We start from the raw sequence: 112332 nt of genomic DNA, 5'->3' as shown, positions 1-112332 counted from the left end.
GCGACGGCGGCCCCGACCGCCTCCGGCACGCCGGACCGGGCCGACGGGTCCGCGCCGTCGTCGACCGGAGCCCGCCCGGCCGCAGCCTCCGGCGTACCCCCCGTCCGGGGGAGCGCCGCCCGTCCGCGGTCCCGCCCGGGCCTGGGCGCTCCGATCGCCTCGGCGCCCACGGCGCGTGCGATCTCGCCGGCTCCGGGCATCCAGCGGGCGGTGTCCGCTCAGGCTCCGGGCATCCAGCGGGCGGGGTCCGCTCCGGCCACCCCGGCTGCCGCCCCGTCCGCGAGCGCCGCCCCGTCCGCCCCGTCCGCAGGCGTCGGCCCGTCCGCGAGCGCCGCCCCGTCCGCAGGCGTCGGCCCGTCCGCGAGTGCCGCCCCGGCCGCGAGCGCCGCCCCGGCCGCCCCGACCGCGAGCGCCGCCCCGGCCCCGGCCCGGAGCGCTCCGCGACGCTCGCCCCTCGGCGCCCCGATGAGCGCGGTCCCTGCCGGTGCCGTTCCCGCCGGTGCGGCTGCGCTGCCCGTACAGCTCGCGCGTACCACCCCGGCACCGGCCCCGGCACGAGCCCTGGGACCGGCACCGGCGCCCGCGCCCAGCGCACAGGCCTCGGCACCCGCACACGGCACGCAGGCCTCGGCACCCGCACACGGCACGCAGGCCTCGGCACCCGCGCACGGCACACCGGCCCCGGCCCCCGCACACGGCACACCGGCCCCGGCACCCGCGCACACCACGCCGCGACCTGGACCCGGCCCCGCGCACAGCGCTCCGGGTCCCCGCGGCTTCCCGCCGGTCCCGGTGGTCCAGCGGGCAACGGCGCAGCCTCGGCCCCCGAAGTCCCTGCCTCCGCTGCCCCTGCCGACGGCCGCGCCCGGTCCGGTACAGCCGTCGGCTCCGGCTCAGGCGTTCCCGGGCCCGGCAGTCCCGGCCCCGGCGGTCCCGGCTCCGGCGGTCCCGGCGCCGGCGTTTCCGACGACGGCGGCGCCGCCCGGGTCGACCGCGTTGCCTCCGGCGATGCCGCAGCCCGCCCCGGCCGCGCTCCGGCCGGCCCCGGCCCCGGCCGTGCTCCAGCGCAGCGTCGCGATGCCCGCGAAGGTGGTGCCGCTGCGCCGGCCGGCAGGACCGGCCCCGACGTCGGTGCCGGCACCGGTCCAGCCGGCCGGCGGTGCCGTCGCGGCGGTGGCGCCTCTCTCGGCTCCCGCCGCTTCCGCAGCCCCGATGCCGGTCGTCCAGCGGCTCTGGGGAAAGTCCCACAGGGCCGCCGGCCGGTCCGCCTCGTCCGCGATCGGCGCACTCGCCGCCTCCGCGGCGGCCACGGTGTCAGCCGGCCTCACCACGCGTCCCGGCCCCCCGGCCGGCCCGCCGCCTCCGTACACGCCGGCCGGTCCGCCGCCTCCGTACTCCCCGGAGTCCAGCGTGCCGCCGAACGACCCGCCGCCCGGGAACTCCCCGCCTCCGCCGGAGTACACGGCAGTACCCGACGACGGCTTCGACCCCCGGGCGCTCACCGACTTCCAGCTGGACGAGCTCGCGCACCGGCTCGTCGGCCGGATCACCCGGCTGATCCGCACCGAACTCCGCCTGGACCGCGAGCGGATCGGCAAACTCCGAGACCCCCGCCGCTGACCGCTCCGACCGCTCCGACCGTTCCGACTGTTCGCCTCCCGCCCGTTCCGACCGCTCCGCCCCGATCGTCCCGACCGCCGTGGGCCCCAGGCCTTCCGGCCGGGACGAACCCCCGACCGGCACGCACCACCGAAAGAAAGGTCCGCCGAGATGCCCTCCAGCCAAGACCCGGGCTCAACCATCTGGTTCTCCCTCAGCATCGACGGCGAAAGCCTCGGCTATTTCAACGGGTGCGAGGGGCTGGCGTCCGAGGTGGAGGTCGAGCACCACCAGGAGGGCGGCAACAACGGCTTCGTGTGGGCGCTGCCGACCAGAGTCACCTTCTCCACGATCCGGCTGACCCGGCCGCTCACCCCGGACACCGCGAAGGTCGCCAAGTGGATCTCGTCCGTGCAGACCGGGATCAAGCGGCCCACCGCGCAGATCGCGGCGCTGCGCGCGGACGGTTCGGAGGTCGCCAGCTGGGGTCTCATCGACGTGCTGCCGGTGCGCTGGACCGGTCCCACCCTCGACCCGGGCAGCCCGGCGGTGGCGACCGAGGTACTGGAGATCGCCCACCACGGATTCACGGGCTGAGGGGCGGGGACACGGTGGCCACCAAGGGCAGCAAGGGCGCGGGCAAGAGCCTCGTACGCGCCAATCTGGCGATCCACGAACCTCCGGTGGGCGACAGCACGTCACCCGGCGGGATCATGGAGACGTTCGCCTTCGACTTCAACCCGGCGCAGCTGTCGCTGAGTCGCCGCGCGCAGTGGAAGGCGACTCCGGCGCAGATCGAACGCACCGGCGCGAAGCCGGAGTTCATGGGCGTCGAGGCGATGCAGATGGGGCTGGAGGTCTTCCTCGACTCCTCCGGCGAACCGACCGGCAACACCGTGCTGAAGAAGGTGGAGTCGCTCCTCGAATGCTGCGAGGTGACCCTGAAGAGCATCGGGACCAAGCAGCCTTCGCCGCCCTGGGTCGTCTTCCAGTGGGGGTCGTTCTCGACGGCGCGGTTCACCGCCTACATCAGCTCCGTCGACGTGTCGTACACGGTCTTCGGCACCACGGGCGTCCCCATCCGGGCCACCTGCCGACTGCAGTTGCACGAGATCCCCAGCAAGACGCGTGGCCAGAACCCGACGTCCGGCGCGCTCACCGCGCAGCGCGTCCACCGGGTCGTGGCGGGCGACTCGTTGCAGTCGCTGGCCTGGCGGGAGTACGGCAACGCGGCCGCCTGGCGGTCGATCGCCCGCGCCAACGGCATCGACGATCCCCGGAACCTGCCGTCCGGTACCGAACTGGTCATGCCGTCCGCCGAGGAGGTGAGCGGCTGATGGTGCGGGCCGCGTTCTCCAACGTCGTCGACGTCAAGATCAATGGCGCCAAGATTCCGTCCGACCTCACCAGTGCCCTCGTCGACAGCCACGTGGACCAGGGGATGGGTGTTCCGGCGGCGTTCCGCCTCACCTTCCGCGACCCCTACCGGAAGATCCTCGGCAAGCTCGGGGTCACCTTCGGCAGCAGCGTGGTCATCACGCCGGTGGCCGACGGGAAGGGCGCCGGAGACCCGCTGCTGACCGGTGAGGTCACCGGCCTGGAGGTCGACTACGACGGCACCGGCACCTTCGCCGTCGTCCGGGGCTACGACCTCGGGCACCGCCTGCTGCGCCGCCGCCGGGTGACCGCCTTCCGCAGCCAGACCGCGTCCGACATCGCCAGGAAGCTGGCGGCCCAGGACGGCGTGCCCATCGGGACGATCCAGTCGACGAAGACCGTCTACGAGTTCATCAGCCAGTCCAACGTCACCGACTGGGACTTCCTCGCGCGGCTCGCCGACGAGAACGAGATGGTGATGTCCATCGACGCGAAGGGCACGTTCCAGTTCGTGCGGCCCAAGCCGTCCTCGGGCGCGCCCTCGCCGAGCACCGACGGGGACAAGAGCCCCTTCGTGTTGCAGGCGGGGCACGACATCCTGCGGCTGCGGGCCGCGGTCACCGCAGCCGACCAGGTCGGCAAGGTCCAGGCGCGCGGCTGGGACGTCACGACGAAGAAGGAGCTCACCGCCCTCTCGCCCGCGGTGTCCAACCCGGGCATCACCATCGGCACCACGCCGGGCGTCGCCGCCGCGAAGTTCGGCCCGGCGCCGCTGGTGGACACGGCGACCCCGTACGACAAGCAGGCCGAGGTGAAGTTCGCCGCCGAAGCGCTCGCCGACGACATCACGTCCTCGTTCGCCGAGGTGGAGGTCGTCGCGCGCGGGAACCCCAAGCTGCGGCCGGGCGTTCCGGTGGCCCTGGCCGACGTGGGCAAGCCCTTCGAGGGCAAGTACACCGTCACGTCGGTGCGCCACGTCTTCGGCGACGGCAAGCACTACGAGACCTGGGTGACGGTCAGCGGACGCCAGTGGCGCTCGCTGTACGGCCTCACCTCCGGCGGCTCGGAGACCGCGCCGCGACTGCCCAGCGTGGCCAACGCCCTGGTCACCGACGTCAACGACCCGCTCAAACAGGGGCGCGTCAAGCTGCGCTTCCCCTGGCTGGACGACACGTACGTCAGCGACTGGACGCGCACCGTGCAGATGGGCGGCCTCGCCGGCGGCGGGATCTTCCCGCTCGACGTCAACGACGAGGTGCTCGTCGGGTTCGACCGGGGCGCTCTGGATCACCCGTTCGTGATCGGCGGGCTCTACAACGGCAAGGACGTGCCGACCCCCGTCAGGGACGTGCCGCTGCACGACGCCTCGCGGAAGACGGCGGCCCGGCACACCGTCTCCGACCGGGACGGCAACCGCATGGACCTGCTCAGCCAGAAGACCGGTACGCGCAAACAGGGCGTCCGGCTCGCCTCCGGGGACCAGCAGTTGATCATCCAGCTGGACCGGACCAACACCGAGATCATCGTGGACAGCAAGGGCTCCGTGACGATCAAGGGCAGCCGGTCGGTGTCGGTGGAAGCGGGTACCGACCTGACGCTCAGCGCCCGGCGTGCCCTGACCATCAAGAGCGGCGGTCCGCTCAGCATCAGCGGCAGCGGCGCGGTCAACGTCAGGGCCGCGGGCGAACTGGGGCTGAACGCGGTCGGCGCCCTGAGCATGAACGCCGTGGGCGCCGCGATGCTCACCGGTGGGGGAACCGTGCAGATCACCTCCGCCGTCAATACCACGATCAAGGCCCCCACCACGCTGGTCACGTCTCCCGCGTTCCTGGCCAACGGAATCCCGGTGATATGAGCGAGAACCCCAACGGAAGGCAGGAGAAGGTCTGATGGCCGAGCAGTTCGTCGGGTCCGGCTGGTCGTTCCCCCTGCGCATCGGGCCCACCGGCGGGATCGCCCTGGTCAGCGGCGAGCGGGAGATCGAAGAGGCGATCAGGCTGGTCCTGTCCACGGCACCCGGGGAGCGGCCGATGCGGCCGGACTTCGGCTGCGCCATCCAGGATCTGGTGTTCGCGCCGGTCAACGAGCAGACCGCGGGCCGCATCCAGCACGAGGTGTACGTCAGTCTGGACCGCTGGGAGCCGCGCATCGAGGTCGACGACATCGAGGTCACCGTGGGCACCGACCAGAGCGTCCTCTTCATCGACGTCCGCTACTCGATCCGCGGCACCAACAACCCCCGCAGCCTCGTCTTCCCCTTCTATGTCATCCCGTCCCACGAGGAGCCCGACGCCGGCCCCGCCCTGGGCAACTCTTCCGAAAGCGACCGTTGATGGCCCTGCCCTCCCCGAATCTCGACGACCGCCGCTTCCAGCAGTTCGTCGACGACGCCAAGCGTTACATCCAGCAGCGCGCCCCGGAGTGGACCGACCACAACGTCTCCGACCCGGGCATCACCCTCGTCGAGACGGTGGCGCACATGGCCGACGAGATCGTCTACCGGCTCAACCGGGTCCCGGACAAGAACCACTTGGCCTTCCTCGACCTGGTGGGCATCACGCTGTTCCCGCCCTCCGCCGCCCGTACGGAGGTGACGTTCTGGCTCTCGGCGCCGCAGGAGGAGCCGGTGACCGTACCGCTCGGCACCGAGGTGGCCACCTCGCGCACCAGCGACGAGGAAGCGGTCGTCTTCAGTACCGAAGTCGAACTCGTGCTCTGGAACTGCGGGTTGAAGCATCTGATGGTGCAGCGGCGGGGCGAGCCCGCGCTGGACCGCACGCACGACCTCGCCGACGACGCGAAGGACGTGCTCTGCTTCTCCGAGTCACCCGCCCCGGGCGACTGCATGCTGCTGGGCCTGACCGGCGCGGTGCCGCACTGCGCGGTCACCCTGGAACTGGACAGCCGGGTCGACGGTGTCGGCGTGGATCCCCGGCAGCCTCCGCTGGTCTGGGAGGCGTGGACCGAGGACGGCTGGCAGCTCTGCGAGGTCGACCGGGACGGCACCGGCGGCCTCAACCGGCCAGGTGAGGTGATCCTGCACGTCCCCGGCGGGCACGTGCTCTCCCGCAACGCCGGTCAGGAGGCGGGCTGGCTGCGGTGCCGGGTCACCGAACCCCACCCCGGCCAGCCCTTCTACACCACCTCGCCCACCGTCCGCTCCGCCGAGGGCTTCACCATCGGCGGCACCGCACCCGTCGTCCACGCCGAGACGGTCTACGACGAGGCGCTCGGCGAGTCCACCGGGCTGCCGGGGCAGCGGCTGCGGCTCGCGCACGGACCCGTGGTCGGCGACACCCCGCCGGTCCTGCTGCAGACCGCCGAGCACGAGGGGTGGACGGACTGGCAGGTCGTCCCGCACTTCGCGGCCTCGGGCCCGGACGACCGCCACGTCACCGTGGACGCCGCGACCGGCGAGATCGCCTTCGGACCGGCGGTGCGCGAACCCGACGGGTCCCTGCGCCAGTACGGCATGGCGGCGCCCAAGGGCTCACCCGTACGCGCCCGCAGCTACCGCACCGGCGGCGGCCGGGCCGGCAACGTGGCCCGTGGTGCCGTACAGGTCCTGCGCACCTCCATCCCGTACGTCTCCGAGGTCGTCAACCGTGAGGCCGCGCGCGGCGGCGTGGACGGCGAGACGGTCGAGGAGGCGAAGGTCCGCGCCCCGATCACACTGCGCGCCCAGGAACGCGCGGTGACCCTGCGCGACTACGAGGAACTGGCCCGTCGGGCCGCCCCCGAAACCGCGCGCATCTCCTGCCTGGAGGGCGAGGAGAGCGAGTACGGCGCTTACGCGGTACGGGTGTTGGTGGTGCCGCAGGCGATACCGGACCCGGGTGGTCGACTCCGCTTCGAGCAACTGGTGCCCGGCGACGCACTGTTGGAGCGCATCACGCGCCACCTGGACGAACGCCGCCTGATCGGGACCCGGCTGGCGGTCGGTCCGCCCTTCTACCAGGGCGTCACCGTCGTCGCCACCGTGCACGCCTTCCGCGGCGTCGACACCGACCTGGTGCGCCGACGGGTGCACGACGCCCTCTACCAGCACCTCGACCCGCTGACCGGTGGCGCGGACGGCAAGGGATGGCCGTTCGGGCGGCCCGTGCAGGCCGGCGAGGCCTTCGCGGTGCTCCAGCGGATTCCCGGCGTCGAGCTGGTGGACGAGGTCATGCTCCACCCCGCCGACCCGCTGACCGGAAAGCGCGGCGAGGCGACGAACCGCATCGACCTGTCGCCGCCCTCCCTGGTGTTCTCCTTCGACCACCGCGTCCGGGTGATCGGGGACAACTCCACGGGGGACAAGGAACGCGGCACCGGGAGCCACGGATGAGAGGCTCCGTCGACGGACTCGGTTCGTCCTCACCGATCGGTGCGATGCTGCCCGCCGTCTTCGCCGACGACGACCTCGCCCTGCGCTTCGTCGACGGGCTCGACGAGGTGTTCGCACCCATCCACACCGCGCTGGACTGCCTCGACTCCTACTTCCGTCCCTCGCTGGCGCCCCTGGACTACGCCCGGTGGCTGACCGGTTGGGTCGGTGCGGAGACCGACGGCACCGAACCCGAGCCGCTGCTGCGTGCCGCCGTGGCGACCGCCGCGTACCTGCACCGCATCCGCGGCACCCGGCGCGGCCTGGCCGAAACGGTCCGGCTCGCCTTCGGCGTCGCACCGGAGATCAGCGAGAGCGGGGGCGCCGACTGGACCGCCCGCCCGCTGGGCCCGATCCCCGGCATCCCCCGCCCCCATCTGCACGTACACCTCAGGCTGCCCGATCCGACCACGGCGGACCACTACCGCCTGGACGGCATCGTCGCCGCAGCCCGGCCCGCCCACATGCCGTACACGGTCCAGGTGACCGCCGGCGATCCGTCCGAAAGGACCTCGGAGAAATGACCACGCAGAACTGCGCCGAATGCGGCACCCGCGCGGAACCGGGCTTGTCGTTCTGCGACGCGTGCGGGGCCGTACTGGGCTGGGCCGACCGGCCGGCGGCCACGGCGGGTGCCGCGAGCGGCGCCCGCGGCCACGGCGGAGGCGCCGGTGAGGCGTCGGAAGGCCCCGCCCCGGCCCCCGCCCCGGCCCCCGCCCCGGCCCCCGCTCCGGCCTCGTCGGCGCCCTCGTCCACGGACGCCGCTCCGGCGTCCGCCGAACCCGGCTGGGACGCCTTCGCCCGGCCCGGCGGCGGCGCGGGGCTGCCCCGGCAGTCGCGGGAGCCGCGGGGCCCGGAGCCCCTCGCCCACGAGAGCTCCCCGTACGCCGCCCCGGCCGGCCCGGCCCAGGGGGCGTACGGCCACGCCGCGTACGACGAGGCTCCCGCCGCCGCGCCGTACCCGCAGGGCGCCCGGTCCTCCGGGTACGGCACGTACGAGGCCCGCGACGAGGCCGACACCCAGGAGGTCCCGGGGGCGGCGGACGACGGCGGCATGGCGGACCGTGCCCGTCGCCTCATCGTCCCGGTCGCCGACCCCGGACCCCTGGCGGCGCCCTCGGTCGCCCCGGTCCTGCCCGGCCGGCCGGCCCCCCAGCGCCCGCAGACCGTACAGGCCCCGGGCGAGGAACTCGGTGTGGACGGGGGCACGCCCTGCCCCTGGTGCAGCACCCGCAACCGGCCCGACCGGCACTACTGCGCCCGCTGCGCGATGCCCATGGCGGGCGACCGGCACGTGGAGGGCCGCCGGCTGCCGTGGTGGCGCCGACTGCTGGACACCCGTACCCGGGAGACCCCGTGGGCGGGCGACCGCCCCCGGGTGCGCCGCACCTTCGACCGCGTCCTGGGCTGGGTGGGGGCGGCGGTCGTGGTGACCCTGGTGATCGTGGCGGCGGTCCACATCCCCGACGGCGTCCGGGCGACCCGCGACCACTTCTCCAAGCGGGCCCCCGTCTCGCCGGACCACGTCACCGCGTCCCGCTCCTACCAGGGCCACAAGCCGGACTCGTCCTTCGACAAGCTCAACAACACCTGGTGGGGCCCCGGGGTGTCCGAGTCGGGCAAGGGCCAGTGGATCGAGGCCTCCTTCGACACGCCGACCCGTCTGCTGAACGTGATCGTGATGCCGGGGGTCTCGTACCGCGCCGACCAGAACGGCGAGCAGGCGCTCCCGCACCGCGTCGATGTCACCGTGACCCAGTCCAGCGGCAAGGTCACCCACCGCGAACTCGTCCTGGACGACGGCGCCGGAGGCCAGACCCGCGACTTCCGTTACGACGACGTCACCAAGGTCCGCTTCACCGTCGAGTCCGCCTACCACACCTCCGCGAAGAAGCAAGTCGCCTTCGCGGAGATCGAGTTCTTTGGACCGTCGCAGTCCCGCTGACCTCGCCCCGTCGGGGCGGAGCGCCCGCACCGGAGCCCGGGACGGAAGTCATCCGTCCCGGGCTCCGGTGCGTGGGTGCGCCGAGGGGACCCTGCGGGCGTACGCCGGACCGGACGCGACCGCCCGTGCGCGAGCGACCCGGCCTCCGGCGCCCCGGTGGTCCCGGCGGCTGCGGGGCGGCCCCCGCCTCATCGCCTGCGGCCCCGGCTCACGCCTCGCCCCGCCTCACCGTCCCGCCGCACCCCCGTACAGGTCCCGCCGTGCCGTGGTGAAGCGGCGCAGGGAGTCGGGGAGCGGGGTGATGCCGATGCCGGGGGACGTGGGGACCGGGAGGTGGCCGTCCTGGAGGACGAACGGCTCGGCGATGTCCTCGGCGAAGTAGCGGCTGGAGGCGGAGGTGTCGCCGGGGAGGGTGAAGCCGGGAAGGGCGGCGAGGGCCAGGTTGGGGGCGCGCCCGATGCCGGTCTCCAGCATGCCGCCGCACCAGGCGGGTACGCCGTGGGCGGCGGCGACGTCGTGCAGGCGGCGGGCCTCCAGGTAGCCGCCGACGCGGGCGGGCTTGATGTTGACGACCCGGCAGGCGTCCATGGCGAGGGCCGAGGCGGTGTCGCGGGCGTTGTGCAGCGACTCGTCCAGGCAGACCGGGGTGGCGATGCGGCGCTGGAGGAGGGCGTGGGCGTGGAGGTTGTTCTCCTCCAGCGGCTCCTCGATGAGCAGCAGGCCGAACTCGTCCAGGCGGCGAAGGTGTTCGGCGTCGGCCAGGGTGTAGGCGGTGTTCGCGTCCACCTGGAGCGGCAGCTCGTCGCCGAAGCGGTCGCGGACCGCGCGGACGGGCTCGACGTCCCAGCCGGGTTCGATCTTCAGCTTGATCCGGACGTACCCCTCGGCGAGGTACCCCGCCACGTCGTCCAGGAGGGCGGGGACGGAGTCCTTGATGCCGACGGACACCCCGGCGGGCACCCGGTCGCGGGTGGCACCGAGGAAGGTGGCGAGGGACATCTCGTGGGCCCGCAGCTCGGCGTCGAGCACGGCCGTCTCCAGGGCCGCCTTCGCCAGCTCGTGTCCCTTCACCTTCGCCATGTCGGGGGCGAGGAGGGCCGTCGTCAGGTTCTGGCGGGCGGTGACCCGGGGGAGCAGGAAGTCGCGGCGAGGGTGGCGCCCACGGAAAGCAGGGTGAGCTGCCACATGCCCATCGTGCGCTTCAGCTCGCTGCCTGGAGGCACTTCGGCGGACACGTCCTGCCGCTTGGTCAGCCTGTGCTTCAGGCCGCCGCCGGGACCGTTGCCCGGCATCGTCCGGACCGTCTCCATGGCACCGCTCCTCTCGTTCCGCGCTGTAGGGGTCGACCTGATGATGCTGAGTGCCGACCGTGCGGGGGTGAGAATATCCGCCAGAAAGCGTGGTGCCCCTTTGGCCGAAAGGCCAAAGGGGCACCACGCGGGTGCTGCGGTCCGCCCCTGCGGAACGGGAGAGTCCGCTGCGGTGGCGACGGGGTGCGGGCGGCATGGCGGGTCTCGGGGGGCGGGATGGTTTCGCAGGTCATCGCCAACTCGGCGGCCGTGCGCCCCCGCTGGGCGGACCGTGCCGGGACGGCCGCGCCGGGGCCTGCCGCCGGCCCCGGCCGACGGCTGGTCGTGGACGGCCGGGAAGCCGGTCCGGGCAGCCGCGCGAGCCCCGCGTGAGTGCCCGCCGGATCTCCCGGCGGCGTGACGCACTCCACGCCCGGACTCTGGCGACGGGCCGCCCGTTGCCCCTCACCGGCTGCCCCGCCATCGGCTCCCCCGGTTCCCCGGCGGACCGGCGGGTCTCAGACGGTGAGGCCCGCCAGGGTGCGGGAGACCGTCGCGAGGACGGCGTCGGACTCGGGCTCCAGGAAGAAGTGGCCGCCGGGGAAGGTGTGCACGGTGCAGGTGCCGGCGGTGTGGCGGCGCCAGGCGTCGGCCTCCTCGGCGGTGGTGAGGGGGTCCTCGGAGCCGGTCAGCACGGTGAGGGGGGAGCGGAGGACGGTGCCGGGCGGGCACCGGTAGCTCTCGACGGCGCGGTAGTCGCCCCGTACGGCGGGGAGCACCAGCTCGACCAGTTCGGGGTTCTCCAGCAGCTGGGTGTGGGTGCCGCCGAGCCGCTTGATCCGGGCGAGGAGGCCCTCGTCGTCCAGTGAGTGGACCGGCTCGGCCGCCGCGCGGACGGTGTCCGGCGCGCGGCGGCCGGAGACGAACAGCATCGACGGCGCCTCCTCGCCCGCCAGGTCCCGCCGCCGGGCCACCTCGAACGCGAGGGAGGCGCCCATGCTGTGGCCGAAGAAGGCCAACGGGCTTGCGATGGTCCGAAGTTGCCGGTGGATGGCGTCGGCGAGTTCGCCGAGGTCCTCCATGCACGGTTCGGCGAACCGGTCCTGCCTCCCCGGGTACTGGACGGCCACCACGTCGACCGAGGGCGCGAGGGCCGCCGAGAACGGGTGGAAGTAACCGGCGGATCCACCGGCGTGCGGGAAGCACACCAGGGTGACGGCGCCCGCGTCGGCGGCGTGGTAGCGGCGGAGCCAGGGGTTGGTCTCCATGCGTGGTGCGGTCATGGTGCTGCCTCTTTCGGTTCGTCCGGTCGTCGGAGGCCGGAACGCCCGGGGTCTCATGTGGATCAATGCCCGGTGACGCACCCCGGAACCTGCCGGAGCCCGACTTCCGGTAGCTCTCAGTATCCGGCGATCGCCTTGTGAGGGCGGCTGGATGATGGAATCCTCGGTGTGGACGGAGCAGGGGCGCGGGGGTGCTCCGACGTCAGGGGGGAATCTTGTCGACGGAGACCGGGGAACGTCTGCTCAACCTGACTCTGGGGGTGGCGACGCTTTTCTTCACCGCCGTCGCCTTCGCCGCGAGCATCTTCGGCGGGCGGGAGGGTGAGCATCAACAGCAGTGGATCATCGCCGGTGTGGTCGCGTCCGCGGTCGCCGTGTACGCGGGCAACAGTGAACGGGTCAGGCTGTCCGCGTACCGTGCGCGGATGCAGCGGTCCGCTCTCCAGGCGCAGCGGAACTACGAGAGCCTGATCGCCAACCTGGCCCCGAGCACCGCACAGGCGGCCGTTCTCGGGGACCGTACGCTCCCGGCTCCCGAGCAGAGTGTGCGCAGGGGGCGGTTCGACCAGTCGGTCGTCGTGGGAGTGTCCGAGATCAGCGAGGGGTCCCGGGGCGTCTTCTACTCCTGGAACTCCACCACCCGGATCTTCACGCTGGTGTCCCAGTGGCCGTCTTCGGCCCTGCCCGAAATCACCAGTGGTGACGCGGTCTACCCCCTGCTCGAACTGATAGTGAAGGGCGGGTCGACTCTGCGCATGGGTGACATCGCATCGCCCTTCGACCGGACGCCGCCGCCCGTCGCCGACGAGCGGGTCGCCGTGGTGCAGGTGAAGGTGAACGCGACGGCGATCGGGATTCTGGTGCTGGACGGGAAGATGCCGAAGTCCGCGCCGCCGCCCGACGGATTCTCCGCCCGTGACCTGCGGGAACTGCTTCTCTACGCCGACATGCTCGCCGCCACCCTCGGCGCCGGCTGACGATCAGGAGGTCGATGTGTCCGAGCAGAACCCGGGGACGAACGATCGTGACGACCGGACTTTCGACGCCTTCGACCGGGACCGGGTCGGACGCCCGGAGCGGGGCCGGGACCGTGCGGAGGACACCTACGCCGGGTCGGACGAGGGCTCATGGAGCCTGCGGTCCGAGGTCGTCCTCAACGCCCTCCGACCGCCTCATGAGTTCACCTCGACGCGGGGCGACGTGGAGCGCTTGGCGGAGGCGGAAGTGCGGCAGCAGTTCGCCGAGGTGTACGAGGACCTGCCGGGCGCGCTCGGCGGGCTCGGCGTGGCGGCGGCGGGTGCGAGCGCGGCGACCGCGTTCTTCGTGACGCTGGGGACCCTGTGGTTCCTGCTTCCCGCGATCCTCGCGGCCTGCTTCACCGTGGTGTTCCTGTGGGCCGGCCTCCGGCGGCGCGGCCGGCCCAGGACCCGCCCCCCGCAGGCCGCCCACGCACGGGACTGACCGGGGCCGGAGACGGAACGGGCGCGGTAAGCCACGCGCCTTCCGTGTTCATCTTGTGTTCATGTCGTGTACTCAGGCCATTCAGATAAGGATTTCATAAGTTCCTCATCTCTTGCCGATTCCTTACGTGGAGGAAGAAGACGAACGGACGGCACGAAGGGGAGCCATGACTGGCTGGCTGGGGCGACTGCGCCCACAGGTTCGCGGCACGAAAGCCGCCGGGCCGGGACGGACCGTCGACGCGGTGGCCGGAGTGCCGGCGGCAGACGCGGACCGAGCGACGGGCGCGTACTCCGGTGCCGGGCCGCAGCCCGCGGGCGAGGAAGCCCTGCGGGTGGCCAGTCGGCTGCACGCCTTCAACCGGTACGAGCTCAAGTACCTGGTCCCCGTCGACCGGGCGGCCTCGATCCGGGACGAGCTGGGCGAACGCATGGACCGCGACCCACACAGTCCGGTGGGCGGCTACGGCGTGTGGAGCCTCTACTACGACACCCCTCAACTCCGCTTCTACTGGGAGAAGATCGAGGGCCTGAAGTTCCGCCGCAAGCTCCGCATCCGGCACTACGGAGACCTCGACGGGATCACCGACGCCTCGCCGGTCTGCGTGGAGATCAAGCAGCGGGTCAACCGGGTCACCCAGAAGCGCCGCATCACGCTGCCGTACGAGACGGCCCGGCGGATGTGTGACGACCGGCAGATGATCGAGCACTCGCCGAAGGAAGCCGCCTTCGTCGAGGAGGTCCTCGAACTCGCCGTACGCCTCAACCTCCAGCCCACCGCCATCACCGGCTACCAGCGCGAGGCCCTCGTCGGCCGCGACCAGGACACCGGCCTGCGCGTCACCTTCGACCGGCGCGTCCGGGGGCGCGACCGCGACTTCCACTTCGGCACGGCCGGTGCGGAGAACCGCTTCACGATCCCGCCGCACATGTCGGTCATGGAGATCAAGGTCAACGAGCGCACCCCGCACTGGATCACCGACCTCGCGGCCCGCCGCGACCTCAGCCTGATCCGGGTGTCCAAGTACGTCCAGTCCATCGAGGCGTTCGGGCTCGCGCCCCGCTCGGTGTTCCACGTGCGGGAGGAAGACCTCCCGCCGGCTCCGGCCCACCCCACCACCGGCGACGGAACCCCGTTCGCCGTGTCCCCCACCCGACTCCCCGCCCCGGGGCGCCTGACGGAGGCTTTCCGCCCGTGAATCTCGACCTGCAGGACCTGAGCGGCACGTTCAGCGTCATGGACATCGTCCTGGCGATGACCCTGTCCTTCGTGCTCTCCACCGTGATCGGTTACGTCTACCGGGCCACGCACAAGAACGTCTCGTACAGCCAGTCGTACGTCCAGACGCTGGTCATCGTCGGCATGGTCGTCGCGCTGATCATGCTCGTCGTCGGCTCCAACCTGGCGCGCGCGTTCTCCCTCGTCGGCGCCCTGTCCGTGGTCCGCTTCCGCAACGCGGTCAAGGAGACCCGGGACGTCGGCTTCGTCTTCCTGGTGATGGCGATCGGCATGGCGTGCGGAGCGCGCTTCTACACCCTGGCGGCGGTCGGCGGAGTCGTCATCGCGCTGATCATCTTCCTGATGAGCCGCTTCGACCTGTTCGCCCTCAACGTGCAGCGCCAGGTCGTGAAGGTCCAGCTTCCCGCCGGTGAGGACCACACCCCGAGCATCCAGGACGTACTGCTGCGCCTGACCGACGAGTTCGAACTGGTGAGCACCGAGTCCATCCGGGGCGGCACGCTGACCGAGGTGTTCTACACCGTCCGCATCAAGAAGGGCCATGAGCCCGGCGAGTTGGTCGCGGCGCTCCAGGAGCGCACGCGGGGCCAGCGCGTCACGGTGCTCACCGGTTACGACCAGACGGACCTGTGATGGAGGAGGTGGAGGGGAGCGCCGGCGAGGAGCGGCGCACCCCGCCCCGCAAGCGGCTCGCGCACCGCGTACCCCTGCCGGTGCGCCACCACTGGAGGCCGGTCGGCCTGCTCTGCGCGGGACTCGCCGTGCTGCTGGTCTTCTTCTCGGACGCCCGGGTCACCCCGTTCGTCACCAGCGCCTCCGCCGAGGACGCCGACCTCATCACCGAGAACCTGCCGGGCACGGTCGGCCTGTACGACACGACGGCCGCGCACACGTTCCGGATCGAGTACGACCAGACCGACTTCGACAAGATGATGAAGGCGTACGAGAAGGACGGCACCAAGGACTACATCGAGGCCGACCTCACCATCGACGGCACCTACCTCAACGACGTCGGCATCCGCCTCAAGGGGAACTCCACGCTGCAGAGCCTGCGCGGCTCCGGCGGCGGGGCCAAAGGGCCTGACGGGGCCGGAGGATTCGGCGGATTCGGCGGCCAGGGAGGCCCGCAGGGCCAGGGCCAGGACCAGCAGGAACAAGGCCAGGGCCAGCAGGGCCAGGGCCAGCAGGGCCAGCAGGGCCAGCAGGGCCAGGGCCAGGGCGGCCAGGCCGCCGGCGGGATGCGGGCGGGTGGTGGCGGCGGTGGCGGGATGACGCAGTACTCCCTCTCCGCCGACAAGCCCGAAGAACTCCCGTGGCTCGTGAAGATCGACGAGTACGTGGAGGGGCGCGCGTACCAGGGAAACCGCGAGATCTCCCTGCGTCCGGGCGTGAGCGATCAACTCCCGCTGAACGAAGCCCTCTCGCTCTCCCTCATGGAGAAGTCCGGACAGCCCGCCGAGAAGTTCGGGTTCGTGGACCTCACCGTCAACAACCGCCCCGCGGCAACCCGGTTGATGGTGGAGAACCCGAGCAAGGACTACGTGGAGCAGCAGGTCACGGGTGACGGGGTGGCGTACAAGGCCCGTGCGGGCGGTAGTTTCGACTACGTCGGTGACGATCCGACCGACTACGAGACGTCCTTCAAGCAGCTCAACAAGAAGGGGAGTCAGGACCTCGCCCCGGTGATGCGGCTGCTGAAGTGGGTGGATCAGGCGTCGGACGAGGAGTTCGCCGCCGACCTCGACAGTTACGTGGACGTCGATTCGTTCGCCGAGTACGTGGCGACGCAGAACCTGATCCTGAACTTCGACGACATGGCGGGGCCGGGGAACAACTACGTGCTCTGGTACGACCTGGGCACCAAGAAGTTCTCCGTCCTCGGATGGGACTTCAACCTGACCTTCAGCGGCGACGCGACCAGTGGCCCCGACGACAGCACCAGCATGGGCGGCTTCGGCGGTGGCGGTGGTGCGATGCCCGGCGCCGCGACCGGAGACCAGGGCGCGACCGGTGCCCCGGGCGCAACCGGCTCCCAGGACGCGGCCGGTGGCCAAGGCGCCTCGGCCGAGGGGCAGTTCCCGGGAGGTGGGGAACCCCCCGCCGACGGCTTCCCCTCCGGCGGCCAAGGCGGCCCCCCTGGCGCCCGGGGCGCCGAGGGCCAAGGCGCCGACGGCCAGGCGGCAGGCGGACGCGTGGGCGGCGGTGGTGGCATGGGCGGGAACGCTCTGAAGGAGAAGTTCCTGGCGGCCGACGCCTTCGACGCCGTCTACCACGCCGCGTACAAGAAGCTCTACGAGCAGTACTACGGCTCCGGGTACGGCACCTCCACCCTCGACACCCTCGTCACCGCCGCGAAGAAGTCGGGCGCGGACGCCTCCGGGGTCGAGGCCACCGCGAAGTCCCTGCGGACCACGCTTGCTTCGCGCACGGAGAGCCTGGCCAAGGACGAGGTGATCACCGGCGGCTGAGCGGGACGCCCGTCCACGGGTGGCAGCCCGTACCCCACCACGGGTGCGGGCTGCCACCCGTTCGGGTAAGCCCGGCCCCCGCTCACCCCCAGCCGCTGCGCAGGGTCGCCGCCGCCTTGTAGGTCCGCAGTACCGGTGCCGTCTCGATCCGGTCGATGGTGCTCCAGGCGACCTTGCGGGTCAGATAGCGGTGCAGTTCCTCGGTGTCCCGGCAGAGCGCCTGGGCGACGAGATTGGTGGGCCCGGTCGTGGCCACCACCATCGCCAGCTCCTCGTGCTCGGCGAGCGCGTGGGCGACCTCGTCCAGGTGCGCGGGCGCCACCTGCATCCAGAGCAGCGCCGAGACGGTCGCGCCCAGCAGCGCCGGGTCCACGTCGACGTCGAAGAAGAGCGCCCCGCGCGCCCGCAGTTCGGCGAGTCTGCGGGTCACTGTCGAGGCGGTCGAGCCGGTCGCCCCGGCGAGGTCGGCGTAGCTGGCCCGCGCGTCGTCGCGCAGCGCCTCCAGGAGCAGCCGGTCGGCGTCGGTCAGCAGATGGGCGGGCGCCCCGGTGGCGGAGCCCGTACCCGCACCCGAGACGCCTTCGGCGCGCAGCCGTGCCTGCTGCTCGGGGTCCAGCGCGTCGACCCTGCCCCGCCACGCGGACGGGCCGCCGAGGTAGGTGTGCAGCAGGTAGTGCGCGGAGACCGAGGTGATCCCGGCGGTGCGCGGGACGTCGCGCAGCAGCAGCGCGTGGGCGTCCGGGCCCGCCGGGGTGGTGCGGATGACCGCCACGATCTCGGTGCCGCCGGAGGCCAGTCGTACCCACGAGGTGTCGGGGCGGCGCGCGAGCGCGAGGGCGATGTCGTGCGCGGCACGGGTCGCGGCGGTCAGCCGTACGAACCACTGGTGAGTGCCTGAGCTGCGCGGGTCGGGGAGGGCGACCACCCGCAGTCCCGCCTGCGCGTGCAGCCGGCGGTAGCGGCGGACCACGGTCTGGACGGAGCAGCCGAGGACCTCCGCGACGAGTGTGAAGGGCGCCCGCCCGTTCACGTGCAGAGCGTGGACCAGGCCGCGGTCCAGATCATCGAGTACGAGCATATTCGTCAAAGTAGCCGAGCCGGATGGAAGTAATCACCGATCTTGGCTTCCGGGCTGGAATCCGACAGGGGCGCGGCGGGACCGTGGCTGTCGTCCGCCGCAGGCTATCGGCCACCGGGCGTCAGCCACGGCCCGCCGCCTGCCGCCCGCCGGTCTCCGTCACAGCCACATCCACAGCCATCGTCCCGCAGGGGGAGCGCCGTGTCCCGTACCTCGCGCCGCAGTACGCCCGCCGTCTCCGGCCCGGCGAAGGACCCGACGACGGACCCGGCACCGGGCGCCCCCTGGCCGCGCCGCTGGTCCGCGCTGGTGGCGGTGCTGGTCGCCGAGGCCATGAACCTTCTTGACGCGACGATCGTCCAGGTGGCGGGGCCGGTCGTGCACGTCGATCTCGGCGGGGCGGCGGCCACCATTCCGTGGTTCAGCGCCGCGTACACCCTCACGTTCGCGCTGGCACTGCTGACCGGTGCGTGGCTGGGGGACAGGGCCGGGCGGCGGCGGGTCTTCCGTATCGGCGTGGTCGCCTTCGCCGTCACCTCGGCGGCCTGCGCGTGCGCTCCGGGGCCGGCGGCGCTGATCGGGCTGCGGGCGCTCCAGGGAGTCGCCGCCGCGCTGATCGTCCCGCAGACCTTCGGGCTGATCCGGGCGATGTTCGACGGTGAGGAGCTGCCCCGGGCGCTCGGGGCGATCGGCCCGGTCATGGGCCTGTCCGCCGTGCTCGGGCCGGTGCTCGGCGGGGTGCTGACCCATGCCGACGTGCTCGGTTCGTCCTGGCGCGCGGTCTTCCTCGTCAACCTCCCGCTCGCCGCCGCCGTGCTGGCGATCGCGCCCCGGCTGCGGGAGGACCGTGCTCCCGTCCTCCCGCAGCCGGATCGCGTGGTGGAAGTCCCGCCTGCCCGGCGACGACTGGCACGCACGCACCAGACGCCGCCGGACCCGTCCTCCGGGCGACCGGTGCCGCTTCCACCACCCGGCCTGGACCTGGCCGGGACCCTGCTCGCGACGGTCGGCATCGCCCTGGTGGTGTGCCCGCTGGCCGGCGGATCGGGCGCCCCGGGCCCGCGGGCCTGGGCGACTGCGGGAGCGGGTGCCGCCGTACTCGTGGGGTTCGTCCTCCAGCAGCGGCGTACCGCCCGCCGGGGCCGGGCCCCGCTGATCGCGCCGGCGTTGCTGCGGGGGCGGGCGTTCCCCGCGGCGCTCGCCACGTCGACGCTGTTCTTCGCCGTGATGAACGCCGTCATGACCGTGGTGGTGCTCCACCTCGAACTGGGCCTCGGCCGGGGGCCCCTCGCCGCCGGACTGACGCTGCTGCCGTGGTCGACGGGGCTTGCCGCCGGCTCCTGGGCGGCGGGCGACCGGCTCGTCCCCCGGTACGGGTCCACCCGCGTCCTGCACACCGGTGTCGCGGTCCTCGCCGCCGGTCTCCTGGCAGCCTGCCTCGCGTACGGGGCGAGCGGCCCGGGCGCGTACCCGGTGTACCTGCCGGCCGCGCTCCTCGTCGCGGGCGTGGGCACCGGGCTGTTCACGACTCCGTTCTTCGCCGTGGCGCTCAGCGGCGTCGGTCCGCAGGAGACCGGCTCCGCCGCCGGACTCCTCAACGCCGTCCAGCAGCTCGGCGGCACCCTCGGCGTCGCGGTCGTCGGCGGTGTCTACCTCGCCGGTGCGGGTGGCGGAGGCGGCGCTGCTCACGCGCTCACGGGTACGGGCTCAGCGGGCGCCGCCGCACGGGCGGCCCTGCTCACCGCCGGGCTGATCCTCGCGGCGACGGCACTCGCGGCTGCCGCCATGACCTCCGCCTCCCGCAGGGGCGCGGTCGCCCCCGTGCCGGATCAGCCGCGCAGGTAGGCCAGTACGGCCAGCACGCGGCGGTTCGTCTCCTCGGAGAGGGAGAGGTCGAGCTTGGTCAGGATCGAGCCGAAGTGCTTGCTGACCGTACCCTCGTTGACGGTGAGGGCGTCGGCGATCGAGGCGTTGGACCTGCCTTCCGCCATCAGCGCGAGGACCTCCTGCTCGCGCGGGGTGAGCCGGGCGAGCGGATCGCGGCGGTGCCGGATGAGCTGGCGGACCACCTCGGGATCGACCACCGTGTCCCCGGCGGCGACCCGGGCCACCGCCGCCGCGAACTCCTCGACGTGGCCGATCCGTTCCTTGAGCAGATAGCCGACGGCCGTGCCGTCGGCCGAGTCCAGCAAATCCTCCGCGTAGGAGCGCTGGACGTACTGGCTGAGGACCAGGACCGGCAAGTCCGGCTGACCGGTGCGCAGTTCGACGGCCGCCCGCAGGCCCTCGTCGGTGAAACCGGGCGGCATCCGGACGTCGGTCACCACGATGTCCGGGCGGTACGACTCCACGGCGGCGGCCAGTTCCCCGGCGGTTCCGACGGCGGCCACCACCTCGTGTCCGAACCGGGTGAGTACCCCGACCAGTCCCTCGCGCAGCAGTACGCCGTCCTCGGCCAGTACCACGCGCAAGCCCCCGCCCTCGGTGCGCAACGGCTCAACTCCTGGGTCGTACGGGCGGACACGGGACGCGCAGGCGGAACACCGTGGGCCCGCCGGGCGGACTGGAGACTAGCAGCAGGCCGTCGACGACCGAGAGACGGTCGGCGACCCCCTGGAGGCCCGTACCGGCGTCGATGTCCGCGCCACCCGTGCCGTCGTCCCGCACCTCCACGGACAGCTCGCCGTCCCGGCACTGCCCGTTCACCGTCACCCTGGACGCCCCGCTGTGTCTGGCCGCGTTGGTGAGGGCCTCGCAGACAGCGAAGTACGCGGCGGTCTCGACGGCCTCCGGCAGCCGGTCCGGTACGTCCAGCGTCACGTCCACCGGGACGACCGAGCGGTCGGCCACGTCCTCCACCGCCGCACCCAGCCCCCGGTCGGTGAGGACCTGCGGATGGATGCCCCGGATCAGCTCCCGGATCTCGGTCAGCGCCTCGTCGGCCTGGACGCGCGCCTTGGCGAGCAGCCCGGCGACCGGTTCGGCGGGGCGCTCCAGTCCGGCCAGGCCCAGGGTCATGGAGAGGGCGACCAGGCGCTGTTGGGCGCCGTCGTGGAGATCGCGCTCGATCCTGCGGCGCTCCGCCTCGAAGGCGTGCACCAGCCGCATCCGGGAACGGTCCAACTCGTCCACCCGTTCGGCGAGTCCACTGTCCGGCGGACAAAGGAGGCGCCGTGTCAGGGCGGCCCGGCCGGCCGCGAGCGCCCCCAGGGGGTAGGCGAGCGGAGGCAGCAGGAGCAGTCCGGCCACCAGCAGTGCCCAGGCCGCGGGCCAGGACTCCACGGTCCACAGCTTCAGCAGCCTCGCCCCGCCCGTACCGCCCGCGATCATCTGGGGGAGGACCGCGACCAGCCCCGCCGGGATCAGGAGCACACAGGCGACCGCCAGCGCCTCCACCGGCCACAACAGCAGCCCGAGGAAGAGCGCGTACGCCAACTCCCGCCAGGTCGAACGCTCCTGGAGTCGCGTCCGGAGCCAGGAGGAGAGTCCCGGCTCGTCCGGCGGGCGGTGTGCGGAAGGCAGCGGGCCGGGGTGGACCAGCCGCAGCCGGTACCGCTCCAGGGCGGCCAGCGGTATCCCCGCGAGGGCCAGGACCAGCAGGAGCGGCAGCCCCACCAGCACCACGGAGAGTACGCCGCCCGCGACGGCCAGCAGGGTCAGCGTCACCAGCACGGCGGCGCCGAGCGGCACGCCGGTGAGCAGGTAGAGCACGGCGCGCCAGGGCCACACGCCGAGTACGTACCGGCGCTGCCGCAGTGCTTGCGCGAGGAGGGCGGGATGCATGGGGGAACGGTAGGCGGCCCGGCCCACGCGGTGCGATCCGCCGTGGCCGTGGCCGTGGCCGTGGCCGTGACGGCAGGGGCAGGGCGGGTCCCTTGCCGGTCGGTGGCGGGTCCACGGTGGAGACAGCTCCACCATGAGGACGGCAATCCGCTCCGATGTGCCGCGCGCGCGAGCTGGGTTGACTGGCGGCATGAGTCAACAGCCAGCGGTTCAGCTCCGTTCCGTGACCCGGTCGCACGGCCGCGGCAGCAGCCTCGTCACCGTCCTCGACCGGGTCGACCTGACCGTCGCGCCGGGGACCTTCACCGCGATCATGGGCCCCTCCGGTTCCGGCAAGTCCACCCTCCTGCACTGCGCGGCCGGCCTCGACCGACCGACCTCGGGGCGGGTGTTCCTCGGCGGCACCGAGCTGACCACCCTCGGCGAGCGGCGCCTCACCCTGCTGCGGAGGCGCCGGATCGGGTTCGTCTTCCAGTCCTTCAACCTGCTGCCCGCGCTCACCGCCGCGCAGAACGTGGCCCTCCCGCTGCGGCTGGCCGGGGGGAGGCCCCGGCGCGCCGACGTGCTCGACGCCCTGGACCGGGTGGGGCTCGGGGGCCGCGCCGGCCACCGGCCCGGCGAACTCTCCGGCGGTCAGCAGCAGCGCGTGGCACTGGCCCGCGCTCTGATCACCCGCCCCGAGGTCCTCTTCGGCGACGAACCCACCGGAGCCCTCGACTCCACGACGGCCCGGGAGGTCCTCGCCCTGCTGCGCTCCCTGGTGGACGGCGGCCGGACGGTGGTGATGGTCACGCACGACCCCGTCGCCGGGGCCTGCGCGGACCGGGTGGTGCTCCTCGCGGACGGCCGGGTGCGCGACGAACTCGACGCCCCCGACGCCGAGCGGGTCGCCGCACGCATGACGCGGCTGACCGGGAGCGCGGCGGCGGAGAAGCCGGCGCGCGAGAGATCGACGTACGGGAAGGCCGCGCGGGGGGCGGCGGTGCCGTCGTGCTGACGCGCGTACTCGCCGGGCTGCGGGCCCGCTGGATCACCTTCGCCGGCTCCTTCGTCGCCCTCGCCCTCGGCGTGGGCCTCGTGGCCGCCACCGGCCTCGCCCTCGCCGCCACGCTCGACGCGCCGGAACGCGTGCCGGAGCGGTTCGCGGCCGCCCCCGTGGTGGTCAAGGGTGCGGACACGCTCCGGGTCGCCACCCCCATCGGCGTACGGACGAGCCCGCTCGCCCGGCCCCGGCCCGTACCGCCCGCACTCGTCACCCGGCTGTCCGCCCTCGGGCCCGCCGTCGAGGACCGGACGTTCCCGGTGGAGTTCCCGTCCGGCGGCGGCCCGTACGCGGACGCCGAGGTCGTCGGCCACCCGTGGTCCATCGCCGCCGCGACCCCGTACCGGCCGACCGCGGGGCGCGCCCCCAAGGCGCCCGGCGAGATCGTGGCCGCCACCGGCCCCGGCTCCTCCGTGCACCCGGGCGACCGGATGCGGTTGCTCTTCCCGGGCGCCACGGGCCCCGGCGGTGCCGGCCGGAGCGTGACGGTGGTCGGTACCGTCGCCGCGACCGGGTTCGAGACGGCGCTGTTCTTCACCGACGCCGAGGCCGCACGGATCTCCCCGGCGGTCGACGCCCTGGTCGTCCACGCGGACCCGCGGGCCGTCGCCGCCGAGGTGGAGGCGGCCGAGGCCGGGGCGAAGGCCGGGGAGCCGCGGGTGTCGGTCCTCACCGGCGGCGACCGGCGCCGCGCCGACCCGGACCCCGACCGCGACCGGGAGGCGCTCGCCTCCGTCAACGCGCTGCTCGGTACCGCCGCGGGCATCACCGCCTTCGTTTCGGCCGCCGTGGTGGCGTCCACCTTCTCCTTCGCGGTGGCGCAGCGCCGGAGGGAGTTCGGGCTGTTGCGCACGGCGGGCGCCACCCCCGGACAGATCCGCCGGACCGTGTACGCCGAGGCCGTCCTGGTCGGCCTCCTGGCCTCCGCCGCCGGATGCTGGTGGGGCAGGGCGGGAGCCCCCCGCCTCGTCGCCCGGATGGTGGACCGGGGGATCGCCCCCGCCTGGTTCGCGATCGGCGACCGTACCTGGCCGCTGCACGTCGCCTTCTGGACCGGGCTGACCGTGGCGGTGGCCGGATCGGCCGTGTCCGCCCACCGCGCCGGACGGACCGCCCCTACCCAGGCACTGCGCGAGGCGGCCGTCGACGACGGAGCCATGCCGCGACTGCGCTGGATACTGGCGACTCTGGTGGTGGGCACCGGAATCGGGCTGATCGTGATGGCTCTGGTCTCCGACCCCGGCGGGCTCCTCAAGCGCAAGACCTACCTCACGCAGCCGATGGTGCTCATCGCCGGATGCGCGCTCCTCGCGCCGGTGCTGGTGCCCCCGGCCGTCCGGCTGCTGACCTCGCTGCCCGCCCGCCTTCCGGGTGCCACAGGCCTGTTGGCCCGGGAGAGCGCCTCGGCGGCCACTCGCAGGACCGCCGCCGTCGCTACGCCCGTCCTCATCACGGTGGCCCTGACCACCGTCCTCCTGGGGGCGACCGGGACCCTCGCCGGAGCCAAGGAGACCGAGGCGCTGACCCGTACCTCCGCCGAGTTCGTCGTCACCTCGAAGGACGGACGGCGGCCCCTTCCGACGGAGTTCGTGGAAGGGGCCCGGCGGGTTCCGGGCGCGGTGGTCAGCGCCTCCCGCTCCACCGGGGTCACCGTCCTCGAAGAGGGCGTCGCCCTCGTCTCCTACGAGGCGGCGGCCGTGGACCCGCGGGCCTTCGCGGAGGTGTCGGCCCTGCCGGTCGCCTCGGGCTCCCTCGCGGATCTCGACGACGACAGCATCGTGGTCACCGAGGAGTGGCTCACCACGGAGGTGGGCGAGCGGGTCGGGGTCCGGCTGGGCGACGGCCGCGCGGCGTCCCTGCGCATCGCGGCCGTCCTGCGCACCGGCACCGGGGACCACGGTGTCCTGCTCAGCGCCCGGAACGCCTCGGGCGCCCCGGTGGACCGCCTCGACATCACGGTGGCGCCGGGCGCCGACCGTAAGGCGGTCGCCGCCGCGCTCCGCGAGGCAGGCCGGGCCACCGGGACCGAGGTGACGACCGCGCGCGCCCGGGTCGCCGCGTACCACCCCCGTACCCGGGAGACCACCCGGCTCGGGCTGCTGACGGTGCTGGGCATCGCCCTGCTCTGCACGGGGATCGCCCTGGTCAACACCCTGGTGATGGCGACCTCGGACCGGGCCCGCGACTTCGCCGTCCTGCGGCTGGCGGGTGCGACAACCGGCCAGGTGCTGAGGATCGTCGCCGTCGAGGCACTGGTGGTGGTCGGCGTGGGAGCTCTGCTCGGCATCGCCGTCGCGGCGATCGACCTGGGCGCCGTAGGGGGTGCGCTGGCGCTGCTCGGCGTGCACACGGGCGTCGTGGTGCCCTGGGCGGCGATCGGCGCGGTGCTCGCCGCCGCCGCGGTGATCGCCGTGGTGGCCGCCGTGCTTCCGGCCGCGCGGGCGCTCCGGGTCCGCCCGGTGGAGGCGGTCGGCGCGCGGGAGTAGCGGCCGGGGGGTGTGGAGGCGGGGGCGGCGGGGCGCGTGCTCTCGCCGGCCCCTGCGCGCGTCACCTCCCGTGCGCGTCCACCAGCGCCGCGGCCTCGCCCAGCACGGCGTGTTCGGCGGGGGAGAGGTACGGGTCCGAGGAGCGCAGCGCGACGGCTCCGGCAAGGTCCGCCTCGGCGATCGCACCGTCGCCCGCCATGGCGTTCATCAGGGCGGTGAGCAGGATGCCCACGCCCTCGGCGGCCGGGAAGCCCGGGGTGAGGGAGACCTGCGCCAGGATCAGGGCCGACATGGCGCGGTCCATCCCGGGCGAGCCCTCGGTGGTGTTGCTCCAGTCGATCACCACCGGCCCGTGCCCGGTGAGCATCACGTTCTCGGGGTGCAGGTCGAGGTGGAGGATGCGGACCTCCGGATCGAGGGAGAGGCGCGGCGGCAGCGCGTGCAGCTCCCGCAACAGCCCGGCGATCATCTCGCCGCCCCGGCGGGCGTCCAGAGAGCCGGCCGTGAGCGCCTCGGCCATGGTGGGACCGGTCAGCCGCTGCATCACGAGGTCCCCGGGGCCCGCCCCCTGGGGTGCCGGCCCGATGCGCGGTACCGGGAAGCCGAACGCCGAGAGGTAGGACATCACCACCAGTTCAGGGGTGGTGTCGGCATCGTCGCGGTAGCGGCGCAGCACCCAGGAGTCGTCGAGTGCGTACACGTCGGCGCTGCGCCCCGAGCCCAGTAGCTGACCAGTGTCCATGGCGCCGAACCTACCCGCGCTCAAGGGGGTTGGGGAGCGCCGGGGCGGACCCGGTTCCGGCAGCCCGTCCCGCGTCGCACAACCCCGGGAAAATCAGTGGGCGTTCGCGTGAAACATTTCTCCCGGCCCATCGCGTCGAAGGAGTGCGGGGCGCGCGGCCGGTCCGGCCGTGGGAGACGGGGGAACGCATGAGGAAGTCACGGGTCGAGGACTTCAGGGAGTTCGCCGCGAGTTGCGCGGGCCACCTGTACCGATCGGCCGCGCTGTTGACCGGCGGTGACGTGCACCTCGCCGAGGACCTCGTCCAGGAGACCCTCGGCCGGATGTACACGCTGTGGGGCCGCGTGCACCGGATCGACAACCCCGCCGCGTACGCCCAGACCGTGCTCGTCCGCACCTTCCTCACGCACCGCAGGCGCCGCTCCGCCGGGGAACGCCCGCTCGCGGAACTGCCCGACACGGTCCCCGACCTCGCGGGGGAGGACCCGGCCCTGCGGATGACGCTGCTCGACGCCCTCGACCGGCTCCCCCCGAAGGACCGGGCGGTGGTGGTGCTGAGGTACTGGGAGGACCGCAGCGTCGACCAGACCGCCGAGATCCTCCGGACGAGTCCGGCAGCCGTACGGACGCGGTGCGTAAGGGCGTTGGCCCGGCTGCGCACCCTGCTGGGCGGCAGCCTCACCGAGTTCGCCACCCACTGAGCCGTCCACCCACTGAGCCGTCCGCCCGCACCGCCCGCCGAACGCCGAACCCGCGCCCGTGGCCGCGCCGCGCGCACCCGGACTCGTCCCCCACCCGCGCGTACTCCGCTCCGCCCTCCGCCTCCACCGAACGAGAAGTGGTGTCTCTGCCATGCCCTTTGAAGACGACCTGAGTGATGAGCTCCGCCGCACCGGCGAGTCCTTCGAGCTCCGCGACCGGACCGCGCTGCTCGACGGCTCGGTCGAGGCCGGGCGGCGCGGGGTGCGGCGGCGCAGGACCGCCGCCGTCACCGGGGGCGCGCTCGCGCTCGCTCTCGTCGCCCTCGGCGGTGGTCTGGCGACCGGTCTGGTCGGGGGCTCCGGACCCGGCGCTGATCTGGCGTCGGGTACGCGCTCCGTGTCCCCGGCCGCCGCCGGCACAGGGATCTCCGGCACGGAGATGGTCGAGACGCTGGCCGCGCTGCTGCCCGCGGGGAAGGTGTCCGAGGGTTCCGGCGTCGGTACGGGGGAGACCGAGGACGGCGCGGTGGCGTCGGCCTCCGTCGTGTACGACGACGGTGAGGGGGCCGCCACGGTCACCGCCGCCCTCTACCCGACGCCGAGTTACGCACGGGGCGGCGGCCAGGCCGCGGCCTGCCGGACCGCGCCGGGTGACCTGAGGGACGTGCCGGCCGGAGTGGCACTGGCCTTCGACGCCGTCGGCGGCCCCGGCCTCACCGACGCCTCCGGGAAGCGCCGGCCCGGCGGCGAGTGCCCGACCGCCACGGCACCGGCCACCGCGGACCCGGCAGTCCCGGACCTGGTCGGGAACCGCATCCGCACCCTGGCGGTGGGCGGGGTGACCCTCGACGTACGCGCCTACAGCGGTCTGCTCGACGACCCGGCCGACCCGGCCCGTTCCACCCCGGTGCTCGACCGACGACAGCTCGACCTCCTCGGACAGTCCGGGAAGTGGACGGGGCTGATCCAGCGCATGGGGGTGATCGTCGCGCAGCGGGAGAAGAACGGCCAGGGCGGATCGGCGACCCCCGCCCCGACGCCCACCCCCAGCCGCGCCCCCGAACTCGACTACTCCACGCTGATGCCCACCTTCCTCGGACTGCTCCCGGACGATGTCACGGTGGTCCGGCAGGAGCACGAGGACGGCAGCGAGTACGCCGAGCTGGTCGTGGACGACGGCCAGGGGCAGTCCCTCGTCGGGATCAACGTCCAGCGCGACATGCGGGACGTGGCGGGCGATCTGTACGGCAGCGCCGAGACCCTGCCGGACGGGGGGCTGCTCGCGGTCCGGCAGACGCCGGGCGAGAAGGGCGGGCAGGGCATCGTCCAGTGGACGGTCGACCTCATGTACCCCGACGGCATGCGGGTCGCGGTCATGGCCTTCAACGCGGATCGGCAGGACGGGGTTGCCACCCGGTCCGATCCCGCGCTCTCCGTCGACGAGCTCAAGGCGCTGGTCACCTCCCCGCAGTGGCGCGAGCTCCAGGTGAAGTAGACCGTGTGGTGAGAGTCCCGCCCGCCCGTGCCCCGGGCGGGCGGGACTCTCACTTCGCGTCCGAGTACCGCTCCACCACCGCCGTGGTGAACGGGAACCGCACCGGAGTCTTGCCGAAGGCGATCCGTCCGGCCAGCTCACCGGCCTCGCGGATCGCCCGCACCACCCGCTCCGACTCCTCGGCCGGACAGTGCACGATCACCTCGTCGTGCTGGAAGAACACCAGCTCCCCCCGGAGTCCCTCCTCGGCGAGCGTGCGGCGCAGCCCCGCGAGGAGCAGCAGCGCCCAGTCGGCGGCGCTGCCCTGCACCACGAAGTTACGGGTGAAGCGGCCACGGGCCCGCGCGTCGGAGGAGGCGTACCCGGGGGTGAAGCCGTACCCCCGGCGGCCTTCCCCGGAGCCGTCCTCCTCGTCGGCGCCGCCCTCCTGCGGCAGCCCCGCCTCGCCGTCGTCCCCCGGACCTGGCTCGGGCGGGCTGGTCCGCCCGAGCCAGGTCCGTACGAGACGCCCCTCCTCGCCCGCCTTCGCCGCGTCGTCGACGTACCCGACGGCCAGCGGGAAGCGGCGGCGCAGCGCGGCGAGGTTCTTGAGGCCGTCGCCGGAGGTCTGGCCGTAGACCGCGCCGAGCAGGGCGACCTTCGCCTGGTCCCGGTCGCCCCGGAAGGCGCGGTCGGAGAGCGCGGCGTAGAGGTCGCCCTCGTGTCCCGCGACCTCCATCAGTCCGGGGTCGCGGGAGATCGCGGCGAGGACCCGGGGCTCCATCTGGTCGGCGTCGGCGACGACGAGCCGCCAGCCCTCGTCCGCGACGACCGCCCGGCGGATCACCTTGGGGATCTGGAGCGCCCCGCCGCCGTTGGTCGTCCACCGTCCGCTGACCGAGCCGCCCGGCGTGTACTCGGGGCGGAAGCGGCCCTCGCGCACCCAGTCCTGGAGCCAGCCCCAGCCGTGCGCGGTCCAGATGCGGTAGAGCTTCTTGTACGCGATCAGCGGCTCCACCGCCGGGTGGTCGATCCCCTCCAGGTGCCAGCGCCGGGTGGAGGTCACCTTGATCCCGGCCCCGGCGAACGCCTTGATGACGTCCGCGGGCAGATCGGGCCGCACCCGCCGCCCGAACGCCGCCGAGACCCGGTCCGCCAGCTCGGCGAGCCGGCGGGGCTCGCCACCGCCCGCGTACCGCTCGCCGAGCAGCTCGTTCAGCAGCTCCCGGTGCACATCGGCCCGCCAGGGCATTCCGGCCCGGTTCATCTCGGCGGCGACCAGCATCCCGGCGGACTCGGTGCCGGTGAGCAGCAGCATCCGGTCCGGGTGCTCCGCCTCCCGGTGGCGGCGCAGCTGGTCGGCGTAGACGTCGAGCAGGCCCTCGAACGGCACCTGCGTGCCGGCCGACTGCTCGAAGAGCGGGGACTGCGCTCCCGGGTCGGCGCTGCGGGGCGGCGGATCGGCGGGTACGGGGGCGTTGTGGAGCCGGGCCAGGGCCGCCGCGGCGGAACGCGGTTCGCCGAGCCGCCCCGCGTGGCCGAGGAGGAGCAGCTCGGCGGACTCGATGTCGTAGCACCGCTCGACGCGGACCCCGGCGGCGAGCAGCCGGGGGTAGATCTCGGTGGTGGACCGCCACACCCAGCGCACCACCCGGGGGCGCGCGCGGACCGCCTCGGCGAGGTCGGGTTCCCGGAGCACCGGACCGGCCGGGCTCCCGTCCCGCTCCAGCGGAACGAGCAGCGCGCCGCCGCCCTCCGCCGCGGCCAGGGCCCACCGTTCCGTCATGGCCCCGAGTCTGGCACCGGGCACTGACATCGCCGGGGAACGCCCCTGGGCCGCCGTCCCCACGCACACCGTTCGGACACGGCCTCGGCGGCGGCCCCCGGGCGGCGCCTCCCGGGGGGCGGCTCCGGGCGCCTGCCGCGAGGATCGGCACCGGGGGCGACGGCGAGCGGACCGCGGTGCGGGGAGCAGGAGCAGGGATGAAGGCGATCGTGTTCGAGGAGTTCGGCGGCCCCGAGGTGCTGCGGATGACGGAGGTGGACGCCCCGCGGGTGGCGCCGGGCAGGCTCCGGGCCCGGGTCCGTGCCGCCGGGGTCAACCCGCTCGACTACAAGATCCGCAAGGGGTGGATGCGACAGGCGGCCCCCACCGCGTTCCCCGCGACGCCCGGCAGCGAGTTCGCGGGCGTGGTCGAGGAGGTCGGCGAGGGCGTCACCGACTTCGCCCCCGGCGACGAGGTGCTCGGTTACAGCGAGACCGGCTCGTACGCCACCGAGGTGCTGGCCGTCCCGGAGAAGATCACCCGCAAGCCGGCCGACCTGGACTGGGAGACGGCCGCCGCGCTGCCGGTGGCCACCGAGACCGCCTCCCGGGTGCTCGACGAACTGGCGTTGGACGCCGGGGAGACGCTGCTGCTGCACGGCGCGGCCGGTGCGGTCGGCTCGGCCGCCGTGCAGCTCGCGACGGCCCGGGGCGCGACCGTCATCGGCACGGCGTCCCCCGCCAACCACGACTACCTCCGGGTGCTGGGCGCGACGCCGGTGGAGTACGGCCCCGGGCTGGTCGAGCGGGTCCGCGCGCTGGCTCCACAGGGTGTGGACGCGGTCTTCGACGCGGCGGGCCGGGGCGCGCTGCCGGACTCCATCGAGCTGCGCGGCGGTACGACGGACCGGGTGATCACCATCGCCGACGCGGACGCCCCCGCGCTCGGGGTCGCCTTCTCCGCCGGGGGCGGCGGCCCCTCCGCCGCACGCCTCGCCGCCAACGCCCGGCGGGCCGTCCTCGGCGAGCTGCGCATCCCGGTCGACCACACGTATCCGCTGGCCCGGGCCGCCGAGGCGCACCGGGTCAGCGAGGCCGGGCACGTCCGCGGAAAGCTGGTGCTGCTCCCGCCGCAGGAGGGGTGACAGGGAGGGCGCGGGAGGGGGCGAGGGAGGGGGCGAGGGAGGGGGCGCGGGAGGGGGCGAGGGCGCGCCCGCCTCTACCCTGAACCCATGGAACCGGTGATCGACCAGGCGTGCGCGGCGGCCCTCTACGCGGAGGGCGACGCCGGTCTGGACACCGGTGCGTCGCTGCTCGCCGCCGCCCCGGGCGCGGACGACGAGGCGCACCGGCGCGGCGAGGAGTTCCTCCGCCGCGCGTGGGCCCGGGGCTGGCAGCCCGCCGACGTCGTACGGTTCGTGCGCCGGGAGCTGGACGAGGAGCGGGCGGCCCTCGCCGCGACCCTGATCGCCGCCGAGACCGCCGGGTACGCGACGCTCCCGCCGCGCTGGTCGGGCCAGCTCGCCGAGCTGCCGCCGCCCGTGCCCCGTAACCGGCCCGACCGTTTCTCCTACGCCTCCGCGCTGCTGGAGCTGTACCGGCTGCTGCTGCGGCTCCCCGCCGTGGAGGCGGTCGGGCCGCCGCCCGGCGAGGCAACGGCCGGCGGCTCGCACCTTCCGCCGCCCGCGCACGGCGAACCCCGGATGCTGACCCGCATCCGCGCCCTGCTGGCGAAGGCGGAGGGGACGGACTTCCCGGAGGAGGCCGAGGCGCTCACCACCAAGGCGCAGGAGCTGATGGCCCGGCACAGCATCGACGAGGCGCTGCTCGCCGCCCGTACCCACAGCGGGGACCGGCCCGGCGCCTGCCGGATCGGGGTCGACGCCCCGTACGAGACGGCCAAGGCGATCCTGCTCGACGCGGTCGCCTCGGCGAACCGCTGCCGGGCCGTGTGGAACAGCGACCTCGGCTTCACCACGGTCGTCGGCTTCGAGCCCGACCTGGAGGCGGTGGAACTCCTCTTCACCTCGCTGCTGGTGCAGGGCACCTCCGCGATGGCGCGCGCCGAAGCGGGGCAGCGGGCCGGCGGCCGGAAGCGGACCAAGACGTTCCGGCAGTCCTTCCTGATGGGGTACGCCCAGCGGCTCGGCAGCCGGCTCGCCGCCGACACCGCGCGGGTGACCGCCGAGGCCGGCGCGGCAGCGGCGGGCGCGGACGGCGGCGGTACGGACGGGCCGGGCGACGACGCGCTGCTGCCCGTGCTGGCCGCCCGCGACGTGGCGGTCTCCGGCGCGGCGGAGCGGATGTTCCCCCGTACCACGACCACCCGGGTGCGCGGCGCCACCGATCCGGACGGCTGGACCCACGGCACCGAGGCCGCCGACCGCGCCCGGGTGGGGGGACGCGAGGGCCGGGGGATCAACCCGTAGCGTCAGGGACGGCCCTCAGCGGCCCGGCTTGCGTGCCCGGGGCGTGTCCCGCAGGTGTGTGGTCAGGCGTGCCAGCAGGGGCAGCGCGGCCGCGAGGGTCTCCCGCTCGCCGGGACCGAGCACCTCGTCGATCGCGCCGCCGAGCCCCTCCGCGCGCCTGCCGCGCTCCTGCGCGAGCCGGTCGCTTCCGGCGGCCGTGAGACGGAGCAGGAGTTTGCGCCCGTCGAGGGGGTGCGGCTCGGCCCGTACGTAGCCCTGGCCCACGAGCTCCTTGACCGTTTTGGTGGCCGACTGGTGGCTGACGCCCCGTCTCGACGCGATGTCGGCGGCGGTCATCGGGCCGCCGCGGTCCAGGTAGCCGAGTACGGAGGCCTCGCCGGGCGGCATGGTGTCGGCGGTGCGCACCGCGCGGACCAGTTGTCCGATGGTCAGACGGAGTTCCTCGGCCAGTCGGGCGTCGTCCATGGGACCGAATCTACCCGTACCGGCCGACCGGGCCGCCCGCCGCGGCGGGCGGCCCAGTCGGCCGGTACGTGCCGCGGACGCATCCTGTTGTGTACAACCAAGGTGTACAGTTTGGTTGTAGTTATTGTTCGTCGGAAGGACCCGCCGTGCAGCTCACCAAGCACGCCCACGCCTGCGTCACGCTGGAGAAGGAGGGCACCCGCGTCGTCATCGACCCCGGCACCTTCACCCCGGACGCGGCGGAGGCCGTCGGCCTCGCCCATGCCGTCCTGATCACGCACGACCACTTCGACCACTTCGACGGGGAGCTCGTCGCCGCCGCTCTCGAAGCGCGCCCCGGCCTGCGGGTCTACGGCACGGCCGCCGTCGCGGACGCCCTGGGCGGCCACGGCGGCCGGGTCCGCGCCGTCGCCGCGGGTGATTCCTTCACCGTCGGCCCTCTCGCCGTCACCGTCCACGGGCGCAGGCACGCGCCGATCCACGCCGACATCCCGTGTCCCGACAACGTCGGCTACCTCGTCGACGGCGCCGTCCACCACCCCGGCGACTCCTACTCCGTACCCGACGCCCCGGTGCGCACCCTCCTGCTCCCGACCAGCGGTCCGTGGACCAGACTCGGCGAAGCCGCCGACTACGTCCGTGCCGTCGGGCCCGAGCGGGTCATCCAGATCCACGAACTCATGCTCAGCGAACTCGGGCAGATCTCCACGGCGCGGTTCCTCGGCGAGCAGGGGCTGACCGGCGTCGCGATCGAACGGCTGGAGCCCGGCACCACCGTCCGGCTCTGAGCCCGTGGGCCGGCCGCGTCGGCCTGGGCCCGCGCCTCGCGAACCCCGTGCCCCGTGAGCACGGGCCCCCGGTCAGCCCGTGCCCCGTGAGACCGCGCTCCCGGACGGCCCGTGCCCCGTGAGACCGCGCTCCCGGACGCGGTCCGACGGTCCGTACCGAAAACCCGAGGCGCCCGCGCCGGAGGGTTGTTACCGTCCGGCCCCATGACCTGGCTGCCCGACGACTTCGTCCACCCCGTCCACGTGCCCGTACCCGGCACCACCGTCCACCTGCGCCCGATCCGGGAGGCGGACACCGCGATCGACTATCCCGCGGTGATGGGCTCCCGGGAGCGCCTGTGGGAGATCTTCGGCCCTGCCTGGGGGTGGCCCGCCGAGTCGATGACGTACGAGGGGGACCGCGCCGATCTGCGGCGGCACGAGGAGGAGATCGCCGCGCACCGGTCCTTCAACTACGCCCTGCTGGACGAGGCGGAGACGGTGCTCCTCGGCTGCGTCTACGTCGACCCTCCGGAGCGCACCGGTGCGGACGGCGAGATCTCCTGGTGGGTGGTGGACGAGTTGGCCGGCGGTGACGTGGAGAAGGCCCTCGACGCGTTCGTGCCGCGGTGGATCGCCGCCGCCTGGCCTTTCCGGCACGCCCGCCACCTGGGCCGCGACATCTCCTGGACGGAGTGGCTCGCCCTCCCCGGCACCTCGTGAGGAAGCGCGCCCCGTGACGGGGCGCGCGGCGCCGGAACGACCCGGTCCGGACGGGTGAACCAAAGGTCGGATTTGCCCGGCATCGGGGCTACGCTCGCCCCATGAGTTGGCTCCGGGCGCTGAAGGAGACCGCCCGCTCGGGGTTCACGATCGAGCGGACCCGGCTGGAGCCGCTCGTCGCGTTGCGCGGAGCCATCGGCCTGGCGCTGGTGGTCGAGACCGCGCTCTTCGTGTTCGGGCCGGTCATCGCGGCCAGTTCCGCGTTCGGCGCGTTCCAGGCGGCCATCGCCACCTTCCAGCGCAGCTGGCGCCCCCGCCCCGTGCTCGCTCTGGTCTCCGGCGTCAGCCTGAGCATCTCGACCTTCATCGGCTACGTCGCCGGTCCGTACCACCCGGTCTTCCTCGCCGTGCTCGTCGTCTGGACGTTCGTCGCCGGACTCTGCTGGGCGGCGGGCCCCACCGGCGGCATCATCGCCTCCTCCAACGTGGCGATCATGCTCGTCACCATCACCCTGCCCACCTCCGTCCTGGACGCCGCCGCACACGCCGGGATGATCATCGTCGGCGGCCTGGTGCAGGCCTCCCTGATCGTGCTCTTCCCGGTACGCCGGTGGGGGGCCCAGCGCGACGCACTCGCCGACGCGCTGGCCGCCGAAGCCGACTACGCCCGACGGCTGCGCTACGACCCGATCGCGCCCTTCGACGCGGAGGCGCTGATGACGGCCCGCGACGCGGCGGCGGTCTCCGCCCGCGAGGCCCGTCACCGCCCGGCCGAACTGCACGGCGCCCGGAGCGTCGCCGAACGCATCCGCCCCGTGCTGGCCTCGCTGGCCGACCCCGCCATGGGGGTGCCCGAGGAAGGGCCGCAGCGCGACCGCGCCCGCGAGCTGCTCGGCGCGGCCGGCTCGGTGCTCGACGCGGCGGCCCGCGCGATCCGGCACGGCGATCCGGTCCGGCTCGGCGGACCGGCGCTGGAGGCGCTGGAGGCGCCGGAGACCGGCGGGCTCACCAGCGGCCCGCCCCGGCGCGCCGCCGACCGGCTGATCGCCCTCCTCCACGACGTCGTGGAGATCGCCGAGGGTGCCGGAACCCGGCACGGCTCGGAAGCCGACGCCGAGACCCCGCACCGCCGCCGCCCCGGCCTGATCAAGCTCGTCCCGGTCGTGATCGGCCGGATGAGGGGCGAGTTCCACCGCGGGTCGGCGATCCTGCGGCACGCGATCCGGGTCACCGCGGTCGCCACGATCGGCTACTTCATCGGCGAGGCGCTGCCCTTCGGACACGGCTACTGGGCGCCGATGGCCGCGGTCATGGTGATGCGGCCGGACTTCTCGCAGACCTACGCCCGCTCGGTGGCCCGCTTCGGCGGCACCATCGTCGGCGTGACGTTCGCGACCGTCGTCGTGCAGGTCGCCGACCCCGGCCCGGAACTCTCGGCCGCGCTCGCCGTCTGCTGCGCCTGGCTGATGTACCTGCTGATGCGCACCGGGTACGCGGTCGGCCAGGTCTGCATCTCGGCGTACGTCGTCTTCCTGCTCGGCATGGCGGGCACCGACTGGTCCCAGACGGTCCCCGAACGCATCGTGCTGACCCTCGTCGGCGGACTGCTGGCCATGGTCTCGTACGCCGTCTACCCGGCCTGGGAGACCCCTCGGCTGCGCAACCGGCTCGCCGGGTGGCTGATCGCGGTCGGCCGGTACGCCGCCACGGTCATCGACCAGTACGCCGACCCGGCGGCCCGCAGCAACGACGACGTGCGGTCCGCGCTCATCGCCTCCCGCGAGGCCCGCGTCGAGTGGACGGAGACCCTGAAGAAGGCCCAGTACGAGCCGGTGCGGCACCGGGGCATCTCCCGGTCGGCCGCCACCGACGCCCAGCACGCGCTGTCTCAACTCGGCCGGGCCGCCATGCTGCTGGAGGCCCACCTGCCGGACCGCGCGGCGACCCCCGTGCGCGGCGCCGCGGAACTCGCCGACGCCCTGCGCGGTGCCACCGAAAAGGGGGCGAAGGCGGTACGCGAACGGCGGGTCCCGGAATGGGGACCGGTCGCCGAGTCGGTGGCGTACTGGGACTTTCTCGAAGCGCCCTACGACGAGGAACCCGAACCGGGCGAACCCGTGCCCGACCCCGTCGTGCGCCGGGGAGCCGCGCTTCTGCTCGACGCGCTGGTGGAATTGTCGTTCGCGCTGGACGACCGGGGGGCCGTGCCCAGTAGTCGCAGAGCGGGGCCGGCCGAGCACGGGGAAGAAGTGGACGAGGCGGAACCGGAATCCCGGTGAAAAGCATGTGAGGGGGTGACCGGTGCCGCGTCGGTCGGGGCCGGCCGTCCGGGCCTGCGGCGGAGGTCGCGCCGGGTCGGGGAGGCGGGACGGGGATACGTGGGCCGCGGCGTCCCGGGAGGATCTTCCTGCCGGGGTGCGTGCCATTTCGTGGCCTCTTCACGTCTGCGGTAATCGCTGTAATCAAAGGACCACCCCGCGTGCACGTGCATTTGCCCATGCATTGGCATGTGAATTACCGCTATGATCCAGGTTGGTTGACAGATGGTTGACACTTGCACCTTGCAACTCGGGGAGCTTTCTGTGCACGACGTGTACAACGGCATGGCGGCCACAGGGCTTCACGGAGTCGTCTGGCAGAAGAGCAGGCACAGCAACTCCCAAGGATCTTGTGTGGAGTTCGCGAAACTGCCCGGGGGGAATGTGGCCATGCGCAACTCCCGCCACCCGGACGGCCCGGCGCTCGTCTACACCCCGGCGGAGATCGAGGCTCTCCTGCTGGGCGTCAAGGACGGGGAGTTCGACCATCTGGCGACCGGCGCCTGAGCGTCACGGAGCGGTACCGCGTACGGCGGCACGGCGCGGGGCGCCGGCGGTCGTGGGCGCGCCGGGACGGACACGGGTGGTCGTGGGCGCGCCGCAACCGGCACGGCCGGGCGGTGTGGCGGGCGCCGGCGCCGGGACGGGCCCGAGGCGCGGTCGGCGGGACGTGGCGAGGGCCGGAGCGCGACTCTCCCTCGCGCTCCGGCCCCTGTACCCCGCGTCCGGCCCTCTCGTACGCGGAGATGTTCCGGTGCGTGTGCGTGTCACTGTGCGGGCTTCCGCGCACACGGCCCCGCCGGACGGCCGGGTCTCAGCGGGAGTCGTCCGCCGGCTCGTCGGCCTTCGTCAGCAGGAACGCCGCCCAGACGACCTTCCCTTGCGGGGCCTTCGGCCGGCACCCCGCCCCGGGCGCCGGGGCGGGGTGCCAGCCCCAGCTGTCGCTGAAGGACTCCACCAGGAACAGCCCCCGGCCCGACTCGGCCGAGTCCTCCGCCTCGCCCGCCATCGGACTCTCCCGGCTGGGGTCGCGCACCGCGCACACCAGACGGGTGGAGCAGCGCGCCAACTGGAGGCGTACCGGCGGGACGTTCGGGTCGCGGGCGACATCGGACGGCAGCGCGTGACGCAGAGCGTTGGTCACCAACTCGGAGACGACCAGGGCCACGTCGTCGAAACAGCGCTCCAGTTGCCACTGGCAGAGGGTGGCGCGGGTGAAGTGCCGCGCGGAGCCGACCGCTTCGTATCGCGCCGGGAGGGTGATGGACGCCGACGCGGTGACCGCCGCGTGATCCGTGGGGGGCAGGCCACGCCGTAACGGTTCGAGCGTCGTCGATCCATCAGTCCTCATGCGAGGTGCTCCCGGGATTTCGCGGCTGCGAGCGGCACTGCCTGTGAGCGGTACTGCGGGGACACAGCGGCACAACACGAACGATCACGCAGGTGCGCAAGGCCCATGCTTCCGAATGCTTGGAGCAGATGCAAGGGCAGATGCACGTGCACGCGCCGGACCTGCCCGGTACCGTGGTGGTTCCGGAGCATTTCTTCCGTGCAGCAGTTTTCCATGACTCCGGCAAGTCTTCCCCTCTCTGTAATCGAATGAGTACGGCCCGGAGCGTTTTGGTGGCAGAATCCGGTTCTCGGGGTTCGGGGGGCCTCGTTGCCCGGGAAGCTATGGGGAGGGTCGTCCAGTGTCGGCAGGCGAGTCGAGTGGATCCGTGGTGCGCCGCATCCTGCTGGGCTCTCAGCTCAGAAGGCTGCGCGAGTCTCGCGGAATCACGCGTGAGGCGGCCGGCTACTCCATCCGGGCCTCCGAATCGAAGATCAGCCGCATGGAGTTGGGACGGGTGAGCTTCAAGGCCAGGGACATCGAGGATCTGCTCACGCTCTACGGAGTCGCGGACGAGGCGGAGCGCGAGTCGCTGCTCGGTCTGGCGCGCGAGGCCAACGTGGCGGGCTGGTGGCACAGTTACGGTGACGTGCTGCCCGGCTGGTTCCAGACGTACATCGGTCTGGAGGGGGCGGCATCCCTCATCCGTATCTATGAAGTGCAGTTCGTGCACGGCCTGTTGCAGACCGAGGCCTATGCGCACGCCGTCGTCTCGCGGGGCATGCGCGGCGCTCCCGAGGCGGAGATCGACCGCCGGGTCGCGCTGCGGCTGGAGCGGCAGAAGGTGCTCGTCTCGGAACGCGCGCCGGACTTCCACGCGGTGCTCGACGAGGCCGCCCTGCACCGGCCTTACGGCTCACCCGAAGTGATGCGCTCCCAATTGCGGCATCTGCTGGAGATGTCGGAGCACCCCAACATCTCCCTCCAGGTGATGCCTTTCAGTTTCGGCGGACACGCGGGGGAAAGCGGCGCGTTCACCATGCTGCGTTTCCCCGAATCGGATCTGTCGGACATCATCTTTCTGGAGCAGCTCACCAGCGCGCTCTATCTCGACAAGGCCGAAGACGTCCAGCAGTACGAAAAGGCCATGGTCCGGCTGCGTGCCGACAGTCCCGGGGAGGGCGAGACCCGGGATCTCCTCCACAGACTGCTTCAACAGGCCTGATCCACGCGTACGATGAGGCTCGATCAGGAGTGTGCGAACGCCTGCAGTAAGGGATTGCATGTCCTTCTTCCATGAACTGGCCCATCAGTACATCGATGGCGAATGGCTGACCGGCAGCGGTTCGTGGGACATCATCGACGTCAATCCCTACAACGGCGAGAAGCTCTGCGCCGTCACGGTCGCGACCGTCGCCGAGGTGGACCGGGCGTACCGCGCCGCCGAACGCGCGCAGACGGCGTGGGCCGCCACGCGCCCCCACGAGCGACAGGCTGTCCTCGTAAGGGCGTTGGCCGTCGTCGAGGCACGCGCGGACGAGATCGCCGAGGCCATGGTCGACGAGCTGGGCGGGACGCTGCCCCGGGCCCGGTACGAGATCGACCTCGGCCGCGAACTCCTCCGTGAGGCGATACGCCAGACCGTCCGCCCGGTCGGCGGGCTGCTGCCCGCGGCGGTGGACGGCAAGGAGAACCGGCTCTACCGGCGTCCCGTCGGGGTCGTCTCCGTCATCAACGCCTTCAACTTCCCCTTCGTCGTGGCGATGAAGTCGGTCGCGCCCGCCCTGGCGCTCGGCAACGCCGTCGTGATGAAGCCGCACCAGAACGCTCCGGTCGTCGGCGGAGGTCTCGTGGCGCGCGTCTTCGAGGAGGCCGGGCTGCCGCCGGGCCTGCTCAACGTGGTGGTCACGGACAGCGCCGAGATAGGTGACGCGTTCATCGAGCACCCGGTGCCCGCGGTGATCTCCTTCACCGGCTCGGACCGGGTCGGCCGTCGGATAGCCGCCCTGGCGGCCCGCCACTTCAAGCGGTGCGTGCTCGAACTCAGCGGCAACAGCGCCTTGGTGGTGCTGGACGACGCCGACATCGACGCGGCGGTGGACGCCGCGGTCTTCAGCCGCTTCTTCTTCCAGGGCCAGGTCGGCATGGCGGCCAACCGCATCCTGGTCGACCGCCTGGTGGAGCGGGAGTTCACCGAGCGGTTCGTCGCCGAGGTGTCCCGGATCACCGCCGGGGACCCGCACGACCCGGCCACCCGTATCGGTCCGGTCATCAACGCTTTCCAGGCCGACGCGTTGTCCGGGCTGGTCACCGAGGCGCTCGACGCCGGAGCCACCGCGCTGCTGCGGGGCCGTACCCGGGGCAACGTCGTGGAGCCGACCGTACTGACCGGGGTGCCCGAGGGCTCCCCCCTGCTGACGCAGGAGGTCTTCGGGCCGGTGGCCGTGCTGATCCCCTTCGACGGGGAGGACGAGGCCGTGAGGATCGCCGACGACACCCCGTACGGGCTGAGCGGGGCCGTGCACACCGTGGACGTGGAGCGCGGGGTCAGGTTCGCGCGGCGCGTCCGCAGCGGGATGTTCCACGTCAACGGGCCCACCGTGCAGGACGATCCGCTGGCCGCCTTCGGGGGCGAGAAGATGTCCGGACTCGGCCGGCGGAACGGCGACGCGGTGGTGGACGCCTTCACGACCACGCACTGGATCTCGGTCCAGTACGGCCGCACGGTCTTTCCTTTCTGAACGCGACCGCGTGTCCCGGCCTCGCGGACAGAAGCTGTCCGCAAGGGCTCGTAGCGTAGGAGTGTCGGTCGGGGCCACGGGGGCACCGGCCTCAGGGCCCTCGAAGGGCCCCCTACTCCGGGACGGTCAGCATGGTCACTCACGTGTCCGAGACGCACGGCGACGAGCGCGCCACCCTCCTCGCCTTCGTGGAGGCCCAGCGCGGCGCGATCCGCCGTACTCTGCTCGGTCTCACCGAGGAGCAGGCGGCGAGCCGGCCGAGCGCGAGCGAGCTCTCCCTCTCCGGGCTGGCCAAGCACGTCGCCGAGACGGAGCTGAACTGGCTGCGGATGGCGCAGCGGCAGCCCAACGAGAAGGCACGCACCCAGGAGACCTGGGGGGACAGCTTCCGTCTCGTCGGCGACGAGACCGTGCCCCAGGTGCTGGAGTTCTGGGACGGCGTCGCCGCCGAGACCGAGAAGTTCGTCCGGTCGGTCCCGGACCTCGACGACAGCTTCCCGCTGCCCCCGGCGCCCTGGTTCCCGAAGGACGAGGAGGTCTCCATGCGGTGGCTGTTGGTCCATCTGGTCGAGGAGATCGCCCGGCACGCCGGTCACGCCGACATCATCCGAGAGTCCCTGGACGGCAGGACCGCCTTCGAGTTGATCGCCGAGAGTCGCAAGTAGACCCCTGGCGAGGGCTGTTCAGTGGTGGAACGAGGTCGCGGCGCTCTTGTCGCGGCTCAACGGACGTGCCTGTCGCCGCAGTTCGGGCAGGAGGGCCCGCAGGTCCTCCAGCAGTAGTTCGGCGAGGTCGGACGAGAAGCCGTTGCGGCAGACGATCCGCAGCACCGACAGGTCCTGCCGGTTGGCCGGGAAGGTGTACGCGGGCACAAGCCAGCCGTGCTCGCGCAGCCGGCGGGACACGTCGAAGACGTCGTACGCCGTCACGTCCGGCGCGGTCGTCACGGCGAAGACCGGCAGTTCGTCGCCCCGGGTGAGGAGGCGGAAGTCGCCGAGTGCCTCGATCCGGGTCGCGAGGCCCCGGGCCACGTCCCGGGAGGTCTGCTGGACGGCGCGGAAGCCTTCCCGGCCCAGCCGCAGGAAGGTGTAGTACTGCGCGACGACCTGGGCGCCGGGCCGGGAGAAGTTCAGTGCGAAGGTGGGCATGTCGCCGCCGAGGTAGTTGACCCGGAAGACGAGCTCCTCGGGGAGGTCCTCGGGCGTACGCCAGAGCGCCCAGCCGACGCCGGGGTAGACCAGGCCGTACTTGTGGCCCGAGGTGTTGATGGAGGCCACCCGGGGGAGCCGGAAGTCCCACACCAGGTCCTCGTCGACGAACGGCGCGACCATGGCGCCCGAGGCGCCGTCGACGTGGACCGGGACGTCGAGGCCGGTGCGTTCCTGGAGGGCGTCCAGCGCCTCGCAGATGCCGGCGACCGGCTCGTAGGAGCCGTCGAAGGTGGAGCCGAGGATGCCGACGACCCCGATGGTGTTCTCGTCGCAGAGGTCGGCGGCCGCCTGCGGGTCGATGTGGAAGCGCTCGCCCTCCATGGGGACGAGCCGGGCCTCCACCTCCCAGAAGTTGCAGAACTTCTCCCAGCACACCTGCACGTTGACGCCCATCACCAGGTTGGGCCGCGCGGTGGCCGGATAGCGGTCGGGGTTCTTCGCCGCCCAGCGCCGCTTCAGCGCGAGACCGGCGAGCATGCAGGCCTCGCTGGAGCCGGTCGTGGAGCAGCCCACGGCGTTGGTGGGGTCGGGCGCGTTCCACAGGTCGGCGAGCATCGCGACGCACCGGCGCTCCAACTCGGCGGTGCGCGGGTACTCGTCCTTGTCGATCATGTTCTTGTCCCGGCACTCCGCCATCAGCACCCCGGCCTGGGGTTCCATCCAGGTGGTGACGAAGGTGGCGAGGTTCAGCCGGGAGTTGCCGTCGAGCATCAGCTCGTCGTGGACGAGACCGTACGCGGTGGACGGCGGGAGCGGGCCGTCCGGGAGCCGGTGCGTCGGCGGCGCCGAGGTCATGCCCGCCGTCGGATCGGCCTCTCCGAAGAAGGGGTTGAGGGCCAGCTTGCGGCCCTTGCCGGAGTGGTCGTCGCCGTGTGATCCCTTGTGGAGTGCCATGCGCACGTCCTCTCGGTCCGAGGGCCCCGGTCGCGGGGTCCGTCGCCGCTGTCGTCCGAGCCGTTGTTCCCGCCGCGGGTTCAGCCCCCGGCGGCGAGTCCGGCCTTGATGGCCCGGGTGAACCTCACGACGCGCTCGGCCTGGACGCGCGCCGCCGTCAGCGTCTGTTCGCCGACCGGGATGTCCCCCTGGCCGGCGACGTGCGAGGTGCCGTAGGGGTTGCCGTCGACGAACTTCGACGGGTCGGTGTACCCGGGGGAGACGAGGATGCCGCCGAAGTGGTGGATGGTGTTGTAGAGCGCGAGCAGCGTCGACTCCTGGCCGCCGTGCGCGGTGGCGCTGGCGGTGAAGCCGCTGTAGACCTTGTCGGCCAGCGCACCCGCCTGCCAGAGGCCGCCGAGGGTGTCGAGGAACTGCTTGAGCTGGGCGGCGACGTTTCCGTACCGGGTCGGCGATCCGAAGATCACCGCGTCGGCCCAGACGAGGTCGTCGGCGGCGACCTCGTCGATGCCGGCCGTCTCCCGCGCGTTGGCCGCCCAGGCGGGGTTGGAATCGATGGCGGCCTGCGGGGCGAGCTCGGCGACCTTGCGCAGCCGTACGTCGGCGCCGGCCTTCTCCGCGTCCTCGGCGAGGGCCTTGGCGATCGTCGCGATGGTGCCGGTCGAGGAGTAGTAGACGACGGCGACATTGACGGGCGTGGACATACGAGATCCTCCGGGCGTCGGGTGTGCGGGCCGTACGGCGGGGAGTTCTCGTGCGGCTCCGAGAGGCCGTACGCATGTGACGATACGGACAAACGGCCCAACCGGCACGTCCGGCAGGAGAGCCGGTGCCCTGCGGCACCGGCTCGGGCCGCAGGGCCGCACGGGCCCCTCACCGCAGGGCCGTACCGTCCTCGCGCAGCTGCATCTGGGGTCGCCCTGTCACCAGCAGCCAGGCGGGCAGCACCGCCACGCAGAGCACCGGCAGCACCGCCAGGTCGCTCACCAGCACGGCGGCGGTGAAGAGGCTGAGCCAGCCCTGCCGGGTGACCGCGAGCACCACGCCCAGCACCGCGCAGGCCACGGCGAGCGCGGGCGGGACCGCGTCCACCAGGGCGTGCGCGCACAGCCCCAGGGCCACCCCGGCGAAGACCGCCGGGAAGATCCGGCCGCCCCGGAACCCGCAGGTGGCCGCCACCACCAGGGCCGCCATCTTGACCACCGCCATCACCGCGAACTCCCCGGCCGACCAGCCGTCGGGCGAGGCGGTCAGCTCTCGCGCCTCGTCCAGGCCCTTGAAGAGCGTCAGATGGCCGCCCAGCGCACCCAGGAGTCCCAGCACCAGCCCGCCGGCGGCCGTCGCGAGCACCGGGTACCGCAGCGCCTTGAACGCCCGGTGCGCCCAGGGCGTCGCGAGCACCCCGGCCATCCCCAGCACCGCGCCCGCCGACGCGATCACCAGGGCGGAGAGCAGATCGCCCCAGTCGGTGCGGGTGTACGCGGGCAGCGACATGTCGAAGCTGGGGTGCGCGGCCAGTGTCATGGTCAGTGCCCCGGCAGTGCCCGCCGCGAGCGGTCCGAAGAGGCGGTCCCAGAGGGCGCCGGGGCCGGGCTGGGAGGCGAGGAACTCGGAGAGGATGAGGGCGGCGGCGACGGGGGTGCCGAACAGGGCGCCGATGGTGCCGGCCGCCGCGAGCCCGGTCCACAACTCGCCGGGCGCGTCCGGGGCGACCCGGCGGCCCAGCCAGTAGGCGAGGGCGATGTTGGTCTCGGTGATCGGGTTCTCCGGGCCGAGGCTCACCCCGCCGGCCAGCGCCAGCACGGTGACCAGCAGCAGCCCCGGTACGACCCCGGGGCCCAGCGGGGCGCCCACCAGCCCGGTGGTGGCCGGGTCGGAGCCCGCGTGGCCGTGCGCAAGGTGGACGACGACGCCCACCGCGACGCCCGTCGCGGTGAGCATGACGATCATCCAGAGCGAGGAGTACCGCCCGATCCCGAGCGCGTCCGGGAGGTTCTCCCAGAGCACGTCCTGGAACCTTTCGGCCAGCAGGCTGACACCCAGCAGCACCAGCGCCGAGACGACGCCCACCACCAGGGCGGGAAGCAGGCCGGTCAGCAGCCGCCGAGCGGGCGTGGGGGCGGGCACCGGGCCGGGAAAAGCGCGGGCCGAGGAGGCGGCAGAGGCCGGAGAGGGCGACGCGGAGGAGGAGGCCACCGGCTCACCCTATCCACGCAAAAGCCGCACAAGCCGTTTATCTCCCACGCCTCGCGGCACGCCCCGCGCGCGGGACGCCGCCGCCCGCTACAGCTCGCTGATCACCGCGGCCGTTCCGTACGCGCAGACCTCCGTGCCCACGTCCGCCGCCTCGGAGACGTCGAAGCGCATCATCAGCACCGCGTTGGCGCCGCGCGCCCGCGCCTGCTCGACGAGGCGTTCCATCGCCTGGTTGCGGGTCTCGACCAGGGTCTTGGTCAGGCCCTTCAGCTCGCCGCCGATCATCGACTTCAGTCCGGCGCCGATCTGGCTGCCCAGGTGGCGGGAGCGCACGGTCAGTCCGAACACTTCACCGATCACCCGGGTCACCTGATGCCCGGGTACGTCGTTCGTGGTGACGACGAGCACGTCCGCGTGGTCGCTCTGGCCGCCGCCGTAATCCTCGATGCCCATGGATGACACCTCCCGGGGTCCAGCTTTGCCCCGGCCGGTGCCGTGCGCACGCTCACTGCGGCCACTGGAACCCGGAGCATCCCCGGGGCGTTGATAGCTTGGGGCGCCACGCAGCCGCCCACCGAACGATCCTGGAGCCCGGACCCTTGAATACGCTTGCGCTCGGCCCGAGCTGGCTGGACCCGGACTATCTGATCAACACCTTCGGACTTCCCGGCGTCCTCCTCATCGTGTTCGCCGAGTCCGGACTGCTGATCGGGTTCTTCCTGCCCGGCGACTCGATCCTGTTCACCACGGGTCTGCTGGTCACCACGGGCCAGCTGCGCTACCCGCTCTGGCTGGTCTGCGTGCTGATCGGGCTCGCCGCGATCATCGGGGACCAAGTCGGCTACCTCTTCGGCCGGAAGGTGGGCCCCGCCCTCTTCAACCGTCCGGACTCCAAGCTCTTCAAGCAGGAGAACGTCGAGAAGGCACACGAGTTCTTCGAGAAGTACGGCCCGAAGTCGCTGATCCTGGCCCGCTTCGTACCCGTGGTCCGCACCTTCACGCCGATCATCGCCGGTGTCAGCCGGATGAACTACCGCTCGTTCCTGATCTTCAACATCGTCGGCGGCATCCTCTGGGGCGTCGGGGTGACCGTGCTCGGAGCGGTGCTCGGCAAGATCGAGTTCGTTCACCAGAACATCGAGGCGATGCTCGTCCTGATCGTGCTCATCTCCGTGGTGCCGATCGCGATCGAGTTCCTCCGGGCCCGCTCCAAGTCGAAGAAGGCCGCCGCGGGCCGCGAGGACGACGACGACCGCACCACCGGCCCCGGCGGCGCCGCCGGCCGCCGGGGCCGTCACGCCAAGCGCTGAACCCCGCCCCGCACCCCGCACACGGACGGCGCCCCTCCCGGCACGCACGGGACGGGCGCCGTCCGCGCGTACGGTCCGGCGGTCAGAACCCGCGGGTGCGCTTGGCCGCCCTGCGGCCCGCGCCGGTCTCCGTACCCGGTACCCGCATGAAGAGCCGGGAGATCTCGCTCCCGAGGTTCACCCCGATCGCGATGGCCAGCGCCGTCGCCACCGCCGTGGAGAGCGAGGCGAGCCCCCGGTCCAGCTCGCCCTGGGCGACGCCCAGCAGCCCGAAGTAGGTCGCCGAACCGGGCAGCAGCGGGCCGATGGCCGCCGTGATGAACGGCAGCGAGGAGGTGTAGCGGTAGCGCGAGAAGAGCTGCCCGAACAGGCCGACCAGGCCGGCCGCCACCGCCGTCGCCGCGACCGGCGAGAGACCGCCGGTGCGGGCCATCGCCCCGTAGACGATCCAGGCGACCCCGCCGTTGAGGGTGACCGCGAGCACGGTGGACCGTTCCTGCTGGAGCAGGATCGCGAAGGCCAGACTCAGCGCCATCGACACCAGGATCTGGAGCACCGGCCGGTCGTGTGCGACGAAACGTTCCTCCGGATTGAGCGTGGCACCCAGCTGGAGCCCCAGGTAGAGCACCACCAGCACCCCGACCACGATCCCGATGAAGAAGTACATGACTTCCAGCAGGCGCGCGGCGGCGGTGATGTAGTAGCCGGTCAGACCGTCCTGCACACCCGCCACCAGCGCCCGCCCGGGCAGCAGCGCGAAGAGCCCACCGGTGATCACGGCGGACGGCCGCACATCGCTCCAGTGGGTGAGCGTCAGGGCCACCCCGAGCGCGGCGGGCGGCATCGCGGCGACGGTGAACTGGTAGAACTCCGGCAGCCCGCGCCCCGCGCAGAACCAGGCCAGACGGTCGCCGAGCATGGCGCCGGCCGCCGCCACGAAGAACACCACCACGCCACCGCCGACCAGCACCGAGGCCGCCCCGGCGAGCAGCCCTGCGGCCACCGTGAGCGCCCAGCCGGGGAAGGGATGGCGGTTGCGGCGGATTTCCGCGAGGCGCCGGTACGCCTCCTCCAGCGAGACGTCCACGTCCTCGGTGGTGATGTCGTCGATCAGCCGGAAGACGGCCGCCAGCCGGTTGTAGTCGGTGCCCCGGCGGCGCACCGTGCGGCTCGCCGTGACCGGGTCCTCGACCAGCGAAGGCTGGTGCGAGATGGAGAGCAGGGTGAACGTGACGGTCGGCTCGCACCGGTCCAGACCGTACGAACGCGTCACCGCGAACATCGCGGCCTCCACGTCCTCGGCCCCCTCGCCGCCGGCCAGCAGCAGCTCGCCGATACGGAGCGTCAGGTCGAGCACCCTCGGCACGGCGGGCCCCGAGTCGTCCGTCCGCTGGACGCTCTCCGCCGCGGGCCGCTCGGTGACCGGCATCCGGAGCATGGTGCGCATCCGGTCCTGCCAGGGCGCCTCTTTGGTCAGCCGGACCATCGGGATGCCCTGCGCCGGGGTGAAGGCGGGCGTCTGGCTCGCGTCGTACACCCGGGGCGGCGTGAAGGCCGAGCCGAGGGTGTCCGAGTTCGGGAAGTTCTTGCCGGCCCCTCCCGGACCGGAAGCGGAACCCGGACTGGACGGCTCCGGCTGCACCCCGGCCGGTACCGCGAACTCCGAGGTCGGATGGTCCTCTTCGAGCGGCGGCGTGGGCTGCTCCACCCCGGCGGGCGCGGTGAACGCACTGTGCGCCTCGTCGGACTGGGGCTTCTGGTCCTCCGGACCGCCCTGTTCCGCCACTGCCTGACCTCGCTCTTCCTGGCCCGATGCGTCCTGGCCGCACTCCTGCCCAGTATGGGCACGGCCAAGGGACCCGCACGCGAAACGGGCGGCACACCGGTGAGGTGTACCGCCCGTCCACGCTGTCCTCAAGCCGTCACGAGGACCCTCGGGTCCCCGTGCCCCGGCCCCGCCACCCGTACGGAAGCGGAACCGGCAGGGGCCGTGCGGCCCCGGGAGAGGGACCGCGTCAGTGCGCGCCGCCCTGGTCCTGCAGACGCTTGTAGGAGGCCTCGATCTCGGCCTCGGCCGCGACACGGCCGACCCAGTCGGCGCCCTCGACGGACTTGCCCGGCTCCAGGTCCTTGTAGACCTCGAAGAAGTGCTGGATCTCCAGGCGGTCGAACTCCGACACGTGCTGGATGTCCTGCAGGTGCTCGACGCGCGGGTCCGACGCGGGGACGCACAGCAGCTTGTCGTCGCCGCCGGCCTCGTCCGTCATGCGGAACATGCCGATGGCGCGGCACTTGATGAGGCATCCGGGGAACGTGGGCTCGTCCAGGATGACCAGCGCGTCCAGCGGGTCGCCGTCCTCGCCGAGGGTGTTCTCGACGAATCCGTAGTCGGCGGGGTAGCTGGTCGAGGTGAAGAGTCGACGGTCCAGGCGGATCCGACCGGTCTCGTGGTCCACCTCGTACTTGTTCCGCGAACCCTTCGGGATCTCGATGGTGACGTCGAACTCCACGGGTGGCTCCTCCATGATCAACACATACGACTGGTGGTTAAGTGTCCCCCACGCAGAAGTGTGCTCGCGAAAGGGGCTGGTCAACGGTGGCCGAGCCGGTGGATGAACCGTCGAAGGAACCGTCGGACCCCTGGGGCAAGCTGAAGAGCCTGACCGGAAAACCGGCCCTGCCGGACAGCTGGCGGCTCGTCGCAGGCTCCGCGGTTCTCGGCCTGGTGGTCGCCGCCGGCGCCGTGTTCGCCGCCGGCCCCTGGGACAACGGTCAGCGTACGGCCGAACGCGCCCGGGCCGCCGACCAGGGCCGTACAGGTGACACAGCTCACCGGAGTTCCTCGGCAAGCCCGGCCGAGCCCAAGCCGGCGCCCAGCGCCGCGGCGGTGCTCGCCGCGCTCGGCACCGGCACCGGCCGCACCCCGGCCGGGACGGCACTCGCGCCGGGCAAGGCGCTGGACCCGCTGATGAAGGCGCCCGCGCTCGGCACCCGTACGACGGCCGTCGTCGTCGACACCGCCACCGGCAAGCAGATCTACGCGCGCGCCGCCGGTACACCGATGACCCCGGCCTCCACCGTCAAGCTCGCCACCACGGTCGCCGCGCTCTCCGCGCTCGGCCCCGACCACCGCATCGACACCACCGTGCGCGCCTCGCCCGACCTGCGCACCGTCACCCTCGTCGGCGGCGGCGACCCCACCCTGGACGAGGCCGGGCTGCGCGCGCTGGCCCGGTCCACCGCGAAGGCCCTGACGGACCGGAAGGTGCGAAAGGTCGCCCTCACGTACGACGCCTCCGCCTACTCCGGACCCGCCCGTCACCCCATCGGCCCCAACGACAACATCGCGCCGGTCAGCGCGCTGATGGTCCGCGAGGGGCGCCTCGACAAGAGCGACCACGGGCCCGCCGCGCGCTCCGGCGACCCCGCAGCCGAAGCCGCACGCCTGTTCGCCGGGTACCTGAAGGACAGCGGCGTGAACGCGACGGCCGAACCGCGCTCCCACCGGGCCGCGGCCAAGGCGACCACCCTCGCCACCCACCGCTCGGACCCGCTCTCCGCACTGGTCGAACGCACCCTCACCAACAGCGACAACGACCTCGCCGAGGCCCTCGCCCGGCAGACCGCCCTCGGCACCGGCCGCCCGGCCAGCTTCGCCGGAGCCCGCGGCGCGGTCACCGCACAGCTGAAGAAGATCGGTATGCCCGTCACCGGCGCCCGGCTCGGCGACGGAAGCGGACTCGACCGGAACGACAAGGTCTCCGCCGCCCTCCTCGCCGGACTGCTCGCCCATGCGGCCGACCCCGCCCACCCCGAACTGCGCCCCGTCCTCACCGGACTCCCGGTGGCCGGTTTCAGCGGCACGCTCGGCGGCCGGTACGGCGAAAAGTCGGGCGGCGCCGGACTCGTACGGGCCAAGACGGGCACCCTCACCGGCGTCAACGCCCTGGCCGGCACGGTCGTGGACGCCCGGGGGCGGCTGCTCGCCTTCGCCTTCCTCACCTCCGGCACCACCTCCCCCGGTGACGCCGAGAAGGCCCTCGACGACCTCGCCTCGGCGTTGGCAGCCGAAGCCGGCTGAGGGCCCTCCCGCGGTTCGTGGCGGATCGGTGCGCGGCGGCCCTTCAGCCACCGTCCGGCCCGTCAACGCCCCACCACCGAGGCGCACCCTCACGTACGGTTGACGCATGACGAGCATCGGTGGTGCCGAGATGGTCGACTGGAATCTCGCGGTGGCGACCGCGACCCGCCTCGTACGGCCGGGTCCCGAGATCGACCGTGAGGAGGCGCGCGCCGTCGTCGCGGAGCTGCGCCGCCACGCCAAGGCTTCGGAGCAGCACGTCCGTTCCTTCACCCGGATGATCCCCGAGGGCCCCGGGGCCCCCGTCCCCGCCGACACACCCGTCCTGGTCGTGGACCGGGCCGGGTGGATCAAGGCCAACGTCGCGGGGTTCCGCGAACTCCTGCGCCCCCTGCTCGGCAAGATGGAGGAACGGCGCGGCGGCGGACCCGCTCAGAGCGTCATCGGGGCCGTCGGCGGCAAGGTGACCGGCGTCGAACTCGGCATGCTGCTGTCCTTCCTCGCCTCCCGGGTGCTCGGCCAGTACGAGACCTTCGCCCCCGCGAGCCGGGAGCTGCCCGCCCTCGACCAAGGCGGCGGCCGACTGCTCCTGGTCGCCCCGAACATCGTCCACGTCGAGCGCGAACTCGACGTCGATCCGCACGACTTCCGGCTCTGGGTGGCCCTCCACGAGGAGACCCACCGCACCCAGTTCACCGGGGTGCCGTGGCTGCGCGACCACCTCCAGGGGGAGATCCAGTCCTTCCTGGACGAGACCGACGTGGACCCCGCCACCTTCGTCGAACAACTGCGCGAGGCCGTGCAGTCGCTCGTCGGCGGGCGGCCCGAGGGAGAGCGCGGCGAGGGCGGCGGACGCAGCCTCGTCGAACTCGTCCAGACGCCCGCCCAGCGCGAGATCCTCGGCCGGCTCACCGCCGTGATGTCCCTGCTGGAGGGCCACGCCGACTTCGTCATGGACGGGGTCGGACCCGACGTGGTCCCCTCGGTCGCCGAGATCCGCGAGAAGTTCCAGCAGCGCCGGGCCCGCGGCGCGGGCCGCCTCGACCTGGCCCTGCGCAAGCTGCTCGGCATGGACGCGAAACTCCGTCAGTACCGCGACGGCGAGAAGTTCGTGAGCGCCGTGGTCGCCGAGGTCGGCATGGAGGGGTTCAACCGGGTGTGGACCTCGCCCAACACCCTTCCGACGAAGGCGGAGATCGCCTCCCCCGCGGACTGGGTCGCGCGCGTGCACCGTAAGGCAGATTCGTGATCTTGACGGGGCCCACGGCCGGACAACGGTCCTCCAATCACCCATCCGAGGGACCATGAGGGCATGGGAAGCCGTGCAATGCTCGGTGGACAGCTTGCCTCTGTCACCATCGACGCACTCTGAGTGACGTCAGGGAGGGCACCTCGCCGTCCCGCCTCTCGGAGGCACCTCCCAGAACTCCAGAAGGGCACCGGACATGGGTCCCCATCCTGCGGTCGCGGCGATACGCCTGGCGGTCCGCCGCGTACTCCACGACGTACTCACCGAACACACCCTCCGCACCGGCCAGGGTTTCCACCTCGACCGGCCCGGAAACCCCCGCCTCGCCGAAGCCGGCGGAGCCGGCCGGACGGCCTTCCCCGAACGGCCCGTCGTCCCGCCCCGGCCCCTCGTCCTCGTGGCCTGTTCCGGCGGCGCCGACTCCATGGCGCTCGCCTCCGCCCTCGCCTTCGAGGCCCGCAAACTCGACGTACGGGCCGGCGGCATCACCGTCGACCACAACCTCCAGACCGGCAGCGGACTGCGCGCGGCCGAGGTCGTCACCCGGCTGACCGCCATGGACCTCGACCCCGTCGAGGCCGTCGCCGTCCACGTCGGACGCGAAGGCGGCCCCGAGGCCGCCGCCCGCGACGCCCGCTACGCCGCGCTCGACGCCGCCGCCGAGCGTCACGGCGCCGCCACGATCCTGCTCGGCCACACCCGTGACGACCAGGCCGAGACGGTGCTGCTCGGGCTCGCCCGGGGCTCCGGCATCCGCTCGCTCTCCGGCATGGCCGCCGCCTCCGGGCCGGCCGGACGCTACCGCCGCCCGTTCCTCCAACTGGACCGCCAGACCGTCCGCAAGGCCTGCCTCGTCCAGTCCCTCCCCGTCTGGGACGACCCGCACAACGCCGACCCCGCCTACACCCGCTCCCGCCTCCGCCACGAGGGCCTGCCCGCCCTGGAGAAGGCCCTCGGCAAGGGCGTCGTGGAGGCGCTCGCCCGTACGGCCCAGCTCTCCCGGGACGACGCCGACGCCCTGGACGGCTGGGCCGCCGAGGCCGCGCGCGCCGTACGCGACGACGACGGCGAGCTGGACTGCGCCAAGCTCTGGGCGCTGCCGCCCGCCGTGCGCCGCCGGGTACTGCGCCGCGCGGTCATCGAGGCGGGCGCCCCGGCGGGTTCGCTCTTCGCCCGGCACGTCGAGGAAGTGGACCGCCTCATCACCGGCTGGCGGGGTCAGCGCGCCCTCAACCTGCCCGGCCGCGTCGAAGCCCGGCGTCAGGGTGGCAGACTGGTCATCCGGCAGAGCTGAAGAGCAAGCGGCTGAAGTGCAGGCGAGACGGCCGGCCGGGCCCGGGTGACACGCACCGGGCCGGGCGGGCGAAGAAAGAGACGCGGGTGAACGAGAAGGACATGGGCAGCGACCTCCAGTCGGTGCTCCTCACGAAGGAAGAGATCGACGCGAAACTCGTCGAGCTCGCCGCCAAGATCGACGCGGAGTACGCGGGCAAGGATCTGCTCCTCGTCGGGGTCCTCAAGGGCGCGGTGATGGTCATGGCCGACCTGGCCCGCGCGCTGTCCACCCCCGCCACCATGGACTGGATGGCCGTCTCGTCGTACGGCGCGGGCACCCAGTCCTCCGGGGTCGTCCGCATCCTCAAGGACCTGGACACCGACATCAAGGGCAAGCACGTCCTGATCGTCGAGGACATCATCGACTCCGGGCTGACGCTGTCCTGGCTGCTCTCCAACCTGGGCTCGCGCGAGCCGGCGAGCCTGGAGGTCTGCACCCTGCTGCGCAAGCCGGACGCCGCCAAGGTCGCGATCGACGTGAAGTGGATCGGCTTCGACATCCCCAACGAGTTCGTCGTCGGCTACGGGCTGGACTACGCGGAGAAGTACCGCAACCTCCCCTTCGTCGGCACCCTCGCCCCGCACGTCTACGGCGGCTGAGAGGCTGGCGTCCTTCCGGGAGCACGGCCCCCGCCGCACGACGGCCGGGGCCGTTCCCGGAACACGGCGGCGCCGGGAACCCTTACCGCGCTCCCGCCGTTGAAGGTCTCGAATAAGGGTTTCCGGTACGTCCCCGGCGGTCGAAGGCCACAATGCTGGGGTACGGTCCGAAGAGCAGTCTCAATCTCACAGCAGCATTTACCTACGGGCAGGAGGGACGGGGCGACTTCGCTCCGTATGGATGGACGTGAAGCGATACTTCCGTGGGCCGGTCATGTGGATCGTGCTGGCCGTCCTCGCCGTGGTCGTGTTGATGCAGGTCGTCGGCTCGTCCGGCGGCTACAAGACGGTGGACACCGCCAAGGTGGTCCAGGCGATCAGCAAGAACCAGGTGGAGTCGGCCAAGCTGACCACCGGTGACGAACAAATCCTCAAGGTCGAGCTGAAGGACGGCCAGAAGCTCAAGGGCGAGTCCGGCAGCAAGTTCCAGGCCAGCTACATCGGCAGCCAGGGCGTCGACCTCGCCGACACGCTGCAGCAGAAGTTCGAGAGCGGTGACATCGAGAAGGGTTACACCGTCTCGCCGTCGAAGCAGTCGCCGTTCCTCTCGATCCTGCTGTCGCTCCTGCCCTTCGTCCTCATCGTGGTCATCTTCCTGTTCCTGATGAACCAGATGCAGGGTGGCGGCTCCAAGGTCATGCAGTTCGGCAAGTCCAAGGCCAAGCTGATCACCAAGGACACGCCGAAGACGACGTTCGCCGACGTGGCGGGCTCGGACGAGGCCGTCGAAGAGCTCCAGGAGATCAAGGAGTTCCTCCAGGAGCCGGCGAAGTTCCAGGCCGTCGGCGCCAAGATCCCCAAGGGCGTCCTGCTCTACGGGCCGCCCGGTACGGGCAAGACGCTGCTCGCACGCGCCGTCGCCGGCGAAGCGGGCGTGCCGTTCTACTCGATCTCCGGATCCGACTTCGTCGAGATGTTCGTCGGTGTCGGTGCCTCCCGGGTACGCGACCTCTTCGAGCAGGCCAAGGCGAACGCCCCGGCGATCGTCTTCGTCGACGAGATCGACGCCGTCGGCCGCCACCGCGGTGCCGGCATGGGCGGCGGTCACGACGAGCGCGAGCAGACGCTCAACCAGCTGCTCGTCGAGATGGACGGCTTCGACGTCAAGGGTGGCGTGATCCTGATCGCCGCGACCAACCGGCCGGACATCCTCGACCCGGCGCTGCTGCGCCCGGGCCGGTTCGACCGCCAGATCGCGGTGGACCGCCCGGACATGATGGGGCGCCTGGAGATCCTCAAGGTGCACAAGAAGGGCAAGCCGGTCACCGACGACGTCGACCTGAACGCCGTCGCCCGACGTACCCCCGGCTTCACCGGCGCCGACCTGGCGAACGTGCTGAACGAAGCGGCGCTCCTCACGGCGCGCGGCAACAAGAAGCTGATCGACAACTCCACCCTGGACGAAGCGATCGACCGCGTCGTGGCCGGCCCGCAGAAGCGGACCCGGATCATGTCCGAGAAGGAGAAGAAGATCACCGCGTACCACGAGGGCGGCCACGCCCTGGTAGCGGCGGCTTCCCCCCAGTCGGACCCGGTGCACAAGATCACGATCCTCTCCCGCGGCCGTGCCCTCGGTTACACGATGGTGCTCCCGGAGGAGGACAAGTACTCCACGACGCGCAACGAGATGCTCGACCAGCTCGCGTACATGCTGGGTGGGCGCGCTGCCGAGGAGCTGGTCTTCCACGACCCGACCACCGGTGCCGCCAACGACATCGAGAAGGCCAGTGCCACGGCCCGCGCGATGGTGACGCAGTACGGCATGACCGAGCGGCTCGGCGCGATCAAGTTCGGCGGTGACAACACCGAGCCGTTCGTGGGCCGCGAGATGGGCCACCAGCGCGACTACTCGGAAGAGGTCGCGGCGCTCGTCGACGAGGAGGTCAAGAAGCTCATCGAGACCGCCCACAACGAAGCGTGGGAGATCCTGGTCGAGAACCGCGACATCCTCGACACCCTGGTCCTCCAGCTCCTGGAGAAGGAGACCCTGGGCAAGGAGGAGATCGCGGAGATCTTCGCCCCGCTCGTGAAGCGTCCGGCCCGTCCGGCGTGGACCGGTTCGGCCCGGCGCACCCCGTCGACGCGTCCGCCGGTGCTCTCGCCGAAGGAGCTCGCGCTGACCAACGGCTCGGCCGCTGCCAACGGCTCGGCGGCTTCCTCGGACGCCGCCCCGGCCAAGGACATCTCCTCGGAGGACCGTCCGGAGAGCTGACCTCCCTGCCGCACAGGTGTGACGGCCCTCACCCGCCGCCCGCCCGTACCGGAATGGATGCCGCGCCCCCCAGGTTTTAGCCTGTGGGGGCGCGGCTTTTCTGCTGGTCGCGCAGGCACCGCGCAGCCGGCGCGCAGAGGAACGAGGCACAGATGACCGACCCGGTGACGCTGGACGGCGCTCACGCGAACGGCCCGTACGGCGAGTTCGACGAGAAGCGGGCCGAGGCCGCCGTACGGGAGCTGCTGATCGCGGTGGGCGAGGACCCGGACCGTGAAGGGCTCCTGGAGACCCCGGGGCGCGTCGCGCGGGCGTACCGGGAGATCTTCGCGGGGCTCTTCCAGGAGGCCGGGGACGTCCTGACGACCACGTTCGACCTGGGGCACGACGAGATGGTCCTGGTGAAGGACATCGAGGTCTTCTCCACCTGCGAGCACCACCTGGTGCCGTTCCGGGGGGTCGCGCACGTGGGGTACATCCCGGCGACCTCGGGGAAGATCACCGGGCTCTCCAAGCTGGCCCGCCTGGTGGACGTCTACGCCCGCCGGCCGCAGGTCCAGGAGCGGCTCACCACGCAGGTCGCCGAGTCGCTGATGGAGATCCTGGAGCCGCGCGGCGTCATCGTCGTCATCGAGTGCGAGCACATGTGCATGTCGATGCGGGGCATCCGCAAGCCCGGGGCGAAGACGATCACCTCGGCCGTGCGCGGGCAGCTCCGCGACCCGGCGACGCGGGCCGAGGCGATGAGCCTCATCATGGCCCGCTGAGGCGGCCGGCCCGTGGCCAGGCCGTTTTCGAAGTCCCGCCTGGCGCCCTCAGGGCGGACGACGCTGCTTCCAAACACGACGTGGTGGCCGTGTGGTGGCCGTGTGCCTCCGGGGGAGTCCCGGTTCAGGCCGCGGCCACGCTCTTGTCGTCGTCGTGGTCCTCGGGGAGCTTGCAGACGTGCTCCAGGAAGAGGGCCGCGGCGATGACGGCGAAGGAGGCCACCACGGCGGCGCCGGCGTAGATCGCCTGGTCGCGGCGTGGCGCCAGGTCGAGATGGCTCAGCAGGAACACGGCGGTGCCGCCGTACATCCCGGCGACCAGGGCGGCCACCAGGGCGCTGGCCTGGCCGAAGACGAGGGCCCTCGCCGCCATCAGCGGTTCGACGCCCTTGGCCCCGGGGCGGCGCTCGCGCTGGGCGCGGAGCCGGGAGCGCAGCGAGAGGGCCGTCGCCAGCAGGACCGCGGCGATGGCCGCGAGCACGATCGGTGCGGCCAACGGGACGCTCGGCAGGGTGCCCAGGGAATCCCAGAGGCGGGCGGCCGCCCAGGACAGCACGCCCGCGGCGGCGAAGAGGCCGGCCAGCACTCGGAGCCGTAGTTGCTTCACCGGTCACGCCGCCCTTCGCCGCCCGCGATCCGTCCCGCGGTCATGTCTGCCCTGAGCCTAACGACTGAGGACCGCCCCGTGATCCCGCGTACCCGCCGCGGGCCCGTGGCACCGCTCCCCGGGGCGGGGGATCACTCGGGCAGGCGGAGTTCCAGGTCGGCCCGGGGCAGCACGCCGTCCCGCCCGATCGCGGCCAGCAGCCCCGCGACGGGACCGGCGCCCGGCAGCTGGGCCTCGGGGTCCACGTCGTGCCAGGGCGCGAGGACGAAGGCCCGCTCCCCGGCGCGGGGATGCGGCAGGGTGAGGTGCGGGTCGTCGGAGACCACGTCGGCGTACGCGACGATGTCGACGTCGATGGTGCGGGGTCCCCAGCGCTCCTCGCGGACCCGGTCGAAGGCCTCCTCGATGGCCTGGCCGCGCTCCAGCAGCGAGGACGGCGGCAGCGTCGTCTTCACCACGACCACCGCGTTGAAGTACGAGGGCTGGGAGCCGGGCTCCACGCCCCAGGGCTCCGTCTCGTACACCGGGGAGACCGCTTTGACCCGGACGCCGGGGGTGTCCTCCAGGGCGTCGATGGCGCCCTGGAGGGTCTCCAGGCGGTTGCCCAGGTTGGAGCCGAGGGAGATCACGGCCCGCTTGGGGTTGGAGAGGGTGATGTCGGCGTCGTCCACCTGCTGGACGACCGAGGCCGGCACCGGCTGGACCGTGGGATCGCTCTGCCCGCGGGCGGAAAATGCTGTCATGCTCGGCTCCGGGTGATGGTGATGGTCACGTCGTCGAAGGGGACCGTGATCGGGGCGTCCGGCTTGTGGACGACCACCTCGACCTCGTGGACTCCCTCGTGCTTGAGGCACTGCTGGGCGATGCGTTCGGCGAGGGTCTCGATCAGGTCGACGGGCTCGCCCTCGACGATGGCGACGACCTCTTCCGCGACGATGCCGTAGTGCACGGTCCGCGAGAGATCGTCGGCGGCGGCCGCGGCCCGGGTGTCCAGGCTCAGGGCCAGGTCCACGATGAAGGTCTGGCCCTCTTCACGCTCCCGGGGGAAGACGCCATGGTGTCCACGGGCCTTGAGGCCGCGCAGCGCGACACGATCCACGCGAATCACTCCTGCTGTTGTTGGTCCACGGGGCGCGGGAACCTTCCTTTCGGAGGGTGCCGGGCCCGCGCGCCCGGCATACCGGCACCGCGTCCCGGCGAAGACGCCTTCTCCCGAATCTACCCGCGGGCACCGACAGAGCGGGGCGTCGGGTAGGTGGGGCACGTCCGGCGGCCGCCCCGCGAGGAGCGCCCGCCGCGCCCTCGGACGCTGGTGTCCGCGTATACCCGCTGTCCGGGGGTCTCAATCCCCGACGGCGCGCGCCGTACGCCGGATCAGGCCGGGGACTCCCGTTCCGGTTCCTCGTCGGACTCGGTCAGCACCGGCGACCCGTGGTGGGACCAGAGCTTCCAGCCGTCCGGGGTGCGCCGGAACACGTTGGTCGCGACGACCAGCTGGCCGACCAGTGGGCCCACGGTGTCGTCGCCCTCGGCGGGGCCGCCGCTGAGGATGTTCTCCGTGCAGTTGACCAGGGCGGTGTCCCCGGTCATGGCGACGTCGACGTCGGTCAGGATGAACTGGATGTACTCGGTGTTCGCCATGATGAGCGCGTAGCTGCGCAGCACGTCGCCGCGCCCCCGGAGCACCGGCCAGCCGGGGTGGACGCAGGAGACCGTGAGGTCCTCCCCGGGCAGCCAGCGGTCGGCGAGGCGTTCGTAGTCGCCGCTCTCCATCGCCTCGTAGAAGTCGGTGTTCGCCCGTTCGACGGCGGCGACGTCGGCTGCCGCGTCCGGGACGCCGGGGGCGCCGTTCTCGTCGGAGCCCTCGGGCGTGGTCACACGGCTCCTTCGACGGCACGGCACACGCGTACGGCGTCGGCGCTGGCCCGGACCTCGTGGACCCGGACCGCCCAGGCACCCGCCCGGGCGGAGATCGTGGAGATCGCGGCGGTCGCGGCGTCGCGCTCGCGGGCCGGCGGCGGGGTGCCGTCCGGACCGGCCAGGGTCCGCCCGAGGAACCGCTTGCGGGAGGCGGCCACCAGCAGCGGACGGCCGAGACCGTGCAGCGCGTCCAGGTGCGCGACGAGCGCCAGGTCCTGGGCGGTGTCCTTGGCGAAGCCGAGGCCCGGGTCGATCACGATCCGCTCGGGTGCCACCCCGCCCGCGACCACGGCGTCCACGCGTGCGCGCAGCTCGGTGACGACCTCGCCGACCACGTCCGCGTACACCGCCCGGGCGTTCATGGACTCGCTGAAGCCGCGCCAGTGCATCACCACGAAGGGCGCCCCGGTCTCGGCGACCACCCGGACCATGTCCGGGTCGGCCAGCCCGCCGCTGACGTCGTTCACGAGCACACCGCCGGCCGCGACGGACCGCTCGGCGACCCGGGCCCGCATGGTGTCCACGGAGACCACGGCGCCCTCGGCGACCAGGCCCTGGACGACCGGTACCACCCGGCGCAGCTCCTCGTCCTCGTCGACCCGGCTCGCGCCGGGCCGTGTCGACTCACCGCCGACGTCGATCAGGTCCGCGCCGTCGGCCATCAGGGCCAGCCCGCGCTTGATCGCGGCCGTGGTGTCGAACCACCGGCCTCCGTCGGAGAAGGAGTCGGGGGTCACGTTGACGACACCCATGACCGCACAGCGGTCCCACTCCGGCAGGCCCTCGACCGTGCCCCGTCCGCGCAACGTACTCATACGTCCAGCGTAGGGCCTTTCGTTCGGGGGCATGCGGGCCTCGCGTGCTCCGGTGCCCGCGGGCTCCGGAGCACGGCCGGCGGCCGACCGGCCCCGGCCCGTCCGGTCAGCGGGCCGGCCGTCCCGCGTCCGCGACCGTCTCCAGCGCGATCTGGGCCCGGGGCCGGCCGGCGGCGTCGGCGCCGACCGAGCGGCGCAGGGCCTCGTGGAGCCGGCCGGGGGTGAGGGCGCCGAGATAGCGGCCCGACTCCTCGTCGTCCACGACGGCGATCCACCCCGCGTCGTGCTGGAGCATCGCGGCGAGGGCCCCGCGGAGCGGGGCGCCGAGCGGGAGTCGGGCGTCCATGGGGCGCAGCCCCTCGCGGACGGTGGCGTCCTTGCCGAGGGTCGGCGACGGCTCCGTCCCGGCGGGCAGCCAGCCCAGCGGGCGGTCCTCCCCGTCCAGCACCACCGCCCACCGGGCGCCCTCCCCGGCGATCCGGGCGGTGGCGTCCCGGAGCGGTTCGCCGGGGCGGACGACCGGGGGCCGGTCGAGGTCGGCTTCCTCCACGGGGGTGACCGAGAGCCGCTTCAGGCCTCGGTCGGCGCCGACGAAGTCCGCGACGTACGGGGTGGCGGGGGCGCCGAGCACCCGGGCGGGGGAGTCGAACTGCTCGATCCTGCCCTGCCCGTAGACGGCGATCCGGTCGCCGAGGCGGACGGCCTCCTCGATGTCGTGGGTGACGAAGAGGATGGTCTTGCGTACCCGCTCCTGGAGTCCCAGGAACTCGTTCTGGAGGTGTTCGCGGACCACCGGGTCGACCGCGCCGAACGGCTCGTCCATCAGCAGGACCGGCGGGTCGGCGGCCAACGCGCGTGCCACGCCGACGCGTTGGCGCTGTCCGCCGGAGAGCTGCTCGGGGTAGCGGTCGCCGTGCACGGACGGGTCGAGGCCGACCAGGTCCAGGAGTTCCGCGGCCCGCTCCCGGGCCTTGGCGCGTTTCCATCCGAGGAGATGGGGAACGGTGGCGGTGTTCTCCAGGACCGTCCTGTGCGGGAAGAGGCCCACTTGCTGGATCACATAGCCGATACGGCGCCGGAGTTGGACGGGATCGATCGCGGATATGTCCTCACCGTCGAGGTACACGCGTCCCTCGGTCGGTTCGATCAGCCGGTTCACCATCTTCATGGTGGTCGTCTTGCCACATCCTGACGGCCCCACGAGCGTGACGAGTTCGCCCTCGGCCACCTCGAAGGAGAGCGAGTCGACGGCCGTCGTGCCGTCGTCGTACCGCTTGGTGACGTTCTCGAAGCGGATCAAGATTCCCCCTGGGGTCGCGCCCTGTGTGACGGGCGTGTTGCCGGAACGGGACGGCCTGGGTGCGTGTCCGTGCACGAGGATAGGCTCGCCGCCGTGCCCGCCGCCGGAAGGCCCGGGAAGGGCCCGTACCCCGGAATCGGGACGTTACGGGGGAAGGGGAGGTGGGAGCGGATGGCCGGATCGAACTGCCTGGTGACGAACGACTGGATCTGCGGCGAGTACCTCCGCAGCCGCGGCCAGGAGTTGACGGACGCGACCGTCCAGCACGTCTGGATCACCGCCGTATCGGTGGCGATCGGGCTGGTGATCGCCTTTCCGCTGGCTCTTCTCGCCCGGCGGGGGCGGCACTTCGCCGGGCCGGTCCTCGGACTGACCACGGTGATCTACACCGTGCCCTCGCTGGCGATGTTCTCCCTGCTGCTGCCCGTGTTCGGGCTGTCCGCCGCGCTGGTGGTCACCGGACTGGTGCTGTACTCGCTGACCATCCTCGTACGGAACATCCTGGCCGGGCTGGAAGCGGTGCCCGAGGAGGCCAAGGAGGCGGCGCGCGGCATGGGATACGGCCCCGCCCGGCTTCTCTGGGAGGTCGAGATCCCCCTCGCGCTGCCCGCGCTGATGGCCGGTCTGCGGATCGCCTCGGTGTCCACCGTGGCGCTCACCACGGTCGGCTCGCTCGTCGGCAAGGGCGGTCTCGGCAACCTCATCCGGGACGCCCTGCCGAGCCTCTTCAAGGCCCAGGTGCTGGCCGCCTCGGTGCTCTGCGTGCTGCTCGCCGTCGCGGCGGACCTGCTGCTGCTCGGTGTGCAGCGGTGGCTGACGCCGTGGACCCGGGTACGGGCGGGCGCCCGGGGGCCCGTGACGGAACCGGCGCCGGAGCCCGCGCCGGTGGCCGAGGCCGTGACGAAGGAGGCGGGCTGAGCCGTGGGAGTGGTCGCGGACGCCTGGACCTGGCTGGTCACGGGTTCCAACTGGTCCGGTCCGGACGGTGCGGCGCACCGCCTCGCCGAACATCTCTACGTCAGCGGGCTCGCGCTCCTGGTGGCCTGCGCGCTCGCGCTGCCCCTCGGGCTCCGGCTCGGCCACCTCGGCCGGGGCGGCGCGCTCGCCATCAACATCTCCAACGTGGGCCGGGCGGTGCCCGTCTTCGCGGTGCTCGCCCTGTTCATGCTCACGCCGATGCGTAATTCCGGTTATCTGCCGACGGTGATCGCCCTGGTGCTCTTCGCGGTGCCGCCGCTGCTCACCAACACCTACGTCGGCATGACCGGGGTGGACCGCGCGGTGGTGGAGGCCGCCCGGGGTATGGGGATGTCCGGGGCACAGGTCTTCCTCCGGGTGGAGCTGCCGCTCGCCCACCCCATGATCATGGCCGGGCTGCGGTCCGCCGCCGTGCAGGTGGTGGCCACCGCCTCGATCGCGGCGATGGCCGGGCTCGGCGGGCTCGGACGCGTCATCACCGCAGGATTCAACCGGTACGACACCGCCCAGGTCTTCGCGGGAGCGGTCCTGGTCGCCCTGCTCGCCCTGGTGGTGGAGGGCGTGCTGCTGGCGCTCGACCGGCTGCTCTCGCCGCTGCGGCGCCGGGGGCGCCGGGCGTGAGCGGCGCCGGACGGCACTTCCCCCAACTCATCAGCTCCATCAGCCTCAAGAGTCACAACAGTCGTGGACGGAGAAGGAACATGAGCAGAACCTCGCGCATAGCGGGTGCGGTCATCGGGACGATCGCGTTGGCCGGGTCGCTCGCGGCCTGCGGGGGCGACAGCCTGGAGAAGGACAGCGGCAAGAGCGGTTCCTCCGCCCCGGCGGAGGCCGAGAAGGGCAGCCTCGTCATCGGCTCCGCCGCCTTCACCGAGTCGAAGGTGCTCGCCGAGCTGTACTCCCAGATCCTCGGCGACGGCGGCTGGAAAACCTCCATCACCACCGTGGAGAACAGGGAGCTGTACGAACCCTCCCTGGAGAAGGGCGAGATCGACGTCATCCCCGAATACGCGGCGACCCTCGCGGAATTCCTCAACGCCAAGGTGAACGGCGCGAAGGAGGCGGAGAAGACCCCGGTCGCCTCCGGTGACGTCGCGGCCACCGTCGCCGCGCTGGAGAAGCTGGCGTCCCCGCTCGGACTGAAGGTCCTTCCGGCCGGAGAGGCGGTCGACCAGAATGCGTTCGCGGTGACCAAGGAATTCGCCGCGAAGAACAAGCTGACGACGCTTTCCGATCTTGGAAAGTCGAAGATCAAGGTGAAGATCGCGGCCGGCGACGAGTGCGCGGTACGGCCCTTCTGCGCCCCCGGGCTGAAGGCGACGTACGGCATCGACGTGGCGGGCATCGACCCCAAGGGCGTCGGTACTCCGCAGGCCAAGCAGGCGGTGAAGGACGGGGTGGACCAGCTCGTACTGACCACCACCACGGACGCCGTCCTGGACGCGTACGACCTGGTCTTCCTGGAGGACGACAAGCACCTCCAGAACGCCGACAACCTCCTTCCCGTGGTGAATGCCAAGGACGCCGGTTCGCCGGAGGTCGCCGAACTGCTGGCGAAGGTCACGGGTGCTCTCACCACGGAGGATCTCGCGGAACTCAACCGCAAGGTCGACGCGGAGCGCGCCAAGCCGGCGGACGTCGCGAAGGAGTACCTGACGTCGAAGGGCCTGATCGGCTGACCGGCGGGTATCGCCGGACTATCCGCGGGCCGGGATTTCCGCGTGGGAATCCCGGCCCGCGGAAAGCGGGGCGAGAGAGCGCCGGCCGCGTTGTTCGACGCGGTGTCAGGTAACCGCAGGGGAACAGATTGCCGGGCGGCCTCCCGTACGCCGATCGCACGCGGTAAATTCCAGCCATGCCCCGTGGACGTCATCGCCATTCGCCACCCCTTCACAAGCTGCTGCCGCCCTCCGCGGTGGCCGGAGTGTCGGTCGCGCTGGCCGCCGGAGCGTGGCTGCCCCTGGAATCGCTTCCGCTCCGGCTGCTCGCGACCGCGGCCGCCGCCACCGGTCTCGTCGGCGCGTATCTGATGCGTACCTGGGACCGGGCGGCGGGAGTGCGGGTCGCGGAACTCCAGCGCGCCCAGGCCGGCGCCGAATGGCGCGCCGAGGAGCGGGTGGCGGAGCTGGAACAGGATCTGGAGGAGGCGCGGGAACTGCGCACCCGGCTGGAGACCAAGCTCCGTTCCAAGCGGATGGAGCTCGCCGGACTGCGCGGGGAACACGCCGGTCTGCTGCGCCGGTACGCCACCGCCGAGACCGAGCGGGCCAGCGCGCTGGAGGGCCGCCGGCAGCTCGCCATCGAGGCGGCGGCGGCCCCGATCGCACTGCCGCCCGCCCGCTCGACGCCCACCCCCTCCGCATACCTCGCCGCCGCCCGGGCCCTGCGCGACCTGCCCCGCAACGCCGCGCTCCAGCAGGCCCGGCGGACCGCCGAGCAGGCCCGGCAGCGGGATCTCGCCGAGCGCGCCCGGGAGTCGGCCGCGGAGGCGGACGGACCGAAGGGCCGTCACGCGGCGGCCGGTGAGTACGGCGACCGCGCGGGCGGCGGCCACGCGGACCTCGGCGGCCGGTTCGACGACCACCGGACCAACGGCACCAGCGGCGACGGCACTCACCCCGCCGACTTCGCCCCCCGGCGGACCGGCCCGCGGCCCGCGCTGCCCGCACCCCGTGCGGCCGCCCCGGCCTCGGTACCGGCCAGGGTGGCCCGTACGGTCCCGGCGGCCTCCGCCGTCGTGCCGTACACCGCGCCTCGCCGGGCGCAGGTGCCGCAGGGCGGCTTCGACTTCTTCGGCAGCCAGATCGAGGGCGCCCCGGCGCCCGGCGGTGCGGGTCCCGGCCCGGACGGGCGCCGGCAGTCGCCCCGGCCCGTGCAGGAGGAGGACCTCGCGGACGTGGTGGGGGAAGAGGCACTGGCCGTCCACCGCAGCCACGCCGGCGATCCGCGCGCGGTGGGCAAGGTCATCGACCTCACCCAGCCGGACGCCCAGCACCGCCCCGGCCCCTCAGGCCTGCGGGGCGCGGCTTCCTGACGGGGTGCCCGTCCGGGACAGCCCTTACTTGTCGATGTCCCCGACGACGAAGAAGAGCGAGCCCAGGATCGCGACCATGTCGGCGACCAGGGTGCCCGGCAGCAGTTCCGTCAGCGCCTGGATGTTGTTGAACGAGGCGGAGCGGAGCTTCAGCCGGTACGGCGTCTTCTCGCCCTTGGACACGAGGTAGTAGCCGTTGATGCCGAGCGGGTTCTCGGTCCAGGCGTAGGTGTGGCCCTCGGGGGCCTTGAGCACCTTGGGCAGCCGCTGGTTGACCGGCCCGGGTGCCAGCGTGTCCATCCGGTCCAGGCAGGCGTCCGCGAGCTCCAGCGCGTTGACCGTCTGCTCCAGCAGGCACTCGAACCGGGCCAGGCAGTCGCCCTCGGTCCGGGTGACCACCTTCAGTACGTCCGCCAGCTCCCCGTACGCGAGGTACGGGTCGTCGCGCCGCAGGTCGAAGTCGACGCCCGAGGCGCGGGCGATCGGCCCGGACACCCCGTACGCGTGCACCGCCCCGGCGGTCAGCACCCCGACGTCACGGGTACGGCCCCGGAAGATCTCGTTGCCGAGCACCAGGTCCTCGTACACGTCCATCCGGGAGCGCACCGAGGCCACGGCGTCCCGCGCCCGGCCGAGCCAGCCCGCCGGGAGGTCCTCCTTCAGGCCGCCGACCCGGTTGAACATGTAGTGCATCCGGCCGCCGGAGACCTCCTCCATCACGGCCTGGAGCTCCTCGCGCTCGCGGAACGCGTAGAACATCGGCGTGATGCCGCCGAGTTCGAGGGGGTACGACCCGAGGAACATCAGGTGGTTGAGGACCCGGTTCAGCTCTGCGAGCAGGGTCCGCGTCCAGACGGCGCGTTCGGGGACCTCCATGCCGAGCATCCGCTCGACGGCCATCACCACACCGAGTTCGTTGGAGAACGCCGACAGCCAGTCGTGGCGGTTGGCGAGCATCACGATCTGCCGGTAGTCGCGGGCCTCGAAGAGCTTCTCGGCGCCCCGGTGCATGTAGCCGATGACCGGCTCGGCGCTCAGGACGCGCTCGCCGTCCAGGACCAGCCGCAGCCGGAGCACACCGTGCGTGGAGGGGTGCTGCGGACCGATGTTGAGCACCATGTCGGTGCTCTCCGCCGCGCCACCGATGCCGACCGTCGTCTCCGTCATGCGGCCCAGTATTCCCTGCGCGCGGACGGGCGGTCCCGCTCACCCCACCCGCTGCACCAGCCACCCGAAGTCGCCGAGCCCGCCGCGCGCGGTGAGTTCGGCCGCTTCGCCCGCCGACGCGAGCGCCCGGACGTAGCCGGCGGGGTCGGTGGAGGCCATCGCCAGCGGCGGCCGGCCGCCGCCGACGCCGAGCCGGCCCAGCGCGGTGCGCTGGTCGAGGAGTTCGGGCTCCGGGCCGCCGGGAGGCGCCCCGGCGGCGGCGCAGGCGTCGAGGGCGACATGGGCGGTCAGGTCGCACGAACCGTCCGGCACCGGGTCCACCTCGCGGCCGGCCCGGAAGCCGGTCAGGGTCCCGAACGGCGGCCGGGCGCCGCGTACGTGCGCGTAGTCCGCGGCCACCGCGCACCCCGCCGCCAGCGAGCCGACCGCCTCGGCCCATGCCAGATCGCGGGGCAGCCCGATCTCGGCCCGGTCGCCGGGGGCGCCCGGCGACCACCAGCGCTCCAGCCACCGCGCGTCCGCGCCGGCCACCGGGTCCCCCAGCCGCTCGGCGCCGTCCGAGGCCCGGACCAGGACGTACCGGGCGGTGCCGTGCGCGTCCACCTCCACGACGTCCAGCGGCACGTTGTCCAGCCACTCGTTGGCGAACAGCAGCCCGGTGACGCCCCGGGGCGACCGCGCGCACCACTCGATCCGGTGATCCAGGCCCGGCGGACGGTCCGCCACTTCGACGGCGTACGCGGTGATCTTCAGCCCCGCCGGGGCGGCGGCCAGCACCCCGGCGGCCAGCTCCCCGCGCCCCGCGCCCACGTCGACCAGGGCGACGGTGTCCGTGCCCAGCTCCGCCGCCGTGTCCGCCAGCAGCCGGGCCACCGCCGCGGCGAAGAGCGGGGAGGCGTGCACCGACGTGCGGAAGTGGCCGGCCGGCCCCTCCGGCCTCCGGTAGAAGCCGCCGTCGCCGTACAGCGCGGCCCGCGCCGCCGCACCCCATCCGAGCCATTCGTCCGTCACGGGGCAAGTCTCCGGCATCTCTCCACCTTGGGGAGTACGGGCCGCGGGAGCGGATCGGCCCTCCGGTTGACCCGGGCACCCGCGCCCTTCCCTACGCTGGCAGGGTGCAGCGCCTCTACGATTTCCTCCGCAGACACCCGACGGGCGTCGACTGCTTCTGGGCCGTCGTCCTCCTCGGGCTCTCCGGAGCGGCCTTCGTGGCCGAGCCCCCGGCGGGTCTGCGGGAGCGGGTCTGCACGGTGCCGGTCATCCTGGGGCTCTGCGCCGTGGTGGCGCTGCGCCGCCGGCAGCCGGAGCGGATGCTGCTGCTCGCCCTCGGCATCGGGATCGCCCAGCTGGCGCTCGGTGTCGAGACGGGAATCGCCGACTTCGCCCTGCTGGTGATCATCTACACCGTCGCCGCCGCCGGGAGGCGCTGGGCGTCCCGGCTGGCGCTGGGCTGCGGCCTGCTCGCCGCCGGGATCTCGCAGGCGCGCTGGCCGGAGGAGGAAGGCGGCTGGGTCCAGCAGGCCTTCGTGGTGGTCGTGCTGACCGTGCCGTTCGTACTCGCCTGGGTGCTCGGCGACTCCCTGCGGACCCGGCGGGCGTACTTCCGGGCGCTGGAGGAGCGGGCCGCCCGGCTGGAACGCGAACGCGAGGCCCAGTCCAAGGTCGCCGTCGCCGCCGAGCGCGCCAGGATCGCCCGCGAACTCCACGACGTCGTCGCCCACAACGTCTCCGTGATGGTGGTCCAGGCCGATGGCGCCGCCTATGTCATGGACGCGGCACCGGATCAGGCCCGCCAGGCCCTGGAGACCATCTCCACCACCGGCCGGCAGGCCCTCGCCGAGATGCGCCGACTGCTCGGCGTGCTGCGCACCGGCGACTCCGAGGCGAGCCGCGAGTACGTCCCCCAGCCCGACGTCGAGCAGATCGACGAGCTCGTCGCCCAGGTCCGCAAGGCGGGCCTCGCGGTGGACTTCACCGTCGAGGGAACCCCGCGCCCGCTGCCCAGCGGCGTGGAGCTGACCGCGTACCGCATCGTGCAGGAGGCGCTCACCAACACCCGCAAGCACGGCGGCCCCGACGCCGGGGCCAGCGTGCGGCTGGTCTACTTCGACGACGGTCTCGGACTGCTCGTGGAGGACGACGGACGCGGCGCCCCGCACGAGCTGTACGAGGACGGCGGGGCGGACGGCGCGGGCCACGGCATGATCGGCATGCGGGAACGGGTCGGCATGGTCGGCGGCACCCTCGACGCCGGACCGCGCCCCGGCGGCGGCTTCCGGATCAGCGCGCTGCTCCCGCTGAAGCCGGCCGCGTGACCCCCTACCTCGCACCTCCTACCGGACAGGACCCCCGACCCATGGCAGCCATCCGCGTGATGCTCGTCGACGACCAGGCGCTACTGCGCACCGGCTTCCGGATGGTGCTCGCCGCACAGCCGGACATGGAGGTGGTCGCCGAGGCGGGCGACGGCGCCGAGGCCATCGAGGTGCTCCGCGCCACTGCCGTGGACGTCGTCCTGATGGACGTCCGCATGCCCAGGCTGGACGGGGTGGAGGCGACGCGCCGCATCTGCGCGCAGGAGAACCCGCCGAAGGTCCTCATCCTGACCACCTTCGACCTGGACGAGTACGCCTTCACCGGCCTCAAGGCCGGAGCCAGCGGCTTCATGCTCAAGGACGTGCCGCCCGGGGAGCTGCTGAACGCGATCCGCTCGGTGCACAGCGGGGACGCCGTCGTCGCGCCGTCCACCACCCGGCGGCTGCTGGACCGGTTCTCCCCGATGCTGCCGAGCACCGCCTCCGAGCCCGGCGACAAGCGCGTCGAGCGGCTCACCGAGCGGGAGCGCGAGGTGATGCTGCTGGTCGCGCAGGGGCTGTCGAACGGCGAGATCGCGGGCCGGCTGGTGCTCTCGGAGGCCACCGTGAAGACGCACGTCGGCCGCATCCTCACCAAGCTCGGGCTCCGCGACCGGGTCCAGGTCGTCGTCATGGCCTACGAGTCGGGGCTGGTCAGAGCGGGCGGCGCCCGCTGACCCGGAGGACCTCGCCCGCCGCGCCACGCCTTCCTGCCACCCCGGCACGCCTCGCGGTCACCGCAGCACGCCTTCCAGGAAATCGGTGCCGAGCCGGGCGACGACCGTCAGGTCCAGCTGGTGCAGTACGTACCGGCCGCGCCGTCGCGTGGTGACCAGGCCCGCCTTCTTCAGCACCGACAGGTGCCGGGAGACCTCCGGGGACGTGATGCCGTGCGCGTCGGCCAGCTCGCCGGTGGTGTGCGGGGAGCGCGCCAGGTTGCGGCAGAGCCGCAGCCGCAGCGGATGGGCCAGTGCCTCCAGGCGCAGCCGGACGAACTCCACCGAGGCGGGCGAGGGCAGCTCGGGCCGGTGCACCGGATAGAGGATCACCGGCCGCCAGCCGGGAGCGTGCCCGATCATCAGGTGCGGCCAGCCGAAACCGGTGGGGACGAGCGTGATGCCCGGCTTCACCCCGGGGCCGGTCGCGGTCGTGCGGGCCGCGTTCAGCTTGTCGACCACGATCCGGTCGCCGTCCTCGCTCAGCGAGAGCGCCGCCGAGACCGCGCCGACCGCCTCGCCGAGGCCCTTGCGGCGGAGCACCTCCGTCTTGTGCCGGGCGTCGGCGACCAGCGGGACGCGCGCCCGGTTCCAGGTGTCGGCGAAGAAGGCCGCCTCGCAGTCCTCGAAGAGGCGGCGGAGCCAGGCGCGCACCGAGCCGGGGTCGGCCAGCAGCCGCTCGGTGAAGTCCGTCTGGCGGGGGCCGCGGGCGGCGGCCATGTCACGGGCCCGCTCGCGCGTCACCTCGTCCGTCAGCGGGGAGGAGGTGCCCGGGCCGTAGAAGGTGCAGGAGGTGAACTCCAGCGCGGCCGAGACGAACCGTTCCTCGTCCAGCCGGTCCAGGGTGTCCAGGTCCTCGGCGAGGGTGGCGCCGGCCCGCCTCTCGCCGCCCGCGACGCCCGCGAACGGCAGGAAGATGTCGGAGAAGGTGTTCCGCCAGAGGAACTCCGCCTCGTGCAGCCGGTCGGCGAGGTCCGGCGGTAGCGCGGCGGCGGTCGCGGTGACCCAGCCGTGCAGCCCCGGGTGGTGCCCCGGCTCCGAGAGCGCGTGCAGGGCCATCCCCAGCTCGGCCAGGGGCGAGGTCTCGAAAACGATGGCGTCGGCGGGCAGCCCGGAGATGTCGATGGTCACGCTCACCCGACCATGGTGCGGGGTGCCCGCCCCCGCGCGCACATCGCTTGACGGGAGACGTCAATCGGCGCGCGGGGGCGGGCGGGCCCGCGCAGGCTGAAGCCATGGACGCGATACAGCAGCAGATGTACGACACCTGGCGTGCGGCCCGTGACGGCGTACGCCCGCCGCCCCTGCCCGGCACCCACGACGGTGAGATCCTGCGCGATCTCATGGGCCGGGTCCGCGCCCGCCGCGAGATCCTCGCCCGGAAGCGGGCCGAGGCCTGGCCCCGGTGGTGAGACGGGTTCCCCGGACGGGTACCCCGCGCCCCGGGGAACCCGGACCGCGCCCGGGACACCGAAACCGCGCCGGGGTGCCCGGACCGCGCCCGGGACACCGAAACCGCCCCGGGGTGCCCGGTCCGCGCCCGGGGCCCGCGGTGCCCCCGGGGCTCAGGCCAGCCGGGCGACGAACTCGCGCACCGCGTCCCGTACGTCCTCGGCCGTCCACTCCAGCCCCGCCGCGCTCACGGTGACCTCGGTGTACGAGACCCCGGGCGGCAGCCGGGCGCCCGTGAACCAGCGGCGGAAGAGCGTCACGCCCGTCTCCTCGGCCTGGCGCAGCGAGGCATCGTCCAGCAGCTCGGTGGAGTACGGCAGCCAGACCTGGAACTGGTGGGTGTGCGGCGGCTCGGGGCGCACCCGGAACCACGGCACCGCCGACTCCTCGAACGCTTCGGCCAGCGCACCGGCGACCGTCCGGGCGTGGTCCACGTACTCCGGCAGCCGGGGCAGCTCCCGCTCCAGGCCGACGAGCGCGGAGAGTGCGGCCGGGTACTGCTGGAAGAGCTGGCCGCCGTAGCGGTGGCGCCAGGAACGGGCCTCTTCGATCAGCGTCCGGGGACCGGCCAGGACCGCCCCGGACATGCCGCCGAGCGACTTGTAGAAGGAGACGTAGACGCTGTCGGCGAGGCCCGCGATCTCCGCGAGACCGTGCCCGAAGTGCGGGACGCACTCCCAGAGGCGGGCCCCGTCCAGGTGCACCACCGCGTCCCGCTCCCGGGCCGCCCCGACGACCTCGGTCAGCTCCTCCCAGGTCGGCAGGGTGAAGCCGGCGTCCCGCAGCGGCAGCTCCAGCATCAGGGTGCCGAACGGTTCGGGGAAGTCGGCGACCTCCTCGGCCGTGGGCAGCCGGGGCGCGTCCGTCGGGTACACCGTGCGCAGCCCGCTCACCGCGCCGAGCGCACCCTCCTCGTGCACCTCGGGATGGGCGAGGGGGTGCAGGGCCACGGTGGCGTTGCCGGTACGCGCCGCCCAGCACCGCAGCGCGACCTGCTGGGCCATCGTGCCGGTGGGGAAGAAGGCGGCCGCCTCCATGCCCAGCAGCCCGGCCACCCGCTTCTCCACCTCCGCGACGACCCCGTTGCCGTACTGGTCGACCGGCTCGTCCGTGCCGTACACCGATCCCGCCGCCGCGGCGAGCGCGGCCAGCTGATCGCCGAGCGTGCCGTCCGAGGACGTGCGCGCCAGGACGCGGTGCGAGGCCCGCCAGGCGGTCAGCCTGCGTCGCCGCGTCTTCTCTTCGTCCGTTGCTGACATGCGAACATCATCGTCCGCGCCACCGGGGCCGCCCACCCGGGGCTGCCCGGACGCGGGGCGGTTCCGGAGCGGCCGGGAGTTACCCACAGGCTGTGGGCAGAGCGGAGCCGGGGCAGGGCGCTGGCGTAGCATGCAGAGGAATCGTCCGGTACCCCCCGCGGACTGGAACGGAAGGCCATAGCCGCGTGAACACGACATCCCCGAGAGACCCGACAGACCCCCTCGACGCCCGGAACCGTCCCGCCCGCCTCACCGTGGGCGTCGTCGGAGCGGGCCGTGTCGGCCCCGCCCTCGCCGCCTCGCTCCAGCTCGCCGGGCACCGCCCGGTCGCCGTCTCCGGTGTCTCCGAAGCCTCCCGCCGCCGGGCCGCCGCCCTGCTGCCCGACGTGCCGCTGGTGACGCCCGCCGAGGTCCTCGCCCGCGCCGACCTGGTGCTGCTCACCGTCCCCGACGACACCCTGCCCGGCCTGGTCCAAGGGCTCGCCGACACCGGCGCCGTCCGGCCCGGCCAGCTCCTCGTCCACACCTCGGGCCGGTACGGCACCCGGGTGCTGGACCCCGCGCTGCGCGCCGGAGCACTGCCGCTCGCCATCCACCCCGCGATGACCTTCACCGGCACGCCCGTGGACGTCCAGCGCCTGGCCGGCTGCTCCTTCGGCGTCACCGCGCCCGAGGAGCTGCGGCTCGCCGCCGAGGCCCTCGTCATCGAGATGGGCGGCGAGCCCGAGTGGATCGAGGAGGAGGCCCGCCCGCTCTACCACGCGGCGCTCGCCCTCGGCGCGAACCACCTGGTCACCCTGGTCGCCGAGGCGATGGAGCTGCTGGCCAAGGCGGGGGTCACGGCCCCCGACCGGATGCTCGGCCCGCTCCTCGGCGCCGCGCTCGACAACGCCCTGCGCTCCGGCGACGCGGCCCTCACCGGCCCGGTGGCGCGCGGCGACGCGGGCACGGTCGCCGCGCACGTCGGCGAGCTGCGCGCGCACGCCCCGCAGATGGTCGCCGGGTACCTCGCGATGGCCCGCGCCACCGCCGACCGGGCGCTCGCGCACGGTCTGCTCAAGCCGGAGTCGGCCGAGGACCTCCTCGGCGTCCTCGCGGACGGCACACGCTCCACCGGCCGCCCGGCCGGCTCCGCACCCACCGACGACGAAGAGCCGGGAGAACCCCGATGACCGCCACACCCACCCGTGCCCAGGGCGCCGCCGCCGTCCTGCTGCACTCGGCCGAAGCGCTCCGGGCGCTGCCCCGCCCGGCCGGCTCCCGGCGCGCGGTCGTCATGACGATGGGCGCGCTGCACGACGGCCACGGCACCCTGATCCGGGCCGCGCGCGAGGCCGCCGGACCGGACGGCCAGGTCGTGGTCACCGTCTTCGTGAACCCGCTGCAGTTCGGCGAGGCCGCCGACCTGGACCGCTACCCGCGCACCCTGGAGGCCGACCTCGCGGTGGCCTCGGCGGCCGGCGCGGACGTGGTCTTCGCCCCCTCGGCCGAGGAGGTGTACCCGGGCGGCGACCCGCAGGTCCGCATCTGCGCCGGACCGATGGGCGAGCGCCTCGAAGGCGCCTCGCGCCCCGGGCACTTCGACGGGATGCTCACCGTCGTCGCCAAGCTCCTCCATCTGACCCGCCCGGACGAGGCGCTCTTCGGGCAGAAGGACGCCCAGCAGCTCGCGCTCGTCCGCCGGATGGTCCGCGATCTTGACTTCGGCATCGAGATCACCGCCGTCCCCACCGTCCGGGACGCCGACGGTCTCGCGCTCTCCAGCCGCAACCGGTTCCTGTCACCGGCCCAGCGGCACACCGCCCTCGCCCTCTCCGCAGCCCTGTTCGCCGCCCGCGACCGGCTCGCCGCCCAGCACGCGCTGCGCGAGCGCGCCCTGGCGACCGGCGCAGGGGTGCGCGACGGCCGTGACGGTCCCGCGCACACCGGCACCGACCGGGCCGCCGGGCTCAACGCGCTCGGCGAGTCCCGCCTCGCCGCCGACGCCCAGGCCGTGGCGCTCGCCCCGCACGGCAGCACCGCCGAGGCCGTCCGGGCCGCCGCGCGTACCGTCCTGGAGGACGCCGCGGGGGCGGCGGAGCCGCTCGTGCTCGACTACCTCGCCCTGGTGGACCCGGCCGACTTCACCGAGGTCCCCGACGACCGGGACGGCGGCGAGGCCGTCCTCCTCGTCGCCGCGCGGGTCGGCGACACCCGTCTGATCGACAACATCCCCCTGAACCTCGGAGCACTCTCGTGACCGGAATACGGCTGACAGCCCCCGAACCCGGCTGGTCCATCGACGCCGACGTGGTGGTCGTCGGCTCCGGCGTGGCCGGGCTCACCACCGCCCTGCGCTGCGTCGCCGCCGGACTCGACACCGTGGTCGTCACCAAGGCCCGCCTGGACGACGGCTCCACCCGCTGGGCCCAGGGCGGCATCGCCGCCGCGCTCGGCGAGGGCGACACCCCCGGACAGCACCTCGACGACACCCTGGTGGCCGGTGTGGGGCTCTGCGACGAGCCTGCCGTGCGCACCCTGGTCACCGAGGGCCCCGGCGCCGTACGCCGGCTCATCGAGACCGGGGCGCGCTTCGACACCGACGGGAGCGGCGACGTCGCCCTCACCCGCGAGGGCGGCCACCACCGGAACCGGATCGTGCACGCGGGCGGCGACGCCACCGGCGCCGAGGTCTCCCGCGCCCTGGTGGAGGCGGTACGCACCCGGGCGCTGCACACCATCGAGAACGCCCTGGTCCTGGACCTGCTCACCGACGCCGAGGGCCGTACGGCCGGCGTCAGCCTGCACGTCATGGGCGAGGGCCAGCACGACGGGGTCGGCGCGGTCCACGCCCCCTCGGTGGTGCTCGCCACCGGCGGCATGGGCCAGGTCTTCTCCGCCACCACCAACCCGCCGGTCTCCACCGGCGACGGCGTGGCGCTCGCGCTGCGGGCCGGAGCCGAGATCTCGGACCTGGAGTTCGTCCAGTTCCACCCCACGGTCCTCTTCCTGGGCGCCGACTCCGAGGGCCAGCAGCCGCTGGTCTCGGAAGCGGTGCGCGGCGAGGGCGCGTACCTCGTGGACGCCTCCGGCACGCGCTTCATGACCGGGCAGCACGAGCTGGCGGAGCTCGCCCCGCGCGACATCGTCGCCAAGGCCATCACCCGCCAGATGCAGCTGCGGGGCACCGAGCACATGTACCTCGACGCCCGGCACTTCGGCGCCGAGATGTGGGAGAACCGCTTCCCGACGATCCTGGCCGCCTGCCGCGAGCACGGCATCGACCCGGTCACCGAGCCGATCCCGGTCGCGCCCGCCGCCCACTACGCGTCCGGCGGCGTCCGTACCGACCTGCGCGGACGCACCACCGTGCCCGGTCTGTACGCCTGCGGGGAGACCGCCTGCACCGGAGTGCACGGCGCCAACCGTCTCGCCTCCAACTCGCTGCTGGAGGGGCTCGTCTTCGCCGAGCGCATCGCGGCCGACATCGCCGAGCGCCGCCCCGCCCGTACCGAGGCGGTCCGCCCCGAGGGCGGCCCGCGCGTCGCGCTGCTGGCCCCCGAGGCCCGCACGGCGATCCAGCGCGCCATGACCCGGGGCGCCGGGGTGCTCCGCTCCGCCGAGAGCCTGGCCGCCGCCGCCCGGGAGCTGGAGGCGCTGCACGCCGGCGCCACCGAGCCCGGGGAGATCGCCGGGAAGGCCGCCGTGCCGGGGGTCGACGCCTGGGAGACCACCAACCTCCTGCTGGTCTCCCGGGTCCTGGTCGCCGCCGCGAGCGCGCGCGACGAGACCCGCGGCTGCCACTGGCGCGAGGACCACCCCGAGCGCGACGACACGGACTGGCGCGCCCACCTCGTCGTACGTGTCGGCGAGGACCGGACGCTCTCCGTGCGCCGCACCCCGGGCGCCGACTTCGACCCCGTACGCCCGTAGGACCGGCCGGGCGACCGCACGGCCCGACCGCACCAGCCCGACCCGCATCCCCGCACCATCACCGCCACCGCACCGCCAGACGCCACCGAGGAGCCGCAACCGTGAGCACGCCCGAAGAGAACCGCCCGACACCGGTGGACGTCCCGCTGATCCACATCGGGGCCCCCGCAGCGTCCGCGGGCGGCTGCGGCGACGACTGCGGCTGCGCCTCGGACGACTACGACCCGGACGCCCTGGAGTGCGGGCTCGACCCCTCCCTCGCCGCGCTGCTGGCCGAGGCCGGACTCGACCCCGTCCAGGTGGAGGACGTGGCGCACGTCGCGATCGAGGAGGACCTCGACGGCGGGGTGGACGTCACCACCGTGGCGACCGTCCCCGAGGACGCCGTCGCCACCGGTGACTTCACCGCCCGCGAGGCCGGTGTCGTCGCGGGCCTGCGCGTCGCGGAGGCCGTGCTCTCCATCGTCTGCACCGAGGACTTCGAGGTCGAGCGCCACGTCGAGGACGGCGAGCGCGTCGTCGCCGGACAGAAGCTGCTGACGGTCACCACCCGCACCCGCGACCTGCTCACCGGCGAGCGCGGCGCCCTCAACCTGCTCTGCCGCCTCTCCGGAATCGCCACCGCCACCCGCGCGTGGGCCGACGTCCTGGAGGGGACGAAGGCCCAGGTCCGCGACACCCGCAAGACCACCCCGGGGCTGCGCGCGCTGGAGAAGTACGCGGTCCGCTGCGGCGGCGGAGTCAACCACCGGATGTCGCTCTCCGACGCGGCCCTCGTGAAGGACAACCACGTGATCGCGGCCGGCGGCGTCGCCGAGGCGTTCAAGCGGGTCCGCGAGGAGTTCCCCGAGCTCGCCATCGAGGTGGAGGTCGACACCCTCCAGCAGGTCCGCGAGGTGCTGGAGGCCGGCGCCGACCTGATCCTGCTGGACAACTTCACCCCCGGCGAGACCGAGGAGGCCGTCGCGCTCGTCGGCGGGCGCGCGGTGCTGGAGTCCTCCGGCCGGCTCACCCTGGACACCGCCCGCGCCTACGCCGACGCGGGCGTCGACTACCTCGCCGTCGGCGCGCTCACCCACTCCTCGCCCATTCTCGACATCGGCCTGGACTTCCGCGAGGTCCCCGCCACCGGCGAGGCCGACGCCTGATGCTGCTCACCATCGACGTCGGCAACACCCACACCGTCCTCGGTCTCTTCGACGGCGAGGAGATCGTCGAACACTGGCGGATCTCCACCGACTCCCGCCGCACCGCCGACGAACTGGCCGTGCTTCTCCAGGGGCTGATGGGCATGCACCCGCTGCTCGGCGTGGAGCTGGGCGACGGCATCGAGGGCATCGCGATCTGCTCCACGGTCCCCGCCGTCCTGCACGAGCTGCGCGAGGTGACCCGCCGCTACTACGGCGACGTGCCCGCCGTCCTCGTGGAGCCCGGCATCAAGACCGGCGTTCCGATCCTGATGGACAACCCCAAGGAGGTCGGCGCCGACCGCATCATCAACGCGGTCGCGGCGGTCGAGCTGTACGGAGGTCCGGCGATCGTCGTCGACTTCGGTACCGCCACCACCTTCGACGCGGTCTCCGCACGCGGCGAGTACACCGGCGGCGTCATCGCCCCGGGCATCGAGATCTCGGTCGAGGCGCTCGGCGTGAAGGGTGCCCAGCTCCGCAAGATCGAGCTGGCCCGCCCGCGCAGCGTCATCGGGAAGAACACCGTCGAGGCCATGCAGGCGGGCATCGTGTACGGCTTCGCGGGCCAGGTCGACGGCGTGGTCGCGCGGATGAAGCGCGAGCTGGCGGACGACCCCGACGACGTGACCGTCATCGCGACCGGGGGCCTTGCGCCAATGGTGTTGGGCGAGGCCTCCGTCATCGACGAACACGAGCCCTGGCTGACCCTCATCGGGCTCCGCCTGGTCTACGAGCGGAACGTCTCGCGGATGTAGCCGTGCGGCGTCGTCGCGGCCGTGCACCCTGGCGCACCTGCGACGACGCCTCAGCACAGCGGCCCGGCCGCACCGGAACGCGCCGCGCCACATGTGACCAGTTAAGAGGATTTTGTCCCTTTAGCACGTACTGTCGCGCCATGCCCACGCCCTACGGATCACGAGGCGGCATGGCGTTCGGTGCGGACGAGCTGCGGGTACTCCGACGCGCTCTCGCCGTTGCCCTCCACCCCATGCCCTTGCCCGACGAGGATGTCCAGGACTGCCTGCGGCTCGCGGGAGCGGTGGACGACGCGGTCGGTGAGGCGGGCCGGCTCCGCGCGTTCCTGCTGGCCGACCTCGCCCGCTACCGTGCCGCCCTGCCCGGCTCCGTCAGCGGCTACCTGGAGCTCCTCCAGGACGCTCTGGCCGCCGGTTACGACCCCCGGCCGGACGATCTCGCGGCCCTGCGGGCGCTGCGCGGCAGACCGGTCGCGGCAGCGCTCCTGGAGCGCTGCCAGGTGCTCGCCGAAGGCTCGGTACGGGCCCGCCTGGCGGGCCGTACCGCGGTCCTCGCCGCCCCGGGCCCCCGCAGCCGGCTGCTGGCCCTGCCGGGCGGCCGCGCGGCGGCGGAGCCCCAGCGCCCGGCGGGTCCGGCCGCACCGTCCAGGCCGCAGGCGCCGGGCGACCGCCCGATGCCCAAGCCGTCCGAGGTCTTCCCGCCGCGCCGCCGCCCGGCGCCGCCGCCCGAGGAGCAACGCGCGGCGGGCTGAGCCGCCCGTCCGTTCTGCGCGCGTACGGCGGTCCGGCCCGACCCGCCGGGGAGGGTGCCTCGGACCGCCGTACCGGCCTCGCTACTCTGGACGTCATGGACTACGTAGCCGCGCTTGTTCCGCCCGTCGTGATGGCCGCATTCTTCATCGGTCTCGTGGTGACGATGGTGAAAAGCCAGGGTGGGCCGAACAAGGGCAAGGAGGACGCGGCCGTGGACGCCGCCCTCGCCCGTGCCGAGGCCGCGCGCCAGACCCCGGCCGCCGAAAGCGCCTGAACGCCTGATCCGCGCCTTGCCCGGGACGTCCGGGCTGTCCGGGCGACGCATTCCGGTACCGGTTCCGGTGCCGGTTTCGCGCTGCCGACGGCCTGAGCCGGCGCCCGCGCGCGACGTCGCTACCCGCCTTCCCGGCGTGCGTATGCGCCGTCGGTGCGCGCTTTAGGTGCGAGGCCCCCATTCCGGCCCATGCCGGTGACTGTATCCACTCCCGTCCGGGTGTCCCGCTCCTGATTTCCGCCGTGTCCGGGTGCCCCGCGCCGGATTCTCCGGCGCCCGAGGCGGTTGTGGAGTCCGGCCGTCTTCGGTTCTTCCGCCCGTACGGCCGGCACGCACAACCGGAACAACCGACCACCCGGACGGTTATCGGCGCCCACTGCCGGCGCGCGGCGCTTAATTCGCGCCCCCCATGGCACCCGCACTACCCGGCGCACCCCGAAGAGCGCACGGCCCGCATCGGGCCCCGCGCTCTTTTTTCCGTACCTTCCGGGTCCCCGGGTTCTCTTCCCTTCTCGGAGGGCTCGGGTCTCGCTCGGGGGCTCCGGAGAAAATAACTACGCATTTCGGGCATCTGGCATTAAGGTGACCGTGTGCCCCGCCAATTGGGAGAGCTGGAAGACGCCGTGATGACGCGCGTCTGGCAATGGAACCGACCCGTCACCGTGCGAGAAGTGCTGGAAGACCTTCAGCGGGAACGCTCGATCGCTTACACCACCGTCATGACGGTTATGGACAACCTTCACCAGAAGGGGTGGGTCCGCAGAGAAGTCGACGGCCGTGCCTATCGATATACGGCGGTCTCCACGCGTGCCGCGTACTCGGCCGCACTGATGAACGAAGCCTGGTCGCGGAGCGACAACCCGGCCGCCGCACTGGTCGCCTTCTTCGGCATGATGTCCGCGGAACAGCGGGAAGCCCTCAATGACGCCGTGCGGATCATTTCCCCAGGTCCGGGTGGCGTGGCGGCACTGCCGACCGATCCCGGGGCCGCGGCGGCCGCCGGTGGCGGCACGGCGGACACCGCGGAAGGCCCCGGCGCAGAGACCGCGACCGACGGTCCGGCGGACGTTCACGCCGATGTTCCGGTCGATGACACGGCGGAGGGCGGCGGACGATAGCGTCGGGCCATGTCTGCAGACCTGACGCAAAGCCAGTCGGAAACCGAAGGCGAAACCGACTCGGCGGTCGAAAAGCCCGCCATCACCGTCCGCCGTGCCAGGACCAGCGATGTGGGCGAGGTCCGTCGGCTGCTGGACGGCTACGTGACCGACGGCATCCTCCTGGACAAAGCGACGGTCACCCTTTACGAGGACATCCAGGAGTTCTGGGTCGCGGAACGCGACCAGGACGCCAGGGTCGTCGGATGCGGCGCACTCCATGTGATGTGGGAGGACCTCGCCGAAGTGCGAACTCTCGCCGTCGATCACCGGGTCAAGGGCACCGGAGTGGGCCACCAGGTACTCGACAAGCTGTTGCATACCGCGCGCTGGCTCGGTGTCCGCCGGGTTTTCTGCCTGACCTTCGAAGTCGACTTCTTCGCGAAGCACGGGTTCGTGGAGATCGGCGAGACGCCTGTCGACATGGATGTCTACAGCGAGCTGCTGCGTTCCTATGACGAGGGTGTCGCCGAGTTCCTCGGTCTCGAACGAGTGAAGCCGAACACCTTGGGCAACAGCCGGATGCTTCTGCACCTCTGATCGGTAGAACTTCCCTGATCCCTATGTCCGATACGCGCCCGTTTCCCGTGTTCCCCGGGCCCCGAACCTCTCCCTGGGGTTTGTGTTTTCCCGGGAAAAGCGGTTTCCTTTCCGCGTACTCCATTTTCGATGAAAGGATATCTCGTGGCGCAGAAGGTTCAGGTCCTTCTTGTTGACGACCTCGACGGCGGCGAGGCGAACGAGACCGTCACGTTCGCGCTGGACGGCAAGACCTACGAGATCGACCTCACGACGGCCAATGCGGACAAGCTCCGTGGTCTTCTCGAGCCGTACACCAAGAGCGGACGCCGCACCGGCGGCCGCGCCGCCACGGGCCGCAAGGGCCGTGCGCTCGGTGCCGGTACGGGTGGCAACAAGGACACCGCCGAGATCCGGAAGTGGGCCCGCGAGAACGGCCACGACGTGAACGACCGCGGTCGCGTTCCCGCCGGTGTCCGCGAGGCTTACGAGGCGGCCAACGGCTGACTCGACGGCCGGCCGGCCGTCGGACGCACCCGGGAACGCCGCAAACGGACCCGGTGGCATTCCGTCGCCGCCATATCCACCAGCCGTACGAGATCGGGAGCATCCCCACCCCTGCTCCCGAAACCCGCGAGGGCCGGAAAGGAATCCGGACCCCGCGGCGGCTCGGGGGGCCGCAGCCAGAGCGCGGCCCCCGGCGGGCAGCGGTGCGACAACCGGTGCGGTGCCGGTGCGGTGATCCTGCCACCGGTCCCGATGCCCACGAGATCCAGCGCGATACCGCCCCACTCCAGCCAGTCCAGCAGTGCGGGCAGTTCCTCCGCGCTCCCGGCCGCCACGAGCAGCCGCATCCGCCCCCGCGCCACCGCCACGGGACCGGTACGTCCGAAACGGCGCAGCACCGCGCGACCCGCCGCGGCGGGCAGGTCCAGCACGTCGAACCGGACGCCGGTCAGCAACGCCAGCGGGCGGCCCCGGTCGGTCGCCCAGCCGAGCCCGTCCTCGTACCACCGCTCCAAGGCCACCGCGGGGTCCTCGGCGCCCTCGGGCTCCCGGCACGGGCCGGTCCCCGCGCGCTCCAGGTGCTCCGCGCCACACGTGTTCTCCACGCTTCCGGCGTGGCCGCCGCCCGGGCGCGTACCCGCGTCCGGGGGGCGGCCACGACCCGGCGGGACCAGTGCCGACGTGTCGGCCGACCGCGGGGCGCGAGGTGACGGGACGATGGGGCTCATGTGCGAGGAACCTCCGGACCGCCTTCCGGGTTACGCCAGGTGTGGCGCGAGACGGCTCGTGAGGGGTTTCGTGAGCCCCGGGCCGCTGCGCCGCGGGCGCAACGGCCGTCACCCCACGTGCGCGGGCTGTTACGGGGGGTTCCGGTCAAGGGCGTGCGGGGGAGCGTCGGGCGCCACGCGGTTGTTCGCCCGTAGCGGAGGGAACGGGCGCGCGCCGCATGGACTGTCTGTAATTGCGGGTAAGACATGACTGGTGGGAAGGGGCGACACACGAACCGGGGCGTCTTGCGTTCGCCACCGGCGTAGTGCTGACAGGGGTATCTGCCTGGCCTGCGGGAACATCGTCTCGCACCATCGGGTTGGAGCAGGTGTCGGCTGATCGGCAAGGTTTCCTCGCTGCTGCGGGGGTGATCCGGTCGGCAGTTGGAATGAGCGGTCCCCGCTTGCGGGACTAAGCTGCGGAAGGACAGGGAGGGGACCGACCCCTAACTGCCTGACCGCTCTGAGGAGCGATTAACGATGTTCGAGAGGTTCACCGACCGCGCGCGGCGGGTTGTCGTCCTGGCTCAGGAAGAAGCCCGGATGCTCAACCACAACTACATCGGCACCGAACACATTCTCCTGGGCCTTATCCACGAGGGTGAGGGTGTCGCCGCTAAGGCCCTGGAGAGCCTCGGGATTTCGCTCGAGGCGGTCCGCCAGCAGGTGGAGGAGATCATCGGTCAGGGCCAGCAGGCCCCGTCCGGCCACATCCCCTTCACGCCCCGAGCCAAGAAGGTCCTGGAGCTGTCGCTCCGCGAGGCCCTCCAGCTCGGCCACAACTACATCGGCACCGAGCACATCCTGCTCGGCCTGATCCGCGAGGGCGAAGGCGTCGCCGCGCAGGTCCTGGTGAAGCTGGGTGCCGACCTCAACCGGGTGCGGCAGCAGGTCATCCAGCTGCTCTCCGGTTACTCCACCAGCAAGGAAGCCGCCACCGCCGGCGGCCCCGCCGAGGGCACCCCCTCCACCTCACTGGTGCTGGACCAGTTCGGCCGCAACCTCACCCAGGCTGCCCGCGAATCCAAGCTCGACCCGGTCATCGGGCGCGAGAAGGAGATCGAGCGGGTCATGCAGGTGCTGTCCCGCCGGACCAAGAACAACCCGGTCCTCATCGGCGAGCCCGGCGTCGGCAAGACCGCCGTCGTCGAGGGCCTGGCCCAGGCGATCGTCAAGGGCGAGGTGCCCGAGACCCTCAAGGACAAGCACCTCTACACCCTGGACCTCGGCGCCCTGGTCGCCGGCTCCCGGTACCGCGGTGACTTCGAGGAGCGCCTGAAGAAGGTCCTCAAGGAGATCCGCACCCGCGGCGACATCATCCTGTTCATCGACGAGCTCCACACCCTCGTGGGTGCGGGTGCCGCCGAGGGCGCGATCGACGCCGCGAGCATCCTGAAGCCGATGCTGGCCCGTGGTGAGCTCCAGACCATCGGTGCGACCACGCTCGACGAGTACCGCAAGCACCTGGAGAAGGACGCGGCACTCGAGCGCCGCTTCCAGCCCATCCAGGTCGCGGAGCCGTCGCTGCCGCACACCATCGAGATCCTCAAGGGCCTGCGCGACCGTTACGAGGCCCATCACCGGGTCTCCATCACGGACGAGGCGCTGGTCCAGGCCGCCACTCTGGCCGACCGGTACATCTCGGACCGCTTCCTCCCGGACAAGGCGATCGACCTGATCGACGAGGCCGGCTCCCGGATGCGCATCCGCCGGATGACCGCGCCGCCGGACCTCCGCGAGTTCGACGAGAAGATCGCGGGCGTGCGCCGCGACAAGGAGTCGGCCATCGACTCCCAGGACTTCGAGAAGGCAGCTTCCCTCCGCGACAAGGAGAAGCAGCTGCTGGCCGCGAAGACCAAGCGCGAGAAGGAGTGGAAGGCCGGCGACATGGACGTCGTCGCCGAGGTCGACGGCGATCTCATCGCCGAGGTCCTGGCGACCGCCACCGGCATTCCGGTCTTCAAGCTGACGGAGGAGGAGTCCTCCCGTCTGCTGCGCATGGAGGACGAGCTCCACAAGCGCGTCATCGGCCAGAAGGACGCCATCAAGGCCCTTTCGCAGGCGATCCGCCGTACGCGGGCCGGCCTGAAGGACCCGAAGCGCCCCGGTGGCTCGTTCATCTTCGCCGGCCCGTCCGGTGTCGGTAAGACCGAGCTCTCCAAGACGCTCGCCGAGTTCCTCTTCGGCGACGAGGACGCGCTGATCTCCCTCGACATGTCGGAGTTCAGCGAGAAGCACACGGTTTCCCGCCTCTTCGGTTCGCCCCCCGGTTACGTGGGCTACGAAGAGGGCGGCCAGCTCACCGAGAAGGTGCGCCGCAAGCCGTTCTCCGTCGTCCTCTTCGACGAGGTCGAGAAGGCCCACCCCGATATCTTCAATTCCCTGCTCCAGATCCTGGAAGACGGTCGCCTGACCGACTCCCAGGGCCGGGTCGTGGACTTCAAGAACACGGTCATCATCATGACGACCAACCTCGGGACCCGGGACATCTCGAAGGGCTTCAACCTGGGCTTCGCCGCCCAGGGCGACGTCAAGACGAACTACGACCGGATGAAGGTCAAGGTCAACGAAGAGCTCAAGCAGCACTTCCGGCCCGAGTTCCTGAACCGTGTCGACGACACCGTCGTCTTCCACCAGCTCAGCCAGGAAGACATCATCCAGATCGTCGACCTCATGGTCGCCAAGGTGGATGAGCGTCTCAAGGACCGTGACATGGGCATCGAGCTCAGCACGGAGGCGAAGAACCTGCTCGCGAAGAAGGGTTACGACCCCGTGATGGGCGCCCGGCCGCTGCGCCGGACGATCCAGCGCGAGATCGAGGACATCCTCTCCGAGAAGATCCTCTTCGGCGAGCTGCGCCCCGGCCACATCGTGGTCGTCGGCACGGAGGGCGAAGGCGACGACAAGAAGTTCACCTTCCGCGGCGAGGAGAAGTCGGCCCTGCCCGACGTCCCGCCGATCGAGTCGGCCGCCGGTGGCGCCGGCCCGAACATGACGAAGGACGCGTCGTAGTACCAGGCGTACGTGAGTGAAGGGGCTGCCCCGGACCGGTATCGGTCCGGGGCAGTTTCTTCGTGTGCGGGGAGGGGGCGTCCGGCGGTCAGAGCGCTGCCACGGTCAGCCGGGTGCTTTCCAGGCGCTCGGACCCGACGAGTTCGCCTCCGCCCAGGAGCACCTCGATGTGCAGGTCCGGCTGTCCGTACAGAGGGGTCACGTCGATCGTGGTGCCTGGCCGGCCGCGCAGAGTGAGGCGGCGCAGGGACGGGAACAGGTCGCGGAGCGGGCGCAGCCCGGCGTTGGATCCCCGGCCGACTACGAGGGAGAGCGCGGACAGCTGAGGCAGCGGCTCTCCGTCACCCGGCCAGGGCTCGCTGACGGCGTGCGAAAGCTCAACTGCCGTGACGTGCGGTGCGGTACGCAGCGCGGCCACCAGGGACTCCAGCGAGGAGACCTTGCGCAGCCGCAGGGTTCGGAGCGAGGACCACGCACTCAGATTGTCCAGTTCCACGGCGCCGGACACGTGCAGGGCCAGCTCCCTGAGGCGAGGCAGGGACGGCAGCCCGCTCAGGCGGTCGGCGTCGGACGCCACGTCCAGTTCCCGCAACCACGGCACTTCCCTGAGGGCGGCGAGCCGGTCCATCGGCAGGCCGTCGGTGCGCAGGATGAGCTGCCGCAGGGCGGGCCAGCCCTTGAGCGGCGCGAGGTCCGTGACGCCGGGGCACCCGTCGACAGTGAGCCGTAGCGACTGACGGCGGTCCTGGAGCACCGATAGGTCGGTGAGCAGCGGGTTGCGCAGGAAGGTCAGGGATTCGGGGCGGATCTGCCGCAGCCCCTGCCGCAGGTCGCCCTCTTCGAACGGGCCGTCGAGCGTGAGGGCGAGGGCCGGCCCGGCGGGACCCAGGTGGGGCAGGGCCAGCAGCTCGGCACGGCTGCCGACGGACAGATGGGCTCCGTCGAGGTACCCCCCGGCCAAGACGTCCCGGGCGAACTCCTCGGTGGGGAAGTTGGGCCACTCGGTGGACAGTTCCGAGGCCGACGCGGGGGCGTCCGCCACCCATGCGCGGGCGTACGCGAGAGCCTCCCGCCCGCCGACCGCGCCGAGCAGCCAGACGATGAACCGCCTGTCGGCGGGATCGTCCGGGAGAGCGGACGGATCCGGCAGATGGGCCAAGGCGTCCGTGCCGAGGGACCCGAGCAGGTCCGCCATCTCCAGGGAGCGTGGCGGGAAGAGTTCGGTGAGCGCCGCGCGTATCCGCTCCCGCGTTCCGTCGCCCAGCCACGTCGCCTGCTGGGCGCAGAGGGCTGCCAGCACGCGCACCGCCGCCACGCCCCAGGCGCCGGGTGCGTCCTCGTCGTACGACTCCGCCTGGTCCAGCAGCCCGTTGACCAGTGTGGAGAGCTGGCTCCGTCCGCAGTGTCCGGACGCCAGCGCGATCACGTCCGCCCACGACTCGTCGTGGGCGGCCCGGAGCAGTTCGTTGATCTGGTCCGACTCGACGAATTCGGCTGCCGCCAGGTAGTCCTGGAAGGTGCGGTGGGCGAATTGGTAGCTGTCGTCCGCCCGTTCCTGGAGAAGGCCGCTGCGGTTGAGCAGGTGGGTGAGGATCGCGTCCGCCGTTCCCTGCCTCCGCACCCGTTCCATGCCTGCCAGCGCCCGGTCCAGCTGGTGCAGGGCCTGATCACGGGAGAACTCGGTCTGCCCCTCGCGCACCAGCCAGATCGCGATCCGCTGGAGGAGCAGCATCTGCTCCTCCACCTCCATGGTGATGCCCTCGGGGCCCGTGATGCCCCGCCGCTGGTCGCGATTGCCCAGGAGCATGCCGAGAGCGGACCGGTAGAGCTTCCAGCGGGTGGTCGGGAGGAAGCCCTCCTGCCTCCGGTGCAGCGCGCAGATCACCGCGCAGAGCAGGGGCGTGCGCGCCAGGTCGCTCAGCGTGCGGTTGGCGCGGAACTGCCTGGCCAGATCCCGTTCGAGTTCGTGCAGGCGCTGGTGATCGCCGTCGTCCAGCCGGGCGGCCTTGTGCCAGGCCGCCACGAACGCCTGGATGTCCTCGTCGCGCAGTGGCAGCAGCCGCAGTTCTTCGAAACCCTCGGCGGCCAGCCAGTCGGGTTCGACGGCCAGCGGCCGTACGGTGGCCACGCAGCGGGTCTCCGGGTAGCGGGCGACAAGGCGCGAGAGCCAGGCGTACGCCTCCTCCCGCTCACCCGGCGGGACCTCGTCGAGCCCGTCCACCAGGAGCAGGCCCCGGCCGGACTCCAGGACACGCCCGGCCCAGCCGTCCGGAGCGGTGTCCACGGCCAGCCGGGCCGCTACGGGGAGCGCGGCGGGAGTGGGTAGCTCCTCGCTGCGCGCTCGCACGGTGCGCAGCGGGACGACGAAGGGGACGAGACCGTTCAGTGACCCGAGCCGGTCCGGGAGCGTTCCGGCCGAGGCGTGCGCCGCCAGCCACCACAGCAGAGTGGTCTTCCCCGCCCCGGCGTCACCGCGGAGCAGCACCCGGGGACGATCGGTGAGGAGTTCGTCGATGCGCCGGGGAGCGGTACGGGCCGCGGGAAGGCGGACCTCCCTGCTTGTCCACCGCCCGCCCGTCTCCGCTTCCAGGCTCAGATACGCGGTGTCCAGGTCCCATTCGGAGTCGCGGCGCCCCAGCTCGTCCAGCCCGAAGATTCTGGTCTTGCGGTAGGCCGCGCCGAGGGCGAGCGTGTACTCCTCCTCGTACGGGAGGTCAGCCGGGTACGTGCCGTGCACCTGTTCCGTACGGGGCTCTGACCCGGTGGCCTGCTCGTACGCCTGGCGGAAGCCCGCCGACTCCAGCAAGGGCCGCAGCGAGACGCACTCCACCCGTCGTCCGTCGCGGCGGGGCGGTATCTGGCGGGCGAGGCCGATGAGGACCGCCCCGGCGAAGACCGGACCGCCGGAGAGGCCGCTCAGCAGGGCTTGGCCGTCCTCGTCCGTGGCCGGGGGCGGGCCGTCCAGCTCGCAGACCAGGAGGTGCCGGAGGAGGCCCGCCATGGGCAGCACGGTGGCGGTGTACTGGTCGGCCTCCAAGTGGCGCTCGTCGCCGTACCGCTGGATCTCCGGGAAGCCGGTGATCTCGCAGCCGGGGAGGGACTGGGCCGAGGCGAGCACACCGAGGCGTACCGGCGGGACGGGCAGCAGCGGGCCGTCGGCCAGCAGGAGTGCCGCGTCCTGCTTCGCGCCGACCCAGAGAACGTGGCCGGTCACGGCTTCCGGCAGGTCCGGGTGTGAGACCGACGCGCTCGCCTCGCCCCCGAGGACATGCGCGCAGGTCAGCACCAGCCGGTCGGTGAGCAGCACCCCGCTGCCCTGGCGGGCCGACCGGACCACGACGGTGCGGTCCGTGGGGCGTACGGGACGGGGGCGAGCGCTCACTCGCCGCCGCGTCCCCGGCCGAAGTGGGCGGTGCTGCCGCCCGGGGCGTCGTTGCCGATCTCCAGCGGGCCGGAGCCGTCGGCCTTGCGGGGGCTCAGGGTGAAGGCGACCTTGTGCGTGGTGCCGGTGGTGCGGGAGGCGTCGGCGCCGGCCTCCACCACCCATGCCTTGACCTTGCCGCCCGCCTTGGCCTCCTTGCGGAGCTCCACCGTGAACTCCATCTGGATGTCGCCCACCTTGAAGACGACGGGGCGCCCGGTGGCGCGCGCCGCGGCCTCGATGAGCTGGTCGCGGACCGATTCGACGGCGTCCGCGAGCTCGATCCGGTCCAGGGCGTGGTGCTCGTCGGTACTCATGGCAGCCCCCGGTGCCGCCTGCCCGGCGGCGAGATGACGTGGCATGCCGAAGGTCCCAAATCGGACATCCCTTGGTCCCGCCGGCGGTGACAAGGCGCACAGGCCGATTCGAGCCTACTAGGCGCCTTCGGAGATGTGCTCGGGATCGCCGGAAGGTCTTTGGTCCCGGGGGTGGTCGGGACCTTCGAAAGGCGGGCCGATCTGCCGGATTTCTGGGGCCGTATCTGGATCGGGCCGGCTTCACCTGCGGTTTCGCGGCTTTGGGCGACGTGGTCTGCGGGGCTCGCGCGGCTCCCCGGGCGGGACGTCCCGCCCCCGATTCCCGGTGTCCGGTCTACGGCTTTTCATCGTAGAAGGGGTACTTGAGCTTGCCTCCGGGGCGGGTTACCAATGTGGAGCAAGCCCGGACAAACGATCGGGTTTCGCCCCCGGACAGAACGACCGGGGAGCCCCCCATCTTCGGAGGACTTACTCGTATGTCGAAGCGCGTTACGACCCTCACCCGCCCGTCGACCTCTCGTGTCCGCGGCGCTGTCCTGGCCGCCGGTCTCGGAGCGTCGATGGTCCTGGGTGCTGGCGCGGCGTTCGCCTCCGGCACCACGGGCACCGTCGCCCTCACCAGTGCCACCACCGCCGACGCGGTCGCCAAGCAGGCGTCCGCCCAGAGCAAGGCCGCCGTGGACGCGAAGAAGTCCGCCGCCGAGCAGGCCGACACGGCCAAGAAGGCCGCTGCCGCCAAGCAGGCCGCCGCGAAGAAGAACGCCGCCTCGTGGCAGGTCCCGGTGAAGCACTACACCCTGAGTGCCACCTACGGCACCGGTGGCGACCGCTGGGCGCACAAGCACTCCGGCCAGGACTTCGCGGTGCCGATCGGTACCCCGGTCCACGCGGCCCACACCGGTACGGTCGTCAAGACCGGCCCGAACGGTGGCGGCGACGGCCCCGCGTACGGCAACGCCATCGTGATCAAGCACGCCAACGGCAAGTTCACGCAGTACGCGCACCTGTCGAAGATCGACGTCCGTATCGGCCAGACCGTGAAGACCGGCCAGGAGATCGGCCTCTCCGGCAACACCGGTAATTCCAGCGGCCCGCACCTGCACTTCGAGGTCCGGACCACGGCCAACTACGGCTCGGCGATCAACCCGGTCAGCTTCCTGCGGGCCGTCCACGTGTCGGTCTGACCGACCGGGATCGCACCCAGCGCTGAACACGGCTGATCCACGAAGCCCCCAGGACTGTTCCGGTCCTGGGGGCTTCGCCGTACCCGGTCCGGACGGATCAGGTCAGCGGCAGCCGGTAGAGGCCGTTCGACAGGGGTTCCACCAGCCCGTCGGCCACCAGGCCGTCCAGGGCGCGGGCGCGCTGCACCGGCTCGTCCCACACCGCGTCCAGAGCGGCCTGCGAGACCGGGGCGACGGAGTCGCGGAGCACCGCGAGGAGCCGTCCGCGTACCTGCCGGTCCGTACCGGCGTACGTCTGGCCCCGGCGGGCCGGGCCCTGGTGCGCGGGCTTCCCGGCGAGCAGCCAGGCGCACCGCGAGGCGATGGGGCAGCGCGAGCAGTCCTCGTTCTTCGCGGTGCACACCAGCGCACCGAGCTCCATCGTCGCCGCCGCCCACGCCGCGGCCCGGTCGTCCTCCTCGGGGAGCAGGGCGCGGGCGAGCTTGCGCTCGGCGGCGGTGGTCGCGTTCGGCGGGTACTGGATGCCGGTGGCCGCCCGCGCGAACACGCGGCGGACGTTCGTGTCGAGCACCGCGTGCCGCTGCCCGTACGCGAACGAGGCGACGGCCGCCGCCGTGTATTCACCGATTCCGGGCAGCGCCAGCAGCTGGGCGTGCTCACTGGGAACGTCGCCGCCGTGGCGTTCCGTTATGGCCTGGGCCGCGCCGTGCAGGCGCAGCGCGCGGCGCGGGTAGCCGAGCCGGCCCCAGGCCCGGACCGCCTCGCCCGGCGCCTCGGCGGCCAGGTCGGCCGGGCGCGGCCAGCGGGCCAGCCACTGCTCGTACACCGGGAGGACCCGGTTCACCGGGGTCTGCTGGAGCATGAACTCGCTCACCATCACGCCCCAGGCGCCGGCCTCCGGGCGGCGCCAGGGCAGATCGCGGGCGTGCTGCTCGAACCACCCGATGACGGGGGTGTGGAGGAGGGAAGCGGGGGGCGTGTGTGTCGAAGTCGTGGCAGTCATCGCACCTACGATCCTGGCACGGAAGGCCCGGCGACGTTCACGGGCGCGGGGGTGTCGCCCCCGGCGAGAGCCTCTGGACGGACAACGCCACCCGTTCTGTCCCCTCTGCCCCGGTCTCCTCTTGCTTGTCCGGCGCGCACACCGCGAACCGGTCGCCCAACAAGCCCTTCCGGAATGATGATCCGCAAAAGTTGACCATCACAGCGGCGGGTGGGGCGGGAGTTGGGCGCGATCTCTCGTACAGTTTGCGACGTGGGATCTCTGCGCAAACCGGTCGGCCCGCTTCCCTCCAGCATCTACTGGCGACGGAGGGTGGTAGCGGCGATTCTGGTTGCGCTGCTCGCGGTGCTGCTCGCCTGGGTCTTCCTGCCCGGCACGGGCAGGAAGACCCCGCCCGACGCCAAGCCCGGCACCTCCGAACCCGCGCGTTCGATCACGCCCGGACCCTCCGACTCCGGGCCGGCGATCAGCCAACAACCCGGCGGACGGCACGAGTCGGGCGGTGGCGACGCCAGCACCGGCGCGGCCTCAGGCGGTTCGGACGGTTCGAACGGCGATGCCGGCGACGGCGACGCCGCGACCACGAGCCCCTCGCCCGGCGCGGGAGCCTCCTCGGACACGGCCGTCGGCGGTACCGCCGCGGCCGGAGGCACCGAGGGCGTCCAGGTCCCCGCGGGTTCCGCGCTCCCCGACTGCCGCCCCGCCGCCGTCCAGTTGAGCGTGCGGACCAGGGTGACGTACGGCCCCGAGGAAACACCCGAATTCCAGCTGATCGCGAAGAACACGTCCACCGGCGACTGCAAGGCCGACCTCGGCCCGAAGGTCGCGGTGCTCACGGTCACGGACGCCAGCGGTGACGACGACGACCAGGTCTGGTCCTCCAAGGACTGCCCGACCGCGTCCGGCAGCCTCTGGTTCAAGGTCCCGGCGGGGCAGACGGTGATCCGCACGATCGACTGGAACCGCACCAGGAGCACCCCGGACTGCGCGACCCCGTCGACCGGCAAGGCGGCCCCGGGAACGTACCTCCTGGAGGCCAAGGCCCCGGGCGAGCCGCTCCAGCGCGCGTCCTTCGTCCTCGCCAAGGACTGAGCCCCGGCCCCGGGGGCACGTGGCCCGCGCCGCCGGGGGCAGGTGGCCCGCCCCGGGGGCCGAAGCCCTCGGACGGGGCCTCGTCAGCCGTCAGACGTACCGCTCCAGGATCGACGACTCGGCGAGCCGGGAGAGGCCCTCGCGGACGCTCCGCGCCCGCGCCTCGCCGACGCCGTCCACGGTCTGGAGGTCGTCCACGCTCGCCGCGAGCAGCTTCTGCAGCCCGCCGAAGTGCTCCACGAGGCGCTCCATGATCGCGCCGGGCAGGCGCGGCACCTTCGCAAGCAGCCGGAAACCACGCGGCGAGACGGCCGAGTCCAGCGTCTCGGGCGAACCGCTGTACCCCAGCGACCGTGCCACCACCGCGAGTTCGAGCAGCTCGGAATGGCTCAACGCGTCCAGCTCGGTCAGCGCCTCCGCGACCGTACGCGAACGCTTCGCCGTCGGCTCGGGGACGTAGTCGCGTACGACGAGCTCCCGCTCCGGCTCCACGCCTGCGATCAGCTCGTCCAGCTGGAGCGCCAGCAGGCGTCCGTCGGTACCGAGCTCGACCACGTACTCCGCGATCTCCGTCGCGATCCGGCGCACCATCTCCAGCCGCTGCGCGACGGCCGTCACGTCCCGGACCGTCACCAGGTCCTCGATCTCCAGCGCGGAGAGCGTGCCGGCGACCTCGTCGAGGCGCAGCTTGTACCGCTCCAGCGTGGCGAGGGCCTGGTTGGCGCGGGACAGGATCGCGGAGGACTCCTCCAGCACCCGCCGCTCGCCGTCGACGTACAACGCGATCAAGCGCATCGACTGGGACACCGAGACGACCGGGAAACCGCACGACTTCGAGACGCGGTCGGCCGTGCGGTGACGGGTTCCGGTCTCCTCGGTGGGGATCGAGGCGTCCGGGACGAGCTGGACGCCCGCCCGCAGGATCTTGGTGATGTCCTTGTCGAGGATGAGCGCGCCGTCGAGCTTGCACAGCTCGCGCAGGCGGGTCGCGGCGAACTCGACGTTCATCACGAAACCGCCGGTGCACATCGACTCGACGGTCTTGTCCATGCCGAGGACGATCAGCCCGCCGGTGTTCCCCCGCAGGATGCGCTCCAGTCCGTCACGCAGGGCCGTTCCGGGCGCGACCGCGCTCAGCGAAGCGCGCATCAGCGCTTCGTTACCGGTGCCTTGGCCGGACTTTCCGGGCGATGATGCCCGGTCGTTGGCTGCCACTGCACTCCTCCGGTCACGGGTTTGCGGTGCCCTTGCGTCCCTCGTGCCGCGCGTGCGAGCGGGCGAGACCAGGGCAAAGTCTACCGGCGCGCGCCGTCCTCCTGTGGTGCCTCCGAACGAGACCGGCGCGGCAGCACCCTGAGAGCATCGCCCATGTCGGCGACTTCTGTGACCTTCATACCGGCCGGGACCTTTCCCGGATCGCCCGGGACCAGCGCGTGAGTGAACCCGAGACGGTGCGCCTCGGCCAGTCGGCGCTGCACACCGGTGACCCGCCGCACCTCTCCGGCGAGACCCACCTCACCGATGGCGACCAGGTTCTTCGGGAGGGGGGTGTCGCTCGCCGCGCTCGCCAGCGCCAGCGCGATGGCCAGGTCCGCGGCGGGCTCGGTGAGCTTCACCCCGCCCACCGTCGCGCTGTAGATGTCCCGCTTGCCCAGCGCGCTGATCCGGCCCCGCTGCTCCAGCACCGCCAGCATCATCGAGACCCGCGAGGTCTCCAGGCCCGAGGTGGTGCGGCGGGGCGACGGGATCTGCGAGTCGACCGTGAGCGCCTGCACCTCGGCCACCAGGGGCCGCTTGCCCTCCAGAGTGACGGTCAGACAGGTGCCGGGCACCGGCTCGTCCCGCCGCGTCAGGAAGAGGCCGGACGGATCGGCGAGACCGGTGATCCCCTCGTCGTGCAGCTCGAAGCAGCCGACTTCGTCGGTCGCGCCGTAACGGTTCTTGACGCCCCGGACGAGTCGCAGTCGCGCGTGCCGGTCGCCCTCGAAGGAGAGCACCACGTCGACCAGGTGCTCCAGCAACCGGGGCCCCGCGATGGCGCCGTCCTTGGTGACGTGACCCACCAGCAGCGTCGCCATCCCGCGGTCCTTGGAGGCGCGGATGAGCGCCCCGGCGACCTCGCGGACCTGCGCCATGCCGCCCGGCGCCCCGTCGATCTCCGGCGACGCGACGGTCTGCACCGAGTCCAGCACCAGCAGGGACGGCTTGACCGCGTCGAGATGGCCGAGGACGGCCGACAGGTCGGTCTCCGCCGCGAGGTAGAGGTGGTCGTTGATCGCCCTGATCCGGTCGGCGCGCATCCGGACCTGGCTCGCGGACTCCTCCGCCGTGACGTAGAGGGTGCGGTGCTCCTCGCTCGCGGCCTTCGCGGCCACGTCCAGCAGCAGGGTCGACTTGCCGACGCCCGGCTCCCCGGCCAGCAGCACCACGGCGCCCGGTACGAGCCCGCCGCCCAGCACCCGGTCCAGCTCGCCGACACCGGTCGAGCGGGCGGTCGCCTGACGGCTGTCCACCTGGCCGATGGGCACGGCGGCGGTGGAGACCCGGCCGGCCGCGGTGGTGCGCACGGCGGGCGCGCCGCCGAACTCCTCGACGGTGCCCCAGGCCTGGCATTCCGGGCAGCGGCCGAGCCACTTGGCGGTCGTCCAGCCGCACTCCGTGCAGCGGTAGGACGGACGGTCCTTCGTGGACTTCGTGCGGGCAACCATGGCGTCACCGTATAGCCCGGCTACGACAATGGGGTTTCCGGAGGGCCGCGGGCGACCGCGGCCCCATCGTGGGAGGGGACCGCATGACCAGCAGCACCACACCGTTCGACGAGGCCGAGCGCCTGAAGTGGGCGGGCCTGGCCGACGCCTACGCCGCGTCCTTCGCCCGGCTCTGCGCACGCACCGTGCCCGAGCTGCTCGACGAGGCGGGCGTGAGCGGCGGAACCCGGGTCCTGGACGTGGGAACCGGTACCGGAGCGGTGGCCGTCGCCGCGTGCACGAGGGGGGCGGTGGTCACCGCCGTCGACGCGGAACCGGACATGGTGAAGAGCGCCATGCGGGCCGCCCCGGCGGCGGACGTGCGCGTCGCCCTCCTGCCCGAGCTGCCCTTCGCGGACGGCGAGTTCGACGCGGTCGCCGCGAACTTCGTCCTCAACCACGTCGGGCGTCCCCGGAAGGCGCTCGCCGAACTGGGCCGGGTGACCCGCCCCGGTGGCCGGATAGCGGTCACCATCTGGGGAGCCGACGCCGGTACCGGGCAGCGGCTGCTCGGCCGGGCGGTCGCCGCCGCGGGCGCGCTCCGACCGCCGGAGGTCCCCCCGCTCGCCCCGGAGGAGGCGTTCGAGCAGACCCCCGAGGGCCTCGCCGCACTGCTGGCGGGGGCCGGGCTGGCGGACGTCTCCTGCACCGCCCTCGCCTGGGAGCACCGGGCCACCGTCGAGGAGTGGTGGACCGGGGCCGCGTCCGGGGTGGCGACCATCGGCCGCATCGTGACCGCCCAGACGCCCGCCACGGTGGCGGAGATCAAGCGCCACTACGAGACGCTCAGCGCGGAGTTCGTCGTACCGGGCGGCGAGGACGAGAAGCTGCTGGCACTGCCGCACCGCGCACTGCTGGCCTCCGGTCGGGTGGTCTGACCGGGCAGAGGCGTACGCCTCCGGACGGGCGGGGGCGGACGGGCGGGCCTCCGGGCGGCCGGGCGGACGGGCGGGTCGCCGGGGCCGACCCGCCCGCCGGGGTGCGCGGGAGGGGCGGGAGGAGCGGGAGCCGTGGGGCGTGCGGGCGCGTGGGGCGGCGCGCGGACGCCGGTCACTCTGGGGGCACCACGGCGCACGCGCCGGAATGGGGGGTTCCTGTCACGTTTCGAGCGTTACGTTCACCCATAGGGATTAAATGTCCGAAAGGGGAACCGAGAGGGCGTCCTTCTCTGCCTACGGTCGCACGGTGACGAGCAGCAGGCTGGAGCCTCCCACGCACACCACCGGCGCACACCGATCGCCCCGTCGCGCCCCCCACCTCCCGGCGCAGCGACCGCCCGCACGTGACGAGCCGTACCTCGACGGCCTCTTCACCTACTGCCTCTCCGTCCTCTGCGACCACGAGGCCGCCACGGAGGCACTGGGAGCCGTCCTCGCCGTCGCGGAACGCCAGGACGGGCGGTGCCCCACGGGTCAGGAGGAACGTAAATCCTGGCTGTACGCGCTGGCCAGGTGGATGTGCCTGCGCGTGCTCGCCGAGCAGAAGCGCGGCCGTCAGGCCCACCGCCGGACTCCCAGGGACTCCGGCCGTCCGGTGAGTGAGGAGCGCGGCGCCGCGCTCGCGGAGGCCCTCGCCCCGGCCGCTCCGGCCGCTCCGGCCGCTCCGGAAGGAGCACCCGGCGAGGCTCCCGTCTCAGGACCGGTCACCGGACCGGCCACCGGTGTCGGCGGGTCCGTCCGCCCCGCCGACCGGGGCGGGCAGGAGGGGGGGAGCGCACCGGACACCGCTGGGCCGCCTCGTACCACCCCCGAGGAGGCGACCGTCCCGCCTTCCGGGGAGAGCCCCGCGTCCGAGGCCCGCCGTCGCGAACTCGCGCAGCTGGCCTGGCCGGAGGCGGCCGGTACCACGCCCGAGCAGCGTGAGGCGCTCGAACTCTCCGTCCGGCACGGACTCACCCCGCGTGCCGTCGCCTCCGTGCTCGGACTCGACCCGGCCACCGCGCGCGAACTCCTCGCCGCGGCCTCCTGCGAGGTCGAGCGGACCAGGGCCGCGCTCGCCGTCGCCGAGGACGGCACCTGCTCCGCCGTCCGCAGCCTCACCCGCGACCGGCAGGCGCTGCTCTCCGCCCCGCTGCGCCGCGAGCTCGTCCGCCACGTCGACGACTGCCCGCGCTGCCGGCGCGCCGCCGAACGTGCCGGAGCCGCCGGTCCCTGGCCCGGAGTGGCCGTCGCCCCCGCCGCGGGACTGCCCGTGGTGGAGGCGCCCCGCCCGTCGGTGCGGGTGGCGATGGCGCACGCCCAGCGTTCCCGCGCCGGTTCCCCGCGTTTCGACCGGGCCGGTTACCCGCTCGACCCGAAGGACCACGCGGCCCGCCGCGACCGGCTGCGCGCCCGGGTCATGACGACGACGGTGGTCGCGACGGTCGTGGCGGCGCCGGTCATCGCGCTGTGGGCGGCGGCGTACCGGGGGGCGCCGGCGGCCGGGGACCGCCACGAGGGCGCGTCGCCCGCCGCGACCGAGATGGACGCGGTGGGCGAGTCGGCCGGGACCTTCTCGGAGAGCGGGGACGGCGACGGCCCGCGCGGCGGGGACGGGCACGGCGACGGGAGCACGGGGGGCGGCAGCACGCACGCCGAGGAGGCCGGCGCAGTCCTCCGGGACGGCTCGCCGGACGGGGCCCCCGCCCCGGAGGTCACCGCCGAGGTGATCGGTACGGCCGTCGGCGCCCGCCGGGCCGGGGCGGTGACCGTCGCCGTGCGGACCTCCGGCGGTGTCACGTCCCTCAGGCTGACGGCCTCCGGGGGCGGCCCCGCCGTCTGGGCGGCCCGCACCGACGCCCGCTGGCTGCGGCTCAGCCGTTCCTCGGGCACGCTCGCGGCGGGCGAGAGCACGACCTTGCACGTCCGGGTGGACCGGTCGCGGGAGCCGCGCCACCCCTGGCGGGCCCGCGTCGTCCTCGCGCCCGGGTCCCAGCACGTACGGATCGAGGGGCGAGGCCGGACCCCCGCGTTCACCGGCTTCCCGGCCGGGGGGCCGCTGCGTCCCACGACGCCCGACGCCCCGCCCGCTCCCACCCGACCGGCCGCCCCGCGCGCCCCTGCCGCCGCTGCCGCACCCGAAGTTCCCGAGCCCCCCGCGCCCGTTTCCGGGGCCCCGACCGGGGCGGCCCCGGCCCCGGCGGGCTCCGCCGGGCCGCCGCCGAGCCCGTCACCGGACCCGACCGGCCCGCCGGCCGCGCAGGGCCCGGCCGAACCGTCGCCGCCCGGCCAGTCGTCCAGCCCCTCGCCCGACGGGCCGCCGGACCCGCCAGCCGCCCAGCCCACCGGCACCGGCGAACCACCCCCGGCGGGCTGAGGCACCGGCCCGCACCCACCGGGCGCGACCGCCGCACCCACGGGGCGCGACCGCCGCACCCACGGGGCGCGACCGCCGCACCCACGGGGCGCGACCGCCGCACCCACGGGGCGCGACCGCCGCACCCACCGGGCGCGACCGGCCCGCACCAGCCGTGGCGCGAACCGGCCGTATCCGCAGGGGCGGGAGCACCGGCCTCAGGCCGGGGTCACCGGGTCCGCCGGGTGCGGGGCCATCGGCAGCAGCGAGGCGAGCCGCTGCTCGCAGAGCGCGACGAGCCGCTCGTACGCCTCCTTGCCCATCAGCTCCGTGAGCTCGGGGCGGTACGTCACGTAGACCGGGTCGCCCGCGCCGTGCGCGGAGGTGGCGGAGGTGCACCACCAGTGCAGGTCGTGACCGCCCGGACCCCAGCCCCGGCGGTCGTACTCGCCGATGGAGATCTGGAGCACCCGGGTGTCGTCGGGCCGGTCGATCCAGTCGTACGTCCGCCGGACCGGGAGCTGCCAGCAGACGTCCGGCTTGGTCTCCAGCGGCTCCTTGCCCTCCTTCAGCGCCAGGATGTGCAGCGAACAGCCCGCCCCGCCGGCGAAGCCGGGACGGTTCTGGAAGATGCAGGAGCCCTTCCAGCGGCGCGTCTGGCGCTCACCGTCGTCGTCGATGCCGACCCATCCCGTCGAGGTGCCGACGTCGTGGAACTGCCACATCTCCGGAGTCAGCCGCTCGACGTGACCGGCCACCCGCTTCTCGTCGTCCTCGTCGGAGAAGTGCGCGCCCAGCGTGCAGCAGCCGTCGTCCGCCCGGCCCGCCTGGATGCCCTGGCAACCGCTGCCGAAGATGCAGGTCCAACGCGAGGTCAGCCACGTCAGGTCGCAGCGGAACACCTGCTCGTCGTCGGCGGGGTCCGGGAACTCCACCCACGCCCGGGGGAAATCGATGCCCTTCTCGTCGGACCGGTCGGGTCCGTTCGCTTCCGTCCGCTGACTCTCCTGACTCCGATCCTGATTCGTTCGAGGCTTCTTCGTCGCTTTGCCCGGCTTCGCCTTGTTCGTCTTTGACACGCGCCAAGAGTAAGTCCCTTTCGGCGTAGCGTTCCGGGTATGAGACTCGGAGTTCTCGACGTGGGGTCGAACACGGTTCACCTGCTGCTGATGGACGCCCATCCCGGCGCCCGCCCGCTGCCCGCGCACTCGCACAAGGCGGAGCTCCGCCTCGCCCAGCTCCTCGACGACCGGGGGGCGATCGGTCCCGAGGGTGTCGACCGGCTGGTCGCCGCCGTGGCCGACGCGGTCCGGGCCGCCGAGGACAAGGGGTGCGAGGAGGTACTGGCGTTCGCCACCTCGGCGGTACGGGACGCCGTCAACGCCGAGGACGTACTGGGCCGGGTGCGTGCCGAGACCGGTGTCGACCTCGCGGTCCTCAGCGGCGAGGAGGAGGCGCGGCTGACCTTCCTGGCCGCCCGCCGCTGGTTCGGCTGGTCGGCGGGGAAGCTGCTGCTGCTCGACATCGGCGGCGGTTCGCTGGAGATCGCCCTCGGGCTGGACGAGGAGCCCGCGGCGGCCGTGTCGCTGCCGCTCGGCGCCGGCCGCCTCACCGCCGCCTGGCTGCCCGGCGATCCCGCCGGGCCCGCCGACCCGGCTCAGCTGCGCGAGCTGCGCCGGTACGTCCGCGCCGGCATAGCCCGTACGGTCGGGGAGTTCAGCCGCCACGGCGGGCCCGACCGTGTGGTCGCCACCTCGAAGACCTTCAAGCAGCTCGCCCGGATGGCCGGGGCGGCCCGCTCCACGGAGGGGCTGTACACCCGGCGGACCCTCTCCGCCGCCGCGCTGGGGGAGTGGGTGCCCAAGCTGGCGACGATGACCGCCGAGGAACGCGGCCGGCTTCCCGGCGTCTCGCCCGACCGGGCCGGCCAGCTGCTCGCCGGGGCGCTCGTCGCGGAGGGGGCGATGGACCTCTTCGGGATCACCGAGCTGGAGATCTGCCCCTGGGCGCTCCGCGAGGGTGTCATCCTGCGACGCCTCGACCACCTCCCGGCGGAGCGGCTCGCGCTGAGCTGACGGCCCGGTCGCGGCGGGGGCGCCGCGGACGGCCGTCGACGGCCCGTGACCGGCCCCGACCGCTCATGGCCCATCTCACTTTCCCTCCTGCCCCCTCGGCGGCCGGCCGCCGGGCCCGTACGCTGTCCAGGTGGCAGATCCAGCGGTGCGCGTCCCCGATGCGAAGGTCGCGCTGTCGACGGCCTCGGTCTACCCGGAGTCGACGGCGACGGCCTTCGAGATCGCCGCACGCCTGGGGTACGACGGTGTCGAGGTCATGGTGTGGACCGATCCGGTCAGCCAGGACATCGAGGCGCTGCGGCGCCTCTCCGACTACCACCAGGTCCCGATCCTCGCCGTGCACGCGCCCTGTCTGCTGATCACCCAGCGGGTCTGGTCCACCGACCCGTGGGTCAAGCTCCAGCGGGCCAGGTCCGCCGCCGAGCGGCTCGGCGCCTCCGCCGTCGTGGTCCACCCGCCGTTCCGGTGGCAGCGCCACTACGCCCGCGACTTCGTCGACGGGATCTGGCGCATGGCCGACGAGACCGACGTCCGGTTCGCCGTCGAGAACATGTACCCGTGGCGGTACCGGGACCGCGAGATGCTGGCGTACGCCCCGGACTGGGACGTCACCCACGACGACTACCGGCACTTCACCGTCGACCTCTCGCACACCTCCACGGCCCGTACGGACGGCCTCGCCATGGTGGACCGGATGGGCGACCGGCTCGCCCACGTCCACCTCGCCGACGGCAAGGGCTCCGGCAAGGACGAGCACCTGGTGCCCGGCCGGGGCGACCAGCCCTGCGCGGAGCTGCTGGAGCGGCTCGCGCGGACCGGGTTCGACGGGCACGTCGTCCTGGAGGTCAACACCCGCCGGGCCATGTCGTCCGCCGAACGCGAGGCGGACCTCGCCGAGGCGCTCGCCTTCACCCGTCTCCACCTGGCCTCGGCCAAGCGGGCGCCCCGGTCGTGACCTCGCGTTCCGCCCAGGAAGAACCCCCGGCCCCGCGCCGCAGGGGCCGTCCCTCGCGGGCCGCCGCCCAGGGCGGCCCCGACTCCCGGGCCCGCATCCTGGAAGCTGCCCGTACCGAGTTCGCCGAGCGCGGCTACGACAAGGCTTCGATGCGCTCGATCGCCCGTGCGGCCGGCGTCGACGCGGCGCTGGTCCACCACTACTTCGGGACGAAGGACGAGGTGTTCGCGGCGGCCGTGGAGCTCTCCTTCGAACCCGCCCTCGTGGTCCCCCAGATCCTGGGCGGCCCGGTGGACGGGGTGGGGGAGCGGATGGCGCGCTACTTCATCTCCGTGTGGGAGAACCCCGCCAGCCGGGCACCGCTGCTGGCGATCGTCCGGTCCGCGCTCACCCACGAGGCGGCGGCCGAGGTGCTGCGTACCTTCGTGCTGGGACGGCTGCTGGAGCGGATCGCCGCGGAGCTGGACGTACCCGACCCGACCTTCCGCGCCGAGGTGGCCGCCTCGCACATGGTGGGCATCGCGATGCTGCGGTACGTCGTACGGGCCGAACCGCTCGCGTCGGCGGACCCGGAGCGGATCGTCGCCCTGGTGGCGCCCAGCATCCAGCGCTATCTGACCGAGGACGGCCCGCACGCCCGACCGGACCCGCCGGGCGCGGGACACGGCGGCACACCGCCCGAAGGGCCCGCCGCACCGACCGCTCCTTGAGCACGGCGTCCCGCTATCCGGACAGGCTGTCCAGATCCTGGAGCCGGGGCGTACGCTCGGAAAAGTCTTTTCCGTCGAAGTAGACAGTCTTTTCTTATCTGTCGAAGGCTTATCTGTCGAAGGAGCGAGCGACGATGCCGCAGCTGAGGTCCCGCACTGTCACCCACGGTCGCAACATGGCGGGCGCCCGCGCCCTTATGCGGGCGTCGGGCGTAGCGAGCGAGGACATCGGCAAGCCGATCATCGCCGTCGCGAACTCCTTCACCGAGTTCGTCCCGGGCCACACCCACCTCTCCCCGGTCGGCCGGATCGTCTCCGAGGCGATCCATGCGGCGGGCGCGGTGCCGCGCGAGTTCAACACGATCGCCGTGGACGACGGCATCGCCATGGGTCACGGCGGCATGCTCTACAGCCTGCCCTCGCGCGACCTGATCGCCGACTCGGTCGAGTACATGGTCGAGGCGCACTGCGCGGACGCGCTGATCTGCATCTCCAACTGCGACAAGATCACGCCCGGCATGCTGATGGCGGCCCTGCGTCTCAACATCCCGACGATCTTCGTCTCCGGCGGCCCGATGGAGTCCGGGAAGGCGACGCTGGTCGACGGCACCGTCCGCACCCTCGACCTCGTCGACGCCATGTCCGACGCCGTCAACGACAAGATCTCCGACGCGGACATGCTCCGTATCGAGGAGAACGCCTGTCCCACCTGCGGCTCCTGCTCCGGCATGTTCACCGCCAACTCCATGAACTGCCTCGCCGAGGCCATCGGCCTCGCGCTGCCGGGCAACGGCTCGACGCTCGCCACCCACACCGCCCGCCGCGCCCTCTACGAGAACGCGGGCCGCACGATCGTCGAGATCACCAAGCGCCACTACGAGCAGGACGACGCGACCGTCCTGCCCCGCGCCATCGCGAGCCGTGCCGCGTTCGAGAACGCCATGGCCCTCGACATCGCCATGGGTGGCTCGACCAACACGATCCTGCACCTCCTCGCCGCCGCGCAGGAGGCCGAGCTCGACTTCGGGCTGCCGGAGATGGACGAGATCTCGCGCCGCGTCCCCTGCCTCGCCAAGGTCGCGCCGAACGTCGGCAAGAACCGTACGTACTACATGGAGGACGTCCACCGCGCCGGCGGCATCCCCGCCATCCTCGGCGAGCTGCACCGCGGCGGGCTCCTCAACGAGGACGTCCACTCCGTCCACTCCGCCTCCCTCGCCGACTGGCTCAAGAACTGGGACGTGCGCGGCGGTTCGCCCGCGCCCGAGGCCGTCGAGCTGTGGCACGCGGCCCCCGGCTGCGTCCGCTCCGCCACCGCCTTCTCGCAGTCCGAGCGCTGGGACACCCTCGACACGGACGCCGCCGAGGGCTGCATCCGGGACGTCGAGCACGCCTACTCCAAGGACGGCGGCCTCGCCGTCCTCAGGGGCAACCTCGCCGTGGACGGCTGTGTCGTGAAGACCGCAGGCGTCGACGAGTCGATCTGGACCTTCGAGGGCCCGGCCGTCGTCTGCGAGTCGCAGGAGGCGGCCGTCGAGAAGATCCTCCTGAAGCAGGTCAAGGAGGGCGACGTGGTCGTCATCCGGTACGAGGGCCCCAAGGGCGGCCCCGGCATGCAGGAGATGCTCTACCCGACCTCGTACCTGAAGGGCCGCGGCCTCGGCAAGGCGTGCGCGCTGATCACCGACGGCCGCTTCTCCGGCGGTACGTCGGGCCTGTCGATCGGCCACGCCTCCCCCGAGGCGGCCTCCGGCGGCACGATCGCGCTGGTCGAGGACGGCGACCGCATCCGCATCGACATCCCGAACCGCTCCATCGAGCTGCTCGTCCCGGACGCCGAACTGGCGGCCCGCCGCGCGGCGCTGAACGGCGTGTACGCGCCGAAGAACCGCGAGCGCAAGGTCTCGGCGGCTCTGCGCGCCTACGCGGCGATGGCGACCAGCGCCGACCGCGGCGCGGTGCGCGACGTCTCCAAGCTCGGCTGACCGCTCCACCCGGCAGCGACGCGACCGCCCGGCCACCCCACGAGGGGGGCCGGGCGGTCCCGCGTTCCCGGGGCCCTGACTCACCAGGCGGCCGGATCGCTCCCGTCCACCGCGAAGACCGAACCGTCCGGCGCCGTGCCGACGACCCGGCGGCCGACCGGCACGGGTGCGTGCGGGAAGGCGGTCCCGCCGAGCTTCCCGTCCCGGAGCCGGGGAGCGGTCTGTCCGAGCAGGTTCCCCCGCCGGGTGTCCACCGCGAGCAGCCGCCCGTCCGCCGCCGTGAAGTACAGGCGGTCGCCCTCGCCGAGCACCGGGGCCGACATCAGCGCCACCCCGGTCTCCAGCCGCCACCGTTCGGCGCTGCCGCCCCGGGCTCCGGCACCGATGTCCAGGGCCACCAGGGTTCCGCCGGGCGCCAGCAGATAGGCGGTGCCGGCGCCGACGACGATGTCCGGGTCGGCCATCCCGTAGGGCACCGCGATCCGCGTCGCCGTCCGCCCCTCGGGGTCGTAACGCACCAGGGTGGCGACCCGGGAGCTCTCTCCGGTCACCTTCAGGACCAGCGACCCGGCGCTGACGCCGACCGGAGTCAGCGTTCCGTCCAGCCGCCGCTGCCACCGGATGTCTCCGGTCGCCGCGTCGATCGCCGTGACGAGGGTGGTGTTCCCGGCGCCGGTGTTCTCGTAGAGGTAGGAGACCCCGGACGCCGGATCGTGGAAGCCGATGACCGGCAGCGCGTGCCCGGCGAACCGGTGGTTCCAGCGCACCCGGCCGGTCCGGGAGTCGATCCCCTTCACCTCACCCCCGGCGCCGACGATCAGCGGGGTGTCCCCGGCGCTCCACGGACCGCCGACCGAGGAGGGGGAGCCCGCCGACCAGACCGGCTCGCCGTCCTTCGGGTCGTACGCCCGGAGCGTCACACCGGGCTCGTCCACCAGGACCGGTCCGCCGCCGGTGGCCAGCGACCTAACCGAGGCCGAGGAGTCCCGGTGCGACCAGAGGACGTGCCCGTCGGCGGGATCGAGGCGGGCGACGCCGTAGCCGGACGCGGCGCAGTAGAGCGTGGCGACCGCCGCCGCGCCGCCGGCCGTACCGGAGGACGTGCCCGTGCCGGCGGACGTGCCCGTTCCGGAGGAGGACGTGCCCGTGCCGGCGGACGTGCCCGTTCCGGGCCCGGTGGCGGTGAAGCAGTACGGAACCGAGCCGGCGGCCCCCGCCAGGACGGTCCGCCACGGGACGAAGGCGTCCGGCGCGTCCGGCGCCGCGCCGTCCTTCTCCGCCACCGGCGGCGTACTCGCGCCGACCTCGGCGTACACCACGCCCCCGGTGGCGAGGGTCAGCAGCGCCGCCGCGCCCGCCGCCCACCGGGCGCGCCGGGGACGCCCGGCCGAAGCGGCCCGGCCCGGTGCGGCGGCGGGCGCGTCCCGCACGTGGGTGGACTGGGCGAGGGGCGGTCCGGCGGCCTCCCCGGCGGTGCCGTCGCCGGACTCCCGCACTTCGCCGTCACCCTCGGGCTCCTCCCGCCCGGGAGCGGGGCCACCGGGAGCGCGGTCACCGGGAGCGCGTTCCCCGGGCGCCGGCCGCCGCTGGGCGGGCACGAAGGCCGCCGCGTCGTAGGAGGGCGGCAGCAGCGCCGTCATGATCTCGTCCGGCGTCGGCCGCCGCTCGGGCTCCTTCGCCAGGCACTGCCCGACGAGCTTGACCAGGTCCCTCGGCACCCCGGTCAGGTCCGCCTCGTCGTGCACCACCTGGTACGCCACCTGGTACGGGCTCTCCGAGTCGAACGGACCCCGCCCGGTCGCCGCGTGGATCAGCACCGCGCCCAGCGCGAACACGTCGGCGGCCGGACCGACCTCGCGCGGACGCTGGAACTGCTCGGGCGCCATGTAGGGCGGCGAGCCGATCACCTTCCCGGTCTCCGTGCGCAGTTCGCTGTCGTACGGACGGGAGATCCCGAAGTCGATGACCTTCGGCCCGGAGTCCGGCAGCAGCACGTTGCTCGGCTTCAGATCGCGGTGGATGACCCCCGCCCGGTGGATGTCCCGCAGCGCCTCGGCCAGCCCGGCGGTGAGCCGCCGCAGCTGCGCCGGGTTCATCGGGCCGTTCCGCTTCACCTGCGCGGAGAGCGTCGGACCGGGTACGTACAGGGTCGCCATCCAGGGCAGCGGGGCCGCCGGATCGGCGTCGACCACCGGTGCGGTGAACGCGCCGCTGACCCGCCGCGCGGCCGCGACCTCCTGCCGGAAACGTGCCCGGAACTCGGGGTCCGCCGCGTAACTCCGGTGCACGATCTTGATCGCCAGCGGGAGCCCGGACGCGGACGTGGCGAGGTGGACGACACCCATGCCGCCCTCGCCGAGACGTGCTTCCAGACGGTACCGGCCGGCGTACTCGGAACGTTCCGTTTCCGGATCCGGCCCGACTTCCCGCAGCGGTGCCATCACCCACCCCCGTGTGTTCGACCGCAAGCGCGACGCACGGAGCCTATTCGATGCTTCGCCCTTGTCGCGCAAGGCTTGTTAGCCTGCGCGTCACCTGTACCGATCCGACCCGGGGGAGGGCCGCATGGCCGTCGACGAGAGCACCACCGCACCAACCGCGTCATCGAACGGAGCCGAGTCCGCGAGCACCGTGGACACGCTCCCGGAACCGGTCGTCCCGGAGGGTGCGAAGACACTGGCCGTCGAGCCCGCCGGGGTCGCGACCCTCTCCTACGAGTACCCCCGCTACCCGATCGCGCCGGGCTACCGGGTCTACGTCCGCACCGGACCGGGCACCAACTACGCCCCCCTCCGACTGCTGCCGTTGGGGGCGATGGTGGCGGTCTACTGCCAGAAGGCGGGCGAGCGGGTCAGCGGCCCGTACGGCTCCTCGAACCTCTGGGACTGCATCTCCGCCGACGAGTACGTCTCGGACGCCTACGTGCACACCGGCAGCGACGGCTGGATCGCCACCCGCTGCTCCTGAGAGCCTGCCGGGCGGCCCGTGACCGGGTGGCCAGGGCCTCCGTCCGATCGCGGGCCGTCGACAGGCTCCGGGCGCCGTCCCGTCTCGGCCCGGCCGGTGGGGCATCCCGCCGGCCGGGCCGCACGCGGAATAATCGACGGCGTGAGCGAGAACAGCGATACCACCGGAACCCTGCCCACCGGACCGCTGCCCACGGGTACGGGCCCGCAGGGCGGCACCACCCCCGGCCCGCGACCGGAGGCGCTCCGCTTCTTCGGTACGACCTGGGTCGCCCACGACGGCGGGTACGCGCTGCGGCGCGCCGGGGTGGCGGCCGGGTCGCTGGCCGCCGCCGTCGCCTCCTGCGTGGTCCTGCGCTTCGCCTTCAGCGGCCTGGCGGTCGCCGGGACCGGCACCTTCCTGAACATCCTGGTCGTGCTGATGTTCGCCGTGTGCAGCGCCGTCGCGTACCGCAAGACCTGGGAGGGCTACCGGAACCGCCCGGCGGACCCGGCCCGCGAGGACACCCTGCGCGGCCTCAGGACGATCGGCTTCGTCGGCTCCCTGCTGGCGTACTTCGTCCGCTCGCTCCGGGAAGCCCCCGGCGAGGGGCTGCTGCGCGCCGAGTACGAGACCGCCCTCGCCCGCTACGCCAAGCGCCGCACGACCCGGACCGGAAACCCGGCCGCCCGCAAGGCCGCCCGCAAGGCCAAGTAGCCGGCGGTGACCGCCCGGCGCCCGGCCGTCGCCAGGGCGCACGCCCCCCGCGCCTCCGACTCTCCGAAGGACGTGCCGCATGCCGCCCACACCGCCCGCCGAACCCCGGCCCCTCGTTCCTCCGCCGGCCTCCGCGTCGGTCCGCGCCCTCTCGTTCAGCGCCGCCGCCGCCCTGTACGCCGCCGCTCGCCCCGGATACCCGCCGGGGGTGTTCGCGGCGCTGGAGGAGGCGACCGGACGCCCTCTGGACGCACTGCGCGCGGTCGACGTGGGCGCGGGAACCGGCATCGCCACCCGTGAGCTCGTCCGGCGCGGCGCCCACGTCGTCGCCGTCGAGCCGGGCGACGGAATGGCCGCCGAACTGCGCCGGGCCCTGCCCGGGGTGCCGGTGGTGCGCGGCGACGGCAACCACCTCCCCCTTGCGGACGGTGTCGCCGACCTCGTCACGTACGCCCAGTCCTGGCACTGGACCGACCCCGCGCGCTCCTGGCCGGAAGCCGCCCGAGTACTGCGCCCCGGCGGGATTCTCGCCCTGTGGTGGAACGTCGCCGACCACGAGGTCCCCTGGGTCGCCGAACAGGACTCCCGCATCCGCCGTCACCTGGGCGCGGACCACGGCGTCCACGCCGTCCCCGCTCCGGGAGACGCTTCCCGCGCAGTGGGCCTGCCCACGAAGGGGACCGCCCGTCACCGGCTGCCCTGGTCCCGCCGGGTGAGCATCCGGACCCACCTGGACAACCTCGCCAGTCACTCCGCGTTCCTGGTGAGGGACGGCGAACCCGCACGTGCCGACCGGCGGTTCCTCACCGAGGAGGGCGCGCGCCTGCGGGAGCTCTTCCCCGACGGCACGGTCGAGGAACGGTACGTGGTCGACCTGACGACCACCGCCGTCTGACCCCCGCCGCCTCTTGCCCCTCTCCGCCCTTTGACCCTCTCCACCCCCTGACTTCCGCCGGCTGCCCTCCCGCCCCCGCCACCGCCGGGGCCACCGCCGGGGCCGACGGCTCGTCAGCACCAGGCCCGGAGCCCCGGAACCATCCGTGACTCCGGGCTTTCGCACGCCTTGACGCGTGAGGCCGCAGCGGAGCATATTCATCGAATGATGAATAATCGACGCACCGCCGGACCGGACCCCGCGTCACCCTCCCCGGCAGGACCGGCGCCCGCAGCCGTCCGCGCCGGGGATCTCACCGTCGTACGCGGCGACCGCACCGTGCTGCGCGGCCTCGGCTTCACCGTCGGACCCGGCAGGATCACCGGACTCCTCGGCCCCTCCGGCTGCGGCAAGAGCACGCTGATGCGCGCGATCGTCGGCACCCAGGACCAGGTCACCGGCACCCTCGACGTCCTCGGCGCCCCCGCCGGACACCCGGGGCTGCGCTCGCGCGTCGGCTACGTCACCCAGGCCCCTTCCGTCTACACCGACCTCACGGTCCGCCAGAACCTGGACTACTTCGCGGCCGTGCTCCTCCCCGGCCGCGCCCACCGCCACACCCGCCGCGAAGCGGTCACCCGCACCCTCGACGACGTGGACCTCGCCGGCCACGCCGACGCGCCGGCCGGCCGCCTCTCCGGCGGGCAGCGCAGCCGTGTCTCCCTCGCCGTCGCCCTGCTCGGGGAGCCCGAACTCCTGGTCCTGGACGAGCCGACCGTCGGGCTCGACCCCGTTCTCCGCCGCGACCTGTGGAACCTCTTCCACGCCCTCGCCACCGACCGGGGCACCACGATCCTGGTCTCCTCCCACGTGATGGACGAGGCCGAGCGCTGCCACCGGCTGCTGCTGATGCGCGAGGGCGCCATCCTCGCCACCGGGACCCCGGAGGAACTGCGTGCCCGCACCGGGAGCACCACGGTGGAGGATGCCTTCCTCCGCCTCGTCGACGAAGCGTCCGCCCGGCCCGAGGAGACCACGCGATGAGCAGCGACACCCTTCCCGCCGCCACCCGCGCTCCCGCGCGGGCCCGGCCCCTCACCCCCGCGCGCACCCTCGCCACCGCCGGCCGCGTGCTGAGCCAGCTCCGCCACGACCCCCGCACCATCGCGCTGCTGCTGGTGATCCCGGTCGTGATGATCGTCCTGCTCCGGTACGTCTTCGACGGCAGCCCGCGGACCTTCGACTCCATCGGCGCCTCGCTGCTCGGGATCTTCCCGCTCATCACGATGTTCCTGGTGACCTCGATCGCCACCTTGCGCGAGCGCACCTCCGGCACTCTGGAACGCCTCCTCGCCCTGCCGCTCGGCAAGGGCGACCTGATCGCCGGTTACGCCCTCGCCTTCGGCGTGATCGCCGTCGTCCAGACCCTGCTGGCCACCGCCGTCTCCGTCTGGTTCCTCGGCCTCGACGTCGTCGGCTCGCCCTGGCTGCTGATGCTGGTGGCGCTGCTCGACGCCCTGCTCGGTACGGCCCTGGGGCTGTTCGTCTCGGCGTTCGCCGCGTCCGAGTTCCAGGCCGTCCAGTTCATGCCGGCGGTGATCTTCCCGCAGCTCCTGCTCTGCGGCCTCTTCACCCCCCGCGACCAGATGCAGCCGGTCCTGGAGGCGATCTCGAACGTCCTCCCGATGTCGTACGCCGTGGACGGCATGAACCAGGTGCTCCACCACTGCGACATCACCGGGGACTTCGTCCGGGACGTCGCCGTCGTCGCGGGGTGCGCCCTCCTGGTACTCGGCCTGGGGGCGGCCACTCTCCGCCGCCGTACCGCCTGATGTCCGACGGGCGGTCACCCGGGCGGCTCCCTGCCGCCCCGGTGCGAGGATGACCGCGACGAGCACGGGACGGAGCCCGGAGCACACCGTGCGCCGAGGACCGTGAGCACAGCCCGGAGGGTGAACCGCATGACCCAGACAGTCGCAGTCCTCGGCACCGGCAAGATCGGCGAGGCGCTCCTCAGCGGGATGATCCGGGCCGGCTGGCGTCCGGCGAACCTGCTGGTCACCAGTCGGCGCGCCGAGCGCGCCGAGGAACTGCGGACGCGGTACGGAGTCGAGTCGACCGGCAACGCGGAAGCGGCCAAGCGCGCGGACATCCTCATCCTCGCGGTGAAGCCCCAGGACATGGGGAGCCTGCTGGACGAGCTCGCCCCGCACCTTGCCGCGGACCGCCTCGTCATCAGCGCCGCCGCCGGTATCACCACGGCGTTCATCGAGGACCGGCTGCCGTCCGGCACCGCGGTGGTCCGCGTCATGCCGAACACCCCGGTGCTCGTGGACGAGGGGATGTCCGTCCTCTCCGCAGGCAGCCACGCGACCGGCGAGCACCTCGCCACCACCGAGGAGATCTTCGGCGGGGTCGGCAAGACGCTCCGCGTCCCCGAGTCCCAGCAGGACGCGGCCACCGCCCTCTCCGGCTCGGGGCCGGCGTACTTCTACTTCCTGGTCGAGGCCATGACCGACGCCGGAATCCTGCTCGGCCTCCCGCGCGCCCAGGCCCACGACCTGATCGTGCAGGCGGCCATCGGCGCCGCGGTGATGCTCCGCGACAGCGGCGAGCACCCGGTGAAGCTCCGCGAGGCGGTGACCAGTCCGGCCGGCACCACCATCAGCGCCATCCGCGAGCTGGAGAACCACGGAGTGCGGGCCGCACTGATCGCCGCCCTCGAAGCCGCCCGCGACCGCAGCCGCGAGCTCGCCTCCGGCCAGGGCTGATCCGTCACTTTCCGGCGGCCGCGACCAGGTCCGCGCTGGCCACGACCTTCGCGAAGCCACCGCTGTGCAGTGTCACGGCGGTGGCCCGCGCCAGCTCGTCCGCGCCCAGTTCCCAGCCCCACGGCCCGACCGCGTCGAAGGTGTACGTCGCGTCGAGCGCGAGGAACACCTCGTACCCGAGGTTCCCGCCCATGCGCGCCGTCGTCTCCACGCACATGTTGGTCTGGATTCCGGCCACCACGATCTGCCGTATGCCGGCCTCGTCCAGCCAGGCCCCGAGATCGGGCGTCCCGTAGAAGGCGGAATTCACCGTCTTCGTCAGAAGCAGCTCGGGCCCACCGCCCTTACCCCGCCGCTCTTCCACGTACCCCTTGAACGCGTTCCCCGGGTATCCGGGCCGCAGCGGCGAATCCGGCTTCGGCGAGTCGTGCCGTACGAACACGACGGGGCGTCCGCTCTCCTGCCACGCGTCGATCAGATCGGCGATGTTCCGATCCGCCCCGGTGTTGTTCCGCGGCCCCCAGTACTCCTGCTCCTCGAAGCCTTCCTGCACGTCCACCACGATCAGCGCCGCGTTCTGTGTCATTTCCATGGGGATGATCCTGCCGCCCCGCATCCGGGACGCCCAGACGCCGAAAAGCCATCGATCGATGCTTTACTGCCACCATGGCGCCCGGACCCGCACCCACCCCCGCCCGCATCGCGTTGGTCGCGTTCCCCGGCATCCGGGCGTTCGACGTCTCGGTCATCACGGAGGTTTGGGGCGTGGACCGCACCGACCGCGCCGTCCCGCCCTTCGAGCTGCGCCGCGTCGCCGCCGACCCGGCCCCGGTCGCGCTGCGTGGCGGGCTCTCCCTCACTCCGGACCGCACGCTCGCCTGGCTGACCCGCGCCGACCTCATCGTCGTTCCCGGCCTCGACGACCAGCTGACGCCGGCCCCCGCTCCGGTCCTGGACGCCCTCCGCCGCGCCCATGCCCGCGCCACCCCGATCGCGGCGCTCTGCGGCGGCGCGTTCACCCTCGC

Annotated in this window: 105 protein-coding genes (1 of these 105 only partly in view); 68 read left to right on the top strand and 37 right to left on the bottom strand. The window is 73.0% G+C overall.

From position 1 onward, the window contains the following. Nucleotides 1-218: 218 nt before the first annotated feature. Nucleotides 219-536: a hypothetical protein gene (locus OHT52_RS12575; RefSeq protein WP_328720235.1), complete on the bottom strand. Its 318-nt coding sequence runs from the start codon at nucleotides 534-536 to the stop codon at nucleotides 219-221. 357 nt (nucleotides 537-893) lie between these two features. Then, nucleotides 894-1331 carry a hypothetical protein gene (locus OHT52_RS12570; RefSeq protein ID WP_328720234.1) on the bottom strand — a complete coding sequence of 146 codons (438 nt, stop codon included), beginning with the start codon at nucleotides 1329-1331 and terminating at the stop codon, nucleotides 894-896. A 79-nt stretch (nucleotides 1332-1410) separates the two neighbouring features. On the opposite strand from OHT52_RS12570, the gene OHT52_RS12565 reads away from it, so the two are divergent. The 8 genes from OHT52_RS12565 (at nucleotide 1411) to OHT52_RS12530 (ending at nucleotide 9290) form a co-directional block, all read left to right on the top strand. Continuing rightward, entirely contained in the window at nucleotides 1411-1620 is a 210-nt protein-coding gene (locus OHT52_RS12565) for a hypothetical protein (protein WP_328720233.1), read from the top strand. Between the two features lie 150 nt (nucleotides 1621-1770). Further along, on the top strand, nucleotides 1771-2196 hold the full coding sequence (locus OHT52_RS12560) for a phage tail protein (protein ID WP_266707272.1): 426 nt from the start codon (nucleotides 1771-1773) through the stop codon (nucleotides 2194-2196). A gap of 14 nt (nucleotides 2197-2210) precedes the next feature. Next, complete coding sequence (locus OHT52_RS12555; protein ID WP_328720232.1) at nucleotides 2211-2936, top strand: CIS tube protein; 726 nt, start codon at nucleotides 2211-2213, stop codon at nucleotides 2934-2936. Next, a complete protein-coding gene (locus OHT52_RS12550; RefSeq protein WP_328720231.1) occupies nucleotides 2936-4831 on the top strand; it encodes a VgrG-related protein in 1896 nt (631 codons plus the stop codon). The genes OHT52_RS12555 and OHT52_RS12550 overlap by 1 nt, the downstream gene beginning before the upstream one ends. A gap of 34 nt (nucleotides 4832-4865) precedes the next feature. Further along, nucleotides 4866-5309 carry a GPW/gp25 family protein gene (locus tag OHT52_RS12545; protein WP_328720230.1) on the top strand — a complete coding sequence of 148 codons (444 nt, stop codon included), beginning with the start codon at nucleotides 4866-4868 and terminating at the stop codon, nucleotides 5307-5309. Next, nucleotides 5309-7306 carry a putative baseplate assembly protein gene (locus tag OHT52_RS12540; protein ID WP_328720229.1) on the top strand — a complete coding sequence of 666 codons (1998 nt, stop codon included), beginning with the start codon at nucleotides 5309-5311 and terminating at the stop codon, nucleotides 7304-7306. The genes OHT52_RS12545 and OHT52_RS12540 overlap by 1 nt, the downstream gene beginning before the upstream one ends. Further along, the gene (locus tag OHT52_RS12535; RefSeq protein ID WP_328720228.1) at nucleotides 7303-7869 is read left to right on the top strand and encodes a phage tail protein; all 567 of its coding nucleotides are present in this window, start codon (nucleotides 7303-7305) and stop codon (nucleotides 7867-7869) included. The genes OHT52_RS12540 and OHT52_RS12535 overlap by 4 nt, the downstream gene beginning before the upstream one ends. Beyond that, nucleotides 7866-9290, top strand: coding sequence for an NADase-type glycan-binding domain-containing protein (locus tag OHT52_RS12530; protein WP_328720227.1), 1425 nt, complete (start codon nucleotides 7866-7868; stop codon nucleotides 9288-9290). The genes OHT52_RS12535 and OHT52_RS12530 overlap by 4 nt, the downstream gene beginning before the upstream one ends. Before the next feature lie 225 nt (nucleotides 9291-9515). Here OHT52_RS12530 and menC read toward each other — a convergent pair whose 3' ends face one another. Together menC and OHT52_RS12520 are read right to left on the bottom strand one after the other, a co-directional pair. Next, entirely contained in the window at nucleotides 9516-10475 is a 960-nt protein-coding gene (gene menC, locus OHT52_RS12525) for an o-succinylbenzoate synthase (protein WP_328720226.1), read from the bottom strand. Beyond that, entirely contained in the window at nucleotides 10394-10600 is a 207-nt protein-coding gene (locus tag OHT52_RS12520) for a hypothetical protein (RefSeq protein ID WP_328720225.1), read from the bottom strand. Before OHT52_RS12520 ends, menC begins: the two co-directional genes overlap by 82 nt. A 216-nt stretch (nucleotides 10601-10816) precedes the next feature. Here OHT52_RS12520 and OHT52_RS12515 point away from each other — a divergent pair, with 216 nt between their 5' ends. Next, nucleotides 10817-10972, top strand: a complete 156-nt coding sequence (locus OHT52_RS12515; protein ID WP_328720224.1) for a hypothetical protein — start codon at nucleotides 10817-10819, stop codon at nucleotides 10970-10972. Between the two features lie 125 nt (nucleotides 10973-11097). Here OHT52_RS12515 and OHT52_RS12510 read toward each other — a convergent pair whose 3' ends face one another. After that, nucleotides 11098-11862: a thioesterase II family protein gene (locus OHT52_RS12510; protein ID WP_328720223.1), complete on the bottom strand. Its 765-nt coding sequence runs from the start codon at nucleotides 11860-11862 to the stop codon at nucleotides 11098-11100. 215 nt (nucleotides 11863-12077) lie between these two features. Between OHT52_RS12510 and OHT52_RS12505 the strand changes: the two genes are divergently transcribed. The 5 genes from OHT52_RS12505 (at nucleotide 12078) to OHT52_RS12485 (ending at nucleotide 17030) form a co-directional block, all read left to right on the top strand. Further along, nucleotides 12078-12839, top strand: a complete 762-nt coding sequence (locus OHT52_RS12505) for a hypothetical protein (RefSeq protein ID WP_328720222.1) — start codon at nucleotides 12078-12080, stop codon at nucleotides 12837-12839. Between the two features lie 16 nt (nucleotides 12840-12855). Beyond that, nucleotides 12856-13323 carry a hypothetical protein gene (locus OHT52_RS12500; RefSeq protein ID WP_328720221.1) on the top strand — a complete coding sequence of 156 codons (468 nt, stop codon included), beginning with the start codon at nucleotides 12856-12858 and terminating at the stop codon, nucleotides 13321-13323. A 334-nt stretch (nucleotides 13324-13657) separates the two neighbouring features. Beyond that, entirely contained in the window at nucleotides 13658-14521 is an 864-nt protein-coding gene (locus OHT52_RS12495) for a polyphosphate polymerase domain-containing protein (RefSeq protein WP_328723712.1), read from the top strand. Then, complete coding sequence (locus OHT52_RS12490; RefSeq protein WP_328720220.1) at nucleotides 14518-15195, top strand: DUF4956 domain-containing protein; 678 nt, start codon at nucleotides 14518-14520, stop codon at nucleotides 15193-15195. The genes OHT52_RS12495 and OHT52_RS12490 overlap by 4 nt, the downstream gene beginning before the upstream one ends. Further along, the gene (locus tag OHT52_RS12485; RefSeq protein ID WP_328720219.1) at nucleotides 15195-17030 is read left to right on the top strand and encodes a CotH kinase family protein; all 1836 of its coding nucleotides are present in this window, start codon (nucleotides 15195-15197) and stop codon (nucleotides 17028-17030) included. Before OHT52_RS12490 ends, OHT52_RS12485 begins: the two co-directional genes overlap by 1 nt. An 82-nt stretch (nucleotides 17031-17112) precedes the next feature. On the opposite strand, the gene OHT52_RS12480 is transcribed toward OHT52_RS12485, so the two are convergent. Then, nucleotides 17113-18108: an Lrp/AsnC family transcriptional regulator gene (locus OHT52_RS12480; RefSeq protein WP_328720218.1), complete on the bottom strand. Its 996-nt coding sequence runs from the start codon at nucleotides 18106-18108 to the stop codon at nucleotides 17113-17115. 201 nt (nucleotides 18109-18309) lie between these two features. Between OHT52_RS12480 and OHT52_RS12475 the strand changes: the two genes are divergently transcribed. Further along, nucleotides 18310-19953, top strand: coding sequence for an MFS transporter (locus OHT52_RS12475; RefSeq protein WP_328720217.1), 1644 nt, complete (start codon nucleotides 18310-18312; stop codon nucleotides 19951-19953). Here OHT52_RS12475 and OHT52_RS12470 read toward each other — a convergent pair. Then, entirely contained in the window at nucleotides 19938-20579 is a 642-nt protein-coding gene (locus OHT52_RS12470) for a response regulator transcription factor (protein WP_328720216.1), read from the bottom strand. The genes OHT52_RS12475 and OHT52_RS12470 overlap by 16 nt on opposite strands. Nucleotides 20580-20604: 25 nt before the next feature. Next, the gene (locus OHT52_RS12465; RefSeq protein ID WP_328720215.1) at nucleotides 20605-21891 is read right to left on the bottom strand and encodes a sensor histidine kinase; all 1287 of its coding nucleotides are present in this window, start codon (nucleotides 21889-21891) and stop codon (nucleotides 20605-20607) included. A 190-nt stretch (nucleotides 21892-22081) separates the two neighbouring features. On the opposite strand from OHT52_RS12465, the gene OHT52_RS12460 reads away from it, so the two are divergent. Both OHT52_RS12460 and OHT52_RS12455 read left to right on the top strand, forming a co-directional pair. Then, the gene (locus OHT52_RS12460; RefSeq protein WP_328720214.1) at nucleotides 22082-22888 is read left to right on the top strand and encodes an ABC transporter ATP-binding protein; all 807 of its coding nucleotides are present in this window, start codon (nucleotides 22082-22084) and stop codon (nucleotides 22886-22888) included. Beyond that, nucleotides 22882-25419 carry an FtsX-like permease family protein gene (locus OHT52_RS12455; RefSeq protein ID WP_328720213.1) on the top strand — a complete coding sequence of 846 codons (2538 nt, stop codon included), beginning with the start codon at nucleotides 22882-22884 and terminating at the stop codon, nucleotides 25417-25419. Before OHT52_RS12460 ends, OHT52_RS12455 begins: the two co-directional genes overlap by 7 nt. A gap of 61 nt (nucleotides 25420-25480) precedes the next feature. On the opposite strand, the gene OHT52_RS12450 is transcribed toward OHT52_RS12455, so the two are convergent. Further along, a complete protein-coding gene (locus OHT52_RS12450; protein WP_328720212.1) occupies nucleotides 25481-26161 on the bottom strand; it encodes a phosphotransferase in 681 nt (226 codons plus the stop codon). 188 nt (nucleotides 26162-26349) lie between these two features. Between OHT52_RS12450 and OHT52_RS12445 the strand changes: the two genes are divergently transcribed. Both OHT52_RS12445 and OHT52_RS12440 read left to right on the top strand, forming a co-directional pair. Next, complete coding sequence (locus tag OHT52_RS12445; RefSeq protein WP_328720211.1) at nucleotides 26350-26862, top strand: SigE family RNA polymerase sigma factor; 513 nt, start codon at nucleotides 26350-26352, stop codon at nucleotides 26860-26862. A gap of 151 nt (nucleotides 26863-27013) precedes the next feature. Further along, nucleotides 27014-28357 carry a hypothetical protein gene (locus OHT52_RS12440; protein ID WP_328720210.1) on the top strand — a complete coding sequence of 448 codons (1344 nt, stop codon included), beginning with the start codon at nucleotides 27014-27016 and terminating at the stop codon, nucleotides 28355-28357. A 49-nt stretch (nucleotides 28358-28406) separates the two neighbouring features. On the opposite strand, the gene OHT52_RS12435 is transcribed toward OHT52_RS12440, so the two are convergent. Then, entirely contained in the window at nucleotides 28407-30122 is a 1716-nt protein-coding gene (locus tag OHT52_RS12435; protein WP_328720209.1) for a bifunctional 3'-5' exonuclease/DNA polymerase, read from the bottom strand. Nucleotides 30123-30319: 197 nt separating this feature from the next. Between OHT52_RS12435 and OHT52_RS12430 the strand changes: the two genes are divergently transcribed. Next, nucleotides 30320-31246, top strand: coding sequence for an NADP-dependent oxidoreductase (locus tag OHT52_RS12430; RefSeq protein WP_328720208.1), 927 nt, complete (start codon nucleotides 30320-30322; stop codon nucleotides 31244-31246). Nucleotides 31247-31333: 87 nt separating this feature from the next. Next, a complete protein-coding gene (locus tag OHT52_RS12425) occupies nucleotides 31334-32530 on the top strand; it encodes a DUF2786 domain-containing protein (RefSeq protein WP_328720207.1) in 1197 nt (398 codons plus the stop codon). 15 nt (nucleotides 32531-32545) lie between these two features. Here the strand turns inward: OHT52_RS12425 and OHT52_RS12420 are convergent, their stop codons facing one another. Then, nucleotides 32546-32995 carry a MarR family winged helix-turn-helix transcriptional regulator gene (locus OHT52_RS12420; RefSeq protein ID WP_328720206.1) on the bottom strand — a complete coding sequence of 150 codons (450 nt, stop codon included), beginning with the start codon at nucleotides 32993-32995 and terminating at the stop codon, nucleotides 32546-32548. Nucleotides 32996-33141: 146 nt separating this feature from the next. On the opposite strand from OHT52_RS12420, the gene OHT52_RS12415 reads away from it, so the two are divergent. The 4 genes from OHT52_RS12415 (at nucleotide 33142) to OHT52_RS12400 (ending at nucleotide 37310) form a co-directional block, all read left to right on the top strand. Beyond that, a complete protein-coding gene (locus OHT52_RS12415) occupies nucleotides 33142-33783 on the top strand; it encodes an MBL fold metallo-hydrolase (protein ID WP_328720205.1) in 642 nt (213 codons plus the stop codon). Between the two features lie 204 nt (nucleotides 33784-33987). Beyond that, entirely contained in the window at nucleotides 33988-34485 is a 498-nt protein-coding gene (locus OHT52_RS12410; RefSeq protein WP_328720204.1) for a GNAT family N-acetyltransferase, read from the top strand. Nucleotides 34486-34586: 101 nt separating this feature from the next. Beyond that, nucleotides 34587-36764 (top strand): FUSC family protein, encoded by a 2178-nt coding sequence (locus tag OHT52_RS12405; protein ID WP_328720203.1) that lies wholly within the window; start codon nucleotides 34587-34589, stop codon nucleotides 36762-36764. A 303-nt stretch (nucleotides 36765-37067) separates the two neighbouring features. After that, complete coding sequence (locus OHT52_RS12400; protein ID WP_266707328.1) at nucleotides 37068-37310, top strand: DUF397 domain-containing protein; 243 nt, start codon at nucleotides 37068-37070, stop codon at nucleotides 37308-37310. Nucleotides 37311-37617: 307 nt separating this feature from the next. Here the strand turns inward: OHT52_RS12400 and OHT52_RS12395 are convergent, their stop codons facing one another. Beyond that, the gene (locus OHT52_RS12395; protein WP_328720202.1) at nucleotides 37618-38154 is read right to left on the bottom strand and encodes an ATP-binding protein; all 537 of its coding nucleotides are present in this window, start codon (nucleotides 38152-38154) and stop codon (nucleotides 37618-37620) included. A gap of 340 nt (nucleotides 38155-38494) precedes the next feature. Between OHT52_RS12395 and OHT52_RS12390 the strand changes: the two genes are divergently transcribed. The 3 genes from OHT52_RS12390 (at nucleotide 38495) to OHT52_RS12380 (ending at nucleotide 41539) form a co-directional block, all read left to right on the top strand. Beyond that, entirely contained in the window at nucleotides 38495-39358 is an 864-nt protein-coding gene (locus OHT52_RS12390) for a helix-turn-helix domain-containing protein (RefSeq protein WP_328720201.1), read from the top strand. Nucleotides 39359-39416: 58 nt separating this feature from the next. Continuing rightward, nucleotides 39417-40874 (top strand): aldehyde dehydrogenase family protein, encoded by a 1458-nt coding sequence (locus tag OHT52_RS12385; protein WP_328720200.1) that lies wholly within the window; start codon nucleotides 39417-39419, stop codon nucleotides 40872-40874. 131 nt (nucleotides 40875-41005) lie between these two features. Continuing rightward, entirely contained in the window at nucleotides 41006-41539 is a 534-nt protein-coding gene (locus OHT52_RS12380) for a DinB family protein (protein ID WP_328720199.1), read from the top strand. Nucleotides 41540-41557: 18 nt separating this feature from the next. Here the strand turns inward: OHT52_RS12380 and OHT52_RS12375 are convergent, their stop codons facing one another. From OHT52_RS12375 to OHT52_RS12360, 4 genes are all read right to left on the bottom strand, one after another. Next, nucleotides 41558-42979 carry a glutamate decarboxylase gene (locus OHT52_RS12375; protein WP_328720198.1) on the bottom strand — a complete coding sequence of 474 codons (1422 nt, stop codon included), beginning with the start codon at nucleotides 42977-42979 and terminating at the stop codon, nucleotides 41558-41560. 80 nt (nucleotides 42980-43059) lie between these two features. Further along, on the bottom strand, nucleotides 43060-43683 hold the full coding sequence (wrbA, locus tag OHT52_RS12370; protein WP_328720197.1) for an NAD(P)H:quinone oxidoreductase: 624 nt from the start codon (nucleotides 43681-43683) through the stop codon (nucleotides 43060-43062). 169 nt (nucleotides 43684-43852) lie between these two features. Beyond that, nucleotides 43853-45106, bottom strand: coding sequence for an ion channel protein (locus OHT52_RS12365; protein WP_328723711.1), 1254 nt, complete (start codon nucleotides 45104-45106; stop codon nucleotides 43853-43855). 156 nt (nucleotides 45107-45262) lie between these two features. Beyond that, nucleotides 45263-45628: a YbjQ family protein gene (locus tag OHT52_RS12360; protein WP_327177166.1), complete on the bottom strand. Its 366-nt coding sequence runs from the start codon at nucleotides 45626-45628 to the stop codon at nucleotides 45263-45265. A 146-nt stretch (nucleotides 45629-45774) separates the two neighbouring features. Between OHT52_RS12360 and OHT52_RS12355 the strand changes: the two genes are divergently transcribed. Next, nucleotides 45775-46485 carry a DedA family protein gene (locus OHT52_RS12355; RefSeq protein ID WP_328720196.1) on the top strand — a complete coding sequence of 237 codons (711 nt, stop codon included), beginning with the start codon at nucleotides 45775-45777 and terminating at the stop codon, nucleotides 46483-46485. 82 nt (nucleotides 46486-46567) lie between these two features. Here OHT52_RS12355 and OHT52_RS12350 read toward each other — a convergent pair whose 3' ends face one another. Together OHT52_RS12350 and OHT52_RS12345 are read right to left on the bottom strand one after the other, a co-directional pair. Then, nucleotides 46568-48271, bottom strand: coding sequence for a threonine/serine ThrE exporter family protein (locus OHT52_RS12350; protein WP_328720195.1), 1704 nt, complete (start codon nucleotides 48269-48271; stop codon nucleotides 46568-46570). A 229-nt stretch (nucleotides 48272-48500) separates the two neighbouring features. Continuing rightward, nucleotides 48501-48995 carry an inorganic diphosphatase gene (locus OHT52_RS12345; protein ID WP_328723710.1) on the bottom strand — a complete coding sequence of 165 codons (495 nt, stop codon included), beginning with the start codon at nucleotides 48993-48995 and terminating at the stop codon, nucleotides 48501-48503. An 86-nt stretch (nucleotides 48996-49081) separates the two neighbouring features. Here OHT52_RS12345 and dacB point away from each other — a divergent pair, with 86 nt between their 5' ends. The 6 genes from dacB to folE all read left to right on the top strand — a co-directional run bounded on the left by dacB (nucleotide 49082) and on the right by folE (nucleotide 56789). Next, complete coding sequence (gene dacB, locus OHT52_RS12340; RefSeq protein ID WP_328720194.1) at nucleotides 49082-50566, top strand: D-alanyl-D-alanine carboxypeptidase/D-alanyl-D-alanine endopeptidase; 1485 nt, start codon at nucleotides 49082-49084, stop codon at nucleotides 50564-50566. A 106-nt stretch (nucleotides 50567-50672) separates the two neighbouring features. Beyond that, on the top strand, nucleotides 50673-51815 hold the full coding sequence (locus OHT52_RS12335) for a zinc-dependent metalloprotease (RefSeq protein WP_328720193.1): 1143 nt from the start codon (nucleotides 50673-50675) through the stop codon (nucleotides 51813-51815). 196 nt (nucleotides 51816-52011) lie between these two features. Continuing rightward, the gene (gene tilS / locus OHT52_RS12330; protein ID WP_328720192.1) at nucleotides 52012-53109 is read left to right on the top strand and encodes a tRNA lysidine(34) synthetase TilS; all 1098 of its coding nucleotides are present in this window, start codon (nucleotides 52012-52014) and stop codon (nucleotides 53107-53109) included. 101 nt (nucleotides 53110-53210) lie between these two features. Further along, nucleotides 53211-53750, top strand: coding sequence for a hypoxanthine phosphoribosyltransferase (hpt, locus tag OHT52_RS12325; RefSeq protein WP_275496049.1), 540 nt, complete (start codon nucleotides 53211-53213; stop codon nucleotides 53748-53750). A 241-nt stretch (nucleotides 53751-53991) separates the two neighbouring features. After that, entirely contained in the window at nucleotides 53992-56022 is a 2031-nt protein-coding gene (ftsH, locus tag OHT52_RS12320) for an ATP-dependent zinc metalloprotease FtsH (protein WP_328720191.1), read from the top strand. Nucleotides 56023-56174: 152 nt separating this feature from the next. Continuing rightward, entirely contained in the window at nucleotides 56175-56789 is a 615-nt protein-coding gene (gene folE, locus OHT52_RS12315) for a GTP cyclohydrolase I FolE (protein ID WP_328720190.1), read from the top strand. 124 nt (nucleotides 56790-56913) lie between these two features. Here the strand turns inward: folE and OHT52_RS12310 are convergent, their stop codons facing one another. From OHT52_RS12310 to OHT52_RS12285, 6 genes are all read right to left on the bottom strand, one after another. After that, nucleotides 56914-57396 (bottom strand): DUF3180 domain-containing protein, encoded by a 483-nt coding sequence (locus tag OHT52_RS12310; protein WP_328720189.1) that lies wholly within the window; start codon nucleotides 57394-57396, stop codon nucleotides 56914-56916. A 131-nt stretch (nucleotides 57397-57527) separates the two neighbouring features. Beyond that, nucleotides 57528-58139 carry a 2-amino-4-hydroxy-6-hydroxymethyldihydropteridine diphosphokinase gene (gene folK / locus OHT52_RS12305; protein WP_266707356.1) on the bottom strand — a complete coding sequence of 204 codons (612 nt, stop codon included), beginning with the start codon at nucleotides 58137-58139 and terminating at the stop codon, nucleotides 57528-57530. Then, complete coding sequence (gene folB, locus OHT52_RS12300) at nucleotides 58136-58495, bottom strand: dihydroneopterin aldolase (protein WP_328720188.1); 360 nt, start codon at nucleotides 58493-58495, stop codon at nucleotides 58136-58138. Before folB ends, folK begins: the two co-directional genes overlap by 4 nt. A gap of 275 nt (nucleotides 58496-58770) precedes the next feature. After that, nucleotides 58771-59274: a nuclear transport factor 2 family protein gene (locus OHT52_RS12295; protein ID WP_328720187.1), complete on the bottom strand. Its 504-nt coding sequence runs from the start codon at nucleotides 59272-59274 to the stop codon at nucleotides 58771-58773. Continuing rightward, nucleotides 59271-60131, bottom strand: coding sequence for a dihydropteroate synthase (gene folP, locus OHT52_RS12290; protein ID WP_328720186.1), 861 nt, complete (start codon nucleotides 60129-60131; stop codon nucleotides 59271-59273). Before folP ends, OHT52_RS12295 begins: the two co-directional genes overlap by 4 nt. Before the next feature lie 106 nt (nucleotides 60132-60237). Beyond that, complete coding sequence (locus tag OHT52_RS12285) at nucleotides 60238-61431, bottom strand: ABC transporter ATP-binding protein (RefSeq protein WP_328720185.1); 1194 nt, start codon at nucleotides 61429-61431, stop codon at nucleotides 60238-60240. Between the two features lie 171 nt (nucleotides 61432-61602). On the opposite strand from OHT52_RS12285, the gene OHT52_RS12280 reads away from it, so the two are divergent. The 4 genes from OHT52_RS12280 to OHT52_RS12265 all read left to right on the top strand — a co-directional run bounded on the left by OHT52_RS12280 (nucleotide 61603) and on the right by OHT52_RS12265 (nucleotide 65443). Then, on the top strand, nucleotides 61603-62349 hold the full coding sequence (locus OHT52_RS12280) for an ABC transporter permease (protein ID WP_328720184.1): 747 nt from the start codon (nucleotides 61603-61605) through the stop codon (nucleotides 62347-62349). Between the two features lie 3 nt (nucleotides 62350-62352). Then, nucleotides 62353-63030, top strand: a complete 678-nt coding sequence (locus OHT52_RS12275) for an ABC transporter permease (protein WP_328720183.1) — start codon at nucleotides 62353-62355, stop codon at nucleotides 63028-63030. Nucleotides 63031-63110: 80 nt separating this feature from the next. Next, a complete protein-coding gene (locus tag OHT52_RS12270; protein WP_328720182.1) occupies nucleotides 63111-64088 on the top strand; it encodes an ABC transporter substrate-binding protein in 978 nt (325 codons plus the stop codon). Between the two features lie 176 nt (nucleotides 64089-64264). Beyond that, on the top strand, nucleotides 64265-65443 hold the full coding sequence (locus tag OHT52_RS12265) for a hypothetical protein (protein ID WP_328720181.1): 1179 nt from the start codon (nucleotides 64265-64267) through the stop codon (nucleotides 65441-65443). 24 nt (nucleotides 65444-65467) lie between these two features. Here OHT52_RS12265 and OHT52_RS12260 read toward each other — a convergent pair whose 3' ends face one another. Both OHT52_RS12260 and OHT52_RS12255 read right to left on the bottom strand, forming a co-directional pair. Then, entirely contained in the window at nucleotides 65468-66610 is a 1143-nt protein-coding gene (locus tag OHT52_RS12260; protein WP_328720180.1) for an NADH-quinone oxidoreductase subunit D, read from the bottom strand. 39 nt (nucleotides 66611-66649) lie between these two features. After that, nucleotides 66650-67621: an SAM-dependent methyltransferase gene (locus OHT52_RS12255; RefSeq protein ID WP_328720179.1), complete on the bottom strand. Its 972-nt coding sequence runs from the start codon at nucleotides 67619-67621 to the stop codon at nucleotides 66650-66652. Nucleotides 67622-67725: 104 nt separating this feature from the next. On the opposite strand from OHT52_RS12255, the gene OHT52_RS12250 reads away from it, so the two are divergent. Together OHT52_RS12250 and OHT52_RS12245 are read left to right on the top strand one after the other, a co-directional pair. Then, nucleotides 67726-68925: a sensor histidine kinase gene (locus OHT52_RS12250; protein ID WP_328720178.1), complete on the top strand. Its 1200-nt coding sequence runs from the start codon at nucleotides 67726-67728 to the stop codon at nucleotides 68923-68925. 41 nt (nucleotides 68926-68966) lie between these two features. Then, complete coding sequence (locus OHT52_RS12245; protein WP_328720177.1) at nucleotides 68967-69641, top strand: response regulator transcription factor; 675 nt, start codon at nucleotides 68967-68969, stop codon at nucleotides 69639-69641. 57 nt (nucleotides 69642-69698) lie between these two features. Here the strand turns inward: OHT52_RS12245 and OHT52_RS12240 are convergent, their stop codons facing one another. Beyond that, on the bottom strand, nucleotides 69699-70811 hold the full coding sequence (locus OHT52_RS12240; RefSeq protein ID WP_328723709.1) for a DUF5937 family protein: 1113 nt from the start codon (nucleotides 70809-70811) through the stop codon (nucleotides 69699-69701). A gap of 104 nt (nucleotides 70812-70915) precedes the next feature. On the opposite strand from OHT52_RS12240, the gene OHT52_RS12235 reads away from it, so the two are divergent. Next, the gene (locus tag OHT52_RS12235; RefSeq protein ID WP_328720176.1) at nucleotides 70916-71092 is read left to right on the top strand and encodes a hypothetical protein; all 177 of its coding nucleotides are present in this window, start codon (nucleotides 70916-70918) and stop codon (nucleotides 71090-71092) included. A gap of 153 nt (nucleotides 71093-71245) precedes the next feature. Here OHT52_RS12235 and OHT52_RS12230 read toward each other — a convergent pair whose 3' ends face one another. After that, nucleotides 71246-72391 carry a threonine aldolase family protein gene (locus tag OHT52_RS12230; protein ID WP_328720175.1) on the bottom strand — a complete coding sequence of 382 codons (1146 nt, stop codon included), beginning with the start codon at nucleotides 72389-72391 and terminating at the stop codon, nucleotides 71246-71248. Between the two features lie 185 nt (nucleotides 72392-72576). Here OHT52_RS12230 and OHT52_RS12225 point away from each other — a divergent pair, with 185 nt between their 5' ends. From OHT52_RS12225 to OHT52_RS12180, 10 genes are all read left to right on the top strand, one after another. After that, entirely contained in the window at nucleotides 72577-73563 is a 987-nt protein-coding gene (locus OHT52_RS12225) for a Rossmann-like and DUF2520 domain-containing protein (RefSeq protein ID WP_328720174.1), read from the top strand. Then, entirely contained in the window at nucleotides 73560-74630 is a 1071-nt protein-coding gene (panC, locus tag OHT52_RS12220; protein ID WP_328720173.1) for a pantoate--beta-alanine ligase, read from the top strand. The genes OHT52_RS12225 and panC overlap by 4 nt, the downstream gene beginning before the upstream one ends. Then, nucleotides 74627-76303 carry an L-aspartate oxidase gene (locus OHT52_RS12215; protein WP_328720172.1) on the top strand — a complete coding sequence of 559 codons (1677 nt, stop codon included), beginning with the start codon at nucleotides 74627-74629 and terminating at the stop codon, nucleotides 76301-76303. Before panC ends, OHT52_RS12215 begins: the two co-directional genes overlap by 4 nt. A gap of 101 nt (nucleotides 76304-76404) precedes the next feature. Beyond that, nucleotides 76405-77451: a carboxylating nicotinate-nucleotide diphosphorylase gene (gene nadC, locus OHT52_RS12210; protein WP_328720171.1), complete on the top strand. Its 1047-nt coding sequence runs from the start codon at nucleotides 76405-76407 to the stop codon at nucleotides 77449-77451. Beyond that, nucleotides 77451-78248, top strand: coding sequence for a type III pantothenate kinase (locus OHT52_RS12205; RefSeq protein WP_328720170.1), 798 nt, complete (start codon nucleotides 77451-77453; stop codon nucleotides 78246-78248). Before nadC ends, OHT52_RS12205 begins: the two co-directional genes overlap by 1 nt. 170 nt (nucleotides 78249-78418) lie before the next feature. Further along, nucleotides 78419-79000, top strand: a complete 582-nt coding sequence (locus tag OHT52_RS12200; RefSeq protein WP_328723708.1) for a hypothetical protein — start codon at nucleotides 78419-78421, stop codon at nucleotides 78998-79000. Between the two features lie 95 nt (nucleotides 79001-79095). After that, a complete protein-coding gene (locus OHT52_RS12195; protein ID WP_328720169.1) occupies nucleotides 79096-79275 on the top strand; it encodes a hypothetical protein in 180 nt (59 codons plus the stop codon). 626 nt (nucleotides 79276-79901) lie between these two features. Next, complete coding sequence (locus OHT52_RS12190; RefSeq protein ID WP_443046786.1) at nucleotides 79902-80393, top strand: BlaI/MecI/CopY family transcriptional regulator; 492 nt, start codon at nucleotides 79902-79904, stop codon at nucleotides 80391-80393. Between the two features lie 9 nt (nucleotides 80394-80402). Further along, nucleotides 80403-80972, top strand: a complete 570-nt coding sequence (locus OHT52_RS12185) for an amino-acid N-acetyltransferase (RefSeq protein WP_328720167.1) — start codon at nucleotides 80403-80405, stop codon at nucleotides 80970-80972. Between the two features lie 144 nt (nucleotides 80973-81116). Beyond that, the gene (locus OHT52_RS12180) at nucleotides 81117-81458 is read left to right on the top strand and encodes a histone-like nucleoid-structuring protein Lsr2 (protein ID WP_328720166.1); all 342 of its coding nucleotides are present in this window, start codon (nucleotides 81117-81119) and stop codon (nucleotides 81456-81458) included. Here the strand turns inward: OHT52_RS12180 and OHT52_RS12175 are convergent. Next, complete coding sequence (locus OHT52_RS12175; protein WP_443046785.1) at nucleotides 81437-82036, bottom strand: SCO3374 family protein; 600 nt, start codon at nucleotides 82034-82036, stop codon at nucleotides 81437-81439. The two genes, OHT52_RS12180 and OHT52_RS12175, sit on opposite strands and share 22 nt — an antisense overlap. A gap of 669 nt (nucleotides 82037-82705) precedes the next feature. Here OHT52_RS12175 and OHT52_RS12170 point away from each other — a divergent pair. Next, complete coding sequence (locus OHT52_RS12170; protein ID WP_328720165.1) at nucleotides 82706-85237, top strand: ATP-dependent Clp protease ATP-binding subunit; 2532 nt, start codon at nucleotides 82706-82708, stop codon at nucleotides 85235-85237. An 88-nt stretch (nucleotides 85238-85325) separates the two neighbouring features. Here the strand turns inward: OHT52_RS12170 and OHT52_RS12165 are convergent, their stop codons facing one another. Together OHT52_RS12165 and OHT52_RS12160 are read right to left on the bottom strand one after the other, a co-directional pair. Further along, nucleotides 85326-88619 carry an NACHT domain-containing protein gene (locus OHT52_RS12165; protein ID WP_328720164.1) on the bottom strand — a complete coding sequence of 1098 codons (3294 nt, stop codon included), beginning with the start codon at nucleotides 88617-88619 and terminating at the stop codon, nucleotides 85326-85328. Next, entirely contained in the window at nucleotides 88616-88975 is a 360-nt protein-coding gene (locus tag OHT52_RS12160; protein ID WP_328720163.1) for a trypco2 family protein, read from the bottom strand. The genes OHT52_RS12165 and OHT52_RS12160 overlap by 4 nt, the downstream gene beginning before the upstream one ends. A 476-nt stretch (nucleotides 88976-89451) precedes the next feature. On the opposite strand from OHT52_RS12160, the gene OHT52_RS12155 reads away from it, so the two are divergent. Beyond that, on the top strand, nucleotides 89452-90159 hold the full coding sequence (locus OHT52_RS12155; RefSeq protein WP_328720162.1) for a M23 family metallopeptidase: 708 nt from the start codon (nucleotides 89452-89454) through the stop codon (nucleotides 90157-90159). 97 nt (nucleotides 90160-90256) lie between these two features. Here OHT52_RS12155 and OHT52_RS12150 read toward each other — a convergent pair whose 3' ends face one another. Then, nucleotides 90257-91162 (bottom strand): A/G-specific adenine glycosylase, encoded by a 906-nt coding sequence (locus OHT52_RS12150; RefSeq protein ID WP_328720161.1) that lies wholly within the window; start codon nucleotides 91160-91162, stop codon nucleotides 90257-90259. 252 nt (nucleotides 91163-91414) lie between these two features. Between OHT52_RS12150 and OHT52_RS12145 the strand changes: the two genes are divergently transcribed. After that, entirely contained in the window at nucleotides 91415-92254 is an 840-nt protein-coding gene (locus tag OHT52_RS12145; protein ID WP_328720160.1) for a hypothetical protein, read from the top strand. A 90-nt stretch (nucleotides 92255-92344) separates the two neighbouring features. On the opposite strand, the gene disA is transcribed toward OHT52_RS12145, so the two are convergent. Both disA and radA read right to left on the bottom strand, forming a co-directional pair. Continuing rightward, on the bottom strand, nucleotides 92345-93469 hold the full coding sequence (gene disA, locus OHT52_RS12140; RefSeq protein WP_328720159.1) for a DNA integrity scanning diadenylate cyclase DisA: 1125 nt from the start codon (nucleotides 93467-93469) through the stop codon (nucleotides 92345-92347). 80 nt (nucleotides 93470-93549) lie between these two features. Continuing rightward, on the bottom strand, nucleotides 93550-94962 hold the full coding sequence (radA, locus tag OHT52_RS12135) for a DNA repair protein RadA (protein ID WP_328720158.1): 1413 nt from the start codon (nucleotides 94960-94962) through the stop codon (nucleotides 93550-93552). Between the two features lie 83 nt (nucleotides 94963-95045). On the opposite strand from radA, the gene OHT52_RS12130 reads away from it, so the two are divergent. Both OHT52_RS12130 and OHT52_RS12125 read left to right on the top strand, forming a co-directional pair. Then, a complete protein-coding gene (locus OHT52_RS12130; protein ID WP_328720157.1) occupies nucleotides 95046-95879 on the top strand; it encodes a class I SAM-dependent methyltransferase in 834 nt (277 codons plus the stop codon). A 307-nt stretch (nucleotides 95880-96186) separates the two neighbouring features. Further along, the gene (locus OHT52_RS12125) at nucleotides 96187-98295 is read left to right on the top strand and encodes a BACON domain-containing protein (protein ID WP_443046559.1); all 2109 of its coding nucleotides are present in this window, start codon (nucleotides 96187-96189) and stop codon (nucleotides 98293-98295) included. A 197-nt stretch (nucleotides 98296-98492) separates the two neighbouring features. Here the strand turns inward: OHT52_RS12125 and OHT52_RS12120 are convergent, their stop codons facing one another. Next, nucleotides 98493-99353: a hypothetical protein gene (locus tag OHT52_RS12120; RefSeq protein ID WP_328720155.1), complete on the bottom strand. Its 861-nt coding sequence runs from the start codon at nucleotides 99351-99353 to the stop codon at nucleotides 98493-98495. Nucleotides 99354-99392: 39 nt separating this feature from the next. Here OHT52_RS12120 and OHT52_RS12115 point away from each other — a divergent pair, with 39 nt between their 5' ends. The 4 genes from OHT52_RS12115 (at nucleotide 99393) to ilvD (ending at nucleotide 103999) form a co-directional block, all read left to right on the top strand. After that, nucleotides 99393-100349 (top strand): Ppx/GppA phosphatase family protein, encoded by a 957-nt coding sequence (locus OHT52_RS12115; RefSeq protein WP_328720154.1) that lies wholly within the window; start codon nucleotides 99393-99395, stop codon nucleotides 100347-100349. Between the two features lie 130 nt (nucleotides 100350-100479). Continuing rightward, nucleotides 100480-101304: a sugar phosphate isomerase/epimerase family protein gene (locus OHT52_RS12110; RefSeq protein ID WP_328720153.1), complete on the top strand. Its 825-nt coding sequence runs from the start codon at nucleotides 100480-100482 to the stop codon at nucleotides 101302-101304. Next, nucleotides 101301-102014, top strand: coding sequence for a TetR/AcrR family transcriptional regulator (locus OHT52_RS12105; RefSeq protein WP_328720152.1), 714 nt, complete (start codon nucleotides 101301-101303; stop codon nucleotides 102012-102014). The genes OHT52_RS12110 and OHT52_RS12105 overlap by 4 nt, the downstream gene beginning before the upstream one ends. Before the next feature lie 134 nt (nucleotides 102015-102148). After that, nucleotides 102149-103999, top strand: coding sequence for a dihydroxy-acid dehydratase (ilvD, locus tag OHT52_RS12100; RefSeq protein ID WP_328720151.1), 1851 nt, complete (start codon nucleotides 102149-102151; stop codon nucleotides 103997-103999). Between the two features lie 80 nt (nucleotides 104000-104079). Here the strand turns inward: ilvD and OHT52_RS12095 are convergent, their stop codons facing one another. Next, a complete protein-coding gene (locus tag OHT52_RS12095; RefSeq protein ID WP_328720150.1) occupies nucleotides 104080-106440 on the bottom strand; it encodes a serine/threonine-protein kinase in 2361 nt (786 codons plus the stop codon). A 124-nt stretch (nucleotides 106441-106564) separates the two neighbouring features. Between OHT52_RS12095 and OHT52_RS12090 the strand changes: the two genes are divergently transcribed. From OHT52_RS12090 to proC, 6 genes are all read left to right on the top strand, one after another. Continuing rightward, nucleotides 106565-106966, top strand: coding sequence for an SH3 domain-containing protein (locus OHT52_RS12090; RefSeq protein WP_328720149.1), 402 nt, complete (start codon nucleotides 106565-106567; stop codon nucleotides 106964-106966). Nucleotides 106967-107107: 141 nt separating this feature from the next. Beyond that, nucleotides 107108-107662: a hypothetical protein gene (locus OHT52_RS12085; RefSeq protein WP_443046558.1), complete on the top strand. Its 555-nt coding sequence runs from the start codon at nucleotides 107108-107110 to the stop codon at nucleotides 107660-107662. A gap of 79 nt (nucleotides 107663-107741) precedes the next feature. Further along, on the top strand, nucleotides 107742-108557 hold the full coding sequence (locus tag OHT52_RS12080; RefSeq protein WP_328720148.1) for a class I SAM-dependent methyltransferase: 816 nt from the start codon (nucleotides 107742-107744) through the stop codon (nucleotides 108555-108557). A 204-nt stretch (nucleotides 108558-108761) separates the two neighbouring features. Beyond that, nucleotides 108762-109580, top strand: coding sequence for an ABC transporter ATP-binding protein (locus OHT52_RS12075; protein ID WP_328720147.1), 819 nt, complete (start codon nucleotides 108762-108764; stop codon nucleotides 109578-109580). Next, entirely contained in the window at nucleotides 109577-110368 is a 792-nt protein-coding gene (locus OHT52_RS12070) for an ABC transporter permease (RefSeq protein WP_328720146.1), read from the top strand. Before OHT52_RS12075 ends, OHT52_RS12070 begins: the two co-directional genes overlap by 4 nt. Nucleotides 110369-110497: 129 nt before the next feature. After that, nucleotides 110498-111307 (top strand): pyrroline-5-carboxylate reductase, encoded by an 810-nt coding sequence (gene proC, locus OHT52_RS12065; protein ID WP_328720145.1) that lies wholly within the window; start codon nucleotides 110498-110500, stop codon nucleotides 111305-111307. A 4-nt stretch (nucleotides 111308-111311) separates the two neighbouring features. On the opposite strand, the gene OHT52_RS12060 is transcribed toward proC, so the two are convergent. Then, the gene (locus OHT52_RS12060; RefSeq protein ID WP_328720144.1) at nucleotides 111312-111899 is read right to left on the bottom strand and encodes a cysteine hydrolase family protein; all 588 of its coding nucleotides are present in this window, start codon (nucleotides 111897-111899) and stop codon (nucleotides 111312-111314) included. 74 nt (nucleotides 111900-111973) lie between these two features. On the opposite strand from OHT52_RS12060, the gene OHT52_RS12055 reads away from it, so the two are divergent. Further along, nucleotides 111974-112332, top strand: partial view of a GlxA family transcriptional regulator gene (locus OHT52_RS12055; RefSeq protein ID WP_328720143.1) — the start only. It continues 658 nt past the right edge of the window; 359 of the gene's 1017 nt are visible here — the first part of the coding sequence; the start codon lies at nucleotides 111974-111976; its stop codon lies beyond the right edge, outside the window.

The organism is Streptomyces sp. NBC_00247 (assembly GCF_036188265.1).
Classification (GTDB): domain Bacteria; phylum Actinomycetota; class Actinomycetes; order Streptomycetales; family Streptomycetaceae; genus Streptomyces.
This window is presented reverse-complemented; position numbering and strand designations above follow the sequence as displayed.

Excerpts from the sequence above, each read along its gene's own strand:
- OHT52_RS12560 (WP_266707272.1), top strand. The coding sequence starts at position 1,771 with ATGCCCTCCAGCCAAGACCCGGGCTCAACCATCTGGTTCTCCCTCAGC.
- OHT52_RS12550 (WP_328720231.1), top strand. The coding sequence starts at position 2,936 with ATGGTGCGGGCCGCGTTCTCCAACGTCGTCGACGTCAAGATCAATGGC.
- OHT52_RS12545 (WP_328720230.1), top strand. The coding sequence starts at position 4,866 with ATGGCCGAGCAGTTCGTCGGGTCCGGCTGGTCGTTCCCCCTGCGCATC.
- OHT52_RS12540 (WP_328720229.1), top strand. The coding sequence starts at position 5,309 with ATGGCCCTGCCCTCCCCGAATCTCGACGACCGCCGCTTCCAGCAGTTC.
- OHT52_RS12535 (WP_328720228.1), top strand. The coding sequence starts at position 7,303 with ATGAGAGGCTCCGTCGACGGACTCGGTTCGTCCTCACCGATCGGTGCG.
- OHT52_RS12530 (WP_328720227.1), top strand. The coding sequence starts at position 7,866 with ATGACCACGCAGAACTGCGCCGAATGCGGCACCCGCGCGGAACCGGGC.
- OHT52_RS12520 (WP_328720225.1), bottom strand. The coding sequence starts at position 10,600 with ATGGAGACGGTCCGGACGATGCCGGGCAACGGTCCCGGCGGCGGCCTG.
- OHT52_RS12515 (WP_328720224.1), top strand. The coding sequence starts at position 10,817 with ATGGTTTCGCAGGTCATCGCCAACTCGGCGGCCGTGCGCCCCCGCTGG.
- OHT52_RS12510 (WP_328720223.1), bottom strand. The coding sequence starts at position 11,862 with ATGACCGCACCACGCATGGAGACCAACCCCTGGCTCCGCCGCTACCAC.
- OHT52_RS12485 (WP_328720219.1), top strand. The coding sequence starts at position 15,195 with ATGGAGGAGGTGGAGGGGAGCGCCGGCGAGGAGCGGCGCACCCCGCCC.
- OHT52_RS12480 (WP_328720218.1), bottom strand. The coding sequence starts at position 18,108 with ATGCTCGTACTCGATGATCTGGACCGCGGCCTGGTCCACGCTCTGCAC.
- OHT52_RS12465 (WP_328720215.1), bottom strand. The coding sequence starts at position 21,891 with ATGCATCCCGCCCTCCTCGCGCAAGCACTGCGGCAGCGCCGGTACGTA.
- OHT52_RS12460 (WP_328720214.1), top strand. The coding sequence starts at position 22,082 with ATGAGTCAACAGCCAGCGGTTCAGCTCCGTTCCGTGACCCGGTCGCAC.
- OHT52_RS12450 (WP_328720212.1), bottom strand. The coding sequence starts at position 26,161 with ATGGACACTGGTCAGCTACTGGGCTCGGGGCGCAGCGCCGACGTGTAC.
- OHT52_RS12445 (WP_328720211.1), top strand. The coding sequence starts at position 26,350 with ATGAGGAAGTCACGGGTCGAGGACTTCAGGGAGTTCGCCGCGAGTTGC.
- OHT52_RS12440 (WP_328720210.1), top strand. The coding sequence starts at position 27,014 with ATGCCCTTTGAAGACGACCTGAGTGATGAGCTCCGCCGCACCGGCGAG.
- OHT52_RS12435 (WP_328720209.1), bottom strand. The coding sequence starts at position 30,122 with ATGACGGAACGGTGGGCCCTGGCCGCGGCGGAGGGCGGCGGCGCGCTG.
- OHT52_RS12430 (WP_328720208.1), top strand. The coding sequence starts at position 30,320 with ATGAAGGCGATCGTGTTCGAGGAGTTCGGCGGCCCCGAGGTGCTGCGG.
- OHT52_RS12425 (WP_328720207.1), top strand. The coding sequence starts at position 31,334 with ATGGAACCGGTGATCGACCAGGCGTGCGCGGCGGCCCTCTACGCGGAG.
- OHT52_RS12420 (WP_328720206.1), bottom strand. The coding sequence starts at position 32,995 with ATGGACGACGCCCGACTGGCCGAGGAACTCCGTCTGACCATCGGACAA.
- OHT52_RS12410 (WP_328720204.1), top strand. The coding sequence starts at position 33,988 with ATGACCTGGCTGCCCGACGACTTCGTCCACCCCGTCCACGTGCCCGTA.
- OHT52_RS12405 (WP_328720203.1), top strand. The coding sequence starts at position 34,587 with ATGAGTTGGCTCCGGGCGCTGAAGGAGACCGCCCGCTCGGGGTTCACG.
- OHT52_RS12395 (WP_328720202.1), bottom strand. The coding sequence starts at position 38,154 with ATGAGGACTGATGGATCGACGACGCTCGAACCGTTACGGCGTGGCCTG.
- OHT52_RS12385 (WP_328720200.1), top strand. The coding sequence starts at position 39,417 with ATGTCCTTCTTCCATGAACTGGCCCATCAGTACATCGATGGCGAATGG.
- OHT52_RS12380 (WP_328720199.1), top strand. The coding sequence starts at position 41,006 with ATGGTCACTCACGTGTCCGAGACGCACGGCGACGAGCGCGCCACCCTC.
- OHT52_RS12375 (WP_328720198.1), bottom strand. The coding sequence starts at position 42,979 with ATGGCACTCCACAAGGGATCACACGGCGACGACCACTCCGGCAAGGGC.
- wrbA (WP_328720197.1), bottom strand. The coding sequence starts at position 43,683 with ATGTCCACGCCCGTCAATGTCGCCGTCGTCTACTACTCCTCGACCGGC.
- OHT52_RS12360 (WP_327177166.1), bottom strand. The coding sequence starts at position 45,628 with ATGGGCATCGAGGATTACGGCGGCGGCCAGAGCGACCACGCGGACGTG.
- OHT52_RS12335 (WP_328720193.1), top strand. The coding sequence starts at position 50,673 with ATGACGAGCATCGGTGGTGCCGAGATGGTCGACTGGAATCTCGCGGTG.
- tilS (WP_328720192.1), top strand. The coding sequence starts at position 52,012 with ATGGGTCCCCATCCTGCGGTCGCGGCGATACGCCTGGCGGTCCGCCGC.
- hpt (WP_275496049.1), top strand. The coding sequence starts at position 53,211 with ATGGGCAGCGACCTCCAGTCGGTGCTCCTCACGAAGGAAGAGATCGAC.
- ftsH (WP_328720191.1), top strand. The coding sequence starts at position 53,992 with ATGGACGTGAAGCGATACTTCCGTGGGCCGGTCATGTGGATCGTGCTG.
- folE (WP_328720190.1), top strand. The coding sequence starts at position 56,175 with ATGACCGACCCGGTGACGCTGGACGGCGCTCACGCGAACGGCCCGTAC.
- folK (WP_266707356.1), bottom strand. The coding sequence starts at position 58,139 with ATGACAGCATTTTCCGCCCGCGGGCAGAGCGATCCCACGGTCCAGCCG.
- folP (WP_328720186.1), bottom strand. The coding sequence starts at position 60,131 with ATGAGTACGTTGCGCGGACGGGGCACGGTCGAGGGCCTGCCGGAGTGG.
- OHT52_RS12280 (WP_328720184.1), top strand. The coding sequence starts at position 61,603 with ATGGCCGGATCGAACTGCCTGGTGACGAACGACTGGATCTGCGGCGAG.
- OHT52_RS12270 (WP_328720182.1), top strand. The coding sequence starts at position 63,111 with ATGAGCAGAACCTCGCGCATAGCGGGTGCGGTCATCGGGACGATCGCG.
- OHT52_RS12265 (WP_328720181.1), top strand. The coding sequence starts at position 64,265 with ATGCCCCGTGGACGTCATCGCCATTCGCCACCCCTTCACAAGCTGCTG.
- OHT52_RS12260 (WP_328720180.1), bottom strand. The coding sequence starts at position 66,610 with ATGACGGAGACGACGGTCGGCATCGGTGGCGCGGCGGAGAGCACCGAC.
- OHT52_RS12245 (WP_328720177.1), top strand. The coding sequence starts at position 68,967 with ATGGCAGCCATCCGCGTGATGCTCGTCGACGACCAGGCGCTACTGCGC.
- OHT52_RS12235 (WP_328720176.1), top strand. The coding sequence starts at position 70,916 with ATGGACGCGATACAGCAGCAGATGTACGACACCTGGCGTGCGGCCCGT.
- OHT52_RS12230 (WP_328720175.1), bottom strand. The coding sequence starts at position 72,391 with ATGTCAGCAACGGACGAAGAGAAGACGCGGCGACGCAGGCTGACCGCC.
- panC (WP_328720173.1), top strand. The coding sequence starts at position 73,560 with ATGACCGCCACACCCACCCGTGCCCAGGGCGCCGCCGCCGTCCTGCTG.
- OHT52_RS12205 (WP_328720170.1), top strand. The coding sequence starts at position 77,451 with ATGCTGCTCACCATCGACGTCGGCAACACCCACACCGTCCTCGGTCTC.
- OHT52_RS12200 (WP_328723708.1), top strand. The coding sequence starts at position 78,419 with ATGGCGTTCGGTGCGGACGAGCTGCGGGTACTCCGACGCGCTCTCGCC.
- OHT52_RS12195 (WP_328720169.1), top strand. The coding sequence starts at position 79,096 with ATGGACTACGTAGCCGCGCTTGTTCCGCCCGTCGTGATGGCCGCATTC.
- OHT52_RS12190 (WP_443046786.1), top strand. The coding sequence starts at position 79,902 with ATGACGCGCGTCTGGCAATGGAACCGACCCGTCACCGTGCGAGAAGTG.
- OHT52_RS12185 (WP_328720167.1), top strand. The coding sequence starts at position 80,403 with ATGTCTGCAGACCTGACGCAAAGCCAGTCGGAAACCGAAGGCGAAACC.
- OHT52_RS12170 (WP_328720165.1), top strand. The coding sequence starts at position 82,706 with ATGTTCGAGAGGTTCACCGACCGCGCGCGGCGGGTTGTCGTCCTGGCT.
- OHT52_RS12160 (WP_328720163.1), bottom strand. The coding sequence starts at position 88,975 with ATGAGTACCGACGAGCACCACGCCCTGGACCGGATCGAGCTCGCGGAC.
- OHT52_RS12155 (WP_328720162.1), top strand. The coding sequence starts at position 89,452 with ATGTCGAAGCGCGTTACGACCCTCACCCGCCCGTCGACCTCTCGTGTC.
- OHT52_RS12150 (WP_328720161.1), bottom strand. The coding sequence starts at position 91,162 with ATGACTGCCACGACTTCGACACACACGCCCCCCGCTTCCCTCCTCCAC.
- radA (WP_328720158.1), bottom strand. The coding sequence starts at position 94,962 with ATGGTTGCCCGCACGAAGTCCACGAAGGACCGTCCGTCCTACCGCTGC.
- OHT52_RS12130 (WP_328720157.1), top strand. The coding sequence starts at position 95,046 with ATGACCAGCAGCACCACACCGTTCGACGAGGCCGAGCGCCTGAAGTGG.
- OHT52_RS12115 (WP_328720154.1), top strand. The coding sequence starts at position 99,393 with ATGAGACTCGGAGTTCTCGACGTGGGGTCGAACACGGTTCACCTGCTG.
- ilvD (WP_328720151.1), top strand. The coding sequence starts at position 102,149 with ATGCCGCAGCTGAGGTCCCGCACTGTCACCCACGGTCGCAACATGGCG.
- OHT52_RS12095 (WP_328720150.1), bottom strand. The coding sequence starts at position 106,440 with ATGGCACCGCTGCGGGAAGTCGGGCCGGATCCGGAAACGGAACGTTCC.
- OHT52_RS12090 (WP_328720149.1), top strand. The coding sequence starts at position 106,565 with ATGGCCGTCGACGAGAGCACCACCGCACCAACCGCGTCATCGAACGGA.
- OHT52_RS12080 (WP_328720148.1), top strand. The coding sequence starts at position 107,742 with ATGCCGCCCACACCGCCCGCCGAACCCCGGCCCCTCGTTCCTCCGCCG.
- OHT52_RS12075 (WP_328720147.1), top strand. The coding sequence starts at position 108,762 with ATGATGAATAATCGACGCACCGCCGGACCGGACCCCGCGTCACCCTCC.
- OHT52_RS12070 (WP_328720146.1), top strand. The coding sequence starts at position 109,577 with ATGAGCAGCGACACCCTTCCCGCCGCCACCCGCGCTCCCGCGCGGGCC.
- proC (WP_328720145.1), top strand. The coding sequence starts at position 110,498 with ATGACCCAGACAGTCGCAGTCCTCGGCACCGGCAAGATCGGCGAGGCG.
- OHT52_RS12060 (WP_328720144.1), bottom strand. The coding sequence starts at position 111,899 with ATGGAAATGACACAGAACGCGGCGCTGATCGTGGTGGACGTGCAGGAA.